At 67.4% G+C, this 114329-nt stretch carries 95 protein-coding genes, 3 tRNA genes and 1 pseudogene (2 of these 99 running past the window's edge); 41 read left to right on the top strand and 58 right to left on the bottom strand.

Annotated elements, in window-relative coordinates:
* From ACTT2I_RS04240 to ACTT2I_RS04250, 3 genes are all read left to right on the top strand, one after another.
* A protein-coding gene (locus tag ACTT2I_RS04240; RefSeq protein ID WP_088435168.1) for a M28 family metallopeptidase crosses the window boundary here: on the top strand, positions 1 to 1561 show its 3' portion. The gene continues 26 nt to the left of window position 1, outside the view; only the last 1561 of its 1587 coding nucleotides appear in the window; its start codon lies beyond the left edge, outside the window; it ends in the stop codon at positions 1559 to 1561.
* A gap of 119 nt (positions 1562 to 1680) precedes the next feature.
* Positions 1681 to 3084, top strand: coding sequence for a glutamate--tRNA ligase (gltX, locus tag ACTT2I_RS04245; RefSeq protein ID WP_088435141.1), 1404 nt, complete (start codon positions 1681 to 1683; stop codon positions 3082 to 3084).
* Between the two features lie 16 nt (positions 3085 to 3100).
* Positions 3101 to 3586, top strand: coding sequence for a Fur family transcriptional regulator (locus ACTT2I_RS04250; protein WP_019184450.1), 486 nt, complete (start codon positions 3101 to 3103; stop codon positions 3584 to 3586).
* 347 nt (positions 3587 to 3933) lie between these two features.
* Here the strand turns inward: ACTT2I_RS04250 and ACTT2I_RS04255 are convergent, their stop codons facing one another.
* The 6 genes from ACTT2I_RS04255 to ACTT2I_RS04280 form a co-directional block, all read right to left on the bottom strand.
* A complete protein-coding gene (locus tag ACTT2I_RS04255; protein WP_293981672.1) occupies positions 3934 to 5118 on the bottom strand; it encodes an HlyD family secretion protein in 1185 nt (394 codons plus the stop codon).
* A gap of 8 nt (positions 5119 to 5126) precedes the next feature.
* A complete protein-coding gene (locus ACTT2I_RS04260; protein ID WP_088435139.1) occupies positions 5127 to 6812 on the bottom strand; it encodes an MFS transporter in 1686 nt (561 codons plus the stop codon).
* Positions 6809 to 7375: a TetR/AcrR family transcriptional regulator gene (locus ACTT2I_RS04265; protein ID WP_088435138.1), complete on the bottom strand. Its 567-nt coding sequence runs from the start codon at positions 7373 to 7375 to the stop codon at positions 6809 to 6811. The genes ACTT2I_RS04260 and ACTT2I_RS04265 overlap by 4 nt, the downstream gene beginning before the upstream one ends.
* A 100-nt stretch (positions 7376 to 7475) precedes the next feature.
* A complete protein-coding gene (locus ACTT2I_RS04270) occupies positions 7476 to 8717 on the bottom strand; it encodes an MFS transporter (protein ID WP_421099728.1) in 1242 nt (413 codons plus the stop codon).
* Positions 8714 to 9148, bottom strand: coding sequence for a MarR family winged helix-turn-helix transcriptional regulator (locus ACTT2I_RS04275; RefSeq protein WP_253247791.1), 435 nt, complete (start codon positions 9146 to 9148; stop codon positions 8714 to 8716). The genes ACTT2I_RS04270 and ACTT2I_RS04275 overlap by 4 nt, the downstream gene beginning before the upstream one ends.
* A gap of 115 nt (positions 9149 to 9263) precedes the next feature.
* Positions 9264 to 11471, bottom strand: a complete 2208-nt coding sequence (locus ACTT2I_RS04280) for a TonB-dependent receptor (RefSeq protein WP_421099727.1) — start codon at positions 11469 to 11471, stop codon at positions 9264 to 9266.
* 156 nt (positions 11472 to 11627) lie between these two features.
* Between ACTT2I_RS04280 and ACTT2I_RS04285 the strand changes: the two genes are divergently transcribed.
* Together ACTT2I_RS04285 and ACTT2I_RS04290 are read left to right on the top strand one after the other, a co-directional pair.
* Positions 11628 to 12041 (top strand): MerC domain-containing protein, encoded by a 414-nt coding sequence (locus ACTT2I_RS04285; protein WP_121041406.1) that lies wholly within the window; start codon positions 11628 to 11630, stop codon positions 12039 to 12041.
* A gap of 118 nt (positions 12042 to 12159) precedes the next feature.
* Positions 12160 to 12342: a 30S ribosomal protein THX gene (locus ACTT2I_RS04290; RefSeq protein ID WP_019184443.1), complete on the top strand. Its 183-nt coding sequence runs from the start codon at positions 12160 to 12162 to the stop codon at positions 12340 to 12342.
* Positions 12343 to 12413: 71 nt separating this feature from the next.
* Here ACTT2I_RS04290 and ACTT2I_RS04295 read toward each other — a convergent pair whose 3' ends face one another.
* From ACTT2I_RS04295 to ACTT2I_RS04305, 3 genes are all read right to left on the bottom strand, one after another.
* Positions 12414 to 13676 (bottom strand): alkaline phosphatase family protein, encoded by a 1263-nt coding sequence (locus tag ACTT2I_RS04295; protein ID WP_421099726.1) that lies wholly within the window; start codon positions 13674 to 13676, stop codon positions 12414 to 12416.
* A 75-nt stretch (positions 13677 to 13751) separates the two neighbouring features.
* Positions 13752 to 14243 (bottom strand): methylated-DNA--[protein]-cysteine S-methyltransferase, encoded by a 492-nt coding sequence (locus tag ACTT2I_RS04300; protein WP_421099725.1) that lies wholly within the window; start codon positions 14241 to 14243, stop codon positions 13752 to 13754.
* The gene (locus ACTT2I_RS04305) at positions 14240 to 15706 is read right to left on the bottom strand and encodes an AlkA N-terminal domain-containing protein (protein WP_421099724.1); all 1467 of its coding nucleotides are present in this window, start codon (positions 15704 to 15706) and stop codon (positions 14240 to 14242) included. Before ACTT2I_RS04305 ends, ACTT2I_RS04300 begins: the two co-directional genes overlap by 4 nt.
* A gap of 177 nt (positions 15707 to 15883) precedes the next feature.
* On the opposite strand from ACTT2I_RS04305, the gene ACTT2I_RS04310 reads away from it, so the two are divergent.
* The 4 genes from ACTT2I_RS04310 (at position 15884) to ubiM (ending at position 19303) form a co-directional block, all read left to right on the top strand.
* Positions 15884 to 17026, top strand: a complete 1143-nt coding sequence (locus ACTT2I_RS04310; protein ID WP_421099764.1) for a hypothetical protein — start codon at positions 15884 to 15886, stop codon at positions 17024 to 17026.
* Positions 17027 to 17087: 61 nt separating this feature from the next.
* Positions 17088 to 17621 carry a DUF4019 domain-containing protein gene (locus ACTT2I_RS04315; RefSeq protein WP_421099723.1) on the top strand — a complete coding sequence of 178 codons (534 nt, stop codon included), beginning with the start codon at positions 17088 to 17090 and terminating at the stop codon, positions 17619 to 17621.
* 18 nt (positions 17622 to 17639) lie between these two features.
* On the top strand, positions 17640 to 18029 hold the full coding sequence (locus tag ACTT2I_RS04320; RefSeq protein WP_088435128.1) for an MAPEG family protein: 390 nt from the start codon (positions 17640 to 17642) through the stop codon (positions 18027 to 18029).
* Between the two features lie 89 nt (positions 18030 to 18118).
* On the top strand, positions 18119 to 19303 hold the full coding sequence (gene ubiM, locus ACTT2I_RS04325) for a 5-demethoxyubiquinol-8 5-hydroxylase UbiM (protein ID WP_421099722.1): 1185 nt from the start codon (positions 18119 to 18121) through the stop codon (positions 19301 to 19303).
* 15 nt (positions 19304 to 19318) lie between these two features.
* Here ubiM and ACTT2I_RS04330 read toward each other — a convergent pair whose 3' ends face one another.
* A complete protein-coding gene (locus ACTT2I_RS04330) occupies positions 19319 to 19549 on the bottom strand; it encodes an RNA-binding S4 domain-containing protein (RefSeq protein ID WP_088435126.1) in 231 nt (76 codons plus the stop codon).
* A 266-nt stretch (positions 19550 to 19815) separates the two neighbouring features.
* On the opposite strand from ACTT2I_RS04330, the gene ACTT2I_RS04335 reads away from it, so the two are divergent.
* The 5 genes from ACTT2I_RS04335 (at position 19816) to ACTT2I_RS04355 (ending at position 28018) form a co-directional block, all read left to right on the top strand.
* Positions 19816 to 21759, top strand: a complete 1944-nt coding sequence (locus tag ACTT2I_RS04335) for a DEAD/DEAH box helicase (RefSeq protein ID WP_088435125.1) — start codon at positions 19816 to 19818, stop codon at positions 21757 to 21759.
* Between the two features lie 222 nt (positions 21760 to 21981).
* Complete coding sequence (locus tag ACTT2I_RS04340; RefSeq protein WP_443096791.1) at positions 21982 to 24363, top strand: putative bifunctional diguanylate cyclase/phosphodiesterase; 2382 nt, start codon at positions 21982 to 21984, stop codon at positions 24361 to 24363.
* Between the two features lie 102 nt (positions 24364 to 24465).
* The gene (locus ACTT2I_RS04345) at positions 24466 to 26100 is read left to right on the top strand and encodes a sensor domain-containing diguanylate cyclase (protein ID WP_421099721.1); all 1635 of its coding nucleotides are present in this window, start codon (positions 24466 to 24468) and stop codon (positions 26098 to 26100) included.
* A gap of 56 nt (positions 26101 to 26156) precedes the next feature.
* Positions 26157 to 26879 carry a pseudouridine synthase gene (locus ACTT2I_RS04350; RefSeq protein ID WP_019184431.1) on the top strand — a complete coding sequence of 241 codons (723 nt, stop codon included), beginning with the start codon at positions 26157 to 26159 and terminating at the stop codon, positions 26877 to 26879.
* Between the two features lie 68 nt (positions 26880 to 26947).
* The gene (locus ACTT2I_RS04355) at positions 26948 to 28018 is read left to right on the top strand and encodes a sensor domain-containing diguanylate cyclase (RefSeq protein ID WP_421099720.1); all 1071 of its coding nucleotides are present in this window, start codon (positions 26948 to 26950) and stop codon (positions 28016 to 28018) included.
* A 55-nt stretch (positions 28019 to 28073) separates the two neighbouring features.
* Here ACTT2I_RS04355 and ACTT2I_RS04360 read toward each other — a convergent pair whose 3' ends face one another.
* Positions 28074 to 29021 carry a DMT family transporter gene (locus tag ACTT2I_RS04360; RefSeq protein WP_421099719.1) on the bottom strand — a complete coding sequence of 316 codons (948 nt, stop codon included), beginning with the start codon at positions 29019 to 29021 and terminating at the stop codon, positions 28074 to 28076.
* Between the two features lie 77 nt (positions 29022 to 29098).
* Here ACTT2I_RS04360 and ACTT2I_RS04365 point away from each other — a divergent pair, with 77 nt between their 5' ends.
* Positions 29099 to 29755, top strand: coding sequence for a Pr6Pr family membrane protein (locus ACTT2I_RS04365; RefSeq protein WP_421099718.1), 657 nt, complete (start codon positions 29099 to 29101; stop codon positions 29753 to 29755).
* Positions 29756 to 29759: 4 nt separating this feature from the next.
* Here the strand turns inward: ACTT2I_RS04365 and ACTT2I_RS04370 are convergent, their stop codons facing one another.
* Both ACTT2I_RS04370 and ACTT2I_RS04375 read right to left on the bottom strand, forming a co-directional pair.
* Entirely contained in the window at positions 29760 to 30578 is an 819-nt protein-coding gene (locus tag ACTT2I_RS04370) for a DUF72 domain-containing protein (RefSeq protein ID WP_421099717.1), read from the bottom strand.
* The gene (locus ACTT2I_RS04375) at positions 30575 to 31015 is read right to left on the bottom strand and encodes a VOC family protein (RefSeq protein ID WP_088435119.1); all 441 of its coding nucleotides are present in this window, start codon (positions 31013 to 31015) and stop codon (positions 30575 to 30577) included. Before ACTT2I_RS04375 ends, ACTT2I_RS04370 begins: the two co-directional genes overlap by 4 nt.
* Positions 31016 to 31126: 111 nt before the next feature.
* Between ACTT2I_RS04375 and ACTT2I_RS04380 the strand changes: the two genes are divergently transcribed.
* Positions 31127 to 32704 (top strand): serine hydrolase, encoded by a 1578-nt coding sequence (locus ACTT2I_RS04380; RefSeq protein WP_421099716.1) that lies wholly within the window; start codon positions 31127 to 31129, stop codon positions 32702 to 32704.
* 89 nt (positions 32705 to 32793) lie between these two features.
* On the top strand, positions 32794 to 34626 hold the full coding sequence (gene smrA, locus ACTT2I_RS04385; RefSeq protein WP_293981610.1) for a multidrug efflux ABC transporter SmrA: 1833 nt from the start codon (positions 32794 to 32796) through the stop codon (positions 34624 to 34626).
* Positions 34627 to 34700: 74 nt separating this feature from the next.
* Here smrA and ACTT2I_RS04390 read toward each other — a convergent pair whose 3' ends face one another.
* Positions 34701 to 36509 (bottom strand): DUF885 domain-containing protein, encoded by a 1809-nt coding sequence (locus tag ACTT2I_RS04390; protein WP_088435116.1) that lies wholly within the window; start codon positions 36507 to 36509, stop codon positions 34701 to 34703.
* Between the two features lie 156 nt (positions 36510 to 36665).
* Between ACTT2I_RS04390 and ACTT2I_RS04395 the strand changes: the two genes are divergently transcribed.
* On the top strand, positions 36666 to 37436 hold the full coding sequence (locus ACTT2I_RS04395) for a DUF4349 domain-containing protein (RefSeq protein WP_421099763.1): 771 nt from the start codon (positions 36666 to 36668) through the stop codon (positions 37434 to 37436).
* A 45-nt stretch (positions 37437 to 37481) separates the two neighbouring features.
* On the opposite strand, the gene ACTT2I_RS04400 is transcribed toward ACTT2I_RS04395, so the two are convergent.
* Together ACTT2I_RS04400 and ACTT2I_RS04405 are read right to left on the bottom strand one after the other, a co-directional pair.
* Positions 37482 to 37775: a hypothetical protein gene (locus tag ACTT2I_RS04400; protein WP_019184421.1), complete on the bottom strand. Its 294-nt coding sequence runs from the start codon at positions 37773 to 37775 to the stop codon at positions 37482 to 37484.
* Between the two features lie 85 nt (positions 37776 to 37860).
* Positions 37861 to 38811, bottom strand: coding sequence for a LysR substrate-binding domain-containing protein (locus tag ACTT2I_RS04405; protein ID WP_088434039.1), 951 nt, complete (start codon positions 38809 to 38811; stop codon positions 37861 to 37863).
* A gap of 159 nt (positions 38812 to 38970) precedes the next feature.
* On the opposite strand from ACTT2I_RS04405, the gene ACTT2I_RS04410 reads away from it, so the two are divergent.
* Complete coding sequence (locus tag ACTT2I_RS04410) at positions 38971 to 39849, top strand: DMT family transporter (RefSeq protein ID WP_421099715.1); 879 nt, start codon at positions 38971 to 38973, stop codon at positions 39847 to 39849.
* A gap of 99 nt (positions 39850 to 39948) precedes the next feature.
* Here ACTT2I_RS04410 and ACTT2I_RS04415 read toward each other — a convergent pair whose 3' ends face one another.
* On the bottom strand, positions 39949 to 40848 hold the full coding sequence (locus ACTT2I_RS04415) for a peptidylprolyl isomerase (protein WP_421099714.1): 900 nt from the start codon (positions 40846 to 40848) through the stop codon (positions 39949 to 39951).
* A 150-nt stretch (positions 40849 to 40998) separates the two neighbouring features.
* On the opposite strand from ACTT2I_RS04415, the gene ACTT2I_RS04420 reads away from it, so the two are divergent.
* Together ACTT2I_RS04420 and ACTT2I_RS04425 are read left to right on the top strand one after the other, a co-directional pair.
* On the top strand, positions 40999 to 41364 hold the full coding sequence (locus ACTT2I_RS04420; RefSeq protein ID WP_019184417.1) for a PadR family transcriptional regulator: 366 nt from the start codon (positions 40999 to 41001) through the stop codon (positions 41362 to 41364).
* Positions 41361 to 42341: a sensor domain-containing protein gene (locus tag ACTT2I_RS04425; RefSeq protein WP_421099713.1), complete on the top strand. Its 981-nt coding sequence runs from the start codon at positions 41361 to 41363 to the stop codon at positions 42339 to 42341. The genes ACTT2I_RS04420 and ACTT2I_RS04425 overlap by 4 nt, the downstream gene beginning before the upstream one ends.
* 100 nt (positions 42342 to 42441) lie before the next feature.
* Here ACTT2I_RS04425 and ACTT2I_RS04430 read toward each other — a convergent pair whose 3' ends face one another.
* Both ACTT2I_RS04430 and ACTT2I_RS04435 read right to left on the bottom strand, forming a co-directional pair.
* Entirely contained in the window at positions 42442 to 43797 is a 1356-nt protein-coding gene (locus tag ACTT2I_RS04430) for a polyhydroxyalkanoate depolymerase (RefSeq protein ID WP_421099712.1), read from the bottom strand.
* Positions 43798 to 43854: 57 nt separating this feature from the next.
* Positions 43855 to 44451, bottom strand: coding sequence for a class I SAM-dependent DNA methyltransferase (locus tag ACTT2I_RS04435; protein ID WP_088434034.1), 597 nt, complete (start codon positions 44449 to 44451; stop codon positions 43855 to 43857).
* A gap of 159 nt (positions 44452 to 44610) precedes the next feature.
* Between ACTT2I_RS04435 and ACTT2I_RS04440 the strand changes: the two genes are divergently transcribed.
* Positions 44611 to 45066 carry a CopD family protein gene (locus ACTT2I_RS04440; protein WP_088434035.1) on the top strand — a complete coding sequence of 152 codons (456 nt, stop codon included), beginning with the start codon at positions 44611 to 44613 and terminating at the stop codon, positions 45064 to 45066.
* 115 nt (positions 45067 to 45181) lie between these two features.
* On the opposite strand, the gene ACTT2I_RS04445 is transcribed toward ACTT2I_RS04440, so the two are convergent.
* The 24 genes from ACTT2I_RS04445 to ACTT2I_RS04560 all read right to left on the bottom strand — a co-directional run bounded on the left by ACTT2I_RS04445 (position 45182) and on the right by ACTT2I_RS04560 (position 73336).
* The gene (locus ACTT2I_RS04445; protein ID WP_088434036.1) at positions 45182 to 46141 is read right to left on the bottom strand and encodes an acetyl-CoA carboxylase carboxyltransferase subunit alpha; all 960 of its coding nucleotides are present in this window, start codon (positions 46139 to 46141) and stop codon (positions 45182 to 45184) included.
* A 113-nt stretch (positions 46142 to 46254) separates the two neighbouring features.
* Positions 46255 to 47127, bottom strand: a complete 873-nt coding sequence (locus ACTT2I_RS04450; protein WP_088434037.1) for a hypothetical protein — start codon at positions 47125 to 47127, stop codon at positions 46255 to 46257.
* Between the two features lie 36 nt (positions 47128 to 47163).
* A complete protein-coding gene (gene dnaE / locus ACTT2I_RS04455; protein WP_088434038.1) occupies positions 47164 to 50745 on the bottom strand; it encodes a DNA polymerase III subunit alpha in 3582 nt (1193 codons plus the stop codon).
* Positions 50746 to 51156: 411 nt separating this feature from the next.
* Complete coding sequence (locus ACTT2I_RS04460; protein ID WP_421099711.1) at positions 51157 to 51819, bottom strand: ribonuclease HII; 663 nt, start codon at positions 51817 to 51819, stop codon at positions 51157 to 51159.
* Entirely contained in the window at positions 51816 to 53033 is a 1218-nt protein-coding gene (lpxB, locus tag ACTT2I_RS04465) for a lipid-A-disaccharide synthase (RefSeq protein WP_421099762.1), read from the bottom strand. The genes ACTT2I_RS04460 and lpxB overlap by 4 nt, the downstream gene beginning before the upstream one ends.
* Positions 53034 to 53092: 59 nt before the next feature.
* Positions 53093 to 53884, bottom strand: a complete 792-nt coding sequence (gene lpxA / locus ACTT2I_RS04470) for an acyl-ACP--UDP-N-acetylglucosamine O-acyltransferase (RefSeq protein WP_293985120.1) — start codon at positions 53882 to 53884, stop codon at positions 53093 to 53095.
* Between the two features lie 19 nt (positions 53885 to 53903).
* Positions 53904 to 54359 carry a 3-hydroxyacyl-ACP dehydratase FabZ gene (gene fabZ / locus ACTT2I_RS04475; RefSeq protein WP_019184406.1) on the bottom strand — a complete coding sequence of 152 codons (456 nt, stop codon included), beginning with the start codon at positions 54357 to 54359 and terminating at the stop codon, positions 53904 to 53906.
* The gene (gene lpxD / locus ACTT2I_RS04480; protein WP_088433305.1) at positions 54356 to 55378 is read right to left on the bottom strand and encodes a UDP-3-O-(3-hydroxymyristoyl)glucosamine N-acyltransferase; all 1023 of its coding nucleotides are present in this window, start codon (positions 55376 to 55378) and stop codon (positions 54356 to 54358) included. Before lpxD ends, fabZ begins: the two co-directional genes overlap by 4 nt.
* Positions 55379 to 55692: 314 nt before the next feature.
* On the bottom strand, positions 55693 to 58059 hold the full coding sequence (gene bamA / locus ACTT2I_RS04485) for an outer membrane protein assembly factor BamA (protein WP_088433306.1): 2367 nt from the start codon (positions 58057 to 58059) through the stop codon (positions 55693 to 55695).
* A gap of 73 nt (positions 58060 to 58132) precedes the next feature.
* Positions 58133 to 59491, bottom strand: coding sequence for an RIP metalloprotease RseP (rseP, locus tag ACTT2I_RS04490; protein WP_421099710.1), 1359 nt, complete (start codon positions 59489 to 59491; stop codon positions 58133 to 58135).
* 34 nt (positions 59492 to 59525) lie between these two features.
* Positions 59526 to 60716, bottom strand: a complete 1191-nt coding sequence (locus tag ACTT2I_RS04495; RefSeq protein ID WP_088433307.1) for a 1-deoxy-D-xylulose-5-phosphate reductoisomerase — start codon at positions 60714 to 60716, stop codon at positions 59526 to 59528.
* A gap of 2 nt (positions 60717 to 60718) precedes the next feature.
* On the bottom strand, positions 60719 to 61543 hold the full coding sequence (locus ACTT2I_RS04500; RefSeq protein ID WP_293982364.1) for a phosphatidate cytidylyltransferase: 825 nt from the start codon (positions 61541 to 61543) through the stop codon (positions 60719 to 60721).
* Positions 61540 to 62274: a polyprenyl diphosphate synthase gene (uppS, locus tag ACTT2I_RS04505; protein WP_088433313.1), complete on the bottom strand. Its 735-nt coding sequence runs from the start codon at positions 62272 to 62274 to the stop codon at positions 61540 to 61542. The genes ACTT2I_RS04500 and uppS overlap by 4 nt, the downstream gene beginning before the upstream one ends.
* A 41-nt stretch (positions 62275 to 62315) precedes the next feature.
* A complete protein-coding gene (frr, locus tag ACTT2I_RS04510) occupies positions 62316 to 62873 on the bottom strand; it encodes a ribosome recycling factor (protein ID WP_046272044.1) in 558 nt (185 codons plus the stop codon).
* 99 nt (positions 62874 to 62972) lie between these two features.
* Positions 62973 to 63701 (bottom strand): UMP kinase, encoded by a 729-nt coding sequence (gene pyrH, locus ACTT2I_RS04515; protein ID WP_019184398.1) that lies wholly within the window; start codon positions 63699 to 63701, stop codon positions 62973 to 62975.
* 134 nt (positions 63702 to 63835) lie between these two features.
* Positions 63836 to 65335 (bottom strand): GGDEF domain-containing protein, encoded by a 1500-nt coding sequence (locus ACTT2I_RS04520; protein WP_088433309.1) that lies wholly within the window; start codon positions 65333 to 65335, stop codon positions 63836 to 63838.
* A gap of 192 nt (positions 65336 to 65527) precedes the next feature.
* Positions 65528 to 66406 carry a translation elongation factor Ts gene (gene tsf, locus ACTT2I_RS04525; RefSeq protein ID WP_088433310.1) on the bottom strand — a complete coding sequence of 293 codons (879 nt, stop codon included), beginning with the start codon at positions 66404 to 66406 and terminating at the stop codon, positions 65528 to 65530.
* A 127-nt stretch (positions 66407 to 66533) separates the two neighbouring features.
* The gene (rpsB, locus tag ACTT2I_RS04530; RefSeq protein WP_088433311.1) at positions 66534 to 67361 is read right to left on the bottom strand and encodes a 30S ribosomal protein S2; all 828 of its coding nucleotides are present in this window, start codon (positions 67359 to 67361) and stop codon (positions 66534 to 66536) included.
* Positions 67362 to 67575: 214 nt separating this feature from the next.
* Positions 67576 to 68289 (bottom strand): fimbrial biogenesis chaperone, encoded by a 714-nt coding sequence (locus ACTT2I_RS04535; RefSeq protein WP_421099708.1) that lies wholly within the window; start codon positions 68287 to 68289, stop codon positions 67576 to 67578.
* Positions 68289 to 68513, bottom strand: a complete 225-nt coding sequence (locus tag ACTT2I_RS04540) for a hypothetical protein (protein ID WP_088433091.1) — start codon at positions 68511 to 68513, stop codon at positions 68289 to 68291. The genes ACTT2I_RS04535 and ACTT2I_RS04540 overlap by 1 nt, the downstream gene beginning before the upstream one ends.
* A 123-nt stretch (positions 68514 to 68636) precedes the next feature.
* Entirely contained in the window at positions 68637 to 69695 is a 1059-nt protein-coding gene (locus ACTT2I_RS04545; RefSeq protein ID WP_443096851.1) for a Csu type fimbrial protein, read from the bottom strand.
* Positions 69696 to 69697: 2 nt separating this feature from the next.
* Positions 69698 to 72049, bottom strand: coding sequence for a fimbria/pilus outer membrane usher protein (locus ACTT2I_RS04550; RefSeq protein ID WP_088433089.1), 2352 nt, complete (start codon positions 72047 to 72049; stop codon positions 69698 to 69700).
* Between the two features lie 7 nt (positions 72050 to 72056).
* Complete coding sequence (locus tag ACTT2I_RS04555) at positions 72057 to 72803, bottom strand: fimbrial biogenesis chaperone (RefSeq protein WP_421099706.1); 747 nt, start codon at positions 72801 to 72803, stop codon at positions 72057 to 72059.
* Between the two features lie 8 nt (positions 72804 to 72811).
* Positions 72812 to 73336 carry a Csu type fimbrial protein gene (locus tag ACTT2I_RS04560; RefSeq protein WP_088433087.1) on the bottom strand — a complete coding sequence of 175 codons (525 nt, stop codon included), beginning with the start codon at positions 73334 to 73336 and terminating at the stop codon, positions 72812 to 72814.
* A 272-nt stretch (positions 73337 to 73608) separates the two neighbouring features.
* On the opposite strand from ACTT2I_RS04560, the gene map reads away from it, so the two are divergent.
* From map to dapE, 6 genes are read left to right on the top strand one after another with little or no spacing between them, the layout of a single operon-like run.
* Entirely contained in the window at positions 73609 to 74382 is a 774-nt protein-coding gene (gene map / locus ACTT2I_RS04565) for a type I methionyl aminopeptidase (RefSeq protein WP_070473512.1), read from the top strand.
* A 20-nt stretch (positions 74383 to 74402) separates the two neighbouring features.
* Positions 74403 to 77024, top strand: coding sequence for a [protein-PII] uridylyltransferase (locus tag ACTT2I_RS04570; protein WP_421099761.1), 2622 nt, complete (start codon positions 74403 to 74405; stop codon positions 77022 to 77024).
* Positions 77024 to 78103, top strand: a complete 1080-nt coding sequence (dapD, locus tag ACTT2I_RS04575; protein ID WP_088433084.1) for a 2,3,4,5-tetrahydropyridine-2,6-dicarboxylate N-succinyltransferase — start codon at positions 77024 to 77026, stop codon at positions 78101 to 78103. Before ACTT2I_RS04570 ends, dapD begins: the two co-directional genes overlap by 1 nt.
* Complete coding sequence (locus ACTT2I_RS04580; RefSeq protein ID WP_421099760.1) at positions 78100 to 78972, top strand: hypothetical protein; 873 nt, start codon at positions 78100 to 78102, stop codon at positions 78970 to 78972. Before dapD ends, ACTT2I_RS04580 begins: the two co-directional genes overlap by 4 nt.
* A 43-nt stretch (positions 78973 to 79015) precedes the next feature.
* Positions 79016 to 79378, top strand: coding sequence for an arsenate reductase (locus tag ACTT2I_RS04585; RefSeq protein WP_421099705.1), 363 nt, complete (start codon positions 79016 to 79018; stop codon positions 79376 to 79378).
* Entirely contained in the window at positions 79375 to 80502 is a 1128-nt protein-coding gene (gene dapE / locus ACTT2I_RS04590; RefSeq protein WP_421099704.1) for a succinyl-diaminopimelate desuccinylase, read from the top strand. The genes ACTT2I_RS04585 and dapE overlap by 4 nt, the downstream gene beginning before the upstream one ends.
* 70 nt (positions 80503 to 80572) lie before the next feature.
* Here dapE and ACTT2I_RS04595 read toward each other — a convergent pair whose 3' ends face one another.
* Complete coding sequence (locus tag ACTT2I_RS04595) at positions 80573 to 81256, bottom strand: pentapeptide repeat-containing protein (protein ID WP_088433081.1); 684 nt, start codon at positions 81254 to 81256, stop codon at positions 80573 to 80575.
* A gap of 204 nt (positions 81257 to 81460) precedes the next feature.
* Positions 81461 to 82338 (bottom strand): annotated as a pseudogene (locus ACTT2I_RS04600) (tetratricopeptide repeat protein).
* A gap of 368 nt (positions 82339 to 82706) precedes the next feature.
* Here ACTT2I_RS04600 and asnB point away from each other — a divergent pair.
* Positions 82707 to 84398, top strand: coding sequence for an asparagine synthase B (asnB, locus tag ACTT2I_RS04605; RefSeq protein ID WP_421099703.1), 1692 nt, complete (start codon positions 82707 to 82709; stop codon positions 84396 to 84398).
* Positions 84399 to 84486: 88 nt separating this feature from the next.
* A complete protein-coding gene (locus ACTT2I_RS04610) occupies positions 84487 to 85866 on the top strand; it encodes a cation:proton antiporter (protein WP_421099702.1) in 1380 nt (459 codons plus the stop codon).
* 98 nt (positions 85867 to 85964) lie between these two features.
* Here the strand turns inward: ACTT2I_RS04610 and ACTT2I_RS04615 are convergent, their stop codons facing one another.
* Positions 85965 to 88313, bottom strand: a complete 2349-nt coding sequence (locus ACTT2I_RS04615; RefSeq protein ID WP_443096792.1) for a penicillin acylase family protein — start codon at positions 88311 to 88313, stop codon at positions 85965 to 85967.
* Between the two features lie 153 nt (positions 88314 to 88466).
* Here ACTT2I_RS04615 and bfr point away from each other — a divergent pair, with 153 nt between their 5' ends.
* Positions 88467 to 88955 carry a bacterioferritin gene (gene bfr, locus ACTT2I_RS04620; protein ID WP_019184377.1) on the top strand — a complete coding sequence of 163 codons (489 nt, stop codon included), beginning with the start codon at positions 88467 to 88469 and terminating at the stop codon, positions 88953 to 88955.
* A 193-nt stretch (positions 88956 to 89148) separates the two neighbouring features.
* On the opposite strand, the gene parC is transcribed toward bfr, so the two are convergent.
* Both parC and ACTT2I_RS04630 read right to left on the bottom strand, forming a co-directional pair.
* Positions 89149 to 91392, bottom strand: a complete 2244-nt coding sequence (parC, locus tag ACTT2I_RS04625) for a DNA topoisomerase IV subunit A (protein WP_421099700.1) — start codon at positions 91390 to 91392, stop codon at positions 89149 to 89151.
* A gap of 58 nt (positions 91393 to 91450) precedes the next feature.
* Positions 91451 to 92329 carry an AraC family transcriptional regulator gene (locus ACTT2I_RS04630; RefSeq protein ID WP_421099699.1) on the bottom strand — a complete coding sequence of 293 codons (879 nt, stop codon included), beginning with the start codon at positions 92327 to 92329 and terminating at the stop codon, positions 91451 to 91453.
* A gap of 143 nt (positions 92330 to 92472) precedes the next feature.
* Here ACTT2I_RS04630 and ACTT2I_RS04635 point away from each other — a divergent pair, with 143 nt between their 5' ends.
* The 4 genes from ACTT2I_RS04635 to ACTT2I_RS04650 are packed head-to-tail and all read left to right on the top strand — an operon-like array spanning position 92473 to position 97178.
* Positions 92473 to 92916, top strand: a complete 444-nt coding sequence (locus ACTT2I_RS04635) for a MarR family winged helix-turn-helix transcriptional regulator (protein ID WP_088433075.1) — start codon at positions 92473 to 92475, stop codon at positions 92914 to 92916.
* 5 nt (positions 92917 to 92921) lie between these two features.
* Complete coding sequence (locus tag ACTT2I_RS04640) at positions 92922 to 94406, top strand: efflux transporter outer membrane subunit (RefSeq protein ID WP_088433074.1); 1485 nt, start codon at positions 92922 to 92924, stop codon at positions 94404 to 94406.
* A gap of 11 nt (positions 94407 to 94417) precedes the next feature.
* Positions 94418 to 95599, top strand: a complete 1182-nt coding sequence (gene emrA, locus ACTT2I_RS04645; RefSeq protein ID WP_088433073.1) for a multidrug efflux MFS transporter periplasmic adaptor subunit EmrA — start codon at positions 94418 to 94420, stop codon at positions 95597 to 95599.
* A gap of 7 nt (positions 95600 to 95606) precedes the next feature.
* Positions 95607 to 97178: a DHA2 family efflux MFS transporter permease subunit gene (locus ACTT2I_RS04650; RefSeq protein ID WP_293980395.1), complete on the top strand. Its 1572-nt coding sequence runs from the start codon at positions 95607 to 95609 to the stop codon at positions 97176 to 97178.
* Between the two features lie 105 nt (positions 97179 to 97283).
* Here ACTT2I_RS04650 and ACTT2I_RS04655 read toward each other — a convergent pair.
* From ACTT2I_RS04655 to ACTT2I_RS04665, 3 genes are all read right to left on the bottom strand, one after another.
* Positions 97284 to 97370, bottom strand: a tRNA-Leu gene (locus tag ACTT2I_RS04655).
* Positions 97371 to 97585: 215 nt separating this feature from the next.
* A tRNA-Leu gene (locus ACTT2I_RS04660) sits at positions 97586 to 97672 on the bottom strand.
* Positions 97673 to 97847: 175 nt separating this feature from the next.
* Positions 97848 to 97934: transfer RNA gene (locus tag ACTT2I_RS04665), tRNA-Leu, on the bottom strand.
* 127 nt (positions 97935 to 98061) lie between these two features.
* On the opposite strand from ACTT2I_RS04665, the gene rnr reads away from it, so the two are divergent.
* The 3 genes from rnr to rlmB all read left to right on the top strand — a co-directional run bounded on the left by rnr (position 98062) and on the right by rlmB (position 101959).
* Complete coding sequence (rnr, locus tag ACTT2I_RS04670; protein ID WP_421099698.1) at positions 98062 to 100530, top strand: ribonuclease R; 2469 nt, start codon at positions 98062 to 98064, stop codon at positions 100528 to 100530.
* 108 nt (positions 100531 to 100638) lie between these two features.
* Entirely contained in the window at positions 100639 to 101115 is a 477-nt protein-coding gene (locus ACTT2I_RS04675; protein ID WP_421099697.1) for a GFA family protein, read from the top strand.
* Between the two features lie 97 nt (positions 101116 to 101212).
* Entirely contained in the window at positions 101213 to 101959 is a 747-nt protein-coding gene (gene rlmB, locus ACTT2I_RS04680; RefSeq protein ID WP_088433070.1) for a 23S rRNA (guanosine(2251)-2'-O)-methyltransferase RlmB, read from the top strand.
* Positions 101960 to 102047: 88 nt separating this feature from the next.
* Here the strand turns inward: rlmB and ACTT2I_RS04685 are convergent, their stop codons facing one another.
* From ACTT2I_RS04685 to ACTT2I_RS04695, 3 genes are read right to left on the bottom strand one after another with little or no spacing between them, the layout of a single operon-like run.
* Positions 102048 to 103487, bottom strand: coding sequence for an efflux transporter outer membrane subunit (locus ACTT2I_RS04685; protein ID WP_421099696.1), 1440 nt, complete (start codon positions 103485 to 103487; stop codon positions 102048 to 102050).
* Entirely contained in the window at positions 103484 to 105454 is a 1971-nt protein-coding gene (locus ACTT2I_RS04690; protein WP_088433068.1) for a MacB family efflux pump subunit, read from the bottom strand. The genes ACTT2I_RS04685 and ACTT2I_RS04690 overlap by 4 nt, the downstream gene beginning before the upstream one ends.
* Complete coding sequence (locus ACTT2I_RS04695) at positions 105451 to 106719, bottom strand: efflux RND transporter periplasmic adaptor subunit (protein ID WP_088433067.1); 1269 nt, start codon at positions 106717 to 106719, stop codon at positions 105451 to 105453. Before ACTT2I_RS04695 ends, ACTT2I_RS04690 begins: the two co-directional genes overlap by 4 nt.
* A 172-nt stretch (positions 106720 to 106891) precedes the next feature.
* On the opposite strand from ACTT2I_RS04695, the gene ACTT2I_RS04700 reads away from it, so the two are divergent.
* The 3 genes from ACTT2I_RS04700 (at position 106892) to ACTT2I_RS04710 (ending at position 112217) form a co-directional block, all read left to right on the top strand.
* On the top strand, positions 106892 to 107620 hold the full coding sequence (locus ACTT2I_RS04700; RefSeq protein ID WP_088433066.1) for a response regulator: 729 nt from the start codon (positions 106892 to 106894) through the stop codon (positions 107618 to 107620).
* Entirely contained in the window at positions 107617 to 109035 is a 1419-nt protein-coding gene (locus tag ACTT2I_RS04705) for a sensor histidine kinase (RefSeq protein ID WP_088433065.1), read from the top strand. The genes ACTT2I_RS04700 and ACTT2I_RS04705 overlap by 4 nt, the downstream gene beginning before the upstream one ends.
* A 209-nt stretch (positions 109036 to 109244) precedes the next feature.
* Positions 109245 to 112217 (top strand): ligand-binding sensor domain-containing diguanylate cyclase, encoded by a 2973-nt coding sequence (locus ACTT2I_RS04710; protein WP_088433104.1) that lies wholly within the window; start codon positions 109245 to 109247, stop codon positions 112215 to 112217.
* 6 nt (positions 112218 to 112223) lie between these two features.
* Here ACTT2I_RS04710 and rnt read toward each other — a convergent pair whose 3' ends face one another.
* From rnt to ACTT2I_RS04730, 4 genes are all read right to left on the bottom strand, one after another.
* A complete protein-coding gene (rnt, locus tag ACTT2I_RS04715; RefSeq protein WP_088433103.1) occupies positions 112224 to 112811 on the bottom strand; it encodes a ribonuclease T in 588 nt (195 codons plus the stop codon).
* Positions 112812 to 112922: 111 nt separating this feature from the next.
* Positions 112923 to 113432 carry an HvfX family Cu-binding RiPP maturation protein gene (locus ACTT2I_RS04720; RefSeq protein ID WP_421099695.1) on the bottom strand — a complete coding sequence of 170 codons (510 nt, stop codon included), beginning with the start codon at positions 113430 to 113432 and terminating at the stop codon, positions 112923 to 112925.
* A gap of 24 nt (positions 113433 to 113456) precedes the next feature.
* Entirely contained in the window at positions 113457 to 114212 is a 756-nt protein-coding gene (locus ACTT2I_RS04725; RefSeq protein ID WP_421099694.1) for an HvfC family RiPP maturation protein, read from the bottom strand.
* On the bottom strand, positions 114205 to 114329 hold the 3' portion of the coding sequence (locus tag ACTT2I_RS04730) for an HvfB family MNIO-type RiPP peptide maturase (protein WP_443096793.1). 748 nt of this gene lie beyond the right edge of the window; 125 of the gene's 873 nt are visible here — the last part of the coding sequence; the start codon falls outside the window, past its right edge; its stop codon occupies positions 114205 to 114207. Before ACTT2I_RS04730 ends, ACTT2I_RS04725 begins: the two co-directional genes overlap by 8 nt.

Genomic DNA, 114329 nt, shown 5'->3' on the forward strand with positions numbered 1-114329 from the left:
CGGCGTCGCCGATGCACAGACGAAGGAAACGGTGGACCTGGACATGGTCAGCCGCATCCGCCAGGAAGCCTTCCACCGGTCGCAGGTGATGGCGACCTTCAGCCATCTGACCGAGCAGATCGGTCCGCGCCTGACCAATTCGCCTGCGATGGGCGAAGCCAATAGCTGGACCCGCAGCAAGTTCAACGAGTGGGGCCTGGTCAACGTGCATGACGAGGCCTTCGATGCCTTCGGCCGCGGCTGGGAGTTCAGCAACGCCAGCGTGGAGCTGCTGAGTCCGCGCGTGGCGCCGCTGTATGCGCTGCCCAAAGCCTGGACCCCGGGCACCAACGGCCCCGTGGAAGGCGAGGTGATCAAGGTCGAGATCAAGAAGCTGGCCGACCTGGACCAGTACAAGGGCAAGCTTGCCGGCAAGATCCTGCTGCTCAACGATGCACGCGATTACGAGCGGGCCACCAAGTCCGATTCGCACCGCCACGACGACGCCGGCCTGGCCGAGCTGCAGGTGTTCGCGGTGCCCAAGGACGTCGCCGATGCCAAGGCCGACCGTGCCAAGAAGGCCAAGGAATACCTGGAAAAGCAGGAGCTGACCCGCGCCACCAACGCCTTCTTTGCCGAGCAGGGCGTGCTGGCCACGATCAGCATCAGCGGCTGGGACAACGGCATCATCCGTGTCGGCGGCGGTGGCTCGCGCAAGGCCGGTGAACCGGTCGGTGTGCCCGAGCTGGCGATGATGGCCGAGCACTACAACCAGCTGGTGCGCGCGGTCGACCAGAAGCAGGCAGTCAAGCTGCGCGTGAATGTCGACGCCCGCTTCACCGATACGCAGGACCAGCCCGGCTACAACACGCTGGCCGAGATCCGCGGCAGTGGCAAGGCCGATGAGATCGTGATGCTCGGCGCGCACATGGATTCCTGGCACACCGGCACCGGTGCGGCCGACAACGCGGCCGGCGTGGCGGTGATGATGGAAGCCATGCGCATCCTCAAGGCGGTGGGTGCCAAGCCCAAGCGCACCATCCGCGTGGCGCTGTGGAGTGGCGAGGAGCAGGGCCTGATCGGTTCGCAGGACTATGTGTCCAAGCACTTCGCGCGTTACCCTGAGCCGACCGATCCGGCGCAGCTCAAGCTGCCGGCCTCGATGCGTGAGCCGACCGGTGCCCTGCAGCGCCAGCGCGATTACGACAAGTTCTCGGCGTACTTCAACATGGACAACGGCTCGGGCCGGTTCCGCGGCATCTATGCGCAGGAAAACCTGGCCGCGGTGCCGATCTTCGAAGCCTGGCTGGCGCCGTTCCATGACGTGGGCGCAACCACCGTGGCCACCCGCAATACCGGCAGCACCGACCATATCGCGTTCGACCGCGTCGGCCTGCCCGGGTTCCAGTTCATCCAGGACCGGCTGGATTACTTCACCAACGTCCACCACAGCAACCTGGACACCTGGGATCACGCCGAGCCGGAAGACCTGAAACAGGCCGCCGCGATCGTGGCCTCGTTCGTCTACAACGCGGCGATGCGCGATGAAAAGCTGCCGCGCAAGCCGTTGCTGACCCCCTGAGTGCCACCGCGTGGGCCGCCTGGAACGGGCGGCCCGCGCCCGACCGGGCAAGGAGTGCCCGGTTTGCGGCCGGGGCGGGGTAAAATTGCCGGGATTCCGTTTCCCGCCCTGAGCCCTCCATGACCTGCCGCACCCGTTTTGCCCCCAGTCCCACCGGCTACCTGCACATTGGTGGCGCCCGCACAGCGCTGTACTGCTGGCTGGAGGCCCGTCACCGTGGTGGCGAGTTCGTGCTGCGCATCGAAGATACCGACCGCGAGCGCAGCACCCAGGGCGCGATCGACGCGATCCTGGAGGCGATGGAGTGGCTGGGCCTGGGCTATGACGAAGGCCCGATCTACCAGACCCAGCGCGTGGCCCGTTACCAGGAAGTGGCCGAGCAGCTGGTCGCGCAGGGCAAGGCGTACTACGCCTACGAGACCAAGGAAGAACTGGACGCGATGCGCGAGGCCGCCATGGCCAAGCAGGAAAAGCCGCGTTACAACGGCGCCGCGCGCGATCTGGGCCTGCCGTACAAGGATGACCCGAACCGCGTGATCCGCTTCAAGAATCCGCTGGAGGGCACGGTCGTGTTCGACGACCTGATCAAGGGCCGCATCGAGATCGCCAACAGCGAACTGGACGACATGGTCATCTTCCGTCCGGACGGGTTCCCCACCTACAACTTCGCCGTGGTAGTGGACGATTGGGACATGCGCATCAGCGAGGTCATCCGCGGCGACGACCATATCAACAACACCCCGCGCCAGATCAATCTGTACGAGGGCATCGGCGCCCCCGTGCCGAAGTTCGGCCACATGCCGATGATCCTAGACGAGCAGGGCGCCAAGCTATCCAAGCGCACCGGCGCGGCCGACGTGATGCAGTACAAGGACGCCGGCTACCTGCCCGATGCACTGCTCAGCTACCTGGCCCGCCTGGGCTGGTCGCATGGCGACCAGGAGCTGTTCAGCCGCCAGGAGCTGATCGACCTGTTCGACGTGACCAACTGCAACTCCAAGGCTGCGCGCCTGGACATGGCCAAGCTGGGCTGGGTCAACCAGCACTTTCTGAAGACTGAAGCGCCGGCCGATATCGCCCCGCACCTGGTCTACCAGCTGAACAAGCTCGGCCTGGATCTGAACGCCGGTCCGGCCCCGGCGGACGTGGTCGTGGCGCTGCGCGACCGCGTGCAGACGCTGAAGGAAATGGCCGAGAAGGCGGTGGTCTGGTACCAGCCGCTGACCGAGTACGACGAAGCGGCAGTGGCCAAGCACTTCAAGCCGGGCGCGGAACTGGCGTTGGGCAAGGCCCGCGAACTGTTGGGCGCAGCCGGCGAGTGGACGGTGGAGAGCGTTTCGGCGGCACTGCATGACGTCGCCGCGGCGCTGGAGATCGGCATGGGCAAGGTGGCGCAGCCGCTGCGCGTGGCCATCACCGGCACCCAGGTGAGCCCGGACATTTCGCAGACGGTCTTCCTGGCCGGGCGTGAAGAGGCCTTGAAACGCATCGAGGTCGCACTCACTAAAGTCCCGACGGCCTGACCACAGGAGACCGCGCATGTCCGCTAAAACCGCTTGTACCGCTCCGCACCATCACGTTCACGACGCCTCCGACTTCGTGAAGGTGGTCGAACGCGTGTGCTCGGAACGCGGGCTGCGGCTGACGCCGATCCGCGCGAACGTGCTGCGCCTGATCGCCGAGGCCGGCAAGCCGGTCAAGGCGTATGAGTTGCTGGAGTGGGTGCGCAATGGCAAGGGCGTCGGTGCCGACGCCCCGCCGACGGTCTACCGCGCGCTGGATTTCCTGATGGCCAATGGCTTCGTGCACAAGCTGGAATCGGTGAATGCATTCGTGGCCTGCCACCATCCGAGCAGTGCGCAGCATTCGGTGCCGTTCCTGATCTGCAACAGCTGCCACAGTGCGGTGGAGTTGGAGGACAAGGAGATTGTCAGCCAGTTGGAGAAGCGGGCGAAGGAGCTGGGGTTCCAGCCGCAGGCGCAGACGCTGGAAGTGCATGGGCTGTGCGCGCGGTGTGCGGGGTAGGGCAGGTACCGATCGGGGGTGCGGCATCCGCTGGTAGGTACCGACATGGGGTGCTGCATCCGCCGGTAGGTACCGACCGTTGGTCGGTACGCTGTTGATGATGAAAAGCCGCGCCCCTGCGCGGCTTTTTTCGTTTCTGCGCCAGAGCAGGTGTAAAGCGGCCACTCTGTTCCCATTTGCGGAAGCGAGCCGGGCAGCCTGGAGCAGGACGCGCCGTAAACCCATCCTTGGGGGCTCGTGAGCGGCATCCATGCCGCTCCAACGGTCCCGCTGCAGGCTGCCCGACTCGCTTCCGACGGTTTCGGACTGGGGTGGGGAAAGGCGTTGGCGTTCTGCGCGCGGGCGCGTTACGGCTTCGCACCGGTAGGCTCGCGTCCTTCGGCGGCGGTATCCACCTTGACGATCACCGACATGCCGGGGCGCAGGCGCGGGGCCAGCGGTTGGTCGGGGTCGATGGCGATGCGGATCGGCAGGCGCTGGACGACCTTGGTGAAGTTGCCGCTGGCGTTGTCCGGGCGCAGGACGCTGAATTCGGAGCCGGTGGCCGGGGCGATCTGTTCGATGTGGCCGTGCAGTTTCTCGCCGTCGAAGGCGTCCACGGAGAAGGTGGCCGGTTGGCCGATGCGCATCTTCCAGGTCTGGCCTTCCTTGAAGTTGGCGACCACCCACAGTGCGTCGGGTACCAGGAACAGCAGCTGCGAACCGGCGGTGACGTACTGGCCCAGGCGCACCGAGGCTTCGCTGACCTGGCCGTCGCGTGGCGCCTGGATCACGGTGTTGGCCAGGTCGATCTTCGCCAGCGCCAGCTGGGCCTGGGCGGTTTCGACGCGGGCTTCCAGGCCTTTGCGGGCGACCTGGGTGGAGGTCAGGGTTTCTTCGGCGATGCGGATCTGCGCCTGCGACTGCAGCACGCTGGCCTGCGCGGACTGGGTGGTGGTGCGGAACTTGTCGCGGTCGTTGAGGGCGACCAGTTGCTGGGCGGCAAGTTCTTCGTAGCGCTTGAGTTCGGTGCGCGAGCGCGAAAGCTCGGCCTGGCCGGCGGAGAGGTTGGCCTGCGCGGCCTGGATCTGCGCGCGGTTCTGCGCCTGCGATTGATCGGAGTTGGCCAGCGCGGCCTTGGCGCTGTCCAGGTCGGCTTCGGCCTGGACGACTTTCTCGCGGTAGATGCGGTCGTCGATGCGCAGCAGTGGCTCGCCTTGCTTGACGTGCTGGAAGTCCTTGACCAGTACCTCGGTGACATAGCCGTTGACCTGTGGCGCGAGCACCGTGATCTGACCGCGGACGTAGGCGTTGTCGGTCGTGACCCGCGAGGTTTCGAACGGCCACAGCGACCACGCGCGCAGGATCAGCGCGATGCCGATCAGCGCGATCACGATCATGATGATCACGCTGCGCAGGCTCGGCTTGAGGTACTTGGGCACGCCCGAGGGCGCGGCTGCGGGCGGCGGCGCAGGGGCGGGCGCGGCGTCGGTTGGCGGCGGCGGGTTGACGTTTTCCGGGGCAGTGTCGTCGTGTGGGGGTTGGGTCGACATGGGCGGGCTCATCGGGGCGCGACGCTGCCAGGCGTCGGCGCGGAAAGGGGAGGTGTCGGCGCGTGGCGTTTGCGCCATTGCTTGAGCACGGCGGTACGGACCGCCAGCAGCAGCAACCAGCCAAGGAAGACCAGCGCGACGCGGCCGCTGAGTGCGAACACATCATTGAACGCGCGCACGTTGGCTTCGCGGCGGGTGATCTGCGCCAGCTGCGCGGTGCCCTGCGCGCTGCGCTGCACCGGGTCGGTGATCAGCCTGGCGTAGAGCTGCTGTTGCTGCTTCAAGCGCTGGGCAACCACGTTGTCGGCTGGATCCAACTGGCTGACCAGCGCACCGGAGTACACCTGTTCGCGGTGCAGCTGATAGGTGCCCAGTACGGCCGAGCCGGCCAGGCCGCCCAGGGTCTGGGTGATGGAAAGGGTGACCAGGAAGGTGATCATGTGGTCCACGCCCTGTTTCAGGGCCTGGGTGATGCCGAGCATGATCAGCGGCCCCATGAACATGCCGGCGCCGACCGAGGCCAGGAACTGGCTGGCAAAGAAGTCGTGCGGGCGGTCCTGGCTGGTGCGGCTCTGGTCGAGCAGGGCCGCGCTGCCGAGCAGCAGGATCGCCATCAGCAGCTGCGGGATCAGCCGCTTCGGCCCGAAGGTCAACGAGCTGGCGGCGATGCCGGTGACCACGCCGGCCAGGATCACCGCGAACAACGGCCGCATCTGATCCGGGCCCATGCCGAGCGTGCGCATCAGGCCGACCACACCATAGGACTGCTCGGTGGTCAGGAAGCGGATCAGGAACGCGCCGATGATGAAGTGGATCACCGGCAGGCTGGCCAACCACCGCGTCTGCAGCAGTGGGTTGCGGCGGTAGTGTTCGATGATGAACGCGGTGGTGGACAGCGCGATCGAGGCGACCAGTGCCCAGCCCAGCCACGGGGTGTCCAGCCACCAGCGCGTATAGCCCTGGGCCAGCACGACCACCAGCAGGCCAACGGCGGGCGCAAGCAGGGCGAAGGTCAGGAAGTCGAGCGGTTCGAATGCCTTGATCTGCGCACCGGGTGGCAGCTTGAGCACCACCACGGCAGCGAACGCGCACAGGGCCAGCCCGGCCTCGAACAGATACAGGTTGTGCCACTGCCCGGTGTCGACCAGGCCCGGCGAGACCAGCCAGGCGATCGGTACCGCAAGTTGGGAAATGCCCACGCCGATCACCAGCAGGTTGCCAGTGTATTTGCGCGGCAGCGACTGCAGCATGTACAGCGTGCCCAAGGTGCTGCAGGCGGCACCGGCGAAGCCGCTGGCCGCGCGCATCAGCACCGTCGTTTCGAAGGTACCGACGAACAGATGCAGCACCGCCAGCGCGGCATACAGGCCCAGCCCGATCTCGGCGAACAGGCGGATGCCGTATTGCTGGCGGAACTTGAAGGCCAGCAGGTTGGCGGTGACGTTGACCATCGCATAGGCGGCCACCAGCCAGCTGCCCTGCGCCGGAGTGAGCCCGAGCTGGCCCTGCAGGAACGGCAGGTTGGCGCTGACCAGGGCATTGCCCAGGCCGCCGGTGATGCCGACCAGCAGCGCGACCAGGGCGTAGGCGAGGCGGCGGTGCGGCGGATGCCACGGCATCGAAGCCGAGCCCGGCAGGGTCGGTTTTTCGTGCTCCTCCCAGTCCGGAACCGGCTTGAGGTACTGCGGCATCATCCCTCCCCGTCGGCAGGCCCCCGCAATCCGCCACGCAGCAATTGCAGGGCGCGCGTGGCCAGCCGGGCGCGTTCGTCACGCGTCTTGCCACGCAGCGCGGCTCCCAGCATGCCTGAGATGAGTGAAATGTCCGTCGTTTCCAGATCGGGGCGGCACAGGCCGGCGGCGATCGCGCGGGCGATCGGCTCGCGCAGCAGTTCGAAGATCGTTTCGCGGGCGGCGCGGATCGGGATCTGATCGGGATCGACCGCGCGCCAGTAATCGGAGAGCGCCGGCGATTGGACGATGCGGTTGGCCATGCCTTCGAGCACCTCGAACAGTGCGTCGTCCCGGTCGCCGAGGGTCTGCACCTGCCGCGCGATGCGGTTGACCGTGCGCTGGAGCAGTGCCTCGACCAGTGCGGTGCGGTCGGGGAAGTTGCGGTACAGCGTGGCGCGGCCAACCTGGGCGCGCTCGACCACCAGGTCCAGCGGGGCGGTCACGCCATGCTGACCGAAGACGGCATCGGCAGCGTCGAGGATCTGGGCGCGGCGGGCGGCCGCGTCGGCACGTTGGGTAGGCATGCGCGCATCATCGGACAGAACTGTCCGGCGGGAAAGGGCCTGCGTCGCTTTCAACGCGCCCCGGTTGGCGCGCGCTGGGCAATGTCGAGGGCAGGTGAGCTCAGCGCGGCGCGGCCACGCCGTGACAGCCCCCCATCCTGGCTTCGCGGATCGGCAGGTTGATCAGTGCCGCGAGCACGGCCAGGCCCATGTCGGCGTACCACATCCATAGGTAGTTGCCGGTGTGCGCCAGGGCCAGGCCGCCGAGCCACGCCCCGAAGAAGCCACCGAGCTGGTGCGAGAGCAGGGTCAGACCGAACAGCGTGCCGAGGTAGCGCGGGCCGAACAGCTTGCCGACCAGGCCGGCGGTGGGCGGGACGGTTGCCAGCCAGGTGAAACCGAGCGCGGCGGAGAAGAGGTAGAAGGTCAGTGGGGTCGGCGGCGAGACGAGATAGACGCCGATCATCACGGCGCGGCTGGCGTACATCCAGAACAGCAGGTACTTCATGCGGTAGCGCTGGCCGAGTGCGCCGACGATCAGGCTGCCGGCGACGTTGAACAGGCCGATCAGGGCGATGGACGAGGAGGCGACGGTGGGCGAGAGGCCGCACAGGGCGATCTCGCCGGGCAGGTGGGTGACCAGGAAAGCGATGTGCAGGCCGCAGGTGAAGAAGCCCAGGTGCAGGTACCAGTAGCTGCGGTCGCGGGCGGCGATACGCAGTTGTGCGCCCAGGCCCCCGTCGTCGGTTGCGCCGGTACCGTGTGCGTGGTCCCCGGCGCGACGCCGAAGCGGCCAGGCCAGTGGCAGCGAGAGCAGGGTGATGACGGCCATGGTGATCATGGCGCGCGCCCAGCCGGCGGTGCCGATGATCCATTGGACCAGCGGCGCGAACACGAACTGACCCAGCGAACCGCCGGCGTTGATGAGACCGGCGGCGAACGATCGCTTCTCGGCCGGCAGGCGGTGGGCAGTGGCGCCGATCAGGACCGAGAAGCTGCCCGCACCGGCACCGGCGGCCATCAGCAGACCGAGGGTGAAGGTCATCCCCAGCGGACTGGTCAGCAGCGGGGCGAGCAGCAGCCCGGCGGCCAGCAGCAGGGCGCCGAAGATGAGCACGGGCAATGCGCCGCGCTGATCGGCGACGGCCCCGAACACCGGTTGCACCGCGCCCCAGACGAACTGGCCGATGGCCAGCGCGAAGCTGATCTCGACGATGCTGACGCCGGTACCGCGGTGGATGGGATCGACATACAGGCCGGAGGTCTGGCGCACGCCCATGGTGACCATGAGGATCGCGGAGGCGGCGACCAGCAAGCCCCAGTGCATTGTGGGCGCACGGGGCATGGGGGTGGGCGTGCTCATGCGTCGGCTCCGGCAGGCAGGGCGTGGTCGAGTTGATCGAGCAGGGCATTGAGGCGGGCGGTGGGCGTAGGTCCGAAGGTGGTTTCCACCTCGCTCTGCGCGCGTTGCCACAGAGGCCGCGCGCGGCGCAGGCACGCCTTGCCGGCAGCGGTGATGACGATCAGGCGTTGCCGGGCATCACTGCCGCGACGTTGTTCAAGCCAGCCGGCAGTGAGCAGCGGCTTGAGGTTGCGGGTGAGGGTGGTGCGGTCCATGCCGAGGGCCTCGGCGAGCTCGCCGAGCTGCCGCGGTTCGGGGGCGCGGCGCAGGATGGAGTAGGCATTGAGGCTGAGCCCGGCGGGGGCGAGGTGGGCGTCATAGATCTGCGAGAGCCGACGGGCGGCGCGGCGCAGGCGGAAGCAGGTGCAGGGGCTCTGGGTCAGCGGGTCCACGGGGGTACGCCGGGGTGGGATGGCGAGATGATAAGTGCATATGCACGTAGTTCGTCAAGCGAAAAAAAGGGGGCCTTTCGGCCCCCTCGGGTCACATTGCTACCCAATCAAACGATCAGAAGTAAGCGCGGATGCCGAACGCCACGCCGCGGCCCGGCAGCGGCGAGTAGTCGCGCAGCAGCGAGGTATGCGGGCGGACGTCACGGTTGGTCAGGTTGCTGCCGTCCAGGAAGACTTCGTAGCTGTTGCTGTCGGTACGGTCCCAGCGGTACGCCAGATGCGCGTCGACCAAGGTGTAGCCGTTGCTCGGTTCCTCGTTCTGGGCCACATCCTTCTGGCTGCTGTAGCGCACCGCACCGACCGAGGCGCGCCAGCCGTCCCTGGACCAGCGCAGGTCGGCGCCGACGCGGGCCGGGGCGATCCGCGGCAGGTAACCGGTGTTGGCCAGATCCACGGTGTAGTTGTGGTTGTGATCACCGTGCGGGACGGCAATGTCGACGCTGCGGCTGCTGCTGCCGTCCAGTTCGGCTTTCACGTAATCGCCGAACACGCGCAGGTCCCAGTCGCCGGCGTTGCCTTCGAAGAGATGGAACAGGGCTTCGGCTTCGGCCCCCTTGAAGGTGGCGTCCTGCTGGGTCCACAGGCGGACCGGCAGCGATTCGACCACGCCGGTGTCGGCCAGGTAGATGAAGTCCTTGAACTTCGTCTGGTAGATCGAGGCGGAGAAGTCGACGCGGTCGCTGTGGGTGTGGATGCCCAGTTCGACGCGCTGGCCGCGCTCGGTCTTCAGGTTGGCATCGCCGATTTCCAGCGAACGGGTGGCGATGTGCGCACCCGCGGCGTAGAGCTCTTCGTTGGTCGGGGCGCGCTCGGAACTGTCGATCCCGAAGCGCAGGTCGACGGCGTCGTTGAGCGTCCAGATGCCGGCCGCGGAGAGGTTGGTGGCGTCGAACGTGCGGGCGCGGTAATCACCGGTCGGGTCCAGCTTGACCTGGTCGTGGCGGCCGCCGAGTTCCAGCTTGAACGGGCCGAACTGCTTTTCCTGCAGCACGAACAGGCCGATGTTCTTCGTCCCGGTATCCGGCACGAAGGCTTCTTCACCCTTGGCGCCGAAATCGCTGTTGCCGAACTGCAGGCCGAAGGCGCCGTCCCAGCCGCCGATCTGTTCCTGCACGGCTTCCAGGCGGCCTTCGATGCCACGGTTGGTGAAGCGGGTGGCCGGCGTGCCGGCTTCCAGTTCGGTGTGCTCGTAATCGGTGTAGGCGGTGCGCAGGGTGATGTTCTTCAGGAACGAGGTCGGCTGGTAGATGCCGCCCTTGGCTTCGAAGCGGTTCTGCACCATGTCGATGCGGACGTCATGCTCGTCGCCTTCTTCCTCGTCGCCATGGTCGTGATCATGATCATGATCGTGGTCGTGACCATGCTCGTCATCGGCATGCACGTGTGCGCCGTTGGGAATGCCGTAGTTGGTGCGGTAGGTGCTGGCGGACACGCCGAAGTAACCCCCGTCGCCGAGCCAGGTGGCACCGACGCCGCCGGCGCGGGTGCGGACCGAGCTGTTGTCCAACCGGCCGCGGCGCGGCTCGTCGGTGTCGCCATCCTCATGATCGTGGCCGCTGTGGTCTTCCAGGCCGTCGACCACGGCGTAGCCGGGAATGCGGTAGTCATCGCCGTTGCGGACCAGGCCATCGACATGGAGCACGACGTTGCCGCTGACACCGTCCAGCCGGAACATCCCGCTGCGCTCGTCGTTGACCGAGTTGCCACGCAGTTCGGCGCGGCCGCTGAGCGGACGGTCCGGCAATTCGCGGGCGATGCGGCCGTCGACCACGTTGACCGCGCCGCCGATCGCGCCGCTGCCGAACAGCAGGGTGGCAGGGCCCTTCAGGACCTCGATCTGATCGGCCAGGAACGGCTCGATGCTGGTGGCATGGTCGGCGCTCACGGTGGAGGCATCCATGTTGCCCATGCCGTTGGACAGCACCGCCACGCGTGGGCCTTCCTGGCCGCGGATGATCGGGCGGCCGACGCCGGGGCCGAAGAACGTGCTCTGCACGCCGGGCAGCTTGGCCACGGTGTCGCCGAGGGTGCCGGCCTTCTGCTCGTCCAGGCGCTCACCGGCCAGCACGTCGACCGGACGGGCCAGCGATTCGGCATCGCCCTGCAGGGGTGAGGCGGTGACCTTCACGGTGGACAGCTCGGTCAGATGGCGGTCGCGGTGGCTGCTGGCGTCATCGGCGGCCAGCGCCAGCGAGGGCAGCATCGCCGCGGCAAGGGCCAGGGACAGGGCGTGGGGTTTGAGCAGGAGGGAGCTGGAGCGCATAGGGCAAGGGCCTTCGGTCAATTGTTACAATATATCAATGGTGAGGCGCGCGAATCCCGTAACGGGACGGGGAAGGGCAAGTCAGGGGGAGGCAGGGTGCGCGCCGGGATTGATGTTATATTATTCCATAACGCTTCGCCGACCCTGCTGGAAGTCATGCCCCTGTTCGCTCGTGTTCGCCATCTGCTGGATCGTTTCGGTGCCACCGGCTCGCTGCTGTGCGCCGTGCACTGCGCTGTGCTCCCGGTGCTGCTGGCGGCTGCGCCGTCGCTGGGCCTGTCGGTCTGGATGAGTGACGGGGTAGAGCTGGCGCTGGTCAGCTTCGTCACCCTGCTGGGCCTGTTCAGCCTGGTCTGGGGCTGGCGCCGCCATGGCGCGCTGCGCGCGCTGGGCTTCCTGATCCCGGGCCTGACCGCGTTGTGGGCCGGGCTGCTGTACGGCCCGCTGCACCACTCGGCGGTGCCGCATGCGGTGGTGATGACCCTGGGTGGCGTGCTGGTGGGTGTGGCCCATCTGGTGAATCTGCGGCTGAACCACGGCCACGTCCATGACGCCAGCTGTGCTCATTGAGAGCGCGCATGGTAGGCTTTCCGATCGTGCGCGGGGGCGCCTGAGAGGGCGGCCCCGCCGAACCCGTGTCAGTACGGGGTAATCAGATTTCGCAGCATTCAGACTAAGGAGTTACGACATGGGTAAGGGTGACCGCAAGACCGCCAAGGGCAAGCGCTTCAATGCCAGCTACGGCAATTCGCGTTCGCACGTCGTGAGCAAGGCGGCCGTGGGCGCAGCTGCGCCGGTTGCCAAGAAGACCGTGACGAAGGCGCCGGCCAAGAAGGCCGTTGCCAAGAAAGCGGTGGCCAAGGCCGGCTGATCCAGCCAGGCGGGTCATGAAAAACGCGGCGCTTGCGCCGCGTTTTTTTTTGCCTGCATGCCGGGATCGCCTCAGCGCAATGCGGGCAGCAGGCGTTCGGGATCGCCATCGTTGGGGGCGGCCGGGACACCCAGCAGACGCGTCAGCAGCGGATAGACATCCACGTTGTCGAACCCGGGCAGGGTCTTGCCCTGCTGGAACGACGGACCACGGGCGATGAACACCGCGCGCATCGAGGGCAGGGCATTGTCGTAACCGTGCGAACCGCGGTTGCCGGGTTTGCGCGTGGCGATGCGCTCGCGGGTCAACGCATCCCAGCCTTCGTGCATCTGGCACAGGATCGGCGGAATGCGCGGATGGCTGCCGTACGCCCAGCGCGGCGGCAGGGCATCGCGACGCCAGCAGTCGTAGTGTGCGTGCGCGCCGAGCAGGATCTTCTCGGCCTGGCGCTGCTTGCCCGGCAGCGGCGCAAAGCCGACCGACTGGCCCACCGATACGTCCTTGGCGATGGACGGGTCGACCATGTCTTCGGTGGCGATGACCTGGCCTTCGGGCACGCTGGCCATGCCGTGGTCGGAGACGACGATCAGATTGGTGCTGTCGGCCAGGCCGCGTGCCTGCAGCCCGTCCAGCAGGCGGCCGATGGCGGTGTCGACCTCACCGATGGCGGCGGCATATTCGGCCGACTCCGGGCCATGGTCGTGACCGGCGTGATCGACCTGTTCCATGTACAGCGTGACCAAGCGCGGGGCCTGCGGGTCGGTCTGGCCGAGCCAGCTCAACACCTGATCGACACGGTCGGGCAGGCTCACCGTGCTGTCGTACTCCCGCCATTGACTGGGGCGCACGCCCTGGATGGCGGCTTCGCTGCCCGGCCACGACAAGGTCGCGGTCCGCACGCCGGCCTTCTCCGCGCCGACCCAGATCGGCTCGCCGCCCCACCAGCGCGCATCGGTGACGGCCTCGCGCAGGTTCAGGCGGAAACTGCCCAGCTCCGCTTCTTCCATGCTGTTGTGGATGATGCCGTGGTGGTCCGGGCGCAGCCCGGTGACGATCGTGTAGTGGTTGGGGAAGGTCAGTGCCGGATACGACGGCGTCATCCATCGTGCGCGCACGCCGCTGTCGATGATCCGCGACAGGTTGGGGCTGAGGCCACGGTCGAGCGTGTCCGCACGCAGGCCGTCGATGGAGACCAGCAACAGCTTTGGCGCGGTGGCCGGCGGTGCCGGGACGGCGGTCGCCGCGGCGGCGCGCGGCGGGGTGGAAGGTGGGGTCGCGCAGGCGGCCAGCGAAAGTGCGGCGGCGAGCGCCAGAGAAAGGCGGACGGAAATCATCGCACCATGATAGTGCGCGGCGGTGACGCGCCAAAGACAAGGGTTGGCACGTTTCCCCTCGAACGTCGTGACCGGCTACGCGAACAGTGCGTCCCGCCGGGCTTCCAACTGCAGCAGGGCCGCCTTGGTTTCCAGTCCGCCACCGAACCCGGTCAACGCGCCTCCGGCGCCGATCACGCGGTGGCAAGGCAGCACGATCGGCAACGGATTGCGGCCATTGGCGGCACCGACCGCGCGGCTGGCGGTGGGATGGTCGATGTGCCGCGCCAGTTCGACGTAGCTCCAGGTCCGGCCGAACGGAATATCGGCCAGCGCCTTCCACACGCGCAGCTGGAACGGTGTTCCGTGCGGGGCGAGCGGCAGATCGAAGCGCATGCGTTCGCCGCGCAGGTACTCCAGCAGTTGCCCGCGTGCGTCGCGCAAGGCGTGGGCGTCGCGCTGCCAGTGCTCGCGGCCCTTGGCGTCGTAACGGTTGTTCTCGAACAGGATGTGGTGGATGCCCTGGCTGTCACCGGCCACGGTGAGGGCGCCGATGGGGCTGTCGAAGGTGTCGTAGAGCAGGTTCATGAGGTAACTCCCGAAGCAGGGGGGGCCAGATGCCACAGGTGCAGAACGGCGTAGGCACGCCAGGGTCGCCACGGTTGCGAACGTGCCTCGGTGGCGCGCTCGCTCAAGCGCGTGCCACCGCCGAGCACCTGTTGCAGGACCAGGTCACCGGCAGGGAACGCATCGGGTAATGCCAGAGCGCGCAACGCGATGTAATGCGCGGTCCACGGGCCGATCCCGGGCAGGGCCACGCAACGTTCAACGAAGCCGGCCAGCGACTGGCCGGCACGGAAATCGAGCCGGCCATCGACCACCGCCTGCGCGACAGCACGCACGGTGGCGGCGCGGGTGCGCGGCAGCCCGATGGTTTCCAGTGGCGCGTCTGCCAGCACCTGTGCCGAGGGGAACTGGCGGTCCAGCCCCTCCGGCATGCCCTCCAGGGTAGCCCCGAAGCGGTCCACCACCCGGCGTGCCAGCGTGGCGGCTGCAGCGACGCTGACCTGTTGGCCCAGCACCGCGCGCACGGCCACCTCGACACCGTCCCAGCCCCCCGGCACACGCAGCCCCGGGCGTTGCGCGATACCTGCGGCAAGCAGGGGGTCCTGCGCGAGCGTGGCGTGCACCATGCGCAGGTCGGCATCAAGATCGAAGATGCGCCGCATGCGACGGACAATGCCCGGTATTGCACGCGGATCGACCTGGCCCAGCTGCAGCAGCAGCTCCGGGCGCCGTGGATCGGCGGTCACGCGCAGCAGTGAGGGGCGCTCGGGCGGCCCGATCACGCGCTGATAGCTGTCCGTGCCGATCTGTTCGATGCCGGGAATCGCGCGACGGCGCAGGAAGCCGAGCATCGCGGGGAAATCCAGCGGCGGCCGATAGCCCAGGCGCAGGGTCAGCGCGCCATCGGTGAGGGTGCCGCGCTGGCGGCGGATCGCGGTCGGCGGCATGCCGCACCCAGCGAGGAAGGCCGCGTTGAAGCGGCGCAGGCTGTTGTAGCCCGAAGCCATCGCGACATCGGTCACAGGCAATGCGGTCTCGGTCAGCAACTGCTTGGCCAGCAACAGCCGCCGCGTGGCGTGGATCTGCGCCGGCGCGGCGCCGAGGCGGGCAACGAACAGGCGCTGCAGCTGGCGGGCACTCAGGCCGACGTGCGCGGCCAGCTCGGCGACCGGCTGGTCCTGCAGATAGCCATCGTGGATCAGCGCCAACGCGCGCTGCAGGGTTTCATTGTTGAGTGTGTCCTGCGCCTCGGGCGCCAGTTCGGGGCGGCAGCGCAGGCAGGGGCGGAACCCCGCCGCTGCGGCCGCGGCAGCCGTGGGGTAGTAGGTGACGTTGGACGGCTTGGGCGCCGGCGCCGGGCAGACGGGGCGGCAGTAGATGCCGGTGCTGCGCACGGCAGTGAAGAACACCCCGTCAAAGCGCGCATCGCGGGCAAGGCGGGCGCTTTCGAAAGCAGCATGGTCGAGGGGCAGGGCGGTCTCCATGGGGGCCAGTCTATGCCCGGGCCGGGGTGCTGGCTCGCCATTTTCGGACAGCAATGCCAGCCGCCGGTCGCGCGGTTCAGGACAGGTTGCCGCGCCGCGCCGGTCGCGCACTAGACTGTGCATCCGCGTTGGTTTTTGCCGCGCATTCCCCCTCGCAAGGATTCCGGGTTGTCCATGTTGCTCAAGTCGTGGTGGTTGCCGTTGTTGTGCCTGGGGCTGGCCGGTTGCAGCCAGCTGGAAAACCCGGGCAATGTCACCGCCGCCGACAAGGCCGTGCGGGCGCAGACCGCCGATGGCGACCACATGGTGTCGATCAACGCGGCCGATGCGCCGCCACCGCCGCCGCCCGCGCCCAGGCGCGGTGATCTCAGCTGGCCGCAGGCCGCACTGGAAAACGGCAAGGCGTGGATCAGCTGCGATACCGACTATGCCGGTGAGGCCGGGGATGGCGCGCCGCTGGAGGCGTTGGACCGGGCCAGCATCGATGCCGCATTGCAGCCCTGCGCCGAGCGCGGCCTGCTGCGGGTGCGCTACGTGGGCAAGATCAATCCCGGTTTCTCCGAGCTGGTCGCCCGGCTGGCCGTGGTCGCCGATGCGCAGCGGATTTCCCGGCGCATCCTCGATCTGGATTCCAGCGGTGGCCAGGTCGAGGCCGCCATTGTGGCCGGCGACCGCATCGGCGAATCCAACTGGACGATCTGGGTGCGCGAAGGCTCGGTCTGCCACAGCGCCTGCGTGTTCGTGCTGGCCGCCGGTGACAATCGCCTGGTGTCGGGCAAGGTCGGCATCCACCGCATGATGCGGATCAGTTCCAAGGCGACCTCGCGCGCCGAGCTCAACCGCGAACTCCACGAGGTCTACGACAACGTCAAGGATTACCTGCAGCGCAACGGTGTGGCGGTGGGCGTGGCCGATCTGATGATGACCGTGCCCAACCGCAGCCTGCGCCTGCTCACCGCCGAGGAGCTGCGTCAGTTCGGACTGGATGGCACCAACGCCGTGCAGGACGATCTGGAGCGGATCAAGCAGATGCGCAAATGTGGCGATGCGTTCGTCCGCCGCAAGGATGCGTTCCTGGTCGCATTCGATCAGGAGTGCAAGCGCGAGGGCAGTGAGCTGGAAGCCGTCAACAGCTGCGGCCAGGCGCTCAAGCAGCGCTTCGGCTTCCCGGATGAAACCTGCCCGGACGAAAGCCCGCTGTCGGAGATCGATGTCTCCACGCTGCTGCCGGCCACGGTCGCTCCGGACCGGACGGACACGGCCGAACGCACCCTCGGCGACGCCCGCCCGGCGCCGGCGGACGCGGCCGAGCGCAACTGACGGAGGACTCACGTCCATCCCGTAGACTGGAGCGCAGTTCCTTCCAGCCAACGGTGTCCTGATGCGTGTTCCGCTGCTGCTGTTGTCCGCTCTGCTGCCTTTCGCCACGCTGGCCCAGACGCCGCCGCCGCCGGCCACGCCAGCGCCGGCCCCGGCACGCCCCGCGCCCGCCGTTGCACCTGCCGCACGTCCGGCACTGAGCCCGGCGCAGCAGGCGCAGGTGCAGAAGCAGGATGCGGAAATGACCGCCGCTGCCCTGCAGGTTGCCAAGCTGGTCGATGCGAACCGTGCCGGCGAGGCATGGAAAGGCGCATCGGCCGTGGCGAAGAAGTCGGTGACCGAGCAGGCCTTCGTCAGCCAGCTCACTGCCGACCGCCAGCGCCTGGGTGCATTGGCCTCGCGCGGCCAACCGGTGGTGACCCGGGTCAAGTACGCCGCCGGTGCGACCGTGCCTGAAGGCCTGTACATCAACGTCAGCTTCCCCACCCGCTTTGCCAACAGTGCCCAGCCGGTGCGCGAACTGGTCTCCTTCCGGTTCGACGAAGACCGCGTCTGGCGCCTGGCCGGTTACAGCGTGCGTGCCGCCACCCCCTGATCGCCGGAGACTGCGCAGATGAGTATCGAGATCCAGATGCTGGTGTGGTCGATGGTGCTCGGCCTGGTGCACGTGTTCGCGCCTTCCACGCTGATCACCCGCGAGCGTGGCATCGGCTGGAATGCCTCCGCCCGCGATCAGCCGATGCCGCCGCCCAGCCCGCTGGCCGGGCGCCTGCAGCGGGCGCAGAGCAACTTCATGGAAACCTTCCCGTTCTTCGCCGCGGCGGTGCTGGCGGTGGTGCTGACCCAGCGCCAGGACGGGCTGACCGCGCTGGCCGTGCAGCTGTACTTCTGGGCGCGGCTGATCTACCTGCCGCTGTACGCCGCCGGCGTGCCTTATGTGCGCAGCCTGGTGTGGCTGGTCTCGCTGCTGGGCATCGTGATGCTGCTGTGGGCGCTGCTGTGAACCGGCGCTGGCGCGCCTGATCCAGATCAAGGACGGTGCCCGCGCGGCGGCGTTAAGCTGCAGCGGACACGTAACGGCAGGATGGGATCATGCAGTCAGTGGATGTGGTGGTGGTGGGCGCGGGCCCGACCGGGTTGTGCTTCGCACGCGCGCTGGCCGATACCGGCCTGAGCGTCACCCTAATCGAACAGCAGCCGCGTGCCGCGTTGGCGCGGGCCGCGTTCGACGGCCGCGAGATCGCGCTGACCCATGCATCGCGCCAGATCCTGGAATCGCTGGGTCTGTGGGCGCAGCTGGATCCGGCCGAGATTTCCCCGCTGCGCGATGCCAAGGTGATGGACGGCGGCTCGCCGTTCGCGCTGACCTTCGCCGCGCACCCGCGCACCGGGGATGACCTGGGCTGGCTCGTGCCCAATCATCTGATCCGCCGCGCCGCGTGGCAAAGCGTGCAGGGCCAGCCCGGGCTGGACATCCTGGACCAGGCCAGCGTGACCGCCGTCGTCCCCGGCCTCACGCACAGCACCGTCACCCTGGCCGACGGCCGCCAATTGGCCGCACGCCTGGTGGTTGCCGCCGACAGCCGTTTCTCCGCCACCCGCCGCCAGCTCGGCATCGGCGCGCAGATGCGTGACCTCGGCAAGTCGATGCTGGTCTGCCGGATGCAGATCGAAGTGCCGCACCAGCACACCGCCTGGGAGTGGTTCGGCTATGGCCGCACGATGGCGCTGCTGCCGCTCAACGGCGATCAGGCCTCGGCCGTGATCACCCTGCCACCGCGTCAGATCGCGGCCTTGATGGCCCAAGATGACGCAGACTTCGGCCGCAGCATCAGTACCTTCTTCGAACACCGCCTGGGCGCGATGCGGCGGGTGGCCACTCCGGTCGCGTACCCGTTGGTGGGGGTCTATGCCCACGCGTTCGCCGGTGATCGCTGCGCGTTGATCGGCGATGCCGCCGTCGGCATGCATCCGGTCACGGCCCATGGCTTCAACCTGGGGCTGCAGAGCCAGCATCGGCTGGCCGGGATCGTGCGCAAGGCGGCGGCTCAGGGGCGCGATATCGCCACACCGTCTGGCCTGGCCGCTTACGAGCGCGGGCATCGCCTGGCCTCGCGCCCGCTCTACGAGGCGACCAATGCGATCGCCTCGCTGTACACCGATGATCGCCTGCCGGCGCGGCTGCTGCGCCGGGCCGGGCTGCGGCTGGCGCACGGGGTGGCCCCGTTCCGCCAGCTGATCACCGCCCACCTGACCCAGCGCGATACACTGCGCTGAGCAGGGCCGGGCAGGTCAGGGCGCGTCGCTGTCGGCGATCACATGAATGACGGTCTCGGCGAACTGGACCTGCTGCCCCGCGCGGATCTTGCAGGCTTTGCGCAGCTCGACCTCGCCATCGACCAGGACCTGGCCGTCGCCGATCACGGTCTTGGCTTCGCCCCCGCTGGTGACCAGGTCGGCCAGCTTGAGCAGCTGCTTGAGCTCGACGTAGTCGCGGTCCAGTTCAAATTCGAGGGTCTGCATGGCGCGGTATCCTGGGAAAGGGCGCGGCGGTGGGGCCGGGCCGGAAAAGGGCGCGTATTGTGCGCCAGCACGTGGCACAACGGCATCCGTACGGGAATCTGTACGCGTTGTTCAGGAACGATGCGGTATCATCGCCCCCTGAGTGAGTGAATTCTCCTCCGACCGAGCAGCGCCAGGGCACGCGATAAGAAAGGGCGCCCAAAGCGCGGACCATCCCCCTTTTTTATCTCACTGCCACGCAAAAGGGCAGTGTTTCGGAGTTCCCCATGTCCCAAGAATCCCCCGCGCCGCTGCTGTTCGCAGATCTCGGCCTGTCCGACGCTGTGATGCAGGCCGTCGCCACCGTCGGTTACGAAACCCCCTCGCCGATCCAGGCCGCCACCATTCCGGCCATGCTGGAAGGCCGCGACGTGCTGGGCCAGGCCCAGACCGGTACCGGCAAGACCGCCGCCTTCGCGCTGCCGGTGCTGTCCAACCTCGATTTCAACCAGACCAAGCCGCAGGTGCTGGTGCTGGCGCCGACCCGCGAACTGGCCATCCAGGTCGCCGAGGCGTTCCAGACCTATTCCTCCGGCATCCCCGGCTTCCGCGTGCTGCCGGTGTACGGCGGCCAGCCCTACGGCCAGCAGCTGCAGGCCCTGCGCCGTGGCGTGCACGTCATCGTGGGCACCCCGGGCCGCGTGATCGATCACCTCGAGCGCGGCACCCTGGACCTGTCCGAGCTGAAGACGCTGGTGCTCGACGAAGCCGATGAAATGCTGCGCATGGGCTTCATCGACGACGTCGAAGCCGTGCTGAAGAAGCTGCCGGAGACCCGCCAGGTCGCCCTGTTCTCGGCCACCATGCCCTCGCAGATCCGCCGCATCGCGCAGACCTACCTGAAGAACCCGGCCGAAGTCACCATCGTCAGCAAGACGACGACCTCGGCCAACATCCGCCAGCGTTACTGGTGGGTGAGCGGCATGCACAAGCTGGACGCGCTGACCCGGATCCTGGAAGTGGAACCGTTCGACGCGATGATCATCTTCTCGCGCACCAAGGCGGCCACCGAAGAGCTGGCCGAGAAGCTGCAGGCACGCGGCCTGGCTGCGGCCGCCATCAATGGCGACATGCAGCAGGCCCAGCGCGAGCGCACCATCGGCATGCTCAAGGAAGGCAAGCTGGACATCCTGGTGGCCACCGACGTGGCCGCCCGTGGCCTGGACGTGGAGCGCATCAGCCACGTGCTGAACTACGACATCCCGTACGACACCGAAAGTTACGTGCACCGCATCGGCCGTACCGGCCGTGCCGGCCGCACCGGTGATGCGATCCTGTTCGCCACCCCGCGCGAAAAGGGCATGCTGCGTGCGATCGAGCGCGCCACCCGTCAGCCGATCGAAGAAATGCAGCTGCCGAGCGTGGACGCGGTCAACGACACCCGTATCAGCAAGTTCATGAGCCGCATCAGCGATGCGCTCGATGCCGGTGGTACCGAGTTCTACCGCGACCTGCTGCAGCGCCTGGAAGGCGAGAAGAACGTGCCGGCGATCGACATCGCCGCCGCGCTGGCCAAGCTGCTGCAGGGCGATTCGCCGTTCCTGCTGACCCCGCCGGTCCGTGGCGCCCGTGAAGAGCGTGCCCCGCACCAGCGCAACGAGCGCAGCAACGACCGTGGCGAGCGTCCGGCCCGTTTCGAGCCGCGCTTCGAGCGTGGCCCGCGCCGTGAAGACGACCGCGGCCCGCGCCCGCCGCGTCCGGAAGGCGACTTCGGCAACAGCGAAGGCGGCTTCGAGCGCGCCCCGCGCCGTGACATCGCCCCGCGTGGTGCCGCCGAGCCGGGCATGGAAACCTTCCGTATCGAAGTGGGCCACGTGCACGGCGTGAAGCCGGGCAACATCGTCGGCGCGATCGCCAACGAAGCCGGCCTGGAAAGCCGTTTCATCGGCCGCATCGACATCCATGACGACTTCTCGGTGCTGGACCTGCCGGCCGAAATGCCGCAGGACCTGCTGACCCACCTGAAGAAGGTGTGGGTCTCGGGCCAGCAGCTTCAGATGCGCAAGGTCGAGCCGGGTGAAGACCTGACCCCGTCGCCGCGTCCGGCGTTCAAGCCGAAGTTCGGCCAGGGCAAGCCGCGTGGTCCGGGTGGCCCGCGCAGCGGCCCGGGTGGCAACGATCGCCCGCCGCGCCGTGACGGCTTCAAGCCGCGCGGTCCGCGCAACTTCTGATCGCCCCCGGGTGATCGCCTCGACGCCAGCCTCCGGGCTGGCGTCGTCGTATCCGGCCCCCGCGAGCCGGCCCGCCGGTTTCGCACCGTCTCAACAACACTGGCCCTAGCCTGCAGGTTGGACCATGCTCCAATGGAATGAGTTTCCACATCCGCAGCCCCGGGGGGATCGGCGATGGTTGGAGGTCGCAGGGAGAGTGGCGGCACCGCGATACCGTATTCAATGCGGGGTCTGACCCTGCGCTTTGTGCTGTTGACCGGCATGGCCATCGGCCTGGTCGGGATTTCCGCGTTGATCCAGGAGCTGCAGGCCGCCTCCACCGCGTGGATCATGGGCCAGAGCCACTGGTCGCGTGGTCAGCAGCAGGCCACCCACGCGCTCTCGCGCTATATCACCTCGGGCAACCCCGACGACCTGACCGTGACCCGGCAGGCACTGCGGGTGCCGCTGGGCGATCTCGCCGCCCGTCGCGCACTCGAACAGGCCGAGCCGGACACTGCCGCGGCACGGCGTGGCTTCATCGAAGGCGGCAATGCGCGCGGGGACATCAACCGCCTGATCCTGTCCTACCGCTTCCTGCGCGATCAACCGTATTTCCGCGATGCGGTCCGCCTGTGGCGCGACACCGATGACGATCTGCTGCAGCTGGTGGCCATCACCGACCGGGTCCAGGCCGGGCATGCGGCCGGCAGCCTGACACCGGCGGTGCAGCAGGCCCTGCTGCGCCGGGTGCAGGCACTGGATGTGGGCATGCAGAACCAGGCGCGCGCCTTCTCCAGTGCGCTGCTGCACACCGCGGCGATGGTGCGCATGACGACCTTCATCGTGGGCGGGTTGTCGGTGCTGGCGATCACCCTGGTCGCGGTATTGCTGGCGCGCCGCGTGCGCAACGACCTGACCGAACAGGAGAGCCGCTTCCGCGCCGCGTTCTACCAGGCCACGGTCGGCATGCTCAAACTCGACGAGGAAGGCGGCATCGTCGAGGCCAACCAGGCGATGGCCGATATCCTCGATCACCGCCGGGAGGCACTGCTCAGCTTGTCCCTGGCCGATCTGCTGGTGGAGGGCGAGCTGATCCTGGACGAGCACGGCCGGATCGACTGGCCACGCCAGCTGCGCCCGGGCGAGCTGCGTTTCCTGCGCGCCGACGGCAGCCTCATGTGGGGGCGCTGGAGCGGGACGGTGGTGCACCCGCGTGCGGGGGCGCCTGCGGTGTTCGCCCTGGTCGAAGATGTCTCGCAGAACCATGCCTTGGCGCGGGAGGTGGAACACCACGCCAGTCACGACCCGCTGACCGGGCTGATCAATCGCCGCGAGATCGAACGGCTGCTCGAACAGGCACTGGTGACGGTCCGCGAGGACGGCGGCACCCACTCGCTGTGCTACATCGATCTGGATTACTTCAAGCTGGTCAACGACGGGCTTGGCCATGCCGCCGGGGACCAACTGCTGCGCAGCTTCGCCGACTACCTGGTGGGGGCGGTGCGCGACGGCGATTGGGTGGGGCGCCTGGGCGGCGACGAGTTCGCCTTGTTCCTGGCCAATGCCGGCCAGGACGAAGCCAAACAGGTGCTGCAGCGGGTGATCCGCACGCTGGGCCAGGTCAGCCTGCACCACGGCGACGGCGCCCCCCGGGTGAGCTGCAGCGTCGGCGTGGTCGAAGTGACCGCCGAGGCACCGGATGTGAACTGGCTGATGAGCGCGGCCGACAGCGCGTGCTATGCCGCCAAGGAGGCCGGCCGCAACCGCGTGCATTGCTACAACGAAAGCCGCATGGCGCTGGATGAGCGTCGGCGCGAAGCAGAGCGGTTGGCCAATGTCTCCAGCGCGATGGCCGAGAACCGCCTGCTGCTGTATGCCCAGCGCATCGAGCGGGTCGGCGATCCGGAGTTCCTGCATTACGAAGTGCTGGTGCGCATGCGCAGCCCGGAAGGGGCGTTGCAGGGGCCGGCCGAGTTCATGGGCGCGGTGGAGCGCAATGGCATGGGCATGGCCCTGGACCGCCATGTGCTCTCGCTGTTGTTCCGGCATCTGCAGGTCTGCCCGAGCCACGTGCAGCAGCTGGGCCTGTGCAACGTCAACGTATCGGCACAGTCGATCGCCGAGCCCAGCTTCCTGGCCTTCGTCACCGACCTGCTCGAACGCAACCACGGACTGGCCCGCAAGCTCTGCTTTGAAATCACAGAAACCGCCGCGGTCAGCAACCTGCAGCAGGCGCGTGCCTTCATCGATGCGGTCAAGGCGCGTGGCTGCCGGATGGCGCTGGATGATTTCGGCTCGGGGCTGTCCTCGTTCGGCTATCTGCGCGAGTTGCCGGCAGACATGCTCAAGATCGATGGGGTGTTCGTGCGCGACATGAACGTGGATCCGGTCAACCGCGCTGCCGTGCGGGCGATCACCGAGGTCGGCCGCGAGCTGCACATGATGGTGGTGGCCGAGTGGGTGGAATCGGCGGTAGTGGCCGACCAGCTGGCGCAGATGGGCGTGGAGGGCCTGCAGGGGTACGCGATCGAACGGCCGATCCCGCTGGAGCGGATGACCCAGCTGGCGATACGCCCGGTCGGCGCGGGCCGCGCGTCCGAGTCCTGGCGGGGCATGCCATGATGCGATAATCCCCGCCGACGGTTGCGGACACGGTGTGCGCGGACGGACACGGGCGGGCAGGGCGCAGGTGTGAGCAACGGGGGCGGGTACTCGATCGGGTGGATGGCGCTTGCGCTGATGCTGCTGTGGCTGCTGCCCTGGAGCCTGCAGGCCGCGCCGCGCGTGGGGCAGGACTTCCTGTTGCTGGGCGGCGCCACCGATGAGGTGACGCCACAGCGCGCCTGCACACCGGATGTGCTGGCCCGCCACCAGGAAGTGCTGTCGATCCCGGCCCCGGCCGCCGGCTGGTCCGGCAAACCCCAGGCCGTGGATGTGTTCGGCGTACTCACCGGCGAGGTCCGGATCAGACATGGCGACCGTGAGATCTGCGGCAGCATGCACGATGCCCGCACCCGCGATTCGCGCTTCCGGGCCGGGGTCGGGCTGGTGGTGGTGCCCGAGGCCGGCGATCACGAGCCGATCGTGGTGTCCTGGACCCGCCCGCTGAAGGACCGCTGGGTGCCGACCATCCAGCTCGGCGCGCCCAGCCCGGTGCAGCAGAACGACACCGCCCGGTTGCTGATGCGCGCGGCCTGCATCGCGGTGGCGATCGCCTTGGCGCTGTCGGCGCTGATGGGCTGGGCCACCACCCGCGACCGCTCGTTCCTGATCTATGTGGGTGCCTGTGTGGTGTTCGTGCTCTGGCAGGCGGTGCTCGGCGGGCTGAGCGGCTATCCCGAACCGTGGCTGCCGGTGCAGGACCGCGCCTCCTGGTGGCTGATCGCACTCACCGCGTTCAGCCAGGCGCTGCTGTTGCCCATCCTTTGGCGGCTCAATGGCGGTGACCGGCGCTGGCCGCGCTCGCGCCCGGCGCAGCACCTGGTGCTGTGGGGATTGATCGCGCTCGGGCTGAGCGTGCCGCTGTGGGGGCTGGACGGGCTGGGCATCGTGGCGCGGGGGCTGGAGTGGAGTTTCCTCGGGGTCTGCACGCTCTGCCTTGGTGCGGGGCTGTGGGGGCTGTGGCGGGGCGATGCGCATGTGCTGCCGGGGCTGGCCGCGCTGGCGCCCTGGTGGATCATGATCGGGGCCGATGCGCTGGATGCGCGCTGGCTGGTGGCGTACCGGATCGAAGCACTGCAGCTCTCGGCGACCTGGTTCCTGATGATGGCCGCCTACGCCCTGAACCTGCGGCTGGGCCGGCTGCGTCGCCAGCGCGACGAAATGCGCCAGCTGGCCGATACCGACGTGTTGACGGGGCTGCCCAATCGCCGCGCCGGCCTGCGCCTGCTCGCGGAGTACCTGGAACGTGCGCGACAGGAGCCGCATGCGCTGGCGATCGGCTTCCTGGACATTGACCTGTTCAAGGACATCAACGACCAGTTCGGGCATGAAGTGGGCGACCAGGTGCTGGTCGCGGTGGCGCGCGCGCTGCGTGGCTCGGTGCGCAACCACGACGATGTGATCCGGATGGGCGGTGAAGAATTCCTGGTGCTGCTGCCCGGTGCCGGTCATGCCGCCGCCGTGGCACGGCTGGAGACGGTGCGGCAACAGGTGGCGGCAGTCACCCAGGCGCTCGGGATCCCCGGCCTGACGGTGTCGGCCAGCATCGGCCTGGCCGTGCTCAAGCCCGGCAGCGACGACCTGGCCGGGCTGCTGCGCCGGGCCGACCACGCCATGTACTGCGCCAAGCGCAACGGCCGTAACCAGATCCATGACGGCGAGCGCACCACGACCGCCGGCGATCCGCTGCCGGCCTGAACCGCCGGCACGCGGAAAAACGCAGCGGCGGCCACCTTTTGCCCGATAATGGGCCGATGACAACCCGACTCAACAAGCATATCGCCGACACCGGCTTCTGTTCCCGTCGCGAAGCCGACCGCCTGATCGGCGAGCGCCGCGTCACCGTCAATGGCCATCCGGCCGGTACCGGTGCGGTGGTCGGCGAACAGGACGTGGTGCTGGTCGACGGCCAGCCGCTGCGTGCGCGCGAAGCGAAGAAGGCCGGTGGCCGCAAGCACGTCTACATCGCGCTGAACAAGCCAGTGGGCATCACCTGCACCACCGAAAGTTCGGTGAAGGGCAACATCGTGGAGTTCGTCGGCCACGAGCAACGCATCTTCCCGATCGGCCGCCTGGACAAGGATTCCGAAGGCCTGATCCTGCTGACCAGCAACGGCAACATCGTCAACCAGATCCTGCGCGCCGAGAACGGCCACCAGAAGGAATACATGGTGGCGGTCAACAAGGCCGTCACCGATGAGTTCCTGCGTGGCATGGCCCGCGGCGTGCGCATCCGTGACGAAGTCACGTTGCCGTGCCGGACCAGCAAGCTGGCCAAGTTCGGCTTCCGGATCACCCTGCAGCAGGGCCTGAACCGGCAGATCCGCCTGATGGCCGCCGCGTTCGGCTTCCGGGTCACCCAGCTGCGCCGCGTGCGCATCGACAACATCAAGCTGGGCGCGCTCAAGCCGGGCCAGTGGCGCAACCTCACCGATGCCGAGCTCAAGGGCCTGCTGCCCAAACAGCTGGACTGGTGATGCTGTGCGTCACGTGATGGCGCGATACTCGGGCTAGACTGCGCAGGCACACGCTACTGCCTGCCACGATGATCAAGCCGTCCAAGCCGGACAACGAAGCACAGCGCCTGCTGGCGCTGCAGCGTTATCAGATTCTGGATACGCCGCGCGAGCGGTCCTTCGACGATCTGGTCACGATCGCCACCGCGCTGTGTGGCACCCGCATGGGCGCGGTCACCCTGGTCGATCAGGGCCGGCAATGGTTCAAGGCGCGACAGCTGCTGGAGGCCACCCAAACCCATCGCGACGTCTCCTTCTGCGGCCATGCCATCCTGCAGCCGGACCAGGTGATGGTGGTCGAGGACGCGCGAGCCGATCCGCGCTTCGTCGACAACCCGATCGTCGTTGATGAGCCGCATATCCGCTTCTATGCCGGTGCGCCGTTGTTGAGCAGCGATGGGCTGCCGCTGGGCACGCTGTGCGTGTTCGATGCAGCGCCAGGGCAGCTCAGCGGCGGTCAGCGCGATGCCTTGGCGGCCTTGTCCCGGCAGGTCTCGCTGGTGATGGAATTGCGCCGCTACGCGCATGAAATACAGCAGCACATGACCGACCGCGCCTGGTACGAGCAGCGCCTGGCCGAGTACAACGAACTGCTGGAACAGCAGAACGCCGACCTCGCCGAACAGAGCCGCACCGATCCGCTCACCGGCCTGCCCAACCGCCGCGCCATGAGCGCCGCACTGGAAGCGGCGGTGGTGGATGCCGACGGCCAGCCACGCGCGACCGCCGTCGCGCTGCTCGACATCGATCACTTCAAGACCGTCAACGATCTTTACGGCCATGCCACCGGCGACCACGTGCTGGCCGAACTGGCCAGGCTGCTGCGTGCGCATTTCGCCGGGCATGGCCTGGCCGCGCGTTATGGCGGCGAAGAGTTCGTGGTGTTGATGCCCGATACCCCGCTGGCTACTGCCGAACTGCAGTGCGATTTCCTGCGCATGGCCGTGGCCGATCTGCCGCTGGGTCTGCCGCTGACGATCAGCATCGGGGTGGCCGCGCACCGCCATGGCGATGCGATCGAGCAGACCCTGGCCCGCGCGGACGCGGCGCTGTACCGGGCCAAGGGCGAGGGCCGCAACCGGGTCATCCGCGCCGACTAGGGCAAGGATCGAAAATCGGGTGATTCCGGTACCGCGCGTTGGCCCGCAAGCGCGCTCAATCGGCGATGTTGCGCGCCTCGGACGTCGCCAGGAGTTCCGGGTGCTGCACCTTGCGGCGGCGGTTCAGCAGCGGGTGCAGGAACACCGCCCCGACGATGATTGCCACGCCGGCGTAGAACAGCGGCGTCAGTTCGCGCTGCTCGCTGAGCAGCACCATCGCCAGCAGGATCGCATAGACCGGTTCCAGGTTGGTCACCAGCTGCGAGGTGTAGGCGCTGATGTGGCGCAGCGCGACCAGCGCCAGCGCAAACGGCAGCAGCGTGCACAGCCCGGCCAGAGCCAACAGCAGCAGGCCATCGTGCAGGTCCGGAATCACCCACAGGTCGCTGGCCAGGGCTGGCAGCAGGAAGGGCAGCACCGGCGCCAGCAGGGTCAGGGTGAGCGTGCCCGCACCGAGTTCCAGCGCGGTCACGGTGAGCGGGTCGGCATGGCTGACCAGGCGCTTGTTGAGCGAGCCGAAGATCGCCACCAGCAGCGCCGACAACGCGCCGATGAGCACGCCCAGGCGCATGCCATCGGGCACGCCTCCCACCACCAGCGCGACGCCGGGCAGGACCAGGAGGCCGAAGGCCAGTTCGCGGAACTGGAAGGGCCGCTTGGCCACCCACGGTTCGATCACTGCGGTGAACACCGGCGCCAGCGCGATGCAGGTCGCCGCTACCGAGGCATTGGCCAGTTTCACCGCGCCATAGAAGGTGAGCCAATGCAGCGCGACCAGCGCGCCCACGCCGCAGTACCCGGCAACCAATCGCGGCGACAGCTGACGCAGCCCGCGCCACACCCGCGGCACCAGGGCCAGCATGGCCACCACCAGCAGCATGCGCCACCACACCAGGGGCAGGGCGGGCAGGGTGATCAGCTTGCCGAGGATGGCAGTGACGCCCCACAGCAGCACACAGAAATGGATTTGCAGCAGGGCTCTGCGGGTATCGGTCATCGGCATCCGCCTATTGTGCGGCAAGCCGGGACGTGGCGGACGCCTTCCACGTGATCTTTGCAGGGCCGTGGCATCCTGCGCCCATGACCCGTCCGCATAGTGATTCCGTCGCGCCCGCAACGCCGCCCACGCTACGTGCCTGGGCCGGTCTGACCGCCGTGGTCGCCGTGGCCGCGTTGCTGCTGCAGTACCACCTGCTGCTGCGCACCCCCGGCCTGGGGGCGGGGACGGCGACGCTGCGCTACCTGGGTTACTTCACCATCCTCAGCAACATGGGGGTGGCCGCGGTCTGCCTTGCCCTGGCGCGGGGTCGGCGCGATGGCCTTGCCGGGCCGGTCCCACGCGCGGCGGTGGCGTTGTTCATCGGCATCACCGGCGTGATCTACGTGACCATCCTGCGCCCGCTGTGGCACCCGCAGGGCGCGCAATGGTGGGCCGATAGCGGCCTGCATTACGCGGTGCCGGTGCTGTATCTGCTGGGCTGGGTGGCCGGACCGCACGGCGGCCTGCATCGGCGTGGACTGCTCGGCGCCCTGGCATTCCCCACGGTGTACCTCGGCTGGGCGCTGCTGGTCGGGCGGCTGAGCGGCCAGTACCCGTATCCCTTCCTGGACCTGGACACGCTGGGTATCGCGCGGGTCGCGCGCAATGCGCTCGCCGTAGGAGTGGTGTTCGTGGTGAGCGGCGGCCTGCTATGGGGGCTGGACGCGGCGCTGGCGGCGCGCCGTCGGCACCGCTGAACGCTCAGCGTTCGCCGAGCTGCTGCAACTGGTCGCGCAGGGCCATCGCCGCCCCCGGATTGCGCTGCTTGGCGGCGCCAATGAACAGCACATAGACCTCGCGCGGCGACTGCGCGGGCACTTCGGCGGCGAGGTGGGGAAGGTCCGGATTGTCTTCGCCGCGCGCCCAGCGCATCGCGCGCAGGCACCACTGCTCCAGGGCCCGGGCCGGGTAGCCGGCGCGCAGGGTGGCGCGCGAGCCCATCAGCCGTGCATAGATGAAGTCCGCCGTGGGGTCGGCAAAGCTGGGGTAGTCGTCAGACCCACTGAACACCAGCGCGGCACCGTGGGCGCGGGCGGCGGCCAGCAGTTCCGGCGTCCAGGCGGCGGGATTGCGCACTTCCAGGGCGTGCTGCAGGCGGTGGCCGGCGAGCCTGCGCGGGAGCATGCCCAGGAACGCATCGAACTCGGCCGCTGCGGCCGGATGGCTTTCCCCGAACTGCCAGATCAACGGTCCCAGCCGGTCCTCCAGCGCGCTGATGCCCTCGATGAAGCGTTCGGCGCGTTCACCCACGGTGGTCAGGTCATGCGTCTGGGTGATGGTGCGCGGCGCCTTGGCCGAGAAGCGGAAGCCCTTCGGCGTCTGCTCGCGCCACTGCGCATAGATGGCCGGCTTCTGCGCGCGGTAGAACGTGCTGTTGATTTCGATGCAGCCAAGCTGCCCGCTGGCATACGCCAGCTCTTCGCGTTGCGGCAGCCCGGCCGGATAGAAGGTGCCGCCGCGCCATGCCGGAAAGACCCAGCCGCCGATCCCGGTCCGGATGGTACCGGGCGCGGTGCTCATGCGCCGCCCGCGTGGTCGGCCCACGGGTCGTAGCTGCCGAACCACCACAGGTACCCCTCCAGATCGCGGCAGGCATAACCGCGGCCACCGTACGGCTGGTCGGCGATGTCGATCACGATTCGGGCGCCGGCCGCCACCGCGCGCGCATGGTGGGCATCCGGATCGGCCACGATCACACAGGCCGTCTGGGTCTGGCGGCCGCCGATCTCATCCGGGTGCACGCTGTAGCGGCCCCATTCGCTGGCGTTGTCGACCGAGCCGAGCATGATCATGCCGTGGCCATAGACCAGCTGGGCGTGGTGGACGGTATCGCCATCGGCATACACCGCCTGTTGCTGGAAGCCGAACGCGCGCTGCAGCCAGGCAATGGCGGCGTGCGCATCGCGGTAGCGCAGGCAGGGAATGAGGGTGGCGGTGGTCTGCGCGGGCGCGGTCATGGCGGGCCTCCTTCTGGCACAGGCGAGCCTGATCCGGCCCGCGTTACCATCGTGCGAAACCGGGGCATCGGCACCTTCGACGCCCCCGCCACACGCAACCGGAGACACTGCTTGAAGACATCCTGGATCGGAGGCGCCGTGCTGCTCGCATGCGCACCCTTGGCATCGGCGGCCGTGCCGGCCGAACTGCAGCGGCTGGACGCCACCATCGAACGCGCCCGCGCCGAGTTCGACATCCCCGGCATCGCCGTGGCGGTGGTGAAGGACGGTAAGGTGGTGATGGAGCGCGGCTACGGTGTGCGCGAGCTGGGCAAGCCGGACCCGGTCCAGGCCGATACGCTGTTCGCGATCGCCTCCAACACCAAGGCGTTCACCGCCACCTCGCTGAACCTGCTGGCCGAGCAGGGCAAGCTGAAGATGGACGATCGCGTGATCGATCATCTGCCCGGCTTCCGCATGTCCGATCCGTATGTGACCGGCGAAATGCGGATCCGTGATCTGCTCTCCCATCGCAGTGGCCTGAGCCTGGGCGCGGGCGATCTGCTGTTCTGGCCGACCACCACCTACAGCAACCAGGAGGTCGTGCAGCGGCTGGGCAAGGTACCGCTGAAGGCCGGCTTCCGCGATCGCTACGCCTACGACAATATTCTCTACGCGGTCGCCCAGCAGGTGATCGAGCAGGTGTCCGGGCAGACGTACGCGGACTTCCTGCAGCAGCACATCTTCACCCCGGTCGGGATGCGCGGCACCCGCTACAACGCCGATCATCTGCAGCCCGGTGACAACGCCGCGGTCGGTCACGCCAAGTACGATTTCAGCCAGCTGCGCACCGTCGCGCCGCTGACCTGGTCCAACAATGCCGGCGCCGGCGGGATCTATTCCAACGTGCATGACATGGCGCGCTGGATGAACGTGCAGCTGGCGCAGGGCACGCTGGAGAACGGCCAGCCGCTGTTCACCGCCAAGACCCAGCAGGCGATGTGGCAGATGATCACCCCGCAAGTGGTGCCCGAGCCGAGCGTGCCGCAGCTGGCAGCGGCGCGGCCGAATTTCGCCGGTTACGGCGAGGGCTGGAGCCTGAGCGATTACCGTGGCCAGAAGCTGGTCTGGCACACCGGCGGCTGGCCCGGCATGGTCTCGCGGGTGACCCTGGTGCCCGAGCAGAAGCTCGGCATCGTGGTGTTGACCAACCAGGAAGTGGGCGCGGCATTCAACGCGATCACCATGGAAGCGCTGGACGCCTATCTGCAGGCGCCCGCCACCGACTGGGTGGCCGCGTATGCGGCCGCCGTGGCCAAGTCGCAGGAGAAGGCGGACGAGGGCTGGGCCAAGCACCAGGCCGCACGCGATGCGAAATCCAGACCGTCGCTGCCGCTGGCACGCTATGCAGGCGGCTACCGCGACGCGTGGTACGGCGACGTATTCGTTGATCAGCAGGGCGGCAAACTGCGCCTGCGCTTCGGCAAGACCGCGCAGTTGATCGGCACGCTGGAACATTGGCAGCACGACACCTTCCTGGTGCGCTGGGACGACCGTTCGCTCAATGCCGATGCGTTCGTGAATTTCAGTCTGGATCCGGACGGCAAGGTCCGCGAGGTGCGCATGCAGGCGGCGTCGTCGCTCACCGATTTCAGCTTCGATTTCCAGGACCTGCTGCTGATCCCGATCGCACCGGCGGCCAAGGGCTGAACCCTGCCGCCAGCGTGTGATGGAGGTGAGAGTAAAAGAGCAGGCCGCGGTGGGATAATCGCGGCCTGTTTTGTTTTCGGTGCACTGCGATGTTCCGCTGGTTCGAATCGCTGATTCCGGTTTTTCCGCCGATCGATGGACGCATGCCACCGCGCAGGGTGGTGCCGTTCTATATCCACTATCTGCGCCCGGTGTGGCCGGTGCTGCTGGCGACGTTGATCGCCGGCCTGCTGCTGGCGCTGGTGGAAGTGGCGATGTTCGATTTCCTGGGCCGCATTGTCGACATGGTCGCCGAGCAGCCTGGCAGCGGCTTCTTCGCGCGGCACGCCAACACATTGATGTGGATGGCCGGCATCACCCTGATTGCGCGGCCGCTGCTGGTCTCGCTGCACAGCCTGCTGGTCAACCAGGCGATCGTGCCGGGGCTGAGCAACCGCTCGCGCTGGCTCATGCACAACTACGTGGTGCGGCAAAGCCTGAGCTTCTTCCAGAACGATTTCGCCGGCAGCATGGCCAACCGGGTGATGCAGACCGGTACCTCGCTGCGCGAATCGGCCGTGCAGATGGTCGATTCGCTCTGGTACATCATCGTCTACACCGGCACCGCGCTGTACCTGTTCGCGCAGGCCGACTGGCGGCTGATGATTCCGCTGGGGCTGTGGATGGCCGGCTATGCGGTGATCATGTGGTACTTCGTGCCGCGGGCCAAAGAGCGCGCGTGGATCGCCTCCGAGGCGCGCTCCAAGGCGATGGGCCGCATCGTGGATGGCTACACCAACGTGCCTACGCTGAAGTTGTTCGCCCATGGCGGCCGCGAGCAGGCCTACGTGGCCGAGGCGATCGACGAACTGGCGGTCAAGCACCGGGGCCAGACCCGGGTCACCACCGGACTGGAAGTGACCATCGCCATCGTCAACGGTTTCCTGATCGTGGGCACCTGCGGCCTGGCGTTGTGGCTGTGGAACGGCGGACACATCACGGTGGGTGCGATCACCCTGGCCACCGGCCTGGTGATCCGCATCCACAACATGTCCGGCTGGATCATGTGGACGATCAACGGCATCTTCGAGGATATCGGCACGGTGCAGGACGGCATCACCACCATCTCCCAGCCGCTGACCGTGCAGGACCGCGCCGATGCGGTGCCGCTGGTGGTCAGCCAGGGCGCCGTGCATTTCGATCACATCCATTTCCACTATGGCAAAAGCGGTGGCGTGATCGCCGGGTTGGACCTGCAGGTGAAGCCCGGTGAGAAGATCGGCCTGGTCGGCCCCTCGGGGGCCGGCAAGTCGACCCTGGTCAACGTGCTGCTGCGCCTGTACGACCTGGAGTCCGGGCAGATCCGCATCGACGGGCAGGACATCGCCGGTGTCACCCAGGAAAGCCTGCGCCGCCAGATCGGCGTGGTCACCCAGGACACCTCGCTGCTGCATCGTTCGATCCGCGACAACCTGCTGTACGGCCGCCCGGACGCGACCGAGGAACAGCTGCACGCCGCAGTCGCCAAGGCGCGGGCGTCGGCCTTCATCGACACGCTGGTCGATGGGGAAGGGCGTCGCGGCTACGACGCGCACGTCGGCGAGCGTGGGGTGAAGCTGTCCGGTGGCCAGCGCCAGCGCATCGCGATCGCACGGGTGCTGCTCAAGGACGCGCCGATCCTGGTGCTGGACGAGGCGACCTCGGCGCTGGATTCGGAAGTGGAAGCGGCGATCCAGGACAACCTGGACGAACTGATGACCGGCAAGACGGTGATCGCGATCGCGCACCGGCTGTCCACCATCGCGCGCATGGACCGGCTGGTGGTGATGGACCAGGGCCGCATCGTGGAAACCGGGACGCACGCCGAGCTGATCGAGGCGGGCGGGTTGTATGCGCGCCTGTGGGCGCGGCAGACCGGTGGCTTCGTGGCCGCCGACGCGTAACCCCGGCGGGGGGCAAAGAAACGGCCCGGGTCACCCCGGGCCGTTTGCCTGTCTGACGAGGAACGAGGCAGTACTTACTCGATCGGCTGGTCCAGCATCAGCTGGCGCGCGAAGCGCACCGGCGGGGCGCCATAGGACAGCATCTGGTCGTGGTAGGCCTTCAGGTTGAACTTGGCCCCCTGCTTGTCCTGCACGGCCTTGCGGGTGTCGAAGTGCTCCTGCGCACCGACGAAGTAGGTCGGCAGCTGCGCGGAGGTCAGCTGCGCACGCACCCACTTGCCTGAGGCTTCGCTTTCCTGCTGGAAGGCGTCGTGGGTCATCAGGTGCATCGCCTGCTCGCGCGTCCAGTTGTCCACGTGCACGCCCTGGTCCAGGATCGCGTTGGAGATGGTGCGCAGGTAGAACTTCAGCTGCACCAGGTGGAACAGCGGATCGTTGTCTAGGTAACCCTGCTCCTGCATCATCCGCTCGGTGTAGACCGCCCAGCCTTCGGCGAACAGGCCCGAACGCAGCACCGCGCGCAGCGTGGAGGGGAACTTGCCCGAGTGCCAGCCTTCCAGGTAATGGCCCGGGGTGCCTTCGTGGATGCTCAGCAGGTGGATCATGCGGCTGTTGTATTCTCGCAGGAACGAATCGACCTGCTTGTCGGTCCAGTCGTCCGGAATCGGCGAGACCGCATAGAAGGTCTTCAGGTTCTTGTCGAGCGGGCCCGGCGAATCGCAGTAGGCCACGGCCACGCCACGCTGGAATTCCGGCATCAGGATGATGTCGACCGGCGAATCGGGCAGGGTCATCAGGTCATGCTTGCGCACGAATTCGGTGGACTGCTCCAGCGCGGCCTTGGCATCTTCAACGACCTTGTCGCGTGCCGGCTTGTCGGCATAGGCCAGCTCCAGCGCGGCTTCGATCGCGGCCTGCTGCTGCTCGTCGCTCGGGTTGGCCGGCAGCGCCGGGGCGCCCGGCTTGTCCTTGAGCACGGTCTGCGCGATGCCGTACATGTCCTGGCGCACGCGCTTGAGTTCGGCACGCGCGCGCTCGCCGATCTCGGCGCGCGAGAGCGAGGAGTTCAGGGCGAACTTGAGCTTCTGGTCATACAGCTCCGCACCGATGCGGAAGTCGCCCTTGGCGTTCGGCACCAGGGTCTTGTCCAGCCAGGTCTGCTGCTCGTCGACGGCCTTCTTCAGGCCTTCGATGGCAGCCTGCAGGCGCTTCTGGTCTTCGGCCGGCAGCTCGCCGATATGCGGGGTGATGAAGGTATCGACGATGCTCAGGATGCCGCGGTTCTGCTTGGCCACGGTTTCAGCATGGATCTTCGGCACGCGGGCCGGGTCCAGGTTCTCCCGGGCCTGGGCGAAGATCTGCGGCAGCTTCTCCATGCGCGCGGTCGCCGACTTCAGGCGCTCGGGCAGCGGCGCAAACTCACGCGCCATCAAGCCATAAAGCGCGCTGCCGGCCATGCCGTTGTACATCTGCGGATCCCACTTCGGCGACTGCAGTACTTCGGCGGTCCAGACTTCGGACTGCAGCTGGTTGCGCAGGATCGCCGCGTCCACCTGGTTCTCGCGCGAGAGCTTGCTGACGTCGATCTTGTCCAGGTCGGCGAGCAGCGCCTTGTACGCGGTCAGCACCTTCTGCTGGCCGGCCGCGCTCAGGTCGTCGATCTCGCTGTCGTAGCGGTGGTCGCCGATCTGCGTGGCGCTGATCGGGGACAGCTGCATCCAAGTGTCCAGGGCGCGCTTGGACAGGTCGGCGAAGGCGGCATCGACCGCCGCATCGCCAGCCGGGGTGGCCGCTTCGGTGCCGGTGGCGGGCGCAGGGGAGTCGGCCTGCTGACAGCCACCGAGGGCGGCAATCAGGGCGAGGGCAAGCAGATGCTGGCGCATCGGTGTTCCTGTACTGGGGACAATCCCCGAGCATAGAGCCGATGGCCCCCGTTGTCCCCGTGCCATTGGATTACCATGCGCCGTGAAGATCACCGCCTTGGATGGAGTTGCACTGTGACTGGATGGACAGGACGGGCCCGCGCCGGGCTGGCAGGGATGCTGTTGCTGGGCCTGGTGGCCTGCGGCCGCAGCGGGAAGGACTACGCCGCCGATGCGGCTGCCGGGGCGGTGGCCTCCCCCGAAGGCGCGTTCCTGGCCTATGAACACGATATCCGCATCCAGCTCGACGCCAAGCGCATCAGCGAGCGGGTCAAGGCAGTGTCCGAGGCCTGCCAGAGCAACCGGTTCGGAGACTGCGCCGTGTTGCAGGTCGGCGAGGAGGGCGGTGAGACCCGCTCCGGCTCGATCCGCGTGCGCATCGCGCCGAAGGGGGTCGAACCGATCATCGCCCTGGCCGGCGAGGGCGGCGATGTCGCCTCGCGCAACACCCACGCCGAAGATCTGGCCCAGCAGGTGGCCGATACCGCGCTGACCCAGGCACGGCTGCAGAAAGAACACGCCCAGTTGCAGGCCTATCAGCAGCGCAGCGACATGAAGGTGGCCGATCTGCTGGCGGTATCCCAACGCATGGCGGAGATCGAAGCCGGGCTGGAGCAGGCCAACAAGGAGGCCGCGCAGCAGCGTCGCCGGATCGATACCCAGCTGGTGAGCCTGCACTTCGAAGGGCCGGCCGGCCAGCGCAGCCGCAGTGAAATCGGCAAGGCGGTCAGTGAGTTCGGCTCGATCTTCACCACCAGCATCGCGTTTGTGATCCGTGCGGTGGCGGCACTGCTGCCGGTGGGCGTGGTGGCATGGGCCGTGGGTGCCGTGGGCGTGGCGCTGTGGCGCCGTCGCAAGCGCCGCAAGGCAGCGGCGTCCGCACGCTGACCTTGCCTGTCGTGCCGCGCATCAACGCGCGGCACGACGGTTGACTCAGCCTTCGTCCTGCTCGTATTCCACGAAGACGTCCAGCTCCAGCGCCAGTTCCTGCACGGCATCACGCACGCGCTGGGCGCCGAGCGCGTTGCCCACTTCCACTTCCAGTTCGTGGGTGCCCGGGCCGATGTCATCGGACAGACCGGCCGAGCTGGAATCGTCGTCGTCCATGTGCGGCATCAGGTCGTCGGTTTCCTCGACGTGTTCGATCCCCTCGATGCTCTGCAGCAGGTCGGTGATGGCACGTGCATCGTCTTCGGTGCCGGTGATTCGCAGTCGCAACAGGGCCATGGGCGGGTCCTCGGGGAAAGGGACTCCAGCCTAGCCAGCGGCCGGAAAAGGTCGGGTGAGGATGCGTGGGGCCGTGGCGTCCGGTTCAGTCGTGCGGGCGGTCGGCCGGTGGCAGCCCCAGCAGTTCGTCGGGCAGCGCCGGCAGCGGGGTGCGCTCCTCCAGTGCTTCGCGCTTGAGCCAATCCATGAAGGCCTGCGCGGTCGGGCTGAGCGGACGGTGCTCGGCGTGCACCACGTAGTACGCGTAGCGTGCCTTGAGCGCGGGGCCGGGCAGGCGCACCAGTTCGTAACGCTGCAGATAAGGCTGGGCGATGTGCTTGCGCGCCAGCACCGCGCCGATGCCGTACACCGCCGCGCGCATCGCATCGGTGCTGTCGCTGAAGGTGTGCAGCGAGGGCAGGTCCAGGCCGCGCACACCGGCAGCGCGGAACCAGTCGCGCCAGCCCTGCGGGGACATGTCGCTGAGCAGGGGCAGGGCGGCGATCTGCGCCGCTTCGCGCAACGCAGACACCCCCGCCAGGGCCGGTGAGGCCACCGGGCAGAGTTCGTCGTCCATCAGGTGGTGCGCGGCCATGCCCGGCCATTGGCCCAGGCCGTAGCGGATGCCCAGTTCCGGCCCGGTCTCGTCGAAGCGCACCAGCTCCGTGCTGGTCTGCAGTTCGATGCGCATGCGGGGGTGCAGCTGGGTGAAGCGCGGCAACCGTGGAATCAGCCAGCAGTAAGACAGCGAGCGGATGGTCGTGACCCGCAGCGGCACCACATCCGCCTGCGGGTGCAGGTTGCCGGCCACGGCATTGAGATCGCTCAGCGCGGCGGCCGCCGCATCGGCCAATTGACGTCCCTCGGCGGTCAGCCGCACGCCGCGCGCGTGGCGCTGGAACAGGACCGTGCCGAGCAGCTCTTCGAGCCGGCGCACATGGTGGCTGACCGCGCTGGCGGTCAGGTGCAGCTCCTGGGCGGCATGGGCGAAATTCTGGTGGCGTGCGGCAACCGCGAACACCCCCAGCGCGGGCAGCAGGGCAGGGCGAAGGATCATGGTCGAGACCCAAATCATATTTGTGGCTTGCACGGATACTACGCGCTTGTGGGCGCGTGACGGCAGGCGGATGCTGTCGCCCTTCCTCCCCGGATTCACGCGCATGTTGCCGTCCCTTACCGCTCGCCCTGCGTGTCAGCTTCCCTGTGGAGGCCCCCCGTGAGCAGGGCACCGCTGGCCGCTGGCAACGTGGCGCGTGACTGGCGCACGCCGCTGGAACTGACCGTGCTCGGCGCGATCTGGGGCTGCTCGTTCCTGTTCATGCGCGTGGCCGTGCCGGCCTTCGGCCCGTACGCGCTGGTGGAGGTACGGCTCCTGCTCGGTGCGCTCGTGCTGCTGCCGTTCCTGTGGCAGGCGCGGGCGCAGTTCCCGGCGCGGCGCTGGCGGTGGCTGGCCCCGATCGGGCTGATCAATTCGGCCGTCCCGTTCGTACTGTTCGCCTGGGCCGCGCAACGCGCTCCAGCCGCGATCGGGGCGATCTGCAACGCGATGACCGTGCTGTTTGCTGCGCTGATCGCCTTCCTGTTCTTCGGCGAAAAGATCGGCATGCGCCGCGCGATCGCCCTGCTGGTCGGCTTCGCCGGCGTGGTAGTGCTGGCCACGGCCAAGGTCGCTGGCCTGAGCATCGGTGCCGCGGTGGTGGCCGGCGCGCTGGCGGCGCTGCTGTACGGCCTGGGCGTCAACCTGGTGAAGCGCCACATGACCGGCCTGCCGCCGGCGGCCTCCGCCGGTGCCACGCTGGGCTGCGCGGCGATCCTGCTGCTGCCGATGGCGCTGACCCACTGGCCGACCGCGCCGATCCCGATGCTGTCCTGGGCCTGCGCGATCGCTCTGGGCGTGGTCTGCACCGGCCTGGCGTTCCTGATGTTCTACCGCCTGATCGCCCGCATCGGCCCGGCCCGCGCCTCGACCGTGACCTACCTGGTGCCGATGTTCGGCGCGTTGTTCGCCTGGTTGTTCCTGGGCGAACCGGTGACCGGGGCGATGGTGATTGCAGGTGTGCTGATTCTTGGCAGCGTGGCGGCATCGCAGCGATAGCCACATGCGTGGCTGCGCCCCCACGATGGACGGCGCAAACCGCAGGCCACGCTCACCATGCCCCACATTCCCGCGCCAGTCGGCGCGCTCATCCGGCGCTTATCGCACCGGCACCGGGATGTTGCACAGGTCGATGTGACCGGCCGGGCGCTTGTAGAAATCGTCGACACGGTTGCGGCGCGCTTCGGTCGCATCGGCGAAGGTCCTGGAGTCGGTGCGCAGCACCTGCAGTCTGGGGCGCTGCGCAGCCGGTACATCGCTGGCACGCTGGATCGACTGGATTGCGGTGCGCTGCGCCGGGTCGGCGTAGAAGCCCATCGGTGCCGGCCCACGCGGCAGGGCGCTGAGCAGTTCCATGCCCTGCAGCACGCGGCCGACCACGGTGATGTTGCGGTCCAGCTGGCGGGGTGACTGCCCGGTCACGACGTACAGCTCGGCACCGATGCTGCTGTCTTCTTCGTTGTTGCGGCCGGCGCCCAGCGCGCCATAGCAATGCGCCAGCCAGGTCTTGCCGTCCTTGCGGTCCTGGCCCACCGGAAAGCCATCGACGAAGCCGGTCTGGTCGGCCCAGCCGTCACGGTCGGGCAGCAGGCTGACCTTCAGTCCCTTGCTGTCGCGCTGGAATTCGGCTGGGAGCTTCGGTTTGGCGCTGCCGAGCGGCTTTGCTTTGGCCGCATCATCGGCGTCGGCATCGCCGAACTGCACCACGAAATTGTCCTGCGCGCGATAGATGCTCTCGCCATCCCAGAAATGCTCATGGGCCAGGGTCTGGATGTTGGCCACGTGCTGCGGCGCGAATGCCGGGGCCAGTTCGATGATGACCCGGCCGGCGGGCAGGTTCATGTACAGCAGGTTCGCCGGATCGGGTGTACGCCAGTCGCTGTCCGGCGAGGCGTCCAGGATCTGCTGCGGGCTGCGGTATGGCGTGGCCGCACTGGCAAGGCTGGGCAGCAGGCAGGCCAGGGCGAGGGCGAGCAGGGCAGGACGGCGTGGCGACATGGCAAACCCGTTCAGGAAGATGTTCCCTGATTGTGCGCGAAGCACGCCGGCCACCGCCAGCCGGCCATGCCCAACCGGCACGGTGACTAACGACACATCCGCTATAGCGAACTTCGGACTAGTGTGGACTCCACGCTAGCGGAGACCGCCATGAGCGACCACGAGGTCCATCTCAAGAAGTTCCAGAAAGAGCTCAGCTCCGGCACGGTCTCTCTGGCCCTGCTGGCGGTACTGGCCAAGGCCGGCGAGCCGCTGTACGGCTACCTGATCGCCAAGGAGCTGGAGCGGGTCGGCGAGGGCGTGCTGAGCGGCAAGCAGAGCGCGCTGTACCCGGTGCTGCGCAACCTGGAAGGGGCCGGGTTGTTGGAAAGCCATGTTGAACCGTCGGTGGCCGGTCCGCCGCGCCGCTACTACCGCATCAATGACACGGGGCGCGAAGTGCTCCGGCACTGGACCGCCGCGTGGCGTGCCACCCGTGATTCCGTCGATTCCGTCCTGGAAGGGGTAACCGAATGAACATCGAATCCGTGGCCGGTCGGGCCTTGCCGACCACCATTCCCGCCTACCTGGCGCAGCTGCGCGCAGCGTTGCACGACGCCGATCCGGCCATGGTGCAGGACGCACTCTACGACGCCGAGGAATACCTGCGCTCGGAGCTGGCCGCGCAGTCGGGCCGCAGCGAGGCCGAGGTGATCGCCGATGTCGCCGGCAGCTACGGGGCGCCGGAAGAGGTGGCCGAGATCTACCGCGAAACCGAGATCACGGTGAACCGCGCGCTGCGCACGCCCAGCGCCGGCGCGGCGCCGCTGCGTCAGGCCGCAGCCAGCAGCCCCGGCATGGGCGCCGTACCGCCGCCGCAATCGCCGCCCAAGCCGCGCTCGGCGCTGGCCAGCTTCTTCGGCGTCGCCTTGGAGGCGCGCACTTACGGCGCGCTGTTCTACATGCTGCTGTCGCTGGCCACCGGCACCTTCTTCTTCACCTGGGTGGTCACCGGCCTGTCGCTGTCGCTGGGCCTGATGGTGTTGATCATCGGCATCCCGGTGGCGGTGTTGTTCTTCGGTTCGGTGCGCGGGTTGTCGCTGCTGGAAGGTCGCCTGGTGGAAGCCCTGCTGGGCGAGCGCATGCCACGCCGGCCGACGTATTCCGACCGCAGCCGCAGCTGGCTGCAGCGCATCGGCGACATGTTCACCGATGGCCGTACCTGGCTGACCCTGCTGTACTTCGTGATGATGCTGCCGCTGGGCATCCTCTACTTCACGATCGCCACCACGCTGTTGTCGACCTCGATGGGCTTCATCTGGGCACCGGTGGCGGCGCTGTTCTCCAGCGACTACGTGGCGCTGCAGTTCGACGGCAGCCAGCTGCTGCCGGTCTGGGTGACACCGCTGCTGGCGGTGGTCGGGGTGCTGCTGCTGTTCGCCACGCTGCACCTGGCCCGCGGCATCGGCCGCCTGCACGGGATAATGGCCAAGCATCTGCTGGTGCGGCTGTAAGCCGCGGGCACAGGTCGATCCTCTGCGAGTGCCGGCCAGCGGCCGGCACGATCTGCAGCACGCGCCCCGCATCAAGGGGGGCTCGGCCGCGAAGCGGGCGTCAGCCCGCTTTACGTCGCAGCGGCGTCACGTTGCTGGCGATCTTCGCGGCTTTCTTCGGCTTGCTGGTCACGGTCTGCGCATGGGCGGCGAAGAAATCGCGCACCTTCGGGTAGACCGTTTCGCGCCAGCGGCGGCCGCTGAAAATGCCGTAGTGGCCGGCGCCTTCGACGATGAAGTGCTCGCGGTGCGCAGCCGGAATGCCGGTGCACAGTTCCTGCGCCGCTTCGGTCTGGCCGAGGCCGGCGATGTCGTCCAATTCGCCTTCGATGCTCAGCAGCGCCGTGCCGGTGATCGCGCTGGGATCCACGCGTTCACCCTGCACGTACCACTCGCCGCGCGGCAGCAGGAATTCCTGGAAGACCACGCGGATCGTATCCAGGTAGTACTTGGCCGGCATGTCGAGCACGGCGTTGTACTCGTCATAGAAACGGCGGTGCGCGTCGGCATCTTCCATGTCGCCCTTGACCAGGTCGGCATAGAAATCCCAGTGCGAACTGAAATGGCGGCTCGGGTTCATCGACAGGAACCCCGCGTGCTGCAGGAAGCCCGGATACACGCGGCGGCCGGCGCCCGGGAAGGTGGCCGGCACGGTGTGGATGACGTTGTTCTCGAACCACGACATCGGGTTCTGCGTGGCCAGGTTGTTGACCGCGGTCGGGCTGCAGCGCGCATCGATCGGCCCGCCCATCATCACCAGCGAACGCGGCGTGGTTTCGCCGCGGCTGGCCATCAGCGAGACAGCGGCAAGCACCGGTACGGTCGGCTGGCAGACGCTGACCACGTGCAGCTTCTCCGCACCGAGGTGGCGGATGAATTCCTGCACATAGGCGATGTAATCATCCAGCCCGAATTCGCCTTCGCTGCCGGGCACCATGCGCGCATCGACCCAGTCGGTCACGTACACGCGGTGGTCGCGCAGCAGGGTGCGCACGGTATCGCGCAGCAGCGTGGCGTGGTGGCCGGACAACGGCGCCACCACCAGCACGAACGGCTGGTTGAGCATGGTGTGCAGCTGGTCGGCTTCGTTGCTGTGGCGTTTGAAGCGCAGCAGCTTGCAGAACGGCTTGCTGATTTCTTCGTGGACGACGATCGGCACGCGCTCGCCCTCGACGTCGATCTCGTTGATGCCCCACTCGGGCTTCTCGTAATCCTTGCCGATGCGGTGGAACAGCTCGTTCACAGCGGCCAGGCGATCCGCGCCGGGCATCTGCGACCACCAATGACCTTGATTGGCGAAGAACTTCGCGTTGGCCTGGGCCTGGTGCACCCACGGGGCGAGCAGGTTGCGGGTCAACTCATGCAGCTGATATAGCATGACGTCCAATATGTATGGTCTTATGTTGCCGCGCAGCATAGCGCACCCGTCGCGCGGGCGCGTTAATGCGGGTCCTGTCTCAATTGTTATCGAGACTCAGGGCGCGCCGCGTTCCAGTGCGGCCGCATGCCCGGCCAAGGTGGGGGACAGCCAGCAATGCGAGCCCAAGGCGGTGAAACCGACCCGCTTGAGCTGGCTGCGGTACCAGCGCGCCGGACGTGCCTGGAAGCCTTCGTGGTCGCCATCGAAGTCATCTTCGGCGGTGAACGCCTCCAGGAACGCCACCCCGGCCGTCAGCTCGGCGAAGCCTTCCAGTGCCGGGCGCAGTTCGCGGCTGGGCACGTAGTGCATCACATCCGAGCAGATCAACAGATCGACCGGCGCGCACGGGCGCAACCAGGCGAAATCGCCGACCTTGGCCGGGTGCAGGTTGCGGCTGCGGCCATAGCGGTGCACGGCATAGTCGCTGCTGTCGAAGCCCAGGTACTGCACGCGCGGGCGCAGCTTGAGCAGCGGCGCGCGCCAGGCGCCTTCGCCGCAGCCGATATCGAGCACGCTGCGGATCGGGCGTTCCAGGTAGTACTCGGCGCTGGCCACGGCGAGCGCCACCTTGCGCGCCAGGCGCGCGGCACCACCGGTCTGGTCAGGCTGGTACCAGCGCTGGAAATAGGCGGCGTCGTAGGTTTTGTCCATGGGGATGTGCACGTGGGGGAAAGCGGCGCTTATCGTACGGCGTGGGCGCACGGATGCGTAGTTGAGGTGTGGCGATGGGTCGCACCAGCCACGCATGGGGTGTCTCTACCGGGCATGCGAGAATGGCGGCCAACCCATGCCAGCCGCCGGAGCAAGCACATGCAGTCCTACTACTGGGTCAAGACCTTCCACCTGTTGTTCGTGGTGGCATGGATGGCGGCGGTGTTCTATCTGCCCCGGATCCTGGTCAACCTCAGCGAGACCGCCGGCCAGTTGCCGGTGACCGAGCGGCTGCAGCTGATGGGCCTGCGCCTGTACAAGTTCGGCCACATGATGTTCGGCCTTGCGCTGATCCTGGGCGTGGTGCTGTGGCTGGGCTACCGCGTGATTCCGGACTTCCCGACCATGGTCGCCCCCGGTGCGGCGGGCTGGCTGCATGCCAAGCTGGGCCTGGTGGTGCTGCTGCTGGTGTATTACTCGTGGACCGGGCGGCTGCTGAAAGGCGCGGTGAAGGGCAGGGTGCTGCCGTCCTCGCGTGCGCTGCGCTGGTTCAACGAACTGCCGCTGGTGCTGTTCATCGGCGTGGTATGGCTGGTGATCGCCAAGCCGTTCTGAGTCGGTCAGAGCCGGCCAGCGGCCGGCCCTGTCGCCGGGCCACGCCGCCGGTGTGCCGCACAAAAAAAAGCCGGGCGCTCACGCGTCCGGCTTTTTCGTTTGCGCCGCAGCCCGGTCAGGCTACTTCGTAGGTCCCGTAGCTGCGCAGGCGCTCGTAACGCTTCTGCAGCAGCTCATCCACCGGCAGCTTCTCCAGCACGTCCAGCTCGTTGAGCAGTACGGCCTTCAGGCGCTTGGCCATCTGGTTCGGGTTGCGGTGGGCGCCACCGGTCGGCTCACGCAGCACCTTGTCCACCAGGCCCAGGCTCTTCAGGCGCGGGGCGGTCAGGCCGAGCTGTTCGGCGGCGTCCTTGGCCTTGGCCGGGTCCTTCCACAGGATCGAGGCGCAGCCCTCCGGGCTGATGGTCGAGTACACGCTGTATTCCAGCATCACGGTGCGGTCGCCCACGCCCAGTGCCAGTGCGCCACCCGAGCCGCCTTCACCGATCACGGTGCAGACCACAGGCACCTTCAGTTCGGCCATTTCCATCAGGTTGCGTGCGATCGCTTCGGACTGGCCGCGCGATTCGGCGTCGATGCCCGGCCAGGCACCGGCGGTGTCGATCAGGGTCAGCACCGGCAGGCCGAAGCGTTCGGCCATCTTCATCAGGCGCAGCGCCTTGCGGTAGCCCTCCGGCTTGGGCATGCCGAAGTTGCGCTTGATCTTTTCCTTGGTGTCGCGGCCCTTCTGATGGCCGATCAGCATCACCGAGCGGCCACCGATACGGGCCAGGCCGCCGATGATCGCCTTGTCGTCCGCGAAGGCGCGGTCGCCAGCCAGTTCCTGGAACTCATCGCAGATGATGCGGATGTAGTCCTCGGTGTACGGGCGGGACGGATGCCGGGCCAGCTGCAGCACCTGCCAGGAGGTCAAGTTGCGGAAGATCTGCGCGGTGCGCACCCGCAGCTTGTCCTGCAGGGCATGGACCTCGGCCTCGACATTGACCGCAGGTCCGGCGCTGGCGCTGCGCAGTTCCTGGATCTTCGCCTCCAGATCAGCGATGGGTTGCTCGAAGTCGAGGTAGTTCGGATTCATCGGAAACCGTCGTGAAGAAAAGAGGGAAAGTGTAGCCGAATGCGCCGAAAAGCCCCGTACGCCGTCGTCTGGAAACCGACGGTAGCGCAGCGGGGCCAGGGGCGCCAGTCAGGTCAGGGCACGACCAGCGCCGCGCTGCCCATCAGCGTGCTGCGGGTCTGCACGAAGGTGTTGTAGCCCTCGTTGGCCTCCTTGGACAGGCCCGAGCCCAGCGTGGCGGTCGCGGCGGTGAAGGCCATCTGCGCCTGGAAGGCCTCCTGCTGGAGCTGCAGCTGTGCATCGGCAGTGGTGGCATGCAGGTAGCGGGTGTACAGCTCGCGCAACGGGCCGGCATGGGCCTCGAAGGCCGGGTCCAGCGCAGGCAGGGCGGTCGGGGCGGCTTCCAGCGTGTAGGTGGGCGCGACATAGCCCTTGGGCTGGTGGCGCACATAGACGCCGGGGTCGCCCAGGTTGTCTTCGACATAGTCGATGAAGGCCGGGGCCGTGAAGATCTTGGCGTTGATCCGGCCGCCGCTGGCGTCCACGTGCATCACGGTCTGCTCTTCGGGGAACGGCTCGTGCACGCCGAAGTTCCACGTCTTGTCGATGAACAGCGCGTGGGTACTCTGGTAAGGGCCCTCGAAGTTGACGCCGCCCAGCTCGATCTGGTTGTTCAGGTCGCCGAAGTTCTTCAGCTTGTCTTCGCCGGTGACGTAGATTTCGTTGGCGATCACGTACTCGGCCAGGGTCGGGTTGATCAAGCCACCCTTGCCCTTGGCGTAGACGATGAAGCGCACGTCGCCAAGGCGTTCGGTCTGCAGGTGATGTTCACCGGGCTTGAGCTTGACCGGGCGCGAAGCGTGCGCGGCGATCGGCAGTTCGTTGCCATCGATGCGCAGGGTCAGCGGCGTATCGCCCGGGTTGTCGATCTCGAAGGTCTGGGCGGGGCTGGAACAGCCGGTGAGGGCGGCAGCTGCGATCAGCAGCACGGTAAAACGCTTGATCAAAACAAAACACCTGTGTTGCAACAGAAAAAAAGGAAATCAGTTCGCCCAGGGCGGGCTGTAACGCACTTTCACCGTGCGGACCGCCGGATCGGCGCGCAGGGCGTCGACCAGCTGGCTGTCCACGCGCACGGCGATCTCGCCGGCGACATCGAGCATGCCGGCCACCGGGCCCTGTTCCGAGCCGAGCAGCATATCCAGGCGCAGCGGCGTGCGGCCCGGCCGATGCCGGTCAAGCAGGGCATTGACGCGGTTCCACACCGCGCTGTCCTGGCGCAGATCCAGCCGCAGCGACAGGCGCGTGGCGTAGTTGGCGCAGATGTCTTCGTAGTCCCACACCTGGCGGATGCGCAGCGCATAGCCGCCGTTGAACTCGTCTTCGCGCAGGCCGCCCTTGACCACCAGGATGCGGTCCTTGGTCATCAGGTGGCCGAACTCGGCCAGGCCATCGGTAAAGGCGCTGCACTCCACGCGGCCCTTGCCGTCTTCGAGCTGCATGAAGATCTGGCTTTCGCCCTTGCGTCGTACACCGACCACCAGACCGGCCAGAATCACTGGCGTTTCCTGGCGCCAGGCGCGCTTCTCGCCGTCCTTGCTGGGCCGTGCCGGCGGGATCAGCTTCTCGAGCATGCCCAGGTCGGTGCCGACCAGATCCTTGACGTCATCGGCGTAGGGATCGAACGGATGACCACTGAGGTAGAAGCCCAGCGTTTCGCGTTCGCCTTCCAGCAGCTGGCCCAGCGCCCACTCTTTGGCTTCGGGCAGTTCCAGCTGCATCGCCGTCGTGACCGGATCGGGTGCGCCGAACAGCGAGTTCTGGCCGGAGGCCTTCTCGCGTGCCATCTGGTCGGTGGCCTTGAGCACTTCGGGCAGCTGCAGCATCAGCGAGGCGCGGTTCTTGCCGAGGCCGTCCATCGCGCCGCAGTTGATCATCGCTTCCAGCGTGCGGCGGTTGAGCTTGCCGGATTCGGCGCGCATGCAGAAATCCAGCAGCGACGCGTAGCGGCCGCCACGCTGGCGTTCTTCCACGATCGCTTCGCAGGCCCCCTGGCCGACGCCCTTGATCGCGCCCAGGCCGTACACGATGGTGTCGGCGCTGGAGGCTTCGAACATGTACGCCGACTCGTTCACGCGCGGCGGCAGCACGGTCAGGCCGAGGTTGCGCACTTCGGCGAGGAAGCCGACCACCTTGTCGGTGTTGTCCATGTCCGAGGACAGCGTCGCGGCCATGAACTCGGCCGGGTAATGACGCTTGAGCCAGGCGGTCTGGTAGCTCACCAGCGCGTAGGCAGCGGCGTGCGACTTGTTGAAGCCGTAGCCGGCGAACTTCTCCATCAGGTCGAAGATCGCGTCGGCCTTGGCTTCGACGACGCCGTCCTTGGCCGCACCTTCGCGGAAGATCTCGCGGTGCTTGGCCATTTCGGCCGGCACCTTTTTGCCCATCGCGCGGCGCAGCAGATCGGCGCCGCCGAGCGAGTAACCGCCCACGATCTGCGCCATCTGCATCACCTGCTCCTGATACACCATGATGCCGTAGGTGTCTTTCAGGATCGCTTCGGTGCGCGGATCGGGGTAGATGATTTCTTCCTGCCCGTGCTTACGCGCGTTGAAGGAGGGAATCAGGTCCATCGGGCCGGGGCGGTACAGCGACACCAGCGCGATGAGGTCTTCGAAGCGGTCGGGACGCGCGTCTTTGAGCAGGCGGCGCATGCCCGAGGATTCGAACTGGAACACTGCGCCGGTGTTGCCGTTGGCGAAGATGTCCTTGTAGGTGGGCACGTCATCGAGCGGCAGCGCGGTGATGTCCACCGGCGGGATGCCGGCGCGTTCGTGGCGCTTGTTGATCGCCTTGACCGCCCAGTCGATGATCGTCAGCGTGCGCAGGCCGAGGAAGTCGAACTTCACCAGGCCGATTTCTTCGACGTCGTTCTTGTCGAACTGGGTGACCGGGTTGCGGCCGCGGCCGCCTTCGTCATGTTCGGCGAACAGCGGGCAGAATTCGGCCAGCGGTTCGGGCGCGATCACCACGCCACCGGCGTGCTTGCCGGCGTTGCGGGTGAGGTCTTCGAGCTGGCGGGCCAGGTCGATCAGGTCGCGGACATCGTCTTCGTTCTGGTAGCGCTGGATCAGCTCCGGCGAGGCCATTTCCGAATCCTTGCCTTCGCCCATCGCATCCTTGAGCGAGATGCCCAGGATGTTGGGGATCAGCTTGGAGACGCCGTCGACCAGACCGTACGGGAAGCCGAGCACGCGGCCGGAATCGCGCACCACCGCCTTGGCTGCCATGGTGCCGTAGGTGATGATCTGGCTGACCCGGTCGCGACCGTATTTACGCGCGACGTAGTCGATGACTTCGTCGCGGCGGTCCATGCAGAAGTCGATGTCGAAGTCGGGCATCGACACGCGTTCGGGGTTGAGGAACCGCTCGAACAGCAGGTTGTACGGGATCGGATCCAGATCGGTGATCTGCAGCGCCCAGGCGACCAGTGAGCCGGCACCGGAACCGCGGCCCGGGCCGATCGGAATGCCCTGGTTCTTTCCCCACTGGATGAAGTCGGCCACGATCAGGAAGTAGCCGGGGAAGCCCATCTTGATGATGGTGGCCAGTTCGAATTCCAGGCGCTCGACATAATCGGCACGGGTCTTGCCCGGCGCCAGCGGATTCTTTTCGAGGCGTGCTTCCAGGCCCTTGCGCGATTCGCTGCAGATCCAGCTGTCGAGGGTTTCGTCCTCGGGCACCGGGTAGTTGGGCAGGAAGTAGGTGCCCAAACGCATTTCGATGTTGCAGCGTTCGGCCAGCGCGAGCGTGTTGTCGATCGCGTCGGGGATGTCGGCGAACAGCGCGCACATGTCCTCGGCGGACTTGAGGTACTGCTGGTCGCTGTAGTCGCGCGGGCGCTTGGGGTCGTCCAGCACGCGGCCGGAGGAAATGCACACGCGCGCTTCGTGGGCGTTGAAGTCTTCCGGCTGCAGGAAGCGCACATCGTTGCTGGCGATCACCGGGAGCCCGCGCTGGCCGGCGGCCTGCAGGGCGAACTGGTTGAAGGCTTCTTCGCCGTCGCGGCCGGTGCGGGTCAGTTCCAGGTGCAGGCCATCGCCGAACACGCGCTGCCAGTCGGCGAGCTGCTGCTCGGCCAGATCATGGCGGCCGTCACCGGCCAGGCGCCCGGCGAGGCTGTCGCGGCCGGCCAGTGCAAACAGGTTGTGGCAGCCGGCCTTGAGCCAGTCGGGGTGAACGGCGACGCCGCCTTCGGGGCGGTGGCCTTCCATCCAGGCGCGGGTGAGCAGCCTGGAGAGGCTGAGGTAGCCTTCGCGGTCGCGGCAGAGCAGGGTCATGCGCCAGGGCGTCATGCCTTCTTCGGCGATCATGATGTCGGCACCAGCGATGGGTTTGATGCCCACGGTTTCGGCGGCTTTGTAGAACTTGACCAGCGCGAACAGGTTGTTGAGATCCGTCACTGCCAGCGCGGGCAGTTTCAGTTCGACCGCGCGGCTGAGCAGGTTGGCCTGCTTTGCTTTTTTCGGGTCAGCCTGATCCGGCTTCGCCGGGACACGGATGGTCGAATCCGCCAGCGAAAATTCGGTGTGGACGTGGAGATGTACGAAACGGGAAGTGGACATGCCGAACCAATGTGATGCCCGGTCAGGGTAGCGGTGGCGGTGGACGCGAACAAGGCTTGACAGGGGTATTGCGGGGGCGCGGGCTGGCGGTGGGGTTCAGGTTTCTTGAGGCGGTTGCAGCGATTGCGGCGATTGCAGGGTTTGGCGCGGGTGGAGCAGGTGCAGGAGCGGCGGGCGATGTGGTGCTGCGGGCCACCCCTTCGATAGATGGCCGGTGCGTTGGGGTGAGCAACAGCCGACCGTTCAACAGGGTGCTGGTGCGCAGAGGCAGGCAACCGTCACCCCTCGAGAGATAGCTGGTACACGGTGGTGAGCAACCGCCAACCATTCCACCCTTGGTGATGCCCAGTGGCGAGCTACCGCCGCGTGCTGAGGGGTGGCGCGCCGGGCGGTGCCCAGCCGTCGCAGCGCTCAGGCGGGGAGGGGGCTGGGTTCGGGTTCCAAGCAAGCGCGCACGGGGGCGAAGCTGCGGCGGTGCTGGGGGCAGGGGCCGTGGTTGCGCAGGGCGGCGAGGTGGGCGGGGGTGCCGTAGCCTTTGTGCTGGTCGAAGCCGTATTCGGGGTGGGCGTCGTGCAGGGTCTGCATGAAGCGGTCGCGGCTGACTTTGGCGAGGATCGAGGCGGCCATGATGGCGCGGTCGAGGGCGTCGCCGCCGATCAGGGCCTGGGCCGGGCAGGGCAGGCCCTTGGGGACGACGTTGCCGTCGATGCGGGCGAACTGGGCGACGTGGGCGACACCTTCGACGGCGCGGCGCATGCCGAGCATCGTGGCCTGGTAGATGTTGAGAGCGTCGATTTCACTGACATCGACCATCACCACGTGCCAGGCCAGGGCGCGGTCGAGGATCCTGTCGTAGAGCTGGTCGCGGCGGGCGGCGGTGAGCTGCTTGGAGTCGTCCAGCCCGTTCAGGCGCGGGCGGTCCGGGCAGAACACCACGGCGGCCACGGCGACCGGGCCGGCCAGGGGGCCGCGGCCGGCTTCATCCACGCCGGCCACGTAGCGCGGGGCTACGGTGGCCAGGGCGGCGCCGTCGAACAGGGCCAGCGAGGCGGCTGCGGCGTGGCGACGGCTCATGCGGCGCGGCCGTGCCTGGCGCCGCGTTCGAGCAGCTCGGTGACGGCATCAGCGGCGCGCGCCGAGGCATCGCGACGCAGCTGCAGGTGCAGGCGTTCGTAGGTGTCCTGCAGGTCGGTCACGCGCTGGGGGTGATCGAACCACTGCAGGATCGCGGCGGCCAGTTTGTCCGGGGTGCAGTCGTGCTGCATCAGTTCCGGGGCAAGATCCTTGCCGGCCAGGATGTTGGGCAGGGCGAAGCGGTCGACCTTGAGCAGGCCCAGGGCCTTGACGATGCGGTAGGTGAGTTCGGCGACGCGGTAGCCGACCACCATCGGGCGTTTGACCAGCATGGTCTCCAGCGTCGCGGTGCCGGAGGCGAGCACGACCACGTCGGCGGCGATCATCGCGGTGCGCGCGTTGCCGTCGAGCAGGTGCGAGTGGGCGACCGGCAGCGCAGAGGCGGAGAGCTGTTCGCTGATCAGCTGGCGGCAGGCAGCGTTGGCGGCCGGCACCACCACGTGCAAGCCGGGAATGCGCTCGGAGACCTGCCAGGCGGCTTCGAAGAACGGTTCGCCGAGTTTGCTGATCTCGCCCAGGCGGCTGCCGGGCAATACCGCCAGCACCTTGGCATTGGAGGGCAGGCCGAGCTCGGCACGCGCCTGTTCGCGGTCGTTGTGCAAGGGAATGTCATCGGCCATCGGGTGGCCGACGAAGCGGGCGTCGACCCCGTGCCTGGCGTAGATCGGCGGCTCCATCGGGAACAGGCACAGCACCAGGTCGGCGCTGGCCCCGATCTTCTCGGCGCGCTTCTCGCGCCAGGCCCAGACCGACGGGCTGACGTAATGGACGGTGCGGACACCGCGGTCCTTCAGCCAGCGCTCCACGCCGAGGTTGAAGTCGGGGGCGTCGATACCGATGAACACGTCCGGCTGCCACTCCAGCGCACGCGCGCGGAACTCGCGGCGCAGTTTGAGCAGGCGCGGCAGGTGGCGCAGGATTTCGGTCAGGCCCATCACGGCCAGTTCGCTGGCATCGAACCAGGTCTGGCAGCCGGCGCTGCGCATGGCGTCGCCGCCGATACCGGCGAACTCGGCGTTCGGGAAGCGCAGGCGCAGTTCGCGCACCAGGCCGGCACCGAGCAGGTCGCCGGAGGCTTCACCGGCGACCAGGGCGATCCGCACCGGGCGGTCGGAGCTGCGCACGGCCAGCGTCTGTTCGACGCTGGTGGCCATCGCAGCGAGCGGAATGATCTCGGCGGTCGGCATGCCCGGGGTGTGCCCGCCTGGACCCGTCATCGCAGCAGGGGCCTCTCGGCGCTTTCGATGAAGTCCAGCAGGTCCTTCACGTCGGCGCTGTGGGTGGCCTGTTCGGCCAGCTGCAGCTTGGCTTCGGCCAGTGGCAGGCCGGCCACGTACAGCGTGCGGTAGGCGCGCTTGATGCTGGCGATGCGCTCGGCATCGAAACCACGGCGCTTGAGGCCTTCGCTGTTGATGCCGCGCGGGCGGCCCAGGGTGTCGCTGCCGACCATGGTGAACGGCGGCACGTCGCCGTTGGTCAGCGCGCCCATGCCAAGGAAGGCGTGGGCACCGATGCGGCAGAACTGGTGGGCACCGGCGAAGCCGCTGATGATCACGTAGTCGCCCACGGTGACGTGGCCGGCCAGCGTGGTGTTGTTGGAGAACACGCAATGGTCGCCGACGTGGCAGTCGTGCGCCACATGGGTGTAGGCCAGCATCCAGTTATCGTTGCCGACCGTGGTGATGCCACCGCCGCCGGCGGTGCCACGATTGATGGTGACGAACTCGCGGATGACGTTGTCATCGCCGATCACCAGTTCGGTGCGCTCGCCTTTGTACTTCTTGTCCTGCGGCTCGCCACCGATCGCGGCATGGCCGATGAAGCGGTTGTTGCGGCCGATCCGGGTCGGGCCGTGGATCGAGCAGTGCGGACCGATCTCGGTGCCGGCACCGATCTCCACGTCCGCACCGATCAGGCAGAACGCACCCACGCGCACATCCGCAGCCAGCGTCGCCGACGGGTCGATGACCGCGGTGGGGTGGATGAGAGGGGCGTTGTCACTCATTGCAGATCTCCTGCCAGGATCATTCGCGGGTGCCGGCGCACAGCACTTCGGCGCAGGCGACGATTTCGCCATCGACCTTGGCCACGCAGTCGTACACCGCCATGTTGCGGATCACGCGCTTGATTTCCACGTGCATTTCCAGCACGTCGCCAGGCACGACCTGCTTGCTGAAGCGGGCCTTGTCGACCTTCACCATGTAGAACAGTTTCGACTGCGCATCGCGGCCCAGGGTGAGCTGGGTGAGCACGCCGCCGGCCTGCGCCATCGCTTCGATGATCAGCACGCCGGGCATGATCGGCTGCCCCGGGAAGTGGCCCTGGAAGAACGGCTCGTTGATGCTGACGTTCTTGGTGGCGACGATCTTCCGGTTCTCGAAATCGAGCGAGATCACCTTGTCCACCAGCAGGAACGGATAGCGGTGCGGGATCAGCTGCTGGATCTGGTTGATGTCCGGCAGATTCTGGTTGTTGCTCATTCCTTCTCCTTGCTCACAGACAGGATGCGCCGGGCGAGCGCATCGAGCTGCTTGAAGCGCGCGGCATTCTTACGCCACGTGCGGTTGTCGGTCAGTGGGGTGCCGGAGGAGTACTCGCCCGGCTCATGAATGGAGTTGCGCACCACCGACTTGCCGGTGATGACGACCTTGTCGCAGATTTCGAGGTGACCGACCACGCCGACGGCGCCGCCCAGCAGGCAGTAACGGCCGATCTTGGCGCTGCCGGCGATGCCGGTGCAGCCGGCGATGGCCGAGTGGGCGCCGATCTGGACGTTGTGGGCGACCTGCACGAGGTTGTCCAGGCGCACGTCGTTCTCGAGCACGGTGTCTTCCAAGGCGCCGCGGTCGACGCAGGTGTTGGCACCGATCTCGCAGTCATCGCCAATGCGCACGCCGCCCAACTGGGGCACCTTGATCCAGTGGCCGGCATCCATGGCCAGGCCGAAGCCGTCGGCACCGAGCACGGCGCCGGGATGGATGCGCACGCGCTTGCCGAGCTTGACGCGGGTGACCAGGGTCACGCGGGCGATCAGTTCGCAGCCGGTCTCCAGGATGCAGTCTTCGCCGATGACGCTGCCCGGGCCGACGATGCAGTTCTCACCGACGATGCTGCGGGCACCGATGGTGACGAACGGGCCGATATGGGCGCTGGCGGCGACCTGGGCGTCCGGATCGATGCAGGCGCTGGGGTGGATGCCCGGGGCGCGCGGCGGTGCGATGTCGAACAGGGCGGCGATCTTGGCGAACGTGGTGTACGGGTCCTTGGCGACCAGGGCGGCGCCGGGCGCGGCCTCGGCATCCTCGGCGCGCAGCACGACGATGGCGGCCTGGCTGTCGGCCAGCTGCGCGCGGTAGCGCGGGTTGGCCAGGAAGGTGAGCTGGCCGGGGCCGGCATGGGCGAGCGTAGCCACGCCATGGATGGCGGTGCTGCCATCACCATGGACCTGCAGGCCAAACTGCTCGGCGAGTTGCTGGGCGGTATAGGTAGGAGTGTTCACCGGGGGAGTTTACCGTGTGCTGCCGAAACGGTCATGCGGGGCGGGGCTCGTGGGCCGCATCCATGCGGCCCAACGGTCCTGGCCAGGGCCACCCGCCACGACCCCCGACGGTTCAGCGCCAGCGCGGAAGGATGGTGCCGGCCGCTGGCCTGACCCAGAAACGAAAACGCCGGGCAAAGCCCGGCGAATGCGTACCGCGCCTGGTGGAGAGGCCCCCTTCTGTTAAGGGGGCCGCGCCGACGGCGCGGGGGATAGGAGGAATCGTTGGGCCCCAAGGTTTGCTGCGCAAACCTTGGGCAATTCACCTTAGGCGGTCAGAACTGACCGCCAAAGGTGAATTGCAGACGCTCGACTTCGTCGCCGTCTTCCTTCTTGAGCGGGAAGGCGTAGCTGATCGAGATCGGGCCGACCGGGGCGCGCCACAGCAGGGCCACACCGGTGGACACGCGCAGTTCGTTGGCCTTGAAGTTGTCCACGCCGGTGTACACGTTGCCGAAGTCCACGAAGGCCGAGATGCGGGCCGAGGGGCTGTCGAACAGGCGCGGGAAGTAGGCTTCGACCGAACCGACGGTCTTCAGCGAGCCACCCAGCGGCTGGCCGCGGTTGTAGCTCAGGGTCGGTTCCGAACGCGGGCCGAGGGTGTTGTCCTCGAAGCCACGCACCGAGTTGGTACCACCGGCGTAGAAGTTCTCGTAGAACGGCAGGCCAGCGGCGGTCACCACACGGGTGCTGCCATCCGGGTTGGTGATCACGCGGGTGGTGTCATTGCCGTAGCTGTCGCCGTAGCCGACTTCGGCGCGGGTGTTGATGACCAGCTGCGGGATGATCGGCCAGTACTTGGAGAACTGGTAGTTCAGCTTGTAGTACTCGACGGTCGAACCCGGCAGCGTGGTTTCCAGGCCGACGCGCTGGTAGGTACCACGGGTCGGCATGAAGTAGTCGTTGCGGGTATCGCGCGCCCAGCCCAGCTCGGTGCGCCAGGAGTGGAACGTGCGCTGGCCGATGGCGTCGATGTAATCGATGATCGCCTGCGGGGTCGAGCCCTGGTAGGTGGTGATCTGGTTGCTGTCGATGCCCACCATCAGCGAGACGGTGTCGTTCTCGGTGATCGGCACGCCGAACACCACCTGCGCGGCACCGTTGGTGCTGTTGTACTGCGCGGTGTTGAAGTCGGAGTAATCCAGTTCGCGCCAGGACAGGTTGTAGCCCAGCGAGACGCCGTCATCGGTGAAGTACGGGTTGGTGTAGCTGAAGCCGTAACGCTGCAGGTAGCTGCTGCGCGACGCTTCGACCGACACGCGGTTGCCGCCGCCCAGGAAGTTGTTCTGCGACAGCTGCACCGAGGTGGTCATGCCGTAGGACTGCGAATAGCCCAGGCCGAACACGAAGCTGCCCGAGGTGGTTTCCTTGACGTTGTAGACCACGTCGACCTGGTCGTTGCTGCCGGTGACCGGCGGCGTTTCCACGTCGACCGATTCGAAGTAGCCCAGGCGCTGCAGACGGATCTTGGAACGGTCGATCGCGGCCTGCGAGTACCAGCTGTTTTCGAACTGGCGCATTTCACGACGCAGGACTTCGTCGGAGGTGCGGGTGTTGCCCTTGAAGGTGATGCGGCGCACCGACACGCGCGGGCCGGGAACGACCTGCATGTTGATGGCCACCGTGCGGTCGGCACGGTTGCTGGTCGGGATCGGGTTCACTTTGGCGAAGGCGTAGCCGATGTTGGACAGCGAATTGGTGATCTGGTCCGAGCTGAATTCCAGCAGCGCACGCGAGAACGTGTCGCCGGACTTCTGGATCACCATGCGCTCGACATCTTCCTGCGGGAGGATGGTGTCGCCGGTGACCTTGATCTCGGAGATCTTGTACTGCTCACCCTCGGTCACGCCGGCGGTGATGAACATGTCGCGCTTGTCGGGGCTGATCGAGACCTGCGTGGAATCGATGCTGAAATCCACGTAGCCGCGGTCCAGGTACCAGCCGTTGAGCTTTTCCAGGTCGCCGGACAGCTTTTCCTTGGAGTACTGGTCATCGCGGCGGTACCACGAGGCCCAGTTGTGCTCCTTGGATTCCCAGGTTTCCAGGATGTCCTTGGCCGGGAACTTCTCGGTGCCGACCAGGTTCACGTGCTGGATCTTGGCGGCCTTGCCTTCCTTGATCGCGATCGCGATATCCACGCGGTTGCGGTCCAGCGGGCTCACCGTCGGAGTGATGTCCACGTTGTATTTGCCACGGTCGTTGTACTGGCGGCGGAGTTCCTGGGTCACGCGGTCCAGGCTCAGGCGATCGAAGGTGCCACCCTCGGTCAGGCCGATGTCGCTCAGGCCCTTGAGCAGCTGATCGCTCTTGATGTCCTTGTTGCCGGTGACGGTCAACTTGTTGATCGCCGGGCGCTCCTTGACCGTGACCACGAGGATGTCGCCCTGGCGTTCGAGCTGGACGTCTTCGAAGAAGCCGGTCTTGTACAGCGCACGGATGGTTTCACCGACCTTGTTGTCGGTGATGGTGTCGCCACGTTCCACCGGCAGGTAGGTGAACACGGTACCGGAGGTGATGCGCTGCAGACCATCCACGCGGATGTCGCTGACGGTGAAGGGCTCGGCTGCCTGCGCCAGGGCGGGCGCGCCGAAACCGGCAACGAGTGCGAGGGCCAGCAGGCGGCGATTGGGGAGTCGCGTCATGTCACGTCCGGTTGGAGTCGATTTCAACATTGCGGGATGCCGGCGCATAAGACGACGACAAAAGGAAAAAAGTTCATCGCGGGACCAGGCCGAGGATGTCGTTGTAGAACGCCAATCCCATCAGCCCGGCCAGCAGCGCCAGGCCTACATACTGCCCGGCAGCCATGGCGCGCTCGCTCAGCGGGCTGCCCTTGACCAACTCGATAAGGTAATACAGCAGGTGCCCGCCGTCCAAGATGGGGATGGGCAACAGGTTGATGATGCACAGGCTCAGCGACAGCAGGGCCAGGAAATACAGGAACCAGTCCAGGCCGCGCTTGGCCGAGACATTGGCCACCCGGGCAATGGTGACCGGGCCGGAGATGTTCTGCAGCGAGGCGTTGCCGGTGACGATGCGGCGCATCATCCCCAGCGAATCGCCGGCCATCCGGGCGGTTTCACGCAGGGCCACCGGCACTGCCGCAAACGGCCCGAACTTGAGTTCGGCGTCATAGGCCGGGGCATGGGTCTCGGGGAAACCGATGCCGATCTGCCAGGTCGGCTGGCCGCGGCCGTCCACGCCCTGGCGGGGGGTGATCTCCAGCGCCAGCCGCTCGCCACCGCGCAGGACGTCGATCATGCCGGGGCCGCCGCGCTGGCCCAGTGCGGCGATCTGCGCCGGCACCTGGTCGGCGCCTTCGATGCGCTGGCCGTCCACGGCCACGATCAGGTCGCCCGGCACCAGCACGCCCTGGGCGGCCGCGTCGGGCAGGACCTTGTCCACCAGCGCTGGCTGCAGCCAGAACTGCCAGCTCAACCCGGTCAGCTGGGGGACGCGGCGTTCATCGAAGCCGGCGGGCAGCTGCGACAGCGGCAGCGTGCGGGTCCGGACCTGGTCCAGGCCATCAAGCACCTCGACCTTGGCATCGTGACGATCCATCGCGGCGGTGGTCAGCGCCATGCTGGCTTCACCGGCGGTGGCCACGCTGCGACCGTCGACCTTGACCACGCGGTCGCCGGCCTGCAGCCCGGCGGCCTGCGCCATGCCGGTGGTGCGGCCGACGGTGGCCGAGTAATCCTGTTTGCCGATCACGAACATCGCCCAGAGCAGGGCGATGCACAGGATCAGGTTGGCGGCCGGGCCCGCGGCGACCACCGCGATCCGCTGCCACACACTCTTGTGGTTGAAGGCCTGGCCGCGCTCCGCCGGGTGCACCTCGACCTCGCGCTCGTCCAGCATCTTCACGTAGCCGCCCAGCGGAATGGCGGCGATCGCGAATTCGGTGCCCGCGCGGTTGCGGCGCGACCACAGCGGCTTGCCGAAACCGACAGAGAAGCGCAGCACCTTGATCCCGCAACGGCGGGCGACCCAGTAGTGACCGAATTCGTGGAAGGTCACCAGCAGGCCAAGGCTGACGATCATCCACCAGACGGATCCGATGAAATCACCCATGGTGATCAGCACTGTAAAGGGGCGTGTGGGGCATTCAGGCGTGGTCGATGGCGGCTTGGGTGATCTGGCGGGCGCGCTGATCGGCGGTCAGCAGGCCCTCCAGTGTATCGGCGGACTCGCTCGACAGTGTTGACAGAGCGTTAGCGACCAGCGCTGGAATGGCAAGGAAAGCTGCCCGCCCCTGAAGAAACGCTGAAACCGCGACTTCGTTGGCGGCATTGAGGATCGCCGGCGCGGTGCCGCCGGCGGCCATGGCCTGCCAGGCAAGCGTCAGACAGGGGAAGGCCTCGGTGTCCGGGGCTTCGAAATCCAGCCGGCCCTGGGTCAGCAGATCCAGCCCGCCGACCCCGGAGTCGATCCGCTGCGGCCAGCCCAGGCCGACGGCCAGGGTGGTGCGCATGTCCGGCAGGCCCATCTGGGCCAGCGTCGAGCCGTCGACAAACTCGACCAGGGAATGCACCAGGCTCTGCGGGTGGACCAGCACGTCGATGCGCTCGCCGGGCACGCCGAACAGGTGGTGGGCCTCGATGACTTCCAGCCCTTTGTTCATCAACGTCGCCGAATCGACCGAGATCTTCGGGCCCATGGACCACTTCGGGTGGGCCACGGCCTGGGCCGGGGTGACCTGTGCCAGCTGCTCGCGGGTGCGGCCACGGAACGGCCCGCCGGAGGCGGTGAGGATGATCCGGCGCACGCCGGCCCCGTCCAGGCTGGCATCGCGCGAGCGCAGGCACTGGAAGATCGCGCTGTGCTCGCTGTCGATCGGGATGATCTCCGCCCCGCCGGCAGCGGCCTGGCGCATCAGCAGCTCGCCGGCCAGCACCAGCGACTCCTTGTTGGCCAGCAGGATCCGCTTGCCGGCCGCGGCGGCGGCCAGGGTCGAGGACAGCCCGGCGGCCCCCACGATGGCCGCGACCAGGGTGTCGCAGACATTGCTGGCGGCCAGCTGGTCCAGTGCCACGGCGCCCGCATGGGCCTGGGTGGTCAAGCCGGCATCACGCAGGCCGTCGCGCAGGGCGGCATACAGCGCCTCGTCGGCGATCACGGCATGGGCCGGGCGGTGCGCGGCGCACAGGGCCACCAGCGCATCGACCTGGCGGCCGGCGGCCAGCACGCTGACCTGGTAGCGGTCCGGGTGGCGCGCGATCACGTCCAGCGCGGATGCGCCGATCGAACCGGTGGCGCCGAACACGGCGACCTGGCGGGGGGCGGAAGCGCTGGCCATGGTTAGAACCCGAAGATTTCCTTGCCGAGTGCGAACACCGGCAGGGCGGCGAGCACGCCGTCGATGCGATCGAGCACGCCACCGTGGCCCGGGATGATGTGGCCCGAGTCCTTGGCACCGGCGTGCCGCTTGATCAGGCTTTCGTAGAGATCCCCCAGCACCGAGGCGAACACCGTCACCACGGCGGTGATGACCAGGCCGACCAGGTGGCCGCTGTCCACGCCGGCCAGCCAGCCAAAGCCCAGGGCGACGATCAGGCCGGCGACCATGCCGCCGCCCAGGCCTTCCCAGGTCTTGTTGGGGCTGATCCGCGGGGCCAGCTTGGTGCGGCCGAAGGTGCGCCCGGCGAAATAGGCGCCCGAATCGGCGGCCCAGACCACGGCCAGGGCGGTCAGCAGCCACAGGTGGCCGTTCTCGCCGCTGGCGTGGATCAGCACCAGCGAGGACCAGGCCGGGACGATCGCCAGGGTGCCGGCCAACAGCTTGAGCGCACGCGCCGGGCTGCTCGGGCTGGCGCCGAAGTTGAAGAAGCGCAGCCACAGCAGGGCCATCAGCCACCAGCCGATGCCGATCAGCGCAGCGATCTGGTACAGCACCAGCGAGCCGGCATCGGCCCACACGATCAGGACCATCAGCACCAGGTTCAGCACCAGCAGCACGGTGCGGGCGAGGGTGTCCTCGACATCGGCCAGCTTCAGCCATTCCCACAGGCCGATCAGGAACACGGCGGCCGCGGCGGCGGCGAGCCACTGGGTGGGCAGCATCAGGATGGCGAGAATGGCGACCGGCGCCATGATCAGCGCGGCGATGACTCGGGTCTTGGTCATGGGGAAGAGGTCTCGGTGGCCAAGGCGGCGATCTGGGCACTGGTCAGGCCGAAACGGCGTTCACGCGAGGCATAGGCGTCGAACGCCTGCTGCAGGACGGCGGCGTCGAACTCGGGCCACAGTACGTCGGTGAACCACAGTTCGGTGTAGGCCAGCTGCCAGAGCAGGAAATTGCTGATGCGGGTATCGCCACCGGTGCGGATGAACAGATCCGGCGGCGGCAGGTCGGCCAAGGCCACGCGGCTGCTCAGCATCGCTTCGTCGATCTGCTCGGGCAGCAGCCGGCCGGCCGCAACCTCGGCGGCCAGTTCGCGCGCGGCGCGGGCGATGTCCTGGCGGCCGCCGTAGCTGGCCGCGATGTTCAGTGTCATCGCGCGGTTGCCGGCGGTGCGCTGTTCGGCCAGTTGCATGCGGCTGACCAGCCCGGCGCCGAAGCGCTCACGCTCGCCGATGAAACGCACGCGCACGCCACGCCGATGCAGCTCGTCCACTTCGCGGTCGAGGGCATTGAGGAACAGTTTCATCAGCGCGTCGACCTCATCGGTCGGCCGGCCCCAGTTTTCACTGGAGAAGGCGAACAGGGTCAGCGCGGCGACACCGTGGTCGAGGCAGAAATCGATGGTGCGGTTGACCGCGCGCGCGCCGGCACGATGGCCGATCACGCGCGGGCGACGACGCTTCTGCGCCCAACGCCCGTTGCCATCCATGATGATGGCAACGTGGCGCGGCATGGGCGCGTCGGAACTGCTGGTCGGGGCCTGGGACATAGGGCTCAGACCGCCATCAGTTCCTTTTCTTTCTCGGCCACGACACTGTCGACGTCCTTGATGGACTTGTCGGTCAGCTTCTGGATGTCGTCTTCGCCGCGCTTCTTGTCGTCTTCGCTGATCGCCTTGTCCTTGATCAGGTTGGCGATCGCCTTGTTGGCGTCCTGGCGGATGTTGCGGATGGCGATCTTGGCGCCTTCGCCTTCCTTCTGCACCTGCTTGCCCAGCTCCTTGCGGCGCTCTTCGGTCGGCGGCGGCAGGTTCAGGCGGATGACGGTGCCGGCGACGTTCGGGGTCAGGCCGAGGTCGGAGGCGTAGATCGCCTTTTCCACGTCCTTGATCATGCCCTTGTCGAACAGCGTGATGACCAGCGAGTGGCCTTCGGAAACGCTGATCGAGGCGACCTGGTTCAAGGGGGTGTCAGTGCCGTAGGCCTTGACGGTGATGCGATCCAGCAGGGCCGGGGAAGCACGGCCGGTGCGGATGGAGGTGAGGGTGTGCTTCAGAGCGTCGATGCTCTTTGCCATGCGCGTCTGCGCGTCCTGCTTGATTTCGTTGAGCATCGCCCGAATCCTGGATGTAACTGGGAATCGGGCGATTATAGGCGAATACCGACCCTTTCCGGGCCGTTCAGGGCGCCCGGCGTGGGGCGCCGCTCAGGCTCAGGCGTTGTCGCGGCCCTGGACCAGGGTGCCGATGTTGTCGCCGTGCAGGATCTTGAGCAGCTCGCCCGGCTGGCCCATGTCGAACACGCGCAGCGGCAGGTCGCTGTCGCGGGCCAGCGCGAAGGCGGCGGTATCCATCACTTCCAGCCCGCGGCGGATGACTTCATCGTAGGTCAGGCTGTCGAAGCGGACCGCGTCGCTGTACTTGTTGGGGTCCTTGTCGTACACGCCGTCCACCTTGGTGGCCTTCAGCAGCAGGTCCGCGCCGATCTCGATCGCGCGCAGGGCGGCGCCGGAATCGGTGGTGAAGAACGGGCTGCCGACGCCGGCGGCGAAGATCACCAGGCGGCCCTTTTCCAGGTGGCGGATGGCGCGGCGACGGATGTAATCCTCGCAGACGTCATTGATCTTGATCGCGCTCATCACGCGGGCCTTGGCGCCCAGCTTTTCCAGGGCGTCCTGCATGGCCAGCGCATTGATCACGGTGGCGAGCATCCCCATCTGGTCACCGGTGACCCGGTCCATGCCGCCAGCGGCCAGGCCGGCACCGCGGAAGATGTTGCCGCCGCCGATCACCAGCGCCACTTCGGCACCGGCCGCCTGGGCTTCCATCACCTCACGGGCCAGGCGGTGGATCACCTTGGGGTCGATGCCGTAGTCCTCGTCTCCCATCAGCGCCTCCCCGGAAACTTTCAACAGGATGCGGCGATAGGCGAGCTTTGACATGGCGATCTCTGGGTGCGTGGAAAACGCCCGGATTCTACTGGAAGCCGGGCCATCGGGCAGCATAAATTTGCTGCACTGCGGCGTATGGTGGCGCTGCGGCGGCCGCGATGCCGGCCCCGCGCGCGGGGTTCGGCTCAGGCCGGTGCGGTGCTTGGGGAGCGGGCGATGACCCGGTTGCGCCCCAGGTTCTTGGAGCGGTACAGCACGTCATCGGCGGCCTTCAGCAGGTCCTGAACATCGGCGAAACGCTCGTAGCCCCCCTGGGTGGCCACGCCGGCCGAGAAGGTCACGAACAAGGGGCCGCTGGCGACTTCGGCCATCGGTGTGTTGACGATGGTGGCCAGCACCCGCCGCACCACTTCGAGCGCGACCGGCTCGGTGGTGTTGGGCAGCAGCGCGATGAATTCCTCGCCGCCGAAGCGGGCCACGGTGTCGCTGTTGCGCAGCTGTTCCTGCAGCTTGCTGGCGAACATGCGCAGAACCTGGTCACCCATCAGGTGGCCGTGGGCGTCGTTGATCTTCTTGAAATCGTCCAGGTCGATGAAGGCGACCGAGAGCGGCCAGCCATGCCGGGTAGCGCGCAGGAATTCCTGCTCGAGCACAGCTTCGAGCTGGCGGCGGTTGAGTACTCCGGTCAGGGCATCGCGGTGCGCCTGTTCGGCCAGCCGGTTGGCGCGCGCCTCGAATTCGTCCGCGCGCTGGCGGGCCAGGGCGGCGTCCTGCATCTCGCGCAGGTTGCGCAGCGTGGCCAGCTCCTGGGCATGGTCGATCAGCTGCTGCACGCGGGAGGGCGAGAACAGCGGGGTTTCGAACAGGGTGCTGATGTCCGGCAGCGATTCGCCGATGCGGGCCAGCACTTGGTCGAACTGGGCGCTGTCCAGGCCGAGGGTGTCGTGCACGCGCTGCAGGGCGTGTTCGCGCGCGGCATCGGCATCGGTGCCGAGCCAGATGTCGGCCACGGCGCCGGAGAGGGCGACGCAGTTCTGGAAATTGTCTTCGCTGGTGGCCGGCGATTCGCTGTGCGCGATGCTGTCCACCAGGTAGCGGGGCAGGCCCCACTCCTCGGCGACCCATGCGCCGACATCAGCGTGGCTGCACTGCAGGTGTTCGCGCTCCAGCGCGACCAGCGCGTCGTTGTCGGTGGCCTGGCGCAGCAGCGGCAGGTAGGTCTCCGGCTGCGCCTGGGCGAGGGCCAGCACGCCGATGTCCTGCAGCAGCCCGGCCAGCATCAGCTCTTCGGCCTTGCGCAGGCCACGGGCCTGGCCAAGCAGGCTGGCGGCCAGGGCGCTGAGGATACTGCGGCGCCACGCGCGCTCACGCAGGTCCTGGCCGTCGCCGGCTGCCGTCAGGTTCTGGGTGACGGTGAAGCCCAGGGCGAGGCTGACCGTGGCATTCAGGCCGAGCATGGTCAGCGCCTGGCCGAGATTCTCGATGCGGCGGCGGCTGGCATACAGCGGCGAATTGGCGATGCGCAGCATGCGGGCGCTCAGCGCCATATCGATGGCGATGATGTCGGCGGCGGTGGTGATGTCCGCTTCCGGATCCTGCGCCAGTTCGATGATGCGCAGGGCAATACCGGGCGGGGAGGGGAGGTTGCGGCAGAGCGCCAGGGCGGCTGTCAGCTCGGGAGGCATGGCGGGGTTTTCAGTGTGTTGGGGCAAGAATACCTGAGGTGCATCACAGTTTCGTCCTTGATTTCTTGCGTTGACGCGGCAGATCGGTTTGGGAGTATTGCCCTGATCCGGCACACAAAGCAAAGCCAATGGACAAAAAAAAGAAGCCGCGGAGTCCGCGGCTTCTTTCGTAACACATTCAAGCGGTGAAGATCAGGCCAGACCGGCCTGCTTCATCACTTCGGCGGCGTAGTCTTCCACCACCTTCTCGATGCCTTCGCCGACCGCCAGACGCTGGAAGCCGACCACGTCGGCACCGGCGGCCTTCAGGACCTGCTCGACCGACTGGTTGGTGTCCAGCACGTACGGCTGGCCGTACAGGGTCACTTCGTTGACGATCTTGGCGATCTTGCCGCTGATGATCTTTTCCAGGATATCGGCCGGCTTGGACTTGTCCTTGTCAGACATCTTGGCCAGTTCGATTTCCTTTTCCTTGGCGACGAACTCGGCCGGCACATCGGCCGCCTTGTTGTGCGGCGGGTTCATGGCAGCCACGTGCATGGCCAGGCCACGGGCCAGCTCTTCGTTGCCGCCGGCCAGTTCAACCAGCACGCCGATGCGGCCGCCGTGCACGTAGGCAGCGACGTTGTTGGTCGATTCCAGGCGCACGATGCGACGCACGTCGACCTTCTCGCCGACCTTGGCGATGACGGCGGCGCGGGCTTCTTCGATCGTCTCGCCGGACGGCAGCTTGGCGGCCTTCAGGGTGTCGATGTCGGCAGCGCCCGAGCTCAGCGCGGTGGCAGCAACCGCCTTGGTGAAGTCCAGGAAGTTGCTGTCCTTGGCGACGAAGTCGGTTTCCGAGTTGACTTCGACCAGTACGGCCTTGCCGCCGTCCTGGGCCGCCACGATGATGCCTTCGGCAGCCACGCGGTCAGCCTTCTTGTCGGCCTTGGCCAGGCCGGACTTGCGCAGCCATTCGGCCGAGGCGTCGATGTTGCCGCCGTTTTCGACGAGTGCCTTCTTGCACTCCATCATGCCGGCGCCAGTGCGCTCGCGCAGTTCCTTGACCAGGGAAGCAGTGATTTCCACGGGATTTCCTCACGAAAGAAAGGGGTTGGGCCGGCATGGTGGCCGGCCCGTGTGACAGGTGTCCTGTCGTCGCGCCATCGGCAGCGGACAGGAGCGGTGGGCGCGCTGCGCCCACCGCGGGCCTGGATCAGGCCTGGGCTTCGCCAGCCGCCGGAGCGTCGGCGGCCGGAGCGGCAGCAGCCTTCTTGGCCGGAGCGCGGCGGGCCGGCTTGGCTTCTTCGGTGGCGGCAGCGTCGGCGAACTCTTCTTCACGGACGGTGGCAGCGTGCGGAGCAGCGGCCTTGCCTTCCAGCACGGCGTCGGCAGCAGCGCGGGCGTACAGCTGCACAGCGCGGATGGCGTCGTCGTTGCCCGGGATCGCGTAATCGACCAGTTCCGGGTTGTAGTTGGTATCGACAACGGCGATCACCGGGATGCCGAGCTTCTTGGCTTCCTTGATGGCGATGTCTTCGTGGCCGATATCGATGACGAAGATCGCGTCGGGCAGACGGTTCATGTCCTTGATGCCGCCCAGCGAGGCTTCCAGCTTGTCGCGCTCGCGACGCAGGCCCAGCACTTCGTGCTTGACCAGCTTGTCGAAGCTGCCGTCGGTCTCACCGGCTTCCAGTTCCTTCAGGCGGGCAACCGACTGCTTCACGGTACGGAAGTTGGTCAGGGTGCCGCCCAGCCAACGCTGGTTCATGAAGGGCATGCCGCAACGCTCGGCTTCTTCACGGATCGACTCGCGGGCGCTGCGCTTGGTGCCCAGGAACAGGATGGTGCCGCGCTTCTGCGCAACGCTGGAAATGAAGTTCATCGCGTCATTGAAGAGCGGAACGGTCTTTTCCAGGTTGATGATGTGGATCTTGCCGCGGGCGCCGAAGATGTACTGGCCCATCTTGGGGTTCCAGTAACGGGTCTGGTGGCCGAAATGAACGCCGGCTTCCAGCATCTGACGCATGGTGACCTGGGGCATTGCAGTAACTCCTGATAGGGAACCGGCCGCCACGGGTAATAGTTGGGCGGTCCGCCGTGAGGCGGGGGGTTCCGGGGTTTGGCTTCCCTGTCGCTTCCGTGACCGAACTCCTTGCGGAGCACCCCGGCACGGATATGGGCGGCAGGTGTGGATTCACCGGTGACGTCCGGTGTTGACGTATATCCCGCTTCGATGAGGCAGGACATCCGGTCGATTATAGCTCGGCCTGGGCTGCTGCTGCAATCTCGGGTGTAGAGGAGGGCAGAGCGGCCTCTTCTGCGTGGTCCATGCGGGCCCGGAAGCGGCCGTCGGCGTACCCGTCCGGGCGGGCGGGCAGGGCCCAGCTGCGGTGGCTGTGTGGCAGGACGTAGCCTGCAAGCCCTTCGATCAGAACCTGGCGCCGACCCTGGGCATCCACGAACACCAGCTCGGCCAGGTGCGCATGGGCATCACCGTCATTATAAAGGTGCAGCCGCGGTGCGGCAGGGCTGCCACTCGCAGCGCCATGCAGGCGGGAGGCCGGTGGCGCGCCCGTGGCCGGCTCCAGGAAGACCGGCAGTGAGTAGCGCGCCAGCCCGTCGCCCGCCGTGGGGGCGGGGGTGAGGATCAGGCGGTAGGCCTGCTGCGTGTCCTGCGGTGCATCGCCCAACCGGACCACACGCAGGCGCTGGCCCTGGCCGGCCGCGACAGCAAGGTGTACGGGGCTGACCACCACCTCCTGGGCCGCTGCCAGGCGCTCCTCGTCGCCTTCCTGGGTCCAGCGATACAGGCGGGCCTGTCCGGTCCACGCGGTGGGACCGGGATTGTCGAGCCACAGCTCTGCGTGCGCCGGGCCGGCCGGGACAGACACGCTGACCGGCCGGATGTCCAGCGCGTGAGCGGGCAGGGCGCATATGCCGGACAGCACTGCCGCGATCAGCCTGCGCATCAGTAGGTCACGGTGAGGGACGGGGAATGCACGCGGGTAGTGCTTTCGATCGCCGGACTCAGCGCGGCGACCTGCGCCGGCACGGGCTGTGCGCCATCGCTGCGCTGCCGGGCGGGTCGACGGCACGCAGTGTCATGGGCCCCGGCGGCGTGGCAGTCGGCGATGATGCGTACGCCGATGTGCAGCGCGCCGCCGCCGGTACCCGGACGTGCAACGGCGGGCACGGCGGCGCATGCCAGCAGGCTGGCGAGGACGAGGGAGGGCGGGCGCGCGGGCATCGAACATCGGACGGCAGAGAATGCGACTGTTAACGGCGGCGATGGCGCTGTCTTGAGGGCGTGCTCCCCTCAATAGGTGATGGTGACCGTGATCACGTCGTTGTAGCTGCCCTGGGCGGGAATCGCGCCGGCGGTGGGCGGGGCCCGCCCGTACACGGTGAGCGTCTGCGCCGCGCCATTGCCGGTACCTGCCAGGGTGTCGGTGTTGATGGTGGTGCCCCAGCGCTGCGAGCGCGCGGGGTCGCGGTACAACTCGTAGGGGATGTAATAGACGCTGCTGTCCGGCGCGGTGAACCGCATGCGCCGGACATTGCCCAGCGCGTTCTGCCCGTTGTCCAGGCCGATGCTGTAGGCCGTGCGATTGATGCAGGTCAGGCCGATGGTCGAGGTGCGATCAAGGTTGGCGGTGATCGCGCCGGCGTTGCTGCCGAAGTCCATGTCGGTGGTGACGTAGGTGCTGCATTGGGGAAGAACGGTTGCGCTGGTGGTGAAGGTGAAGGCATTGCTGGCGCTTTTGGTGCCGGTCACGCCGCTGGCGGCATTGCAGGTCGCCGGTGTCGGCGAGCTCAGGGCCAATCGCTCGTTGTAGGCGTACTGCAGGACGACGTTGGCGCCGGCATAGCTGCTGGAAAACGTACCGGCCGACAGGGTCTGGGCGGCTGGGATGCGTCCGTAAAGGGTCACGGTGGTGCTTCCCGAGCCGCCCAGCAGGGGCACGGGGTAGGTCAGGTCCGCGACCACTGCCGCCGGGTTCCCCGCCGGTGCAAGTCCCCATGGCGTGGTGCGGTTGGAATTGCTGTAGAGCTGGTAGGCCAGCGTGTCACCGTTGCCTTGCGGTGGTGTAGCGTTGATCGCCATGCTCCGGGCCGGCAGCAATGTGGCGCCGGTGGAGCCGGTGCCCAGGCCGATGCACATGCGCACCGATGCGGTGGCCAGCAGGCTCAGTGCGGCGGTGGAACAGGTGATGGTGATGGTCATGCTGGCATCGGTGACGCCGCTCGCACCGTTGGTGATGGTGCCGAATGGCAGTGTGGTCGGCGCGCTGGCCGTGCAGGTGGTGTCTGCGCGTGCCACGCCGCTGCCCAGCAGCGCGGCCAGCACAAGACCCGCCGACAGCCATGCGCGCAGGGTCATCGGCCGGCACCTGGCAGGCAGCGCAGCGGCCCGATGCGCTGTGGGCCGGTGCTGTTCATGCGCTGCATGCCGAGGGTGACATTACAGCGGCCCTGCGGGGTTTCCACCTGTAGTTGGCTGCCGTTGGACACGTCTTCCATGTAGGTCTCGCCGTCGTAGCCGACCGTGACCTGGCGGCCATCGGGCAGGTGCACATTGCTGCCCACTGCAACCGGGCGACCCTGCGCATCGTGCAGGATCACGTTCAGTGCCCGGGTACGCCGCAGCCCGAAGCTGACACCGGTGCCGGCGCTCTGCCGTGGCGTCACCCAGGTATCCACGCGGTCGGCGCGCATGTCCGCCGGCAGATCCAGCGTATCGATGGACAGCCGGTTGCGCTGCCACGAGAGCAGCGGCGTCACCAGCAGCAGGCCGTTCTTGTCCGTGTTGCCGATCAACCGGTTTTCCAGCCGCACCGGGATTCCCGCGTAACCATCGGTAGAGACCACCGCGAAGGCGTCGGACACCTCGCGCGCGGCGAACACGTGTCCTCCCATCCACACCACGCTGCCACTGGCACTTGCGTAGCCATAATCCAGATCGCCCTGGCGCGCGTAGCCCATCGAATAACGCCCGACCCGGTTGAGCCAGCCGAGTTCGGCCAGGCCCCCGCCGCCATCGTCACCGCCGCGCGCCTGCACCCGCCAGCCGTAGCCCCCCAGGCTGCCATCGCCGGGCACGGGCTGGGACAGGTCGGCGACATAGGTCAGCCGTTCGCCGTTGCGCTGTGCCGACAGGCTGCTCTGGCGATTGCGCCCCAGCGCGGCGGAGACCGACAGATAGGCACTGCGGTCATCGCGGTCGGCCAGGTTCTGGTTGAACGAGACATACGCCGACCAGCGATCACCGAAGCTGCGCGACCAGAACACGCTGGCGTAGCGGTTGTCGTCGCCGTCGGGGTAGCGCAGCCGAAGATAACTGGCGCTGAGCGAACCGGCGCGTTGCAGATTGATGCCCAGGGTGGCCTGATCGCTGATGTCGGGGGGCAGGGCGTCCTGTAGTGCGCCCAGGTCGCGGTACTCCCCATGCGTTCGCCGGGTCAGCAGATTGACGTTGAAGCGACGGTTGTTCCAGCTGTATCCCAGCGCATACTGGCCGCCCTGCAGCCCGTCATGGCGGCTGTGTGCGTAGGCGGCGTTGACCACGCCAGCGCTGCCGAGCAACCACCAGCCCCCCGCGCCGCCGTTGACCACCCCGCCGCCGCCTTCGGCATGCGTTTCGGCCGTGAAGTGATCGCTGGCGCCGTAGCGCCACGTGGCGCTGCCGATCACCGGTGCTTCGTAGGCGAACGAGCGGATGCCGTAGTCCTTCCGCATCCGGCCGATCCCGGCCGACCAGTCGGACAGGCCCTTGGCGAGCAGCTGCTGCGTGCCATAGAAGGCGAAATCCAGCGTCTGCATCCGCCCGAACGCATCGGTGATCACCACCTGGGCGTTGCCGGTCCCGTTGATGCCCGGCTGGGCCGCCAGCTGGAAGGGGCCGACCGGGACCTCGCCGTTGTACTGGCGCAGACCGTCCACATACAGCTCCACGTTGGAGGGCACCACCGCCTCGCCGAGGAAGGTCGGCGTGGGGGTCAGCACGCGGTAGGGCTGCAGGCCATAGTTGCGCCCGACCTGCACACCGGCCATGCGGACCGGCCGGCTCCAGTCGACAAAGCCGCTGTAGAAGTCACCCACGGTCAGCGACACGGCCGATTCCGGGAAATCCAGGCGCCATGCCGTATCCAGACGCACGCTTTCGCCCCGCCATTGCCGATCGGCGGGGTCCTGGTACGTGCGCAACAGCGCGCTGGTTTCCAGTACGCCGTGGCCCAGCCCGAACAGACGCAGTTCGGTGGTCAGGGCCAGGTTGCCGCCGCCCTCGTTGTGGCTGCCGTAAAGGTCGTAGTTGAGCAGCATGCCGGGTGAGGCGGCTGCGGGCGGCGCCGTGTCGGCCGCACGTTCCAGCCGCGTGGTAGGCAGCGACAGCTGCTCCAGCGGCACGTCAAGGGCCAGCGTCTGCATGGCGGCGTCGTAGCGCACGACGACCCCGCTGAGCTGGTCCAGCGCGACCTGCTCCTCGCCGCGTGCGGAAAATCCCAGTTGGCGCAGCGTCGCGCCCGAGGCCATCAGCCTGCCCTGTAGTTCGGTGAAAGGCAGCAGGCCGCGGGGTGCCTGGTTGAGGGTCACCTCTAGGTACAGCGTCTGTGCGGCAGTCAACGGCGTGGGCGGCGGCAGCAGGGTGTCGGCCGATGCGCCCATGCCCGCATCGGCCTCCGCTGCCAGCGCGGCGCACGGGGTCAGCGTCGCAGTGAGCAGCAGCCGCATGCAGGCCTCAGCGAGCCGGCGGCGCGGCGGGCAGTGGCGTCTGGGCCGACTCGCCATTGATCTTTGCCGAGAACGTGGCGCCCGCCAGGCGGGCAACCGGGACATCCAGCGGCCAGCGCATGGTCTGTCCGCCAAGCACGTAACCGAGCAGGCCGGGATGGATGATCTGCGGCCGGTCGACGGGTCCCAGGCCGATGTCGGCCAGCTGTGCGTAACTGTTGCCGCGGTTGTGCACCTCCAGGGCCGGCCGCCCGTCATCCAGGCGCGTCAGGCGTACCTGCAGCGCGTGGTCGAGCGGGCCGTCCACACCGGGCTGGACAAACACCGGCATCGAATAGCGCAGGACGAACTGCATGCCGGTACGACGCGGGTCCACCGTGGGCAGTTCATCGACGATCACCCGGTAAGCGCGCTGCGATGCAGGTGCGTCGGGAACACTGCGCACCACCCGGATCAACTGCTGCTGGCCGGCGGCCAGCGATTGCATCGGCGGGCTCACCTGGAGGTCGGTGGTGGGCAGCAGCTGGTCCTGGCCGGTGTCCTGGCGCCACTCGAAGACCCGCACCTGCACCTGCACCGGCGCCGTGCCGCTGTTGGTCAACCACAGCGCATCGGCATTCTGCCGCGGCGTCAGCTGCAATGAGGTCGGGGCGACCTGCAGGCTTGCGGCGGTGGCGCTCCCCATCAGCAGCCACAGCCAGCCAAGGGCCGCGCACCCGAACCGCCCAGGGCGACGCCCTGCGGAAATCGGCATGGCGGACCTCAATAGGTGATGGTGGCGGTGATCGTGTCCTGATAATTACCCGCAGCGGCGTTGTTGACGCTGGGGTTGGCGATCTGGCCGTAGACATTCAGGGTCTGCGCCAGGCCGGTGCCGATACCGGCCGCAGTATTGGTGCCGGTGGTCGCGCCCCATACGTTGGTGTGCCCCGCATCGCGATAGAGCTGGTAGCCGACGAAATTGTTCGCGGTCACGCTCGCATCAGTGTTCTTCATGCGGCGGGTGGTCACGTCGTTGGCGGTCCCGGCATTGGCGCCGGCATTGAGGGCGACGGTGTACGGCGTCAGCGCCGAGCATTGCGCGGTGATGGTGCCCTGCGCGTTGGACGGGGTCGTGGCGGTGGACAGGGCCGAACCGAAGTCGACGTCCGTGGCGGCTGCCGCGGTGATCGTGCAGGCCTTGGTGATGATGATCTTGACGTTGAAGGTGGTGGTATCGGCCGCCAGGGCGGGCGCAGCGAGGCTGGCAAGGGCCAGGCTCAACAGGGCAGGACGGAGAAATCGCATGGGCATGCTCCTTGGACGCGGGTCCTTGCTGAACAACACGATGCTGCCGAACGGTGACGCGATGGAACGGTGTTGACCCGGTTATAGGTTTGGCCTTGTAGGGAGGCCGTGAGATTTGGCCCATTCAATGGCCGTTTTCGGCACAAACCTGCGATCTGAGACGTCCATCGCATTCATTCATGGACCTGACTGGTCCGTCCGCCCAAACCGCGGCTGTCAGCGTTCCACGCGATCCCGTTCAGATTGGCCCCGGATCGGCGATAATGGCCGCCATGAGCGTGAATCTGAAAACCCCCGAGGAAATCGAACTGATGCGCATCGCCGGCCGTCTGGCCAGCGAGGTGCTCGACATCGTCACTCCCCACGTCAAGCCGGGCGTGACGACCGAAGAGCTGGACCGCATCTGCCACGACCACATCATCAACGTGCAGAAGGCGACGCCGGCCAATGTCGGCTACCGCGGCTTCCCCAAGACGGTCTGCACGTCGGTCAACAACGTGATCTGCCACGGCATCCCCAGTGACGCCAAGGTCCTCAAGGACGGCGACATCGTCAACATCGATGTCACCGTGATCAAGGATGGCTGGCACGGTGATACCAGCCGCATGTACTACGTCGGCACGCCGTCGGTCATGGCCAAGCGCCTGGTCGATGCCACCTACGAAGCCATGTGGCGCGGCATCCGCGCGGTCAAGCCGGGCGCGACGCTGGGCGACATCGGCCACGCGATCCAGAGCTATGCCGAGTCCGAGCGCTTCAGCGTGGTGCGCGAGTACTGCGGCCATGGCATCGGCAAGGTCTACCACGACGAGCCGCAGGTGGTGCATTACGGCCGCCCGGGCCAGGGCCTGGTGCTGCAGCCGGGCATGACCTTCACCATCGAACCGATGATCAACGAGGGCACCCGCTACAACAAGGTGCTGCCGGACGGCTGGACCGTGGTCACCAAGGATCGCAAGTTGTCGGCGCAGTGGGAGCACATGGTCGCGGTCACCGAGACCGGCGTCGACGTGCTGACCCTCTCGCCCGGCGAATCGCAGGTCTGAACATGCTGCCGGCGAGCCCGATGCTGGACGCGCCGGCCGATTCCGTCGCCGACCCGGACTGGGCGGCGCTGGCGCGCCAGTCGCTGCAACAGACCGACGCGCGGTTGTACCGCCGCTTCGACCAGGGCGACAACATCGAACGCCTGCTCGCGCTGCGCGCGCGCGCGGCCGATCACCTGATCCGGCTGGCCTGGCATCGCTGCCTGCCCGCCGGGTCGGGGATGGCGCTGTTCGCGGTGGGCGGTTACGGGCGCGGTGAATTGTTCCCGCGCTCGGATATCGATGTGCTGGTACTGGGGACGCCGGAGCAGCAGCGTCGCCACGAAGCCGGGCTGGCGCGCTTTTTCGCGCTGCTGTGGGATTGCGGCCTGCCGGTCAGCCACGCGGTGCGCTCGCCGGGCGAGTGCACCCAGGCCAGCGCCGACCAGACCGTGCTGACCGCGCTGATCGAGTCGCGCCCGGTGGTTGCCGATGACGCGGCCCGCCAGGCCTTGAAGGCGGCGGTGAACGTGGAGGGCCTGTGGCCGCCGCGCGAGTTCTTCCTCGCCAAGCGCGAAGAGCTGCTGGCCCGCCATCAGCGCTTCGGCGATACCGCCGACAATCTGGAACCGGACATCAAGGACGGACCTGGCGGCCTGCGCGATCTCAATACGCTGGGCTGGATGGCGCTGCGCGCGTTCGGCGTGCGCGACCTGGAAGCACTGGTGGGCCTGGGCCATCTGGGCCCGGATGAAGCGGCCGCGCTCAAGCGCGAGCGCTGCGCCCTGGCACGGCTGCGCTTCGGCCTGCACCTGGTCGCCAACCGGCCTGAAGAGCGCCTGCGCTTCGATTACCAGAAAACACTCGCCGCGCGCCTGGGTTTCGAAGACGACGTCGAAAGCCTGGCCGTGGAAAAAATGATGCAGGGGTTCTACCGCAGCGCCACCGTGGTGCGGCGGATCAGTGACCGCCTGCTGCAGCGCTTCGAGGAACAGTTCGATGGCGAAGCGGTGCCCGAGCCGGTCAGTGTCGGTTTCTCGCTGCGCCGCGGCTACCTCGCCGCCAACGACCCTGCCTGGCCGCAGGGCGACATCGAACAGGTGTTCGCCTTGTTCTCCAGCTGGGCCTACAACCCGGATGTGCGTGGCCTGCACTCGCTGACCGCCCGCGCGCTGGCCGAGGCGCTGCCGGATCTCGCTGCATATACCGAGGCCAGCCCGGCGGCACGCGAACAGTTCCTGGCGCTGCTGCGCAGTCCGCGCGCGGTCGACACCCTGGCGCGGATGGCGCGCCTGGGGGTGCTCGGTCAGTGGATCCCCGCGTTCGCGCAGGTCTCCGGGCGCATGCAGTTCGATCTGTTCCATGTCTACACCGTCGACCAGCACACGTTGATGGTGCTGCGGAACATCGGTCTGTTCGCCAGCACGCGCGCGGATGAGCGCTTCTCGATCGCGCACGAAGTCTGGCCGCGCCTGCGCAAGCCGGAACTGCTGCTGCTGGCCGGCCTGTTCCATGACATCGCCAAGGGCCGCGGCGGCGATCACTCCGAACTCGGTGCGGTGGATGCACGCGAATTCTGCCAGGCGCTGGCGCTGAGCAGTTCCGATACCGAGCTGGTGGCCTGGCTGGTCGAGCAGCACCTGCGCATGTCCATCACTGCGCAGAAGCAGGACATCTCCGATCCGGACGTGATCCACCGCTTCGCCACGCTGGTGGCCAGCCGCGACCGGCTCGACTATCTCTACCTGCTGACCTGCGCCGATATCGCCGGGACCAGCCCCAAGCTGTGGAATGCCTGGAAGGACCGTTTGCTGGCCGACCTGTATTTCGCTGCCCGGCGCGCGCTGCGCGATGGCCTGGAAAACCAGATGCCGGCCGCCGAGCGCGTCGCTGAAGCGCGTGAATCGGTCCGTCAGCTGGTGCGCGAGCGTGGTTACGACGATGCCACCATCGACCGCCAGTTCACGGTGATGCCCGATGAGAGTTTCATCCGGCTGCGGCCCGAACAGCTCGCCTGGCAGGCTGCCGCGCTGGTACCGATCAAGCAGGGCCAGACCCTGGTCAAGGTGCGCCGGATCACGCCGGACGACCACGCGCTGGAGGTGTTCGTGCACTCGCCGGACCGCGATGGCCTGTTCGCTGCGATCGTGATGACGCTGGACCGCAAGGGTTACGGCATCCATCGCGCGCGTGTGCTGGACGGCCCGGTCGACACCATTTTCGATACCTTCGAAGTGACCCCCGCCGACAGCTTTGCCGATGGCGATGCGCCACGCCTGGAAGCTGGCCTGCGCGAAGCGCTGTCCGGCGATCTGACCCGGCTGCGTCCGTCGAGGCGGGTGATTCCGCGCCAGCTTCGGCACTTCCGTTTCGCCCCGCGCATCGAGTTCCGCGATGTCACCGATGGCGACACCACCAGTACCCGTTTCAGCCTGGTCGCGCCCGACCGCCCCGGCCTGCTGGCCGACGTGGCGTTCGTGCTGCGCAACCAGCGGCTGCGCGTGCATGATGCGCGCATCGCCACCTTCGGCGAGCGCGCCGAAGACATGTTCGTGATCAGCGATGAGCATGATCACGCCCTTACCGAATCCGCCAGGCAGCAGCTGCAAGACGCCATGCTCGCCTGCCTGGACCCTGATCGAAAAGCCGGAGACCCCCACTGATGGCCACCAAGCCTGCCAAGAAGACCGCCGCGAAGACCCCGGCGGCCAAGACCCCTGCTGCCGCACCTGCGGTGAAGAAGACCGCTGCCAAGGCAAAAAAGGCGGCGCCGGCAGTCAAGAAGGCCGCCGTGAAAAAGGCGCCGGCGCGCAAGGTCGCCGCCACCCCGGCCGAGAGCGCGGCCAAGCGCAGTGCCAGCCGTGATGCCAACATTGCCCGCAAGTCGCTGCGCAAGCCGGCCACGCCGGGTGTGGAAGAACTCAAGTTCGGCATCGAGAGCGCCTTCGAACGTCGTGCCACGCTGACCCTGCATGAGATCGAAGGCTCCACCAAGCCGCTGGTCGGCCGTGTCATCGATGGGCTGGAAACCGGCGAGTTCCGCGTTGCCGAGCCGGATGGCCACGGCGGCTGGAAGGTCAACGAATGGCTGAAGAAGGCGGTGCTGCTGTACTTCCGCGTCAACGACATGGCCGTGGTCGATGCGCGCCCGGCGCCGTTCTGGGACAAGGTCGAATCGCGTTTCGCCGGCTTCGATGAAGCCAAGTTCCGCCGCGCCGGCGTGCGCGTGGTGCCCGGTGCGATCGCGCGCCGCGGCAGCTACTTCGGCAAGGACGTGGTGCTGATGCCGAGCTTCACCAACATCGGCGCCTACGTGGGCGAGGGCACCATGGTCGACACCTGGGCCACGGTCGGTTCGTGCGCGCAGATCGGCAAGCACTGCCACCTCTCCGGCGGTGCCGGCATCGGTGGCGTGCTCGAGCCGTTGCAGGCCAGCCCGACCATCATCGAAGACCATTGCTTCATCGGCGCGCGTTCGGAAGTGGTGGAAGGCTTCGTGGTCGGCCATCACAGCGTGATCGGCATGGGCGTGTTCCTCGGCCAGAGCACCCGCGTGTACAACCGCGCCACCGGCGAAATCAGCTACGGCTCGGTGCCGCCGTACAGCGTGGTGGTGTCCGGCCAGTTGCCGTCCAAGGACGGGTCGCACTCGCTGTACTGCGCGGTGATCGTCAAGCAGGTCGATGCCAAGACCCGCAGCAAGACCAGCGTCAACGAGCTGCTGCGCGGCCTGGCTGACTGAGCACGCCGCAGCCCGCGCTGGCGCAGGGGGCGCGCTACCGGCACCCGTTCGCGGGGTGGCCGGGACGCGCGCTGCAGCGTCTGCTCGGCTGCTCGCACCTGACCGCCGGTCGGCGCGCGCTGACCCGCGTGCTGCCGGTACCGGCCTTGATCAGTGATGTGTGTGAGGTGGTGTACCTGAGCTGGTGGGTGGACGTGCGTCATGCACCGCCGCCCCCACCGGGCCATCGCCTGTTCGTGCATGACGGGCGCACGCCCTACACGATCCTGACTTACCGCCACGGCCATTTCGGGCCGGCGCTGGCGGGGCCGTTGCGTGGCCTGTTTCCGTCGCCGCTGCAGAGCAACTGGCGCTGGTATGTGGTGCCGGACGATGCAGCGGCCGGGTCCGCCACGCCGCGGGTCCTGTTTGATCGCAACGTAATCGACAGCGTGGCGCACGCGGTGGGTGCACGGCTGTGGAGCGATGCCATGCAACCGCATCTGGCCGCGCGTTTCGAGCATGCCATGGATCCCGATGGTGGGCACACCGTGATCGAGCCTGGGCAGGGCAGTGCGCCGGCACTGCAGGCGCAGGTGCGTCCGGCAGAGGGTTTGGCAGCTGCCTGGGCAGCGGGTGCCTTTACCGATGCAGCGCAGGCCATGACCTTTCTGGCCTGTCAGGAGGCCGCGTTCGCGGTCGCCGCGGATGGTCGGCTGGCCCTGACCCATATCGATCTGCCGATTGCCCTTTCGGACGTGCAGCCCCTGCAACTGGAGGGCCCGGTGTCCTGCCCGCACCTTGCCGCCATGGGCGTCGATCTGGCCGAGGCGTTCTGTTTCCGGGTGCCGCAGGTACCGTTCCGGGTCGTGTCCGAACGCCTGTTGTGACATCCTCACGGCGTCCTTCCTGATCGATGCTGCACGCCGCGCCATGACCACCACTCTGTACGGATTGAAGAACTGCGACACCTGCAAGAAGGCCACCAAGTGGCTCGACCGTTTCCAGGTGCCGTATACCTTCGTCGACTACCGCGACCACAAACCGACGCCGGAGACCCTGATCGACTGGGCTGCCCAGGCCGGTGGCTTCCCCGCCTTGATCAACAGGTCCTCCACCACGTGGCGGCAACTGCCGGAGAACCGCAAGGCGGCCGATTCGGATGCTGAGTGGAAGCTGCTGCTGCGCGAGTATCCGCAGTTGATCAAGCGTCCGGTGGTGGTGAGCGCGGATGGGGCAATGACCCAGGGCTTTTCAGACAACGGTTTCAAGCAGCGGTTCGGAGTGGGCGCGTGAGCGATGTCGTCGCGCTGACCTGTGATCTGATCGCACGGGCCTCGGTCACCCCGGACGATGCTGGCTGCCAGGCGCTGCTGGCGGGCCGTCTCGAGCGCGCCGGGTTCCACTGCGAACACCTGCGGCTGGGCGAGGTCGACAACCTGTGGGCCACGCACGGCCAGGGCGCGCCGGTGCTGGTGCTGCTCGGGCATACCGATGTGGTGCCGACCGGGCCGGTCTCGGCCTGGACCAGCGATCCGTTCGATCCGCAGATCCGTGATGGGGTGCTTTATGGACGCGGCGCGGCTGACATGAAAGGCAGCGTGGCCGCCTTCGTGGTCGCCGCCGAACAGTTCGTCGCCGCGTATCCGGAACATTCCGGCACGCTGGCGGTGCTGCTGACCAGTGACGAGGAAGGCGATGCCATCGACGGTGTACGCCGCGTGGCCGACCTCTTCCGCGAGCGCGGCCAGGCCATCGACTGGTGCATCACCGGCGAGCCGTCCTCCACTGCCGTGCTCGGTGATCTGCTGCGCGTCGGTCGCCGCGGCAGCCTCTCGGCCACGCTGACGGTGAAGGGCGTGCAGGGTCATGTCGCCTATCCGGACAAGGCGCGCAATCCGATCCATCTGGCCGCCGCCGCCCTGGCCGAACTCACTGCCCGGCATTGGGATGATGGCTTCGAAAGCTTCCCGCCGACCAGCCTGCAGGTCTCCAACATCCATGCCGGGACCGGAGCCAACAACGTCATTCCCGGTGAGCTCCAGGTGTTGTTCAACCTGCGCTACAACCCGCACTGGAACGCGCCGGCGCTGGAGCAGGAGATCGCCGCACTGCTGGACCGGCATGCGCTGGAGTACACGCTCAAGTGGCATCGCAGTGGTGAGCCGTTCTACACCCCGGAGGGCACGCTTCGCCGTGTCGCGCGCGAGGTGCTCGGCGAGTTCGCAGGTGCGCCGCCGGAAGAGAGCACCGGCGGTGGCACCTCCGATGCCCGCTTCATCGCGCCGCTGGGCGCGCAGTGCATCGAAGTGGGGCCCGTCAACGCAAGCATCCATCAGGTCGATGAGAACGTCCGTGTCGCCGATCTGGAAGCACTGCCGGCGTTGTACCAGCGCTTGATCGAGCGTTTGCTCGCCTGAGGCGCACGCCGCGCCGGCCCACCGTCGGCGCCTGTCGTGCCCGGCAGGCACCGGCGCTGGCCGGTTCGCCCTACGCCACGATCAACCCGAACGACGCCAATGCGGCCGCCGCCTGGCGCTGTGAAATCACCGCCTTCTTGAACAGCTTGGCGTCCATCACGTTGAGCCCGCTGATGTCGGTGCCGCGCAGGTCCGCGCCTTCAAAGCGCGTCAGCCGGGTCTGCGCATTGCGCAGGCTGCCGCCGTTGAAGACCGCATCGCGGAAATCGCAGCCGGACAACTCGGCTTCGGAAAAATCCATGCCTTCCAGCTGCGCCTTGCGGAACGACATCCCGCGCAGGTCAGCGCTGACCAGCAGGCAATCGCGGAATTCCAGGGCCCAGCCGGTCACTTCCTGCAGGTGCGCACCGGTCAGCTTGCAGTCCTGGAACTGCACCGAGGACAGTGTCGCGCGGCGCCAATGACTGTTGTTGAGATCACAGTGCGAGAAGCGCGCATCGCTGAGCAAGGCAGAACTGAAATCGCACTGGCTGCCGCGGCACTTCGTCCACTGGCTTTCTTCCAGCGAGGCCGCCAGCCAGGAAGCACCGGTGACCGAGCACTGGTTGAACTGGAACCCATCCATGTCCAGCCGCGAGAAGTCGCCGTGATCGAACGTGCAGTTCTCGAAGACGGCCCCCCGCCGATGCGCGGCGATGATGGCCTGCATGCGCTCGCGGGTGAGGGTTTCATCGCGGAAAGTGGCGGTGTTCATGCGGTCATTCTGGAGGATGGGGGGCGCAGGCGGCAGTCTTGAAGGCAGCGGCGGAGTGTGTACAGCGTCATCGGCGCGAATGCCGTGGTTCCCTCCGACGTAGAGCCGACCGTTGGTCGGCTGCCGTTGGTGCAGACACGTGGGGCGATACGTGCAGCCGACCAACGGTCGGCTCTACCGGCTGGTTATCCTGGGGATCCGGCGTCAGTCGAAGGTCCAGAACGGCGTTTTGATCCGCTCGCGCCAATAGGTATCGCCGGCCAGGTAGAACTTCTGCGCATTCGCCTTGGCGAACCAGCCGGCGGCTGCGTCCAGATCGCGGGTCACACCGGCGCGGCCGCGGCCGAGCAGCAACCCGGTGAAATACTGGCCATACACATTGCCCTGGCCGGCCGCCAGCCGATACCAGCGCAGTGCTTCCACGCCGTCGCGCGGAAGGCCCATCCCGAGTTCGTACATCGCGCCGAGATCCACCTGGGCGTCGGCATCGCCGCGCTGCGCACGTCGCTGGATGTCGCCCACCAGCGGATGCAGCGTGCCATCAGCCTGCGCTGCGATCGCCTGTGGCAGCCGCGAGGATTCGGATGGCATGTGGAAGTAGATCGTTGCCCGCAGGTCCCAGCGCAGTGCGCTGCCGGCCTCGCCACGTTCACGATGGAACTTGGCCAGCATCAGCATCGCCATCGGATTGCCGTGCATGGCGGCAGTGCGGTACCACCGCTCGGCTTTTCGCGGTGAGGCGCGCAGCGCTGTGCCCTGCACGATGTTCGGGCCAGTGCCATGCAGCAGCGCACGTCGGTCCAGATCCGGCCCAGGGCTTCTTCGGCCTGGGGGTTGTGGAAGCTCCACGGGGTGACGGCGGCGGCACGCGCGTACCACGTCACCGCGCGTGGGTCGTTGAAGGTTTCAAAGGTCTTGGCTGCGTCCCAGGCGCCCTCGAAGCTGCCATCGGCGGCCTTGGTTTCAATCGACTGCACGATGCTGGCCGGCGTCCGAGATGGGGCGCTGCTGCAGGCGATGAGGGACAGGGCCAGGGCGAGGCCGCCCAGGCGTGAAGCGATGCGTCCGATGCGGGGGATCATGCCGGCCAGGGAATGCGGAAGGGCGGTGATTATCGCCCGGCCCCGCAGCGCCGGGTTGCCCGCGGCGGTCGGTTTGGTTGCCATCGCAACAGTTGCGTCGCTGCCAAAAGCCGGTTACGGTCGGTCCATGTCCTCGTTCCCGGCCACCGCTGTCAGCAATACCAACCGCAATAATCTGCGCGCGAATAATCGTGCGCGGCCGATGCGGGACTGCGACCAGGGCTAGTACAAGCAACACGCCCGGACCCCAGAAAACCCGCATCGACCGATGCGGGTTTTTTTGTGGCCCGGGTTTATCCCTTCCGGGCCTGGGTGGCCGGTCGAATGCCTGCAACACGTGTATTCCCCCATCATCAGGAGCTGTTCCCATGTGTTCGATCTTCGGTATTTTCGGCCTGCAGGCCGGCGACGACCTCCCCGCACTGCGCCGCCATGCGCTGGACCTCTCGCAGCGCCAGCGCCATCGCGGCCCGGACTGGAGCGGGGTGTATGTCGATGACGGTGCCATCCTGGTCCACGAGCGCCTGGCCATCGTGGACCCGGCCGGTGGCTCGCAGCCGCTGCTCTCCGAAGACGGCAGTCTGGCGCTGGCGGTCAACGGCGAGATCTACAACCACCGCGAACTGAAGGCCGAACTGGCCCAGCCGTACGCCTTCCAGACCGGCTCGGACTGCGAGGTGATCAACGCCCTGTACCGCGAAGACAGCCCGGCCTCGTTCCTGAACCGCCTCAACGGCATTTTCGCCTTCGCGCTGTGGGACCGCGCCGCGCAGCGTGTGTTGATCGCACGTGATCCGATCGGCGTGGTGCCGTTGTACTGGGGCCACGACAAGGATGGCCGCCTGGTGGTGGCCTCCGAGCTGAAGTCGCTGGTGGACATCTGCGCCGATGCGGCACAGTTCCCGCCAGGCCACTGGTACGACAGCGCCACCGACACGCTGACCCGCTATTACGAGCGCCCGTGGCGCGAGTACGACGCGGTCGAAGGCGTGGAGGCCGACCGCGTCGCGCTGCGTGAGGCCTTCGAGCGTGCCGTGCACCGCCAGCTGATGACCGACGTGCCGTACGGCGTGCTGCTCTCTGGCGGCCTGGACTCCTCGCTGGTCGCCGCGGTGGCGGCGCGCTATGCCCGCCATCGCGTTGAAGACGGTGATCAGAGCGAAGCCTGGTGGCCGCGCCTGCATTCGTTTGCGATCGGTCTGAAGGGCTCGCCCGATCTGGCCGCCGCCGCCATCGCGGCAGAAGCACTCGGGACCGTGCACCACGGCTTCGAATACACCTTCGAGGAGGGCCTGGATGCGTTGCCGGAGGTGATCCGCCATGTGGAAACCTACGACGTCACCACGATCCGCGCCTCCACGCCGATGTTCCTGCTGGCGCGCCGGATCAAGGCGATGGGGGTGAAGATGGTGCTGTCCGGTGAGGGCAGCGACGAGATCTTCGGCGGCTATCTGTACTTCCACAAGGCACCGAACGCGCGTGAGTTCCATGAGGAACTGGTGCGCAAGCTCGACGCGCTCAACAACTACGATTGCCTGCGCGCCAACAAGTCGATGATGGCCTGGGGCGTGGAGCCGCGCGTGCCGTTCCTGGACCGCGAGTTCCTCGATGTTGCCATGCGCATCGATGCCAGGCACAAGATGGTCGGGCAGGGCGCGGCAGGCGCACGCCGGATTGAGAAAGCGGTCCTGCGCGAAGCGTTCGAAGGGTACCTGCCGGACTCGATCCTGTGGCGCCAGAAGGAACAGTTCAGTGATGGTGTCGGCTACGGCTGGATCGACGGACTCAAGGCGCATGCCGAGGCCCAGGTCAGTGACCGCGTGATGGCGGCGGCGGACAAGCGTTTCGTGCACAACCCGCCGCAGACCAAGGAAGCCTACTTCTACCGTCACGTGTTCGAGCAGTACTTCCCGACCCAGGCGGCGGCGGAGACGGTGCCCGGCGGCAAATCGATTGCATGCTCCTCGCCGGCAGCGATCGCGTGGGACGCCAGCTTCGCGGCGATGGCCGATCCGTCCGGCCGCGCGATCGCCGGCGTGCACGAGCAGGCACTGGCCTGATCGATGTGCCCCACCGCCGCGTCGATCGCGGTGGTGTGGCAGCGCGTGCAGCCCGTAGAATCGCCCCTTCAATCGATGGGGATCGATCATGGACGCTGACACCACCGGGACGCGCCGCAGCGGGCTGGCCTGGCGTTATCTGGGCTGGGTGGCGCTGCCTCTGTTGATCGGCCTGGGCCTGGCACGGTTTGCCGGTCCGGCCGTCTCGGCACAGGTGGCCCGTGCCGAGGTGTCGCTGGGGGCCGACTGGGCCGCGCATCTGCATGCGCCGCTGGGTCTGTTCCTGCTGCAGTTGCTGGTCCTGCTGCTGGTGGCCAAAGGTGCGGGGTGGCTGTTCCGGTGGCTGGGTCAACCTGGGGTGATCGGGGAGATGGCGGCCGGTCTGATGATGGGGCCGCTGGTGCTTGGGGCCGTGCTGCCCCAGGTGCACGGCGTGCTGTTCCCGGCCGCTTCCCTCGGCTCGCTCGGCCTACTCAGCCAGCTCGGGGTGCTGATGTTCCTGTTGGTGGCGGGGGCGGAACTGGATCTTGGCGCGCTGCGTGGGCGGCGGCGATTCGCCTTTGTCGTGAGCCACGCCGGCATCGCCGTGCCCTTCCTGCTCGGCGTGCTGCTGGCGATCTGGCTGTATGGCGCGCACGCACCGCCCGGTGTGGGCTTCACCGGCTTCGCGCTGTTCGTCGGTATTTCGTTGAGCATCACCGCCTTCCCGGTGCTGCTGCGCATCCTTGCCGACCGCGGCATGACCGCCACACCGCTGGGGCAGACCGCGATCGCCTGCGCCGCCCTCGGCGACGCCACCGCCTGGTGTCTGCTGGCGCTGATCGTGGCCGCCGCGCAGTCGCAGGGCTGGGTGCCGGCAACGATCAACCTGGTCTTCGTGGTCGCCTTCGTCGCACTGATGCTGGGGGTGGTGCGCCCATGGTTCTCGCGCCTGCTGATCGCACCTGGCCAGGAAGGACGCTGGCTGCTGATCATGTTGCTGATGGCGCTGGGCTGCGCGCTGGTCACCGAGATGCTGGGCATCCATGCGCTGTTCGGCGCGTTCGCGGCTGGCGTCGCCGTGTCCGGCAACGCGACGCTGCGGCACACCGTGGCCGAGCGCGTCGAGCCGTTCGCGGTCACGCTGCTGCTGCCCTTGTTCTTCGCCATGACCGGCCTGCGCCTGCGCGCCGACGCCCTGCAGACCAGCGACCTAGTGCTGTGCCTGATCGTGATCGTGGTCGCCACGCTGGGCAAGCTGATCGGCACCTGGAGCGCAGCGCGCAGTGCCGGCATGGACAACCATGAGGCGTGGAGACTGGGTGCGCTGATGAACACCCGTGGCCTGATGGAACTGATCGTGCTCAACCTGGGCTACGAGCTGGGCTTCCTTGGCGACCGCCTGTTCGCCGTCCTGGTGATCATGGCGCTGGTGACCACGGCCATGACCGGGCCGTTGCTGAGCCTGATCGAGCGTTGTCGACGATGAAGCTGGCGGTGTGCGGTGTACGACCAACGGGCGGCACCAACCCACATCACGGTAGAGCCGACCGTTGGTCGGCTGCCCCGTCACCGCCCACCCCCCTGTCACTCCCGCGTCGGCACCAGCCTGAGGGTATGCACCGTGGTGCCCGGCAGGAACGGGGTCGGCGTTCCGTTCACCCAGGCATCGTGCCCCGCACCCCAGAACGGTGAGAGCGGGTGACCGCTCTGCCCACCGGGCATGTGGATCAGTCCCTCGGCCTCGTGGCCGGGGGAGACCACCATCCGCTGCGAGGCGCCAAATGCGGGCCCCTGCACGCGCGGCATGTCACGGTCGCCGGGCAGGCGGTCGGCCGGCATGCACAGCCACGACCGGGCAAAGCCGGGCAGGGCGCGACTGACCGGGTGACAGATCGCGGCGGTATTGCGTTCGCCCCAGGTACGCGCGTCCAGTGGGCCTTGACTGCTCAGGTCCGCTTCCAGCGCCTTGGCGGTATCGACCAGCAGTGCATCCCAACGGGAATAGGGGGCCGGCAGCAGATGCGCGGGTCGTTCGCTCACCAGTGGCCACAACGCGCCCTCGAACTGCCCCAGCCGTGGCTCCAGATAGTCCTCCCCGAGCTGTGCTTTGGCCGGCGCGAGCAGGCCTTCGCTGACGCGGTCGATCAGCATCCCGCGGAAACCGCGGGTAATCCGGTAGCTGACCGAATCCACGGCCGCATGGCCGTCCCATCGTCGGGTCGCCACCTCAAGCCGCTGCAAGGCAGGGTCGTCGCTGGTGGCGACGACTTCGCGCAGCAGCTGCCACCAGCGCGTCAGCAGCACGGCACGATCATCAAGCTGGATCGCCAGAAGGTCCGCCTCGGTGAAGCGCTCTTTCGCCATCAAGCCATCGCGGATCTGCCGGCCGCGTGCACCAAGGTCGTAACCACCGTTCCCGGCAATGGCCAGGGCGTCCCCATCGAGCACGCGGCCATTGGCGGTCCACAGCCGATGCGTGGGCGGATCCATCAATGCCGGGGCGCCATCGCTGCGGATCGGCCAAGGCGCACAGCTTGCAGGTGCTGTGATCGTATTGCCGCTCGGCGGGCAGTCCGCAGCGCGGTCAGGGCGTGTGCCGATCAACCGCCAGGCGATGCGACCGCTGCGGTCGGCGATCACCAGGTTCTGTGCCGGAATGCCGCTGCGGTCGGCCACCTGGAAGGCGTCTTCAAGCGACGCCGCGCGCGCCATCTCGGCGAAGTCCAGGCGCACCGCGCCGGGCAGTTGCGCCGTCCAGCGCAGTGCCTCGCCATTGCCGTCCTGCCGTGTGTGCAGCAGCGGACCCCAGGCGGTCTCGCGCACGCGCAACGTCACCGGCGCTTGGCCGGCGACCCGGATACGCTCCTCATGCGTGATGATGCCCGGCGCATTGGCGGGCACGCTGCGGAAATCGGCCGTGTCGATGTAACTATTGGTGAAGCCCCAGGCCACGTGTCCGTTGCTGCCCACCACGATGGCTGGCAGGCCGGGCAGCGAGAAGCCACTGACATCGACGCGCCCGTCGGGAGCCTGTGCATCGGGATAACGCAGCCGCACCCGGAACCAGAGGTTGGGCGCGCGCAGTCCCAGGTGCATGTCGTCGGCGACGATGGCGCGACCGTCCGCGGTCAGGGCACCGGCCACGGCGAAGTTGTTGCTGCCCAGCACGTCGGGGTCCAGATGACCGGCCGTGGCAGCGCCGGTGGCCGGTGGCGCACCGGCCCGCCGCAGGTCGAGCGTGGCGGCTTCCGGTAACGGGGCGTTGCCGCGCGCCTCGCCAAACAGGGGGGCATCCCATTCGCTCCCATCGTGGCTGAGCAGGGCATACAGCGCCGGTGGCACCACCGCACGGATCCGCGCCATCGCCAGTTCGTTCTGATTGGTGGGGTCCTGCAGGTCGGCATACATCGCCAGCCCGGTCAGCACGCTGTCTTCGGCACGCCACGGTGCCGGCGCCTGGCGCAGCAGCAGATACGGCCAAGGCCGTACCCGAAGCTCAGCGATGCCCTGGTTGATGCCCTCCACATAAGCCTGCAGGGCGCCGGCACTGCTGCCGGTGGCGACCTCCAGATGGGCCGTGGTACGCGCCCGCAGCCGGTGCACGCGCATGCGTTTGTCCATCTCGATCGCCGCCGGGCCGAACAGCTCGGCCAGCTCGCCGGCCGCGCTACGGCGCATCAGGTCCATCTCGAAGTAGCGCTCCTGCGCATGCACCAGACCCAGCGCCCGCATCGCATCGGCCTGGCTTGCCGCGTCGATGGTGACCACGCCCAAGGCATCCCGGGTGATGCTCACCGGCGCCGCAAGGCCGGTCATGGCCTGCTCGCCGTCCAGCGTGGGGAGACTCCCGCGCAGCAGCCACCACACTGTGAACACCGCCGCCAGTGCCAGGATCAGCACGCCCCAGAGCAACCGCTTCAGCCAGTGCCGCATCCTGCGTACCCTCTTGTAGGTAGGGTTGGATTGTAGGGGAGGCGTGAACGCACCGTGCACGCCGACCGAAGCGCAACTGCAACTGATTCCGATTAGACCACCGGATTTTCAGATAGGGCACCATGCGCGCATTGATTCATCAGGAGCACCCCCATGAAAGGCAACCCGGACGTCATCGCCTGCTTGAAGGAACTGCTGCGCGGCGAGTTGGCCGCGCGCGACCAGTACTTCATCCACTCGCGCCGCTACGAAGACCAGGGCCTGTTCGCGCTCTATGAGCGCCTCAACCACGAAATGGAAGAAGAGACCCAGCACGCCGATGCGCTGCTGCGCCGCATCCTCTTCCTCGGCGGCGATCCGGACATGCGCCCGCATGTGTTCGAGCCCGGCGTGACCGTGGAAGAGATGCTGCAGAAGGATCTGGACACCGAGTACAGCGTCCGCGACAACCTGGCCGCCGGCATGAAGCTGTGCGAACAGCACCAGGACTACGTCAGCCGCGACATGCTGCTGGTGCAGTTGAAGGACACCGAAGAAGACCACGCCTGGTGGCTGGAACAGCAGTTGGGCCTGATCAAGCGCATCGGCCTGGCGCTGTACCAGACCAGCAAGATGGATGCGAAGGGTACCGCCGCGCACTGAGCGCGGCATCGGGTTCTTCGCGCCAGCCAGCCTTCGCCAGCACGCCGCGTCTAACCTTCGTCCGCCAGCCAGCCTCCGCGCGCCAGCCGACGTTGCACCACGCAGAAAGGCCGGGGAAACCCGGCCTTTTCTGTGGGCGTAAAAAAACGGCCGGGTCTCCCCGGCCGTTCCGATTCACGTCGGCGCTGGACCGTTACTCCACCGCCAGCCCTTCCACCTTCTGCCAGCCACGCGGCAGCAGGTGGCCACGGGTGGCGCGGGTGCCCAGGTAGGTGTCCAGATCCTTGAACGACAGGTTCATCGTGCGCTGGCCGCTGCGCACCAGCAGCGTGTTGCCCGGCGCCACCGACACCACCGCGACCACACGCTCGGTGGCGAGCTTGGCCTTGGGGATGTCGATGATCTTGTTGCCCTTGCCCTTGTCCAGTTCCGGCAGGTCGCTGGCGGCGATCGCCAGCAGGTTGCCCGAGCTGGTCACGGCCACGATGCGGTCCGTTTCCGGATTGGCGACCACGGCCGGGGTCAGCACCCTGGAACCGGAGGTCAGGTTGAGCATCGCCTTGCCGGCCTTGTTGCGGCCGGTGAGGTTCTCGAAGCGGGTCACGAAGCCGTAGCCGTGCGTGGAGGCCAGCACGAAGCGCGTATTGTTCTCGCCGCTGGCCAGCGTCATGAAGGCACTGCCCGGGGCCGGTGAGAAGCGACCGGTCAGCGGTTCGCCGTTGCCGCGTGCCGAGGGCAGGGTGTGGATCAGGGTCGAATACGCGCGGCCCTCGCTGTCCAGGAACGCCACCTGCTGCGTGCTGCGCGCGCGGACCGAACCGAGCAGTGCATCGCCATCGCGGTAGGACAGAGTGGACGGGTCCATGTCATGGCCCTTGGCCGCACGGATCCAGCCCTTCTCCGACAGCACCACCGTCATCGGCTCGCTCGGCACCAGCTCGGTTTCGTCGATGGCCTGCGCCGCGCCACGCTGCACCAGCGGCGAGCGGCGCTCATCGCCAAACTTCTTGGCATCGGCCACCAGCTCATCGCGGATCAGCTTCTTCAGCTTGGCCTTGCTGTCCAGGATGGCCAGGATCTTGTCGCGCTCCTTGGCCAGCTCCTCCTGCTCGCCGCGGATCTTCATCTCTTCCAGGCGGGCCAGCTGCTTCAGCTTGGTTTCCAGGATGTACTCGGCCTGTTCCTCGCTCAGTGCGAAGCGCGCGATCAGCGCCGGCTTGGCTTCGTCCTCGGTGCGGATGATATGGATCACTTCATCCAGGTTGAGGAAGGCGATCAGCAGGCCGTCCAACATGTGCAGGCGGCGCTCGACCTTCTGCAGGCGGTGGTTGAGGCGCCGGGTCACGGTGGTGCCGCGGAACTGCAGCCACTCGCTGAGCAGGGTCTTGAGGTTCTTGACCTGCGGGCGGCCATCCAGGCCGATCACGTTGAGGTTGACCCGGTAGCTGCGCTCCAGGTCGGTAGTGGCGAACAGGTGGCCCATCAGCTGTTCGGCGTCCACGCGGTTGGAGCGCGGCACCAGCACCACGCGCACCGGGTTGGCGTGGTCGGACTCATCGCGGATGTCCTCCAGCCACGGCAGCTTCTTGGCGCGCATCTGCGCGGCGATCTGCTCGATCACCTTCGAGGGCGACACCTGGAACGGCAGCGCGTTGACCACGATGTTGCCGTTTTCCTTGAGGAAGGTGGACCGCGCGCGCACGCTGCCGTAGCCGGTCTCGTACATGGTGCGCAGATCGGCGATCGGGGTGATGATCTCGGCGAAGCTCGGGTAGTCCGGGCCCTTCACGTGCTCGCACAGGTCGGTGACCGTCGCATCCGGGTCGTCGAGCAGATGCAGCAGGGCACTGACGATCTCGTTGAGGTTGTGCGGCGGCACGTCGGTGGCCATGCCCACGGCGATGCCGGTGGTGCCGTTGAGCAGCAGGTGCGGCAGGCGTGCCGGCATCCACGTCGGCTCTTCCAGGGTGCCGTCGAAGTTCGGGGTCCAGTCGGTGGTGCCCTGGTTGATCTCGCCCAGCAGCACTTCGGCGATCGGGGTCAGCTTGGACTCGGTGTAGCGCATCGCCGCGAACGATTTCGGATCGTCGGTCGAACCGAAGTTGCCCTGGCCTTCGATCAGCGGGTAGCGGTACGAGAACGGCTGGGCCATCAGCACCAGCGCTTCGTAGCAGGCGCTGTCGCCGTGCGGGTGGTACTTACCGATCACGTCACCGACGGTACGCGCGGATTTCTTCGGCTTGGAGGACGCGTTCAGGCCCAGCTCGCTCATCGCATAGATGATGCGGCGCTGCACCGGCTTCAGGCCGTCGCCGAGGAACGGCAGTGCGCGGTCGAGCACCACGTACATCGAGTAGTCCAGGTACGCCCGTTCGGCGTACTCGCGCAGGGGCAGCTGTTCAAAGCCGTGGAACGCGGGGCGGGCAAGATCGGTCATGCGGGATTGTTACCTGTGGCAAGGGACGGCGACGGCTGTCGCCCTCGCAGGCGGACGATTATCCGGATGCGGCCGGGGATGCCAAGCCGCGTGATGGGTTCAGGGGGTGGCCGCTGCGCGCCAGATAGCGCCCGGGCGGGCTGCCGAAGTGGCGGCGGAACACCGTGACGAAGGCGCTGGGGCTGCTGAACCCCAGTTCGTGCGCGATATCGGACACGCTCTGGCCATCGGACAGGCGGCGCAGGCCCTCGGCCAGCCGGGCCTGCTGACGCCACTGCGCGAAGCTGAGCGTGGTTTCGTCGCGGAAGTGCCGGGTCAGTGTACGCGGCGACAGCCCGGCCCAGTGGGCCCACTGCTCCAGGCTGCGGCCGTCGGCCGGGTCGGCGATCAGCTGCGAGGCGATGCGCAGCAGGCGGCGGTCCTGGGGCATCGGCAGATGCATGCGCTGGCGCGGGGCATTGCGGATCTCGTCCAGCAGCACCTCGATCATGTGCTGCTGGCGCAGGCTGGGCTCGGCCGCGGGCACCCATTCGGTCACGCGCAGCGACAGCGCCTGCAGCAGATCGGAAATGGCCACCACGCAGGGCTCGCCGGGGAGGTCATGGGCCATCGCCGCGCTGATGATCACGCCCCAGCCCCGCAGCGGCCCGCAGATATCCACGGTGTGCGGCTCGCCCGGGGGCATCCAGCCGGCGCAGCCGGGCGGCAGCGACCAGGTGCCATGGCGGGTGCGGACGGTGAGCAGCCCGGCTTCCACGCAGATCAGCTGGGCACGCCGGTGCTGGTGCCAGTCGATCTCCCGGTCCAGCCCCCGGGCGCTTTCGATCCGGAAGCCGAGCACCCCCAGCCCGTCATCGCGTTCGAACCAGTCCAGCACTTGGTTGCGGATCATCTGGGTGGCGGACGTCTCCAGCTCTGGCCTGAAAGTGTTATCCATTGTCCAGATTGTAATACCGGGCCAGTCTGGCGCGCCATTAAGGTAGCGACCTGCCCATTGTTCTGATTGCTGCAACACAGCATTTGGTTCCAAATTAAATATTTCTATTGAGAAATATATTTTTTGGAAGAGAATGCTCACCCATGATCTGCCCTGATGCCCATCCCCCCAGCTTCGGACTCCTGCTGCGCCAAGTGCGCGATGGCCTGGTCCGTCAGCTAGACACGTCGATGGCCGAGGAAAACCTCGGTATTGGCTTCACCCACTATCTCGGCCTGAAGGTGCTCGCGGCGCGTGCCCCGTGTACCGCCAACGAGTTGGCCCAGGCCCTGGACCAGGTGCCCAGCGCGGTCACCCGCCTGCTGGACAAGCTGGAAGCCCTGGACTGTGTGCGGCGCGAGCCGCATGCCCAGGACCGGCGGGCACTGCAGATCGTGCTGACCGAGCCGGGCCGCCAGTTGTGGGCCCGCCTCAAACAGCGGGGCGACCAGACCATCGACGACGCCATGCGTGATCTGTCTCCGGACGAACGCGCGCAGCTGCTTTCCCTCATGACCCGTGTACGCGACTCACTGGTAACGCCATGACTTCCATGTTTGAACGCTCATATTCACTGCGCCCGCTGCGGCCATTGCTGGTCTCCGCGCTGGCGCTGGCGCTGGCCGCGTGTGCCAGCAGCCGCGGCCTGGAGCCGCAGGGCCGCCTGCTCGACGCCGACAGCCTGCAGACCCAGCGCACCCTGGCCGCCAACGGCTTGAGCCAGCCGGGCTGGCCGGCTACCGACTGGTGGCGCGCGCTGGGCGATCCCCAGCTCGATGCCCTGATCGCCGAAGGCCTGCAGCGTAATCCCGGGCTGGACGCGGCCGATGCGCGGCTGCGCCAGGCCCGTGCCCAGATCGGCACCGCGCGCGCCGCACGCCTGCCCAGCGTCTCCGCGTCCGGGGGCTACACCGGCGTTCGCCTGCCCGAATCGATGGTCGGCGACGAACTGGGTGGCAGCTATGCCGGCAGTGGCCAGGCCTATTTGAGTTTCAGCTACGGCATCGACCTGTGGGGCGGCAAGCGCGCCGCCTGGGAAGCGGCCGTGGACAGCGGCCATGCCGCCGAAGTGGACGCTCAGGCCGCGCGCCTGAACCTGTCCGCCGCCATCGCCGAGGCTTACGCGCAGCTGGGTTATGCATGGACGCTGCATGACGTGGCCAGCGAAGAACTGGCGCGTTCGCAGAAGACCCTGGAGCTGACCCGCCAGCGTCGCGCCGCGGGCATCGACAGCGACCTGCAGACCCGCCAGGCCGAAGCGCGCATTCCGGCCGCGCAGCAGCAACAGCAGGCCGCGCAGCAGCAGATCGACGAGGCGCGCACCGCGCTCGCCGCGTTGGTCGGGCAGGGCCCGGACCGCGGCCTGCAGATCGAGCGCCCGCAGGTGCTCAACCCGTTGGCGCTGCAGTTGCCCGGCGTGCTGCCCAGTGAACTGCTCGGCCGCCGCCCGGACATCGTCGCCGCGCGCTGGCGGGTGGAAGCGGCCAACCGCCAGATCCATGCGGCCAAGGCCGAGTTCTATCCCAGCCTCAACCTGACGGCCCTGGGCGGCGTGGTCTCCAGTGAAGTGGACCAGCTGCTCAAGAGTGGCTCGACGTTCGCCTTCCTCGGCCCGGCGCTGAGCCTGCCGATCTTCGACGGCGGCCGCCTGCGCGCCAACCTGGGCAAGACCGACGCGCAGTACGACCTGGCGGTGGCCGATTACAACCAGTCCGTGCTCAACGCGCTGCGCGATGTCGCCGATCAGGTCAACGCGGTGCGTTCGCTGGCCGACCAGGCCAGCGCCCAGGCGCAGGCCGTCAGCACCGCGCGCGCCGCCCATGACCTGGCCGAGCAGCGCTACCGCGCCGGTATCGGCAGCTACCTGGACGTGCTCAGTGTCGAAGAGCAGTTGCTGGTCTCCCAGCAGCGGCTGGCTGACCTGCAGTCGCGCCAGATCCTTGTTTCGGTCCGCCTGAGCCAGGCGTTGGGCGGTGGCTTCATCCCGACCAGCGATGCCGCCACGGTCGCCGCCACCCCCGAATCCTCGCATTCCTGAGAGTCATCCCCATGAGTCAGACCTCCGCCCCCGCTGCCGAGAAGGCAGCTCCCTCCCGTCGCGGCAAGCTGCTGCGCGGCCTGCTGGTCATCGTGGTGCTGCTGCTGGCCGCGCTGGCCCTGTGGTACTTCATGTTCGGCCGCTGGTTCGAAGAAACCGACGATGCCTACGTGCAGGGCAACCAGGTCCAGATCACCCCGCTGATCAGCGGCACCGTGGTCGGGATCAACGCCGATGACGGCATGCGTGTCGAGCGCGGCCAACTGCTGGTCCAGCTGGACCCGGCCGATACCGAAGTCGCCCTGCAGCAGGCCGAAGCCAACCTCGCCAAGACGGTCCGCCAGGTGCGCGGTCTGTACCGCAGCGTGGAAGGTGCGCAGGCCGAATTGAACGCGCGCCAGGTCACCCTCAAGCGTGTGCGCGAGGACTTCAACCGCCGTAAGGATCTGGCCAGCTCCGGCGCGATCTCCAACGAAGAACTGGCGCATGCCCGCACCGAACTGGCCGCTGCCGAAGCGGCCGTGGCCGGTTCGCGCGAGACCTTCGAGCAGAGCAACGCGCTGGTCGATGACACCGTGATCGCCACCCAGCCGGACGTGCAGGCCGCCGCCGCGCAGCTGCGCCAGGCGTATCTCAACAATGCCCGTGCCGGCATCGTCGCACCGGTCACCGGTTACGTGGCGCGTCGTTCGGTGCAGGTCGGCCAGCGTGTGCAGCCGGGCAATGCCCTGATGGCCGTGGTGCCGACCGAGCAGATGTGGGTGGAAGCGAACTTCAAGGAAACCCAGCTGCGTCACATGCGCCTGGGCCAGGAAGTGGAACTGCGTTCGGACCTGTACGGCGGCGACGTCACCTACAAGGGGCGCATCGACAGCCTCGGCCTGGGCACCGGTTCGGCGTTCTCGCTGCTGCCGGCGCAGAACGCCAGCGGCAACTGGATCAAGATCGTGCAGCGCGTGCCGGTGCGTATCGCCATCGACGCCAAGCAGCTGGCCGAGCATCCGCTGCGCATCGGTCTGTCGATCAAGGCCGAAGTGAGCCTGCGTGACCAGAAGGGCACCGTGCTGCCGACCGAAACCGCCAAGGGCCAGGTGTTCGATACCGATGTCTACGCCAAGCAGCTGCACAGCGCCGACGATGTGATCCACCAGATCATCCAGCGCAACCTGCCGCAGCAGGCCAAGGCGAGCTGAGGCCACCATGTCCGCACAAGCTCCCGCCGCGCCGGGCGCCCCCGCGGCGCCAGGCACGGCCTTCCGGCCGGCCAATGTCGCCCTGTGTACCGCAGGGCTGGCGATGGCTTCGTTCATGCAGGTCCTGGACACCACCATCGCCAACGTCTCGTTGCCGACCATCGCCGGTAATCTCGGCGCCAGTTCGCAGCAGGCCACCTGGGTCATCACCTCGTTCGCGGTCAGCACCGCCATCGCGCTGCCGCTGACCGGCTACCTCAGCCGCCGCTTCGGCGAAACCAAGCTGTTCGTGTGGGCCACGCTGGCCTTCACCCTGGCCTCGCTGCTGTGCGGCCTGGCCCAGAGCATGGGCATGCTGGTCGTCTCGCGTGCGATCCAGGGGTTCGTCGCCGGCCCCATGTACCCGATCACCCAGAGCTTGCTGGTCTCCCTGTATCCGCGCGAGAAACGCGGGCAGGCGCTGGCGTTGCTGGCCATGATCACCGTGGTCGCACCCATTGCCGGCCCGATCCTCGGCGGCTGGATCACCGACAACTACAGTTGGGAATGGATCTTCCTGATCAACGTACCGCTCGGCATCTTCGCCGCGCTGGTGGTGGGCAACCAGCTCAAGGGGCGCCCGGAACACGTTGAAAAGCCGAAGATGGATTACGTCGGCCTGATCACCCTGGTGATCGGCGTGGGCGCGCTGCAGCTGGTGCTGGATCTGGGCAACGACGAAGACTGGTTCAGTTCGACCAAGATCATCGTGCTGGCCTGTGTGTCGGTGGTGGCGTTGGCGGTGTTCCTGATCTGGGAACTGACCGACAAGGACCCCATCGTCGACCTGCGCCTGTTCCGGCATCGCAACTTCCGCGCCGGTACGCTGGCGATGGTGGTGGCGTATGCGGCGTTCTTCAGCGTGGCGTTGCTGATTCCGCAGTGGTTGCAGCGGGACATGGGCTACACCGCGATCTGGGCCGGTCTGGCGACCGCACCGATCGGCGTACTGCCGGTGATCATGACGCCGTTCGTGGGCAAGTACGCTTCGCGGTTCGACATGCGCATGCTGGCCACGATCGCCTTCATCTTCCTGTCCTTCACCAGCTTCCTGCGTTCGGGGTTCAACCTGCAGGTGGACTTCGGCCACGTCGCCGGCATCCAGCTGATCATGGGCATTGGCGTGGCGTTGTTCTTCATGCCGGTGCTGCAGATCCTGCTGTCGGATCTGGACGGTCGCGAAATCGCCGCGGGCTCCGGCCTGGCCACCTTCCTGCGCACGCTGGGCGGCAGCTTCGCCGCCTCGCTGACCACGTGGTTGTGGGCACGCCGTACCCAGGAACACCACGCGCATCTGACCGAACACATTTCCGGTTACACCCCGGGCATGCAGGACCAGGTGACCGCGATGGGGCAGGGCGACCTGCAGCATGGCGCGGCCGCGCTCAACAACATGATCAACCACCAGGCCTCGCAGATGGGCTTCAACGACATCTTCTTCCTGCTGGGCTGGATCTTCCTGGCCATCATCGCCTTCCTGTGGCTGGCCAAGCCGCCGTTCGGCGCAGGCGCGGGTGCCGCCTCGGCCGGTGGGCATTGAGCACGTGATACGTTGAAACGAAAAACCCCGCTGAAAGGCGGGGTTTTTTTTATTGCCCAGAAACGAAAAAACCCGCTTGCGCGGGTTTGATCATTTTCCGAGTCATGGTGCCCAGGAGAGGACTCGAACCTCCACGAAGTTGCCCCCGCTAGCACCTGAAGCTAGTGCGTCTACCAATTCCGCCACCTAGGCGACTCAGGAGGAGAATTCTGCGGGAGAACGGTGACGGTGTCAACAGGATCGCGTGGGAAATTTCTTTTGTCAGTACTCGGTTCGGTCGTCGCGCCATCGTACGTTGGATGCCACGCAGATCGACCACGACGTGTTGACGTAGGGCAGGGCATCGCACTGACGAAGCCCGGAAACGAAAAAACCCGCTTGCGCGGGTTTGATCATTTTCTGAGTCATGGTGCCCAGGAGAGGACTCGAACCTCCACGGAGTTGCCCCCGCTAGCACCTGAAGCTAGTGCGTCTACCAATTCCGCCACCTGGGCGACTCAGGAGGAGAATTCTGCGGGAGATCCGGAAATGTGTCAACAGGATTTCGCAGAAAATTTCATTTGCCGTGCGATGCAGCGTCATTGGGTTCAATGCCGCGCAATTCGTGCGTGGTGCCGGCGCCAGAAACGAAAAAACCCGCTTGCGCGGGTTTGATCATTTTCCGAGTCATGGTGCCCAGGAGAGGACTCGAACCTCCACGGAGTTGCCCCCGCTAGCACCTGAAGCTAGTGCGTCTACCAATTCCGCCACCTGGGCGACTCAGGGGGCGAATTCTGGGCATGTCCGAGAGGCTTGTCAACGGTTTTGTGAAATTTCTTCACAATCCTGCACAGGCGCGCTGCTGACCGGTTCTGCACACCCGCAGCGGTTACTATTGAGGTCAATGAAACCAAAGAAACCGACCCAGGGCGCGAAAGCCCCCAAGTCCCCGGCGCCCAAGAAGGCAGCCGGTCCGTCGGGCAAGCCCCGCGCTGCCGCCAAGAAGGCCGGCAAGCTGCCACCCTGGATGCCCGAATCCCTGAACACCCCTGAGCCGCCGCGCGGCAACAAGCGGGGTCCCAAGCCTGCGCATGCCGGGCCGATCCCGACCCGCCGCCGTCCGCATCCCACCCCGCTGGACGGTGAGGTGCAGCTGGATCCCTTCGCCGCCCGCGAGGCCGAGCGCTATGCGCAGCCGATTGCCAGCCGCGAGGCGATCCTGCAGCTGCTCGACCGCTGCGATGGCCCGCAGACCGCCGAAGAGATCGCCATCCACCTCGGCCTGACCGAGCCGGACCGTGCCGATGCCTTGGGCAAGCGCCTGGGCGCGATGTGCCGTGACGGCCAGCTGGTGCAGAACCGCCGTGGCGGTTTCGCGCCGCTGCAGGCGGTCAACCTGATCACCGGCGTGGTGATCGCCAACCCGGAAGGGTTCGGTTTCCTGCGCCCGGTGGAAGGTGGCGACGATCTGTTCCTGCCGCCGTTCGAAATGCGCAAGGTGCTGCATGGCGACCGCGTGCTGGTCAACGTGACCGGCATCGATCGTCGTGGTCGCCGCGAGGCAAGTATTTCGCGTGTGCTCGAGCGTGGCATGAGCCGCCTGATCGGCCGCTTCAGCGTCGAGTTCGGCATCAACTACGTCGTGCCCGATGACAAGCGCGTGCAGCGCAACGTGCAGATTCCGCCCGATCAGACCGGCGAGGCCCGCGATGGCCAGCTGGTGGTCTGTGAACTGACCCAGGCGCCGGACACCCGCCGCCCGCCGATCGGCCGCATCATCGCGGTGCTCGGCGACAAGCTGACCGCCTCGCTGGTGGTGGAAACCGCCATCCACGGCCATGAACTGCCGTTCGAGTTCCCGGCTGAAGTGCTGGCTGAAGCGACCGCAGTGCCGATGGTGGTCACCCCGGTACAGATCGGCCACCGCGAAGACCTGCGCAACACGCCGCTGGTCACCATCGATGGCGAGGATGCCAAGGACTTCGACGACGCGGTCTACTGCGAACCGAATGCCGAAGGCTTCCGCCTGGTGGTGGCGATCGCCGACGTCTCCAACTACGTGCGTCCCGGTACGCCGCTGGATGATGAAGCGCAGAAGCGCGCGACCTCGGTCTATTTCCCCGGGTTCGTGGTGCCGATGCTGCCGGAGACCTTGTCCAACGGCATCTGCTCGCTGATGCCCAAGGTCGACCGGATGTGCTTCGTCTGCGACATGCAGGTGAACCGTGAGGGCGAGGTCATTCATTCGCGCTTCTACGAAGCGGTGATGAACTCGCATGCGCGCCTGACCTACAACCAGGTCTGGGAGGCGGTGGGTGAGAACGACCCGGCCGCGCGCAAGGCGATCGGTCCGCTGATGCCGCAGGTGGATCGCCTGTACCAGCTGTATCACGTGCTGGCCAAGGCGCGTACCCGCCGCGGTGCGATCGAGTTTGAAACCTCTGAAGTGCGCTTCGTGCTGGACAACACCGGCGAAGTCACCCAGGCCGGGATGATGGTGCGCAACGATGCGCACAAGCTGATCGAAGAATGCATGATCGCAGCCAATGTGCAGGCCGCGCGCTATCTGCTGGCCAAGCACGTGCCGGCGCCGTTCCGGGACCATGAGCGCCCGCCGGAATCCAAGTACGCCGATCTGCTGGAGTTCCTGAAGGAATTCAAGCTGAGCCTGCCGCCGTGGTCGAAGGTGCAGCCGGCCGATTTCACCAAGCTGCTCAAGAAGGTGCGCGATCGCCCGGATGCGGCGCTGCTGGAATCGGTGCTGCTGCGCAGCCAGAGCCTGGCAGTGTATTCGCCGGACAACCTGGGCCACTTCGGCCTGGCACTGGATGCGTACGCGCACTTCACCTCGCCGATCCGCCGCTACCCCGATCTGCTGGTGCATCGTGCGATCAAGCACGCGCTCAGCGGGGCCGCGCCGGAGAAGTTCACCTACTCGCCGCGCGAGATGGCGGCGCTGGCCCTGCAGTGCTCCGAGCGTGCGCGTCGGGCCGACGAAGCCGAGCGCGAAGTCGACGAGCGCTACCGCGCCGCGTGGATGGAAAAGCACGTCGGTGGCCAGTTCGACGGCGTGATCAGTGGCGTGACCAGCTTCGGCCTGTTCGTGGAGCTGGACGAATCCAAGGTCAACGGCCTGGTCCATGTGACCCAGCTGCCGCACGACTATTACCAGTTCGACGCGGTGCGCAAGACGCTCAACGGCGAGCGCCGCGGCAAGATCTACCGCCTCGGTGACCGGGTACGGATCCTGGTGCTCAAGGCCAGCATGGAAGAGCGCAAGATCGACTTCCGCCTGGTCGAAGAGAAGGACGATTCGCTGCCCGAGCTGCCGCCGCGCGGCCAGCCGGCCAAGCGCCAGAAACAGAAGTATTGATTCACGCGTACCGGCCCACGGCCGGTACGCGGTAGTGCCGCCCGTGAGTCGGCACACTTTCCACCCGCCCACCCTTGGTGGGCGCACGGACCCCATCGGAGCGATCCCATGCAGTCCCTCCCCGAATACAGCGGCGGCTGCCAGTGCGGCGCGATCCGCTTCCATGTGGTCGGTGAGCTGACCCACAGCTCGATCTGCCATTGCCGGATGTGCCAGAAGGCCTTCGGCGCGTACTACGCCCCCCTGGTGTCGGTGCGTGGCAGCGAGTTCCGCTGGACCCGTGGTGAGCCCCAGCGTTTTCAGTCGTCCAACATGGTCCAGCGCGGCTTCTGCGCCGACTGTGGCACCCCGCTGACCTACGAAGCCCCCGATGGGGTGGCGATCGCGGCCGGCGCTTTCGACGAACCCGCCCGCCTGCCGCCGACGATCCAGTACGGGATCGAGGCCAAGCTGCCGTTCGTGGACCGACTGGGCGCACTCAGCGCGCTGCGCAGCGAGGAAGATGCCGAGGCCGGCGATTTCCTGCTGCATATCGTCTCCCACCAGCATCCGGACCATGACACCACCGACTGGCCACCCCGCTGACGGCAGGCCGTGACCGCCCCCCGTGAACGCCCGGCAGGGCAGGGTGGGCCTTGATGCTCTACCATTACCAACCCCTTTACCGGTCCCGCCCCCCGCAATGAGCAAGCAAAGCCAGTGGATCGTCGGCGTCAACGCCGTCGCCTCTTCGATCGAGAATGATGCCGAGAACGTCCGCGAGGTCCTCATCGAGGCCAGTGCGAAGAACCCGCGTCTGACCGAGATCGAGGAAAACGCTCGCCGCAAGGGCATCGACGTGCGCAAGGTGAACACCCAGGCGCTGGACGGCGTGGGCGGTTCGGTGCGTCACCAGGGCGTGGCGGCGCGCTACCAGGCCGCACGGACCTGGGGCGAGAACGAACTGGAAGGGCTGGTCGAAGCGGCCGAGGGCAAGGCCCTGCTGCTGATCCTAGATGAAGTCCAGGACCCGCACAATCTCGGCGCCTGCCTGCGCAGCGCGGCGGCGGCCGGTGCCACGGCGGTGATCATTCCCAAGGACAAGTCGGCCTCGGTCAATGCGACCGTGCGCAAGACCTCGGCCGGCGCGGCCGACCGCATCCCGGTGGTGCAGGTGACCAACCTCTCGCGCTGCCTGAAGGACCTGCAGAAGCTGGGCGTGTGGATCTACGGGCTGGCCGGTGAAGCCACCGAGTCGCTGTACGCGATCGACCTCAAGGGCAACGTGGCGCTGGTGCTGGGCGGCGAAGCCGACGGCCTGCGTCGTCTGACCCGCGAAAACTGCGATGGCCTGGTCAAGATTCCGATGCCGGGCGATATCGAGAGCCTGAATGTCTCCGTCGCCACCGGCGTGAGCCTGTTCGAAGCAGTGCGCCAGCGCGGGCTGTAAGCCGCGCGCTTGCGGGTAGAGCCGACCGTTGGTCGGCTGCCATCCGACGCGTAGCGCAGCCGACCAACGGTCGGCTCTACGCCGGGCATCAGCCTGCGCTGCCGCCCAATGCCTTGAACAACGTCACATCGTTGATCAGCTGCCGTTGACGCACGGACGCCAATGACAGCTCGGCATCGCGCCGGGTCTGCTGCGCTTCCAGCCAGGTGCGCAGGTCGGTGGCACCGACCCGGTAGCGCACCTCGTACATCCGCTCGATCTCCACCGCCTCGTCGTAGGACGCCTGCGAGGCCGCCACCTGGGTGGCGAACTGCGTGCGCGCCGACAACGCGTTGTCCACTTCCGACAGCGCGGTGTACAGCGTGCGGCGGAACCCATTGGCCGCGATCTGATAATCCGTGCCGGCCAGGCGGGTATTCAACTGCGCCTGGCGCACGTTGAGGAACGGCAGCGACAGGCCCGCGCCGAGGGTGGCCACCGGATTCTTCAGCACGTCCGAGAGCGAGGTGGCACCGGTGCCCACACTGCCGGTCAGGCTCAGCGCCGGGTAGTACTGCGTGGCAGTCACCTTGATGGCCTTCAGGCTGTTGCGCAGCCGCAGCTCGGCGGCGCGCAGGTCCGGGCGGCGCCCGAGCAGATCGGCCGGCAGGCTTTCGGCGATCACCGGGCTGGCCACGCGCTGCAGCTGTTGCGGCTCGTCGGCCAAGGCCAGCGGCTGCCCATCCAGCAGTACGGTCAGCGCATTGCGTGCGGCAACGCGTTGCTGCTCCAACGCACTCTGCGCGGCACGCTGTGCCTCCAGGCTCTGCGCGGCCTGGCGCACTTCCAGCCGCGAGACCGCCCCCGCGTCGAAGCGCGCCTGGACCAGCTCGCGGGTGCGCTCAAGGCGCTCCAGGTTGGCCTGGCCGGCGCTGATCGACTGGTTGAGGAAGGCCAACGTCCAGTACTGCGTGGCCACGTCGCTGATCACCAGCAGCGCGGTGTTCTGCAGGTCTTCCTGGTTGGCCTGGGCTTCCCACTGGGCGATGTCGCGCTGGGTGCGCAGGCGCCCCCACAGGTCGATCTCCCACTGCAGGGACACGCCGGCCGAGCTGCCGCGGTTCCAGTCCGCGCTCTGGTCGATGGGGCGGTTGCCGCTGCTGCTCACGCTGCCCGAGGGCTGCGGCCACAGCGCGTTGTCGGCCAGGCCGGCCTGCAGGCGCGCGCGCTGTACGGCCAGCCCGGCCGAGACCAGATCGGTGTTGGCGGCCAAGGCGCGATCAATCACACGGTCCAGGCCGGGGTCGCCGAACTGGGTCCACCAGGCATCGCTGCGGACATCTGCCGTCGCTGCGTGCGGCTGTTCGCTTACGGCCTCGGTGGGGGTGTTCAAGGTGGCATCGCCCCGGCCGTACGTGGCCGGGACCGCCGGTGCCTCGACCTGATAGCGGCCGGTGCTGACGCAAGCGGACAAGGCCAACGCGGTCACGCAGGCCAGGGCCAGCGGACGCAGGGACACGGGGTGCAACAGAGCAGGAGAAATCTTCATTCGCGCGCCAGCGCCTCCACGGGATCAAGTTGGGCGGCATTGCGGGCCGGCAGGAAACCAAACGCCACGCCGATCAGGCTGGAGCAGGCAAAGGCGGCCACGATGGAGGCGGTCGAGAACAGCATCTGGAAGTCCGGTGCGAACTTGCCGAACAGCCAGCCGACCACCAGCGACAGGCCGACCCCGAGCAGGCCGCCGAGCAGGCACACCAGCACCGCCTCGATCAGGAACTGCTGGCGGATGTCGCTCTGCCGCGCGCCGACGGCCATGCGCACGCCGATTTCGCGGGTCCGCTCGGTCACCGAGACCAGCATGATGTTCATCACGCCGATGCCGCCCACCAGCAGTGCGATCGCGGCGATGGCACTGATCAACAGGGTCATCGTGCGCGTGGTCTGCTCGATGGTCTGGCGGATCTCGGCGCTGTTGCTGAGGAAGAAATCCTCGGTGCCGTGGCGCATGATCAGCAGCTTGGAAATCGCGGCCTGCGCGGCATCCATCGGGGTGGCGTCGTCCACGCGCACTGTGATGCTGGAGACGTGGCTCTGGCCGAGCATGCGTGACATCACCGTGGTGTACGGCACCCACACGCTCAGGCTGGTGCTGCCGCCGAAGCCGAAGCTCTGCCGCTGCGCCACGCCGACCACGCGCACCGGCACGTTGCCGAGCAGGATCACCTGGCCGATCGGATCCTCGCCATTGGGGAAGAACTGGGTGCGGGTGTTCTCATCGATGATCGCCACCTGGGCCAGGCTGCGCACCGCATCGGCATCGAAGAAACTGCCGGCGATCAGGGTCACGCCCTTGACCCGGAAGAACTGCTCGCCCACGCCATTGACCTGTGCGGTGGCCGACTGGTTGCGGTAGCGCGCGGTCACCGAGGAGGACACGCTGGGTGTGGCGCTGTCGATGTAGCTCTGCCTGCCCAGCGCATCGGCATCGCTGGCCTTGAGCGTCTGCACGCGGGCCGAGCGCATGTCGCCGAAACCGCGCCCGGGATACACATCGATCGTATTGGTGCCCAGTGCGCTGATGTTCTGCAGGATCTGCTGCTGGGAGCCGTTGCCCATCGCCACCACCGAGACCACCGAGGCGATGCCGATGATGATGCCGAGCATGGTCAGGAAGGTACGCAGGCGGTGGGCGTTCATCGCCAGCAGCGCCATGCGGAACGCTTCGGTGAAGCGGTCGCGCGCCGCCCGCCAGCTGTGGCCTTTGCCCGCAGCGACGGTTGGCTGGCGCTGCGCGCGGTAGCTGGGTGCGTTGGGATTGGTGCGGTCGGCGATGATCTCGCCGTCGCGGATTTCGATGATGCGCTGGGCGTGCTCGGCCACGCTCATGTCGTGGGTGACGATGATGATGGTGTGCCCTTCGGCGTGCAGCTCGCCAAGGATGCCCATCACTTCTTCGCCGGATCGGGTGTCCAGTGCGCCGGTCGGCTCATCGGCGAGGATCACCTCGCCACCGTTCATCAGCGCCCGGGCGATCGACACGCGCTGCTGCTGCCCACCGGAGAGCTGGCCGGGCTTGTGGTTCATGCGGTCGCCCAGGCCGAGGCGCTGCAGCAGTTCTTCGGCACGCGCGGTGCGTACCGGGCCGGGGCTGCCGGCGTACACGGCCGGCACGGCGACATTGCCGCGCGCATCCAGATCGCCGAGCAGGTGGTAGCGCTGGAAGATGAAGCCGAAATGCTCGCGGCGCAGTTCGGCCAGTTCGTCCGGTTCCATGCGGCCGGTCTCGCGGCCGGCCACCTGGTAACTGCCGCGCGTGGGCCGGTCCAGGCAACCGAGGATGTTCATCAGCGTGGACTTGCCCGAACCGGACTGGCCGACGATGGCCACCATCTCGCCAGCGGCGATGTCCAGGTTGACGTCGCGCAGCACCGCGATGGTCTCCTCGCCCGCCGGAAACTCGCGGCGCAGGTCGCGCAGCCGCAGCAGCGGCGTGCCGGTCGGGGCGCTGCTCATCGGCGCGGCCCGCCCATGCCCGGGCCGCTGATCCGCACGCTGCTGCCGCCGCGGTTGCCGGCACCGGCTCCCTGTGCGCCGCCGCCTTCACCAACGATGACCTTGTCGCCTTCGGCAAGGCCGGACAGCACTTCGGCATTGGCGCCGTTGTTGATGCCGATCTTGACCTTGCGCGGCGCCGGCATGCCATCGGCATCGGCCACGCGCACCATGTACTGCCCGTCGCGGGACTTCGGCCCGAGCGCGACCGCCGGGATGATCAGCACGTCCTTGGCCTGCTTGAGCATCACCGAGACCTGGGCGGTCATGTCGATGCGCAGCGTGCCGTCCGGGTTTTCCACGTCGAACAGGGCGTTGTAATACACCGCGGTGCTGGAACTGGAACCGGAGGATCCGGAGCTGCCCGAGCTGTCGCTGGAGATCGAGGAGGGAGCCGGGTTGATCTGCCGCAGCGTGGCGTGGAATTTGCGGTCCGGCTCGCCCAGCGTGGTGAAGTACACCGGCATGCCGGCCTTGATCTTGACCACGTCCGCTTCGGAGACTTCCGCATTGACCGTGACCAGGTCCAGACGGGCCAGCATCACGATGGTCGGCGCGGTCTGGTTGGCGTTGACGGTGCGGCCTTCTTCGGCGACCACGGCGACCACGGTGCCGTCCATCGGCGCGGTGATGCGGGTGTAGGCCAGGTTGGCGCGGGCGGTGCCGAGCTCGGTTTCGCGGCCCTTGATCTGTGCATCGAAGGACTGGATCTGGGCGCGCGCGGTCTTGAGCTTGGCATCGGCCGCGTCGAACTCGGCACGCGAGGTGGCCTCGGCGGCCAGCATCTGCTGCTGGCGCGCGAACTCGAGCTCGGCTTCGCGCAGGCTGGCCTGCTGCACCGCGCGCTGCGCCTTGACCTGGTCCAGCGAGGCCTGGGCGTTGAGCACCTGGTTCTGCTGGGTGGTGGCGTCGATCTCGGCGATCAGGTCGCCTTCCTTGACGGTATCGCCGAGCTGGACCTTCAGCGATTTGATCTGGCCGGAGGCCTGCGCACCGACGCTGACCAGCTTGTAGGCATCGATCACGCCGGTGGCTTCCACGGTCTGTTCGATATCGCCGCGGCTGACGGGTGACGTGGCCAGGGCAGGGGCAGCGGGCTTGCGCAGCATCCATGCCACAATCGCGGCAATCAGGGCGAGGACCACGAGCAACAGCAGGAGGCGAGCACGGCGGGTTCTGGGCAAACGGGGCTTCACGATGATCGTCAACTCGGCTGGCCGTTGCATCGGCGTTGTCAGCATTGTGAAGATCGTTCACCGCCGGCTCAACACTCGCCGTGTACCAAGATGTATCCCTGCGGTGCACAGCGCATTTCGTTATGTATCTGCATCACCCTTTGAAACAGACGTACGTAAACCAGGAGATGCGGTTCAGCTCCCGACAGGGGATGATCGCCGCATGGAGACTGCCAACAGCATGCATAGACTGCTGATCGTCGATGACGACAACGATATCCGCCAGCTGCTCGCCGAGCAGCTCGGTCGCGCCGGTTACCTGGTGAGCACCGCCGCCGATGGCCAGGGCATGCGCCAGCTGCTGGAGCGCGAGCACGTGGACCTGATCGTGCTCGACCTCAACCTGCCACGCGAGGACGGCCTGACCCTGTGCCGCGACCTGCGCGCGCGCTCGAGTACGCCGGTGATCATGTTGACCGCGCGCAGCGAGCCGATCGACCGCGTGCTGGGTCTGGAGATGGGCGCAGACGATTATCTGGCCAAGCCGTTCGAGCCGCGCGAACTGCTCGCACGCATCCGCAATGTGCTGCGCCGCACCGAAGCCCTGCCGGCCAACCTGGAACCGCTGGCGATCCGCCGTGCGCGCTTCTCCAGCTGGATCTTCGATCTGGAGCATCGCCACCTGGTCGATCCTGATGGGCGCGTGGTGGTGTTGTCGGGCGCCGAGTTCCGCCTGCTGCGGGTGTTCGTGGGGCATGCCAACAAAGTGTTGTCGCGCGAACAGCTGGTGTCGTTGAGCAGCGGTCGCAATTACGAATCGCAGGACCGCGCCATCGATCTGCAGGTCAGCCGCCTGCGCAACAAGCTGGCCGATGACGGCGGCAGCGATGGCCTGATCAAGACCGTGCGCAACGAAGGGTATGTGCTTGCGGCGGCGGTCACCCTGGAATGAACCGCCTGCGCCGCTTCTTTTCCTCGATGGTGGGGCGGCTGTTCGTCATCCTGCTGCTGGGGATGAGCGTGGCCGCGATCGGTGCGACCATGCTGGCCAGCACCAAGCGCCAGCAGGAATTCGAACGGCAGAATCTCAACCGCATCGCCGACCGCCTGCAGGGCTTCGTGAACCTGCTCGATGGCAATCCGGAACTGCGCCAGCGTCTGCTCACCAGTGGCGGACCAAGTGTGCGTCAGCTTCCCGAGGGCGCGCGCATCGGCCGGCCGGATGCGGCGTTGATGGAAATCCTGGACGACCGGCCGGGTCCGGTGGCGAGCAGCCAGGTCGCCTTCACTTCGTTCCGCTCGTGCCTGCCGCGGCTGCCGGAACTGCTGCCGCCGCCCCCGCGCGACAAGGAAAAGATGCGGCATCCGCCGCGTGAGCGTGACCCGGCCTTCATCCCGCCCAAGTGCCGCGTGGTGACTCTGCAGCTGACCGATGGCACGCCGCTGCGGCTGGCGCTGGATTCCCCGGCCGTCGCGCACAACGGTGCGCTCGCGGTGGACCCGTTGTTCCTGACCCTGCTGGTGGTGGCGATCGCGATCCTGGCCTACATCGTGGCGAGGATGGCCAGCGCACCGCTGCAGCGGTTGGCCGATGCCGCCGCCGCGCTGGGCGACGACCTGCAGGGCGCGCCGATGCCGGTGACCGGCCCGTTCGAGGTCCGCCGCGCCGCCGAGGCGTTCAACGCCATGCAGAAGCGGCTGCAGCGCCACCTCGGTGAGCGGACCCAGATGCTGGCCGCGATCACCCACGACCTGCAGACCCCGGTGACCCGTCTGCGCCTGCGGCTGGAGAACGTCACCGACGAGGCCCTGCGTGAGCGCCTGATCGGCGACCTGGGTGCGATGCAGGCGCTGATCCGCGAAGGCCTGGAGCTGGCGCGCAGCGCGGAGAGCGCCGAACAGCGGGCCGCGCTGGATCTGGATTCGCTGCTGGAGAGCATTGTGGAAGACGCGGCCGAAGCGGGCGGCGACGTCCATTTCGAGCAGCCGAGCGGGGCGGTGCTGATGCTGCGGCCGCTGGCGATGCATCGCCTGTTCTCCAACCTGGTCGACAACGCGGTGATGTACGGCCAGACCGCCCGGGTGCGGGTGAAGCAGGTCGGACAGGACGTGGAGGTCCGCATCCGTGACAGCGGCCCCGGCCTGGCCGAGGACGAGCTGGAAGCCGTGTTTGATCCGTTCGTGCGCTTGGAAACCTCGCGCTCGCGTCAGACCGGTGGGGCGGGGCTGGGGCTGACCATCGCCCGCGCGCTGGCCGAGAAGGACGGGGCGAGCCTGCACCTGCGCAACCATCCGCAGGGTGGGCTGGAAGCGATCGTGCGGTGGGCATCGCCGGCACGCGCCGCGCCCGGTCCGCGCGGGGGCTGACGCCGGCTCCCCCAAAACGCAAGGATTTGCCTACTATGGTCATCTCTTTCCAGCGTCTCCCCCATGAGAGCGTACGACTCTGCCAGCCCCCGCGCTGGTGCACGGCCGTTCCCCCCATGCGCACGGCGCCTGCCCAAGGCTGATCCACACGGATGAGCGATCGGGGGGGCAGGAACCGGTGGCGGCCGGCACAACTGAAGTTCCCGCGCATGCCGAGCCTGCAGGCGGCCGCGCTGTGGCTGATGCTGCTGTGCGCGTTCCCGTGGCCGCTCTCGGCCCAGGACGGCCCGCCGCCGCTGCGCGACTACGCCATCGATGTCTGGACCTCGCGTAACGGGCTGCCACACAACTCCCTGCGTGACATCGCCCAGACCCCCGAAGGGCATCTATGGTTTGCCACCTGGGAAGGCCTGGTCCGCTACAACGGGCTGGACTTCACCGTATTCGACCGCAGCACCACGCCGGGGCTGCGCGACAACGGCGTGGGCGCGTTGCTGGTGGACCGCAGTGGCGGGCTGTGGATCAGTGATTCGCGCGGCAATGTGACGCGGCGCGGCGCGGACGGCCGATGGAATGTCTGGGAGCATCGCCCCGATACCCCGCAGGTGCTGATCCAGGCGATGCAGATGGACAGCCATGGGCGCCTGTGGCTGTTGTACGAAGGCAAGGGCATCGGCAGCCTCGGCCCGGACGGGACCTTCGACTACCAAACGCCACCGGCCGACGTGCCGATGGCGCTCAGCTTCACCAAGCTGGTGGTGGATGCGCAGGACCGGGTCTGGGTCGGCACGCTGGACGGGCTGGTCGTGCGCGACACCGATGGCGTGCTGCGCCGCGCGCCGGACAGCTGGGGACTCGGGCGCGGCCTGGTCTGGCCGTATCGTGCGCCCGATGGGGTGATGTGGGTGGTGGCCGGCGAGCGCATCTACCGCATGCAGGATGGCGCACCGCTGCTGCAGCACCGCTTGCCCGGCGTGACCCATATCACCGCGATGCTGCAGGACCGGCATGGCGACCTCTGGCTGGGGACCGAGAATCAAGGTCTGCTGCGCTTGTCTCGGCATGGCCTGGAACGATTGCCGCCGGGCCTGTCGTTGCCCGGCGGGCGCGTGGTCAGCCTGCGTGAGGATGCCGAGGGCAGTATCTGGGTCGGCGCCAATGGTGGCCTGTACCGCCTGCGCGAAACGCTGTTCAGCAGCTTCACCGAGCGCGACGGGCTCAGCGGCGACTACGTGCGCACCGTGTTCGAGGATCGCCAGCGGCAGCTCTGGATCGGCAGCGCCAGCGGCCTGGACCGGCGCGACGCGCAGGGGCGCTTCAGCCCGGTGCCACTGCGCAACAACGTCGGCAAGAGCCCCTCGGTGCTGAGCCTGGCCCAGGACCGGGAGGGCACGCTGTGGGTCGGCACCTTCGGCGATGGCATCTTCCGGATCAACGAACAGGGCCAGCGCCTGCGCGACTACGGCAACGCCGAAGGACTGCCGGGCGGCAACATCCGCGCGATCAGCATCGATCGCGACGGGGTGGTCTGGGCCGGGACCCAGAAAGGGGTGATCCGCATCGAGGCCGGCAAGGTCGAGCAACCGGCGATCCCGGGCATGCCGACCGGGTTGATCACCGCCCTGGCGCACGACGGTGATGGTGCGTTGTGGATCGGCACCATCGAGGGGATCCGGGTGCTGCGCGGTGACCGGGTGCAGGCCATCGACCTGCAGACTCTGGGCGGCGGCCGCAGCGTGTTCGGGTTCCAGCAGATCGGCGATGCGATGTGGATCAGCACCGACCGCGGCCTGTACCGCTACCAGGAAGGCACGCTGGCGCGGGTCGGCCTGGAGCAGGGCATGCCGGTGGATACGGTGTTCCAGCTGGTGCCCGACCGGGTCGGCAACGTCTGGATCAGCAGCAACCGCGGCGTGCTGCGCACCGACATGACGATGCTCAATGCCGTCGCTGACGGGCGCGCGGCGCGGGTGGAGGTCGAGCATTACAACGAGATCGACGGCATGGCCAACTCGCAGGCCAACGGCAGCTCCGGGCCGTCGGCGATCCTGCGCCAGGACGGCACGTTCTGGGTGGTGACCGCCGGTGGTTTGAGCACGGTCGATCCGCTGCGCCTGCAGCGCTTCCGCGAGCGGCTGGCCCCGCCGGCGGTGATCGAGAACGTGCAGGTCGACGGTGCGCCCCTGCATTGGCAGGGCAGCGACCACAATTCCATTCCCGGCGGGCGCCGCCTGAGCGTGAGTTACGTCGGGCTGAGCTATCTGCTCTCCGAGCGTATCCGCTACCGCACCCGTCTGGATGGCCTGGACAAAGGCTGGATCGAGCGCGGCCAGCAGCGCAGCGTGGAGTTCATCGGCCTGCCGCCGGGCGATTACACGCTGCACGTATCCGCCGCGCATCCAGGCGGCGCCTGGAGCGACAGCGAAGCGGTGTGGGAATTCACGGTGGAGCCGTTCCTGTGGCAGCGCCACAGCGTCCAGCTGATCGCCGCGTTGCTGTTGCTTGCCGGGCTGGTGGCGCTGTACCGCTATCTGATCAACCGCTACAAGGCCAGCAACGTGCGGCTGGCGCGGATGGTGCAGGAGGCCACGCTGGATCTGCAGACACAGACGGTCAACCTGCAGGCACTCAATCAGGAAAAGACCGAGCTGGCCGACCGTCTGGCGGTGCAGGCCGAGGCATTCGAGCGGCAGGCCCGCGAAGACGCGCTCACCGGTCTACCCAACCGGCGTGCCTTCGATGAAGCGCTGGCGCGTGACTTCGCGCGCTCGCAACGCAGCCACCACCCGTTGTGCCTGGTGGTGCTGGATATCGATCACTTCAAGGAAGTGAACGACCGCCACAGCCATTCGGTGGGCGACGTGGTGCTGGTGGAAGTGGCGCGTCTGCTGGCGTCGGCCTGCCGCGATTCGGACATGCCGGCGCGTACCGGTGGCGAAGAGTTCGCGCTGCTGCTCAACGATACCCGCCTGGATGAAGCGGCCCAGGTCTGCGCGCGCCTGCGCGGGCTGTTCCATGATCATCCGGACTGGGCCGGCATTCCGGGCTTGAAGGTCACCTTCAGCGCCGGTCTGGTCGAGCTGGACGCTGCCGATCGCACCCCGATGCTGCTTTACCAGCGCGCGGACCGCGCGCTGTACCGGGCCAAGAGCGAAGGGCGCGATCGAACCGCTATCGGGTGATTCCGCTCAGGGGCGCGGCCAGCTGTTGGCGACCTTGCAGAACAGTTTGGCGGTCTGCTCGGTGTCATACACCGCGCTGTGCGCTTCATCGGCATCCCAGCCCAGCCCGGCCGCGGTGGCCGCACGTGCCAGCACGGTCTGGCCATAGGCGATGCCGCCGAGGGTCACGGTGTCGAACACGCTGAAGGGATGGAACGGGTTACGCTTGTGGCCGGTCCGGTTGACCGCCGCATTGACGAAGCCCAGGTCGAAGTGCGCGTTGTGCCCGACCAGGATCGCGCGCTGGCAACCGTACTTCTTCATCGCCGCCCGGATCGGGGCGAAGATGTGGTCCAGCGCGTCGCGCTCGACCTTGGCCAGCCGGAACGGGTGATCCAGGATGATGCCGGTGATCTCCAGCGACTTGGGATCGATCTCCAGGCCTTCGGCCGGCACCACATGGGCGCTGGCGGTCTGCCCGGGATAGAGCAGGCCGTTCTCGTCCATTTCGATCGGCACCGCGGCGATTTCCAGCAGCGCATGGCGATCTGAATCGAACCCACCGGTCTCCACGTCCACCGCCACCGGCAGGAAGCCGCGGAAACGGGTTGCCATCAAGCGCTGGGCGGCAGCGGGCAGTGCGTCGGCAGCAGCCGGCGCGTCGGAGCGGGGGAGGTCGTCAGTCATCGCCTCAGTTTAGCAGAGCGACCTGTACGCCCCCCGCGCTCAGGCCAGCGCCGGCGTGCGCCCGCGGCCGCGGTGCAGCAGGTGATCCAGGCTCAACGGGCCGGCACCCTGCAGGGCCAGCGGCAGCAGCATGGCCATGAACAGCAGCGGCAATTTGAAGTTGCCAAAGCCCTGGTCGGTGATGACGTAGCCCATCGCCAGCTCGGCCAACCCATTCCAGTGCATCGGCCAGTGCACGGCGGCCGTGGCGACCACGGTCAGCACCAGCAGGCAGCTGGCGGCCAGGCGCGTGCCCAGCCCGAGCAGCAGGCACACCGCGCCGACCAGTTCGAACCAGGTGGCCAACTGCCAGTTGAGCGCGGCCGGCAGCTGGTCGAACGGAAACGGGAAGGCGTGCTGCAGGTCCTCGAACCAGTTCTGGCCGCGCAGTTTTTCGCGGCCGGACTCGAAATATTCCCAGCCCATCAGCAAGCGCAGGCCGAGCGGGGCCAACCACGGGCCGAGACGATCCAGCCGGTCGCGCAGAGCGACCAGATGCAGTGACTTCATGGAGGTACTTCCTTGGTGGAGGGGTCAGGAAACGGGCGCGGCAGGCCCGATCACGCCGCTGTCGTGGAACTGGCGCAGCAGGGCCGTGCCGGGCGGAAGCAGCGCATCGGCCGCCATGCCGTGCGCCTGCGCAAGCTGCTGCAGGTAGGTGGCCCCGGTGCTGCCGGGGTGCTGGCCGATCTGCTCCAGCAACTGCGCGGCCATCGGGCTGATCGCGGCGAAGCGGACCTGCCCGTCCGGGTCGCGCCGGACCAGCAACCCGGTCGGCTCGGGGCCGGGCTGCGCGGGCGCGTCATCGGTGCCGAGCCGATGCACCGGCCAGTGATAGAGCAGTGGCCAGGCCAGGGGGGAGCGCTGCAGCGCCGCGTGCATCGGGTCCAGGCCGGGCGAGGGCGGCAGGGGGGACGCATCCCACTGGTAGAGGGCCGTTTCCACCCACTCGTAATGGGCCAGTTCGGCCAGTGCCGGGTGCGGCAACGTGGCCTGGTGCTGCAGCCACTGCACGAACTCGGCGGCCAGTTCGGTGAACAACGGGGTCTGCGCCGGGTGCACTGCAAAGAAGCGCCGGATGAGCGCGGACCACGCTGCCTCGCCAAGCAGGCGCACGCAGACCGGGAAGCCGTTGCCAAGCAGCCCGAGCACGTTGTTGAACACCAACCGCTGGTAGATGCCCAGCCGGCGTGCATCCAACCCTTCGGGCGCGGCAACCTGGGCCGGATCGCGCAGGTGCGCGGTGAGGGCCCGCTGCTGCGCGTGCAGACGCGCGGGGGCATCAGTCATGCGGGCCTCCGGCATGAGCGGCCATCAGCTGGCGGATGGTGTGCAGCTCGCCACGCAGTTCGGCATACGGGGGGAAATTGAAATCGCGTTCCAGCAGGGTGGGGCGCGCGCCGATGC

Source organism: Stenotrophomonas sp. PUT21 (assembly GCF_052232875.1).
GTDB lineage: Bacteria > Pseudomonadota > Gammaproteobacteria > Xanthomonadales > Xanthomonadaceae > Stenotrophomonas > Stenotrophomonas maltophilia_N.

Bases quoted from the DNA above. Each gene is read 5' to 3' on its own strand.
- lpxA (WP_293985120.1), bottom strand. From the start codon at position 53,884: ATGAGTGACAACGCCCCTCTCATCCACCCCACCGCGGTCATCGACCCG.
- ACTT2I_RS04585 (WP_421099705.1), top strand. From the start codon at position 79,016: ATGACCACCACTCTGTACGGATTGAAGAACTGCGACACCTGCAAGAAG.
- bamA (WP_088433306.1), bottom strand. From the start codon at position 58,059: ATGACGCGACTCCCCAATCGCCGCCTGCTGGCCCTCGCACTCGTTGCC.
- ACTT2I_RS04705 (WP_088433065.1), top strand. From the start codon at position 107,617: ATGAACCGCCTGCGCCGCTTCTTTTCCTCGATGGTGGGGCGGCTGTTC.
- ACTT2I_RS04615 (WP_443096792.1), bottom strand. From the start codon at position 88,313: ATGCGGCACTGGCTGAAGCGGTTGCTCTGGGGCGTGCTGATCCTGGCA.
- rseP (WP_421099710.1), bottom strand. From the start codon at position 59,491: ATGGGTGATTTCATCGGATCCGTCTGGTGGATGATCGTCAGCCTTGGC.
- ACTT2I_RS04520 (WP_088433309.1), bottom strand. From the start codon at position 65,335: ATGCCTCCCGAGCTGACAGCCGCCCTGGCGCTCTGCCGCAACCTCCCC.
- ACTT2I_RS04695 (WP_088433067.1), bottom strand. From the start codon at position 106,719: ATGCAACGGCCAGCCGAGTTGACGATCATCGTGAAGCCCCGTTTGCCC.
- ACTT2I_RS04285 (WP_121041406.1), top strand. From the start codon at position 11,628: ATGCCCCTGTTCGCTCGTGTTCGCCATCTGCTGGATCGTTTCGGTGCC.
- ACTT2I_RS04460 (WP_421099711.1), bottom strand. From the start codon at position 51,819: ATGAGCCGTCGCCACGCCGCAGCCGCCTCGCTGGCCCTGTTCGACGGC.
- ACTT2I_RS04260 (WP_088435139.1), bottom strand. From the start codon at position 6,812: ATGATGCCGCAGTACCTCAAGCCGGTTCCGGACTGGGAGGAGCACGAA.
- dnaE (WP_088434038.1), bottom strand. From the start codon at position 50,745: ATGTCCACTTCCCGTTTCGTACATCTCCACGTCCACACCGAATTTTCG.
- ACTT2I_RS04280 (WP_421099727.1), bottom strand. From the start codon at position 11,471: ATGCGCTCCAGCTCCCTCCTGCTCAAACCCCACGCCCTGTCCCTGGCC.
- ACTT2I_RS04495 (WP_088433307.1), bottom strand. From the start codon at position 60,716: ATGGCCAGCGCTTCCGCCCCCCGCCAGGTCGCCGTGTTCGGCGCCACC.
- ACTT2I_RS04400 (WP_019184421.1), bottom strand. From the start codon at position 37,775: ATGGCCCTGTTGCGACTGCGAATCACCGGCACCGAAGACGATGCACGT.
- parC (WP_421099700.1), bottom strand. From the start codon at position 91,392: ATGACCGATCTTGCCCGCCCCGCGTTCCACGGCTTTGAACAGCTGCCC.
- dapD (WP_088433084.1), top strand. From the start codon at position 77,024: ATGGCCACCAAGCCTGCCAAGAAGACCGCCGCGAAGACCCCGGCGGCC.
- fabZ (WP_019184406.1), bottom strand. From the start codon at position 54,359: ATGAGCAACAACCAGAATCTGCCGGACATCAACCAGATCCAGCAGCTG.
- ACTT2I_RS04630 (WP_421099699.1), bottom strand. From the start codon at position 92,329: ATGGATAACACTTTCAGGCCAGAGCTGGAGACGTCCGCCACCCAGATG.
- ACTT2I_RS04255 (WP_293981672.1), bottom strand. From the start codon at position 5,118: ATGTCGACCCAACCCCCACACGACGACACTGCCCCGGAAAACGTCAAC.
- pyrH (WP_019184398.1), bottom strand. From the start codon at position 63,701: ATGTCAAAGCTCGCCTATCGCCGCATCCTGTTGAAAGTTTCCGGGGAG.
- uppS (WP_088433313.1), bottom strand. From the start codon at position 62,274: ATGCCGCGCCACGTTGCCATCATCATGGATGGCAACGGGCGTTGGGCG.
- ACTT2I_RS04375 (WP_088435119.1), bottom strand. From the start codon at position 31,015: ATGACCGCGCCCGCGCAGACCACCGCCACCCTCATTCCCTGCCTGCGC.
- ACTT2I_RS04300 (WP_421099725.1), bottom strand. From the start codon at position 14,243: ATGAACCTGCTCTACGACACCTTCGACAGCCCCATCGGCGCCCTCACC.
- ACTT2I_RS04610 (WP_421099702.1), top strand. From the start codon at position 84,487: ATGGACGCTGACACCACCGGGACGCGCCGCAGCGGGCTGGCCTGGCGT.
- ACTT2I_RS04295 (WP_421099726.1), bottom strand. From the start codon at position 13,676: ATGATTTCCGTCCGCCTTTCTCTGGCGCTCGCCGCCGCACTTTCGCTG.
- rnt (WP_088433103.1), bottom strand. From the start codon at position 112,811: ATGGCAACCCGTTTCCGCGGCTTCCTGCCGGTGGCGGTGGACGTGGAG.
- ACTT2I_RS04685 (WP_421099696.1), bottom strand. From the start codon at position 103,487: ATGAAGATTTCTCCTGCTCTGTTGCACCCCGTGTCCCTGCGTCCGCTG.
- rlmB (WP_088433070.1), top strand. From the start codon at position 101,213: ATGAGCAAGCAAAGCCAGTGGATCGTCGGCGTCAACGCCGTCGCCTCT.
- ACTT2I_RS04430 (WP_421099712.1), bottom strand. From the start codon at position 43,797: ATGCTGCGCGGCAACATAAGACCATACATATTGGACGTCATGCTATAT.
- ACTT2I_RS04250 (WP_019184450.1), top strand. From the start codon at position 3,101: ATGTCCGCTAAAACCGCTTGTACCGCTCCGCACCATCACGTTCACGAC.
- bfr (WP_019184377.1), top strand. From the start codon at position 88,467: ATGAAAGGCAACCCGGACGTCATCGCCTGCTTGAAGGAACTGCTGCGC.
- ACTT2I_RS04270 (WP_421099728.1), bottom strand. From the start codon at position 8,717: ATGAGCACGCCCACCCCCATGCCCCGTGCGCCCACAATGCACTGGGGC.
- emrA (WP_088433073.1), top strand. From the start codon at position 94,418: ATGAGTCAGACCTCCGCCCCCGCTGCCGAGAAGGCAGCTCCCTCCCGT.
- ACTT2I_RS04355 (WP_421099720.1), top strand. From the start codon at position 26,948: ATGATCAAGCCGTCCAAGCCGGACAACGAAGCACAGCGCCTGCTGGCG.
- ACTT2I_RS04635 (WP_088433075.1), top strand. From the start codon at position 92,473: ATGATCTGCCCTGATGCCCATCCCCCCAGCTTCGGACTCCTGCTGCGC.
- ACTT2I_RS04345 (WP_421099721.1), top strand. From the start codon at position 24,466: ATGGCGCTTGCGCTGATGCTGCTGTGGCTGCTGCCCTGGAGCCTGCAG.
- ACTT2I_RS04330 (WP_088435126.1), bottom strand. From the start codon at position 19,549: ATGCAGACCCTCGAATTTGAACTGGACCGCGACTACGTCGAGCTCAAG.
- ACTT2I_RS04440 (WP_088434035.1), top strand. From the start codon at position 44,611: ATGCAGTCCTACTACTGGGTCAAGACCTTCCACCTGTTGTTCGTGGTG.
- ACTT2I_RS04265 (WP_088435138.1), bottom strand. From the start codon at position 7,375: ATGCCTACCCAACGTGCCGACGCGGCCGCCCGCCGCGCCCAGATCCTC.
- lpxB (WP_421099762.1), bottom strand. From the start codon at position 53,033: ATGGCCACCAGCGTCGAACAGACGCTGGCCGTGCGCAGCTCCGACCGC.
- ACTT2I_RS04320 (WP_088435128.1), top strand. From the start codon at position 17,640: ATGAGTATCGAGATCCAGATGCTGGTGTGGTCGATGGTGCTCGGCCTG.
- ACTT2I_RS04640 (WP_088433074.1), top strand. From the start codon at position 92,922: ATGTTTGAACGCTCATATTCACTGCGCCCGCTGCGGCCATTGCTGGTC.
- ACTT2I_RS04390 (WP_088435116.1), bottom strand. From the start codon at position 36,509: ATGCGCCAGCATCTGCTTGCCCTCGCCCTGATTGCCGCCCTCGGTGGC.
- ACTT2I_RS04725 (WP_421099694.1), bottom strand. From the start codon at position 114,212: ATGACTGATGCCCCCGCGCGTCTGCACGCGCAGCAGCGGGCCCTCACC.
- ACTT2I_RS04555 (WP_421099706.1), bottom strand. From the start codon at position 72,803: ATGCCGATTTCCGCAGGGCGTCGCCCTGGGCGGTTCGGGTGCGCGGCC.
- ACTT2I_RS04315 (WP_421099723.1), top strand. From the start codon at position 17,088: ATGCGTGTTCCGCTGCTGCTGTTGTCCGCTCTGCTGCCTTTCGCCACG.
- ACTT2I_RS04420 (WP_019184417.1), top strand. From the start codon at position 40,999: ATGAGCGACCACGAGGTCCATCTCAAGAAGTTCCAGAAAGAGCTCAGC.
- ACTT2I_RS04395 (WP_421099763.1), top strand. From the start codon at position 36,666: ATGCTGTTGCTGGGCCTGGTGGCCTGCGGCCGCAGCGGGAAGGACTAC.
- gltX (WP_088435141.1), top strand. From the start codon at position 1,681: ATGACCTGCCGCACCCGTTTTGCCCCCAGTCCCACCGGCTACCTGCAC.
- ACTT2I_RS04535 (WP_421099708.1), bottom strand. From the start codon at position 68,289: ATGCGCAGGCTGATCGCGGCAGTGCTGTCCGGCATATGCGCCCTGCCC.
- ubiM (WP_421099722.1), top strand. From the start codon at position 18,119: ATGCAGTCAGTGGATGTGGTGGTGGTGGGCGCGGGCCCGACCGGGTTG.
- ACTT2I_RS04425 (WP_421099713.1), top strand. From the start codon at position 41,361: ATGAACATCGAATCCGTGGCCGGTCGGGCCTTGCCGACCACCATTCCC.
- ACTT2I_RS04405 (WP_088434039.1), bottom strand. From the start codon at position 38,811: ATGATCCTTCGCCCTGCCCTGCTGCCCGCGCTGGGGGTGTTCGCGGTT.
- asnB (WP_421099703.1), top strand. From the start codon at position 82,707: ATGTGTTCGATCTTCGGTATTTTCGGCCTGCAGGCCGGCGACGACCTC.
- ACTT2I_RS04335 (WP_088435125.1), top strand. From the start codon at position 19,816: ATGTCCCAAGAATCCCCCGCGCCGCTGCTGTTCGCAGATCTCGGCCTG.
- ACTT2I_RS04445 (WP_088434036.1), bottom strand. From the start codon at position 46,141: ATGAATCCGAACTACCTCGACTTCGAGCAACCCATCGCTGATCTGGAG.
- ACTT2I_RS04690 (WP_088433068.1), bottom strand. From the start codon at position 105,454: ATGAGCAGCGCCCCGACCGGCACGCCGCTGCTGCGGCTGCGCGACCTG.
- ACTT2I_RS04500 (WP_293982364.1), bottom strand. From the start codon at position 61,543: ATGACCAAGACCCGAGTCATCGCCGCGCTGATCATGGCGCCGGTCGCC.
- ACTT2I_RS04570 (WP_421099761.1), top strand. From the start codon at position 74,403: ATGCTGGACGCGCCGGCCGATTCCGTCGCCGACCCGGACTGGGCGGCG.
- rnr (WP_421099698.1), top strand. From the start codon at position 98,062: ATGAAACCAAAGAAACCGACCCAGGGCGCGAAAGCCCCCAAGTCCCCG.
- ACTT2I_RS04720 (WP_421099695.1), bottom strand. From the start codon at position 113,432: ATGAAGTCACTGCATCTGGTCGCTCTGCGCGACCGGCTGGATCGTCTC.
- ACTT2I_RS04370 (WP_421099717.1), bottom strand. From the start codon at position 30,578: ATGAGCACCGCGCCCGGTACCATCCGGACCGGGATCGGCGGCTGGGTC.
- smrA (WP_293981610.1), top strand. From the start codon at position 32,794: ATGTTCCGCTGGTTCGAATCGCTGATTCCGGTTTTTCCGCCGATCGAT.
- frr (WP_046272044.1), bottom strand. From the start codon at position 62,873: ATGCTCAACGAAATCAAGCAGGACGCGCAGACGCGCATGGCAAAGAGC.
- ACTT2I_RS04650 (WP_293980395.1), top strand. From the start codon at position 95,607: ATGTCCGCACAAGCTCCCGCCGCGCCGGGCGCCCCCGCGGCGCCAGGC.
- ACTT2I_RS04435 (WP_088434034.1), bottom strand. From the start codon at position 44,451: ATGGACAAAACCTACGACGCCGCCTATTTCCAGCGCTGGTACCAGCCT.
- ACTT2I_RS04415 (WP_421099714.1), bottom strand. From the start codon at position 40,848: ATGTCGCCACGCCGTCCTGCCCTGCTCGCCCTCGCCCTGGCCTGCCTG.
- ACTT2I_RS04595 (WP_088433081.1), bottom strand. From the start codon at position 81,256: ATGAACACCGCCACTTTCCGCGATGAAACCCTCACCCGCGAGCGCATG.
- ACTT2I_RS04560 (WP_088433087.1), bottom strand. From the start codon at position 73,336: ATGCGATTTCTCCGTCCTGCCCTGTTGAGCCTGGCCCTTGCCAGCCTC.
- ACTT2I_RS04365 (WP_421099718.1), top strand. From the start codon at position 29,099: ATGACCCGTCCGCATAGTGATTCCGTCGCGCCCGCAACGCCGCCCACG.
- ACTT2I_RS04350 (WP_019184431.1), top strand. From the start codon at position 26,157: ATGACAACCCGACTCAACAAGCATATCGCCGACACCGGCTTCTGTTCC.
- ACTT2I_RS04675 (WP_421099697.1), top strand. From the start codon at position 100,639: ATGCAGTCCCTCCCCGAATACAGCGGCGGCTGCCAGTGCGGCGCGATC.
- ACTT2I_RS04700 (WP_088433066.1), top strand. From the start codon at position 106,892: ATGGAGACTGCCAACAGCATGCATAGACTGCTGATCGTCGATGACGAC.
- ACTT2I_RS04360 (WP_421099719.1), bottom strand. From the start codon at position 29,021: ATGCCGATGACCGATACCCGCAGAGCCCTGCTGCAAATCCATTTCTGT.
- map (WP_070473512.1), top strand. From the start codon at position 73,609: ATGAGCGTGAATCTGAAAACCCCCGAGGAAATCGAACTGATGCGCATC.
- ACTT2I_RS04290 (WP_019184443.1), top strand. From the start codon at position 12,160: ATGGGTAAGGGTGACCGCAAGACCGCCAAGGGCAAGCGCTTCAATGCC.
- ACTT2I_RS04340 (WP_443096791.1), top strand. From the start codon at position 21,982: ATGCGGGGTCTGACCCTGCGCTTTGTGCTGTTGACCGGCATGGCCATC.
- rpsB (WP_088433311.1), bottom strand. From the start codon at position 67,361: ATGCCCCAGGTCACCATGCGTCAGATGCTGGAAGCCGGCGTTCATTTC.
- ACTT2I_RS04710 (WP_088433104.1), top strand. From the start codon at position 109,245: ATGCCGAGCCTGCAGGCGGCCGCGCTGTGGCTGATGCTGCTGTGCGCG.
- ACTT2I_RS04550 (WP_088433089.1), bottom strand. From the start codon at position 72,049: ATGCGGCTGCTGCTCACTGCGACGCTGACCCCGTGCGCCGCGCTGGCA.
- ACTT2I_RS04305 (WP_421099724.1), bottom strand. From the start codon at position 15,706: ATGGAGACCGCCCTGCCCCTCGACCATGCTGCTTTCGAAAGCGCCCGC.